At 48.9% G+C, this 115,343-nt stretch carries 107 protein-coding genes and 3 tRNA genes (2 of these 110 cut by a window edge); 55 read left to right on the top strand and 55 right to left on the bottom strand.

Annotated features, from left to right (window positions below; genetic code table 11):
• The 3 genes from pbp4b to ggt form a co-directional block, all read left to right on the top strand.
• Positions 1-71: the 3' end of a penicillin binding protein PBP4B gene (gene pbp4b / locus BFC18_RS16175; protein ID WP_245680412.1), read on the top strand. 2,350 nt of this gene lie to the left of the window's left edge; only the last 71 of its 2,421 coding nucleotides appear in the window; the start codon falls outside the window, past its left edge; its stop codon occupies positions 69-71.
• A 190-nt stretch (positions 72-261) separates the two neighbouring features.
• Positions 262-1,638, top strand: coding sequence for a Na+/H+ antiporter NhaC family protein (locus BFC18_RS16170; RefSeq protein ID WP_070126584.1), 1,377 nt, complete (start codon positions 262-264; stop codon positions 1,636-1,638).
• Positions 1,639-1,642: 4 nt separating this feature from the next.
• Positions 1,643-3,343: a gamma-glutamyltransferase gene (gene ggt, locus BFC18_RS16165; protein WP_070126583.1), complete on the top strand. Its 1,701-nt coding sequence runs from the start codon at positions 1,643-1,645 to the stop codon at positions 3,341-3,343.
• A 23-nt stretch (positions 3,344-3,366) separates the two neighbouring features.
• Here the strand turns inward: ggt and BFC18_RS16160 are convergent, their stop codons facing one another.
• From BFC18_RS16160 to BFC18_RS16150, 3 genes are all read right to left on the bottom strand, one after another.
• The gene (locus tag BFC18_RS16160; RefSeq protein ID WP_070126582.1) at positions 3,367-3,783 is read right to left on the bottom strand and encodes a VOC family protein; all 417 of its coding nucleotides are present in this window, start codon (positions 3,781-3,783) and stop codon (positions 3,367-3,369) included.
• Between the two features lie 9 nt (positions 3,784-3,792).
• Positions 3,793-5,193 carry an aldehyde dehydrogenase family protein gene (locus BFC18_RS16155; protein WP_070126581.1) on the bottom strand — a complete coding sequence of 467 codons (1,401 nt, stop codon included), beginning with the start codon at positions 5,191-5,193 and terminating at the stop codon, positions 3,793-3,795.
• Positions 5,194-5,542: 349 nt separating this feature from the next.
• Positions 5,543-6,841: an adenylosuccinate synthase gene (locus BFC18_RS16150; protein WP_070126580.1), complete on the bottom strand. Its 1,299-nt coding sequence runs from the start codon at positions 6,839-6,841 to the stop codon at positions 5,543-5,545.
• Positions 6,842-7,058: 217 nt separating this feature from the next.
• Between BFC18_RS16150 and BFC18_RS16145 the strand changes: the two genes are divergently transcribed.
• Entirely contained in the window at positions 7,059-7,496 is a 438-nt protein-coding gene (locus BFC18_RS16145; RefSeq protein WP_070126579.1) for a hypothetical protein, read from the top strand.
• On the opposite strand, the gene BFC18_RS16140 is transcribed toward BFC18_RS16145, so the two are convergent.
• A complete protein-coding gene (locus BFC18_RS16140; RefSeq protein WP_070126578.1) occupies positions 7,490-8,350 on the bottom strand; it encodes a thioredoxin family protein in 861 nt (286 codons plus the stop codon). The two genes, BFC18_RS16145 and BFC18_RS16140, sit on opposite strands and share 7 nt — an antisense overlap.
• A 129-nt stretch (positions 8,351-8,479) precedes the next feature.
• Here BFC18_RS16140 and BFC18_RS16135 point away from each other — a divergent pair, with 129 nt between their 5' ends.
• On the top strand, positions 8,480-10,411 hold the full coding sequence (locus BFC18_RS16135; protein WP_070126577.1) for an aminotransferase class V-fold PLP-dependent enzyme: 1,932 nt from the start codon (positions 8,480-8,482) through the stop codon (positions 10,409-10,411).
• A gap of 71 nt (positions 10,412-10,482) precedes the next feature.
• Here BFC18_RS16135 and BFC18_RS16130 read toward each other — a convergent pair whose 3' ends face one another.
• The 6 genes from BFC18_RS16130 to purE form a co-directional block, all read right to left on the bottom strand.
• Positions 10,483-11,580, bottom strand: a complete 1,098-nt coding sequence (locus BFC18_RS16130; protein WP_070126576.1) for a PQQ-dependent sugar dehydrogenase — start codon at positions 11,578-11,580, stop codon at positions 10,483-10,485.
• A gap of 28 nt (positions 11,581-11,608) precedes the next feature.
• Positions 11,609-12,082: a Dps family protein gene (locus BFC18_RS16125; RefSeq protein WP_070126575.1), complete on the bottom strand. Its 474-nt coding sequence runs from the start codon at positions 12,080-12,082 to the stop codon at positions 11,609-11,611.
• Between the two features lie 103 nt (positions 12,083-12,185).
• The gene (locus BFC18_RS16120) at positions 12,186-12,662 is read right to left on the bottom strand and encodes a copper chaperone PCu(A)C (RefSeq protein ID WP_083273139.1); all 477 of its coding nucleotides are present in this window, start codon (positions 12,660-12,662) and stop codon (positions 12,186-12,188) included.
• Positions 12,663-12,770: 108 nt separating this feature from the next.
• A tRNA-Thr gene (locus tag BFC18_RS16115) sits at positions 12,771-12,846 on the bottom strand.
• A 60-nt stretch (positions 12,847-12,906) separates the two neighbouring features.
• Complete coding sequence (locus tag BFC18_RS16110) at positions 12,907-14,052, bottom strand: 5-(carboxyamino)imidazole ribonucleotide synthase (RefSeq protein WP_070126574.1); 1,146 nt, start codon at positions 14,050-14,052, stop codon at positions 12,907-12,909.
• Complete coding sequence (purE, locus tag BFC18_RS16105; protein WP_070126573.1) at positions 14,049-14,540, bottom strand: 5-(carboxyamino)imidazole ribonucleotide mutase; 492 nt, start codon at positions 14,538-14,540, stop codon at positions 14,049-14,051. Before purE ends, BFC18_RS16110 begins: the two co-directional genes overlap by 4 nt.
• A gap of 208 nt (positions 14,541-14,748) precedes the next feature.
• Between purE and BFC18_RS16100 the strand changes: the two genes are divergently transcribed.
• Positions 14,749-15,627, top strand: a complete 879-nt coding sequence (locus tag BFC18_RS16100; protein WP_070126572.1) for a LysR family transcriptional regulator — start codon at positions 14,749-14,751, stop codon at positions 15,625-15,627.
• A 4-nt stretch (positions 15,628-15,631) separates the two neighbouring features.
• Positions 15,632-16,873 carry a Na+/H+ antiporter NhaA gene (nhaA, locus tag BFC18_RS16095; RefSeq protein ID WP_070126571.1) on the top strand — a complete coding sequence of 414 codons (1,242 nt, stop codon included), beginning with the start codon at positions 15,632-15,634 and terminating at the stop codon, positions 16,871-16,873.
• Here nhaA and BFC18_RS16090 read toward each other — a convergent pair.
• The 4 genes from BFC18_RS16090 to trxA all read right to left on the bottom strand — a co-directional run bounded on the left by BFC18_RS16090 (position 16,849) and on the right by trxA (position 23,036).
• Positions 16,849-19,647 carry an ATP-binding protein gene (locus BFC18_RS16090; protein ID WP_070126570.1) on the bottom strand — a complete coding sequence of 933 codons (2,799 nt, stop codon included), beginning with the start codon at positions 19,645-19,647 and terminating at the stop codon, positions 16,849-16,851. The two genes, nhaA and BFC18_RS16090, sit on opposite strands and share 25 nt — an antisense overlap.
• 33 nt (positions 19,648-19,680) lie before the next feature.
• Entirely contained in the window at positions 19,681-20,976 is a 1,296-nt protein-coding gene (locus tag BFC18_RS16085) for an amidohydrolase (RefSeq protein ID WP_070126569.1), read from the bottom strand.
• A gap of 109 nt (positions 20,977-21,085) precedes the next feature.
• Entirely contained in the window at positions 21,086-22,351 is a 1,266-nt protein-coding gene (rho, locus tag BFC18_RS16080) for a transcription termination factor Rho (RefSeq protein WP_070126568.1), read from the bottom strand.
• Between the two features lie 358 nt (positions 22,352-22,709).
• Positions 22,710-23,036 (bottom strand): thioredoxin TrxA, encoded by a 327-nt coding sequence (gene trxA, locus BFC18_RS16075; RefSeq protein ID WP_070126567.1) that lies wholly within the window; start codon positions 23,034-23,036, stop codon positions 22,710-22,712.
• A gap of 100 nt (positions 23,037-23,136) precedes the next feature.
• Here trxA and rhlB point away from each other — a divergent pair, with 100 nt between their 5' ends.
• Positions 23,137-24,429 (top strand): ATP-dependent RNA helicase RhlB, encoded by a 1,293-nt coding sequence (gene rhlB / locus BFC18_RS16070; protein WP_070126566.1) that lies wholly within the window; start codon positions 23,137-23,139, stop codon positions 24,427-24,429.
• A 6-nt stretch (positions 24,430-24,435) separates the two neighbouring features.
• Entirely contained in the window at positions 24,436-25,947 is a 1,512-nt protein-coding gene (locus BFC18_RS16065) for a Ppx/GppA phosphatase family protein (protein ID WP_070126610.1), read from the top strand.
• 28 nt (positions 25,948-25,975) lie between these two features.
• Here the strand turns inward: BFC18_RS16065 and hemB are convergent, their stop codons facing one another.
• Genes hemB through tatA form a run of 7 tightly spaced genes read right to left on the bottom strand, consistent with a single transcriptional unit; the run spans position 25,976 to position 31,534 of the window.
• Positions 25,976-26,977, bottom strand: a complete 1,002-nt coding sequence (hemB, locus tag BFC18_RS16060) for a porphobilinogen synthase (RefSeq protein ID WP_070126565.1) — start codon at positions 26,975-26,977, stop codon at positions 25,976-25,978.
• Positions 26,974-28,851, bottom strand: a complete 1,878-nt coding sequence (locus tag BFC18_RS16055) for a sensor domain-containing diguanylate cyclase (protein WP_070126564.1) — start codon at positions 28,849-28,851, stop codon at positions 26,974-26,976. The genes hemB and BFC18_RS16055 overlap by 4 nt, the downstream gene beginning before the upstream one ends.
• 8 nt (positions 28,852-28,859) lie before the next feature.
• Positions 28,860-29,636 (bottom strand): TatD family hydrolase, encoded by a 777-nt coding sequence (locus BFC18_RS16050; protein WP_070126563.1) that lies wholly within the window; start codon positions 29,634-29,636, stop codon positions 28,860-28,862.
• 1 nt (position 29,637) lies between these two features.
• On the bottom strand, positions 29,638-30,183 hold the full coding sequence (locus tag BFC18_RS16045; RefSeq protein ID WP_070126562.1) for a hypothetical protein: 546 nt from the start codon (positions 30,181-30,183) through the stop codon (positions 29,638-29,640).
• Positions 30,184-30,233: 50 nt separating this feature from the next.
• On the bottom strand, positions 30,234-30,995 hold the full coding sequence (gene tatC / locus BFC18_RS16040) for a twin-arginine translocase subunit TatC (protein ID WP_070126561.1): 762 nt from the start codon (positions 30,993-30,995) through the stop codon (positions 30,234-30,236).
• Complete coding sequence (gene tatB, locus BFC18_RS16035) at positions 30,996-31,295, bottom strand: Sec-independent protein translocase protein TatB (protein ID WP_070126560.1); 300 nt, start codon at positions 31,293-31,295, stop codon at positions 30,996-30,998. It lies immediately after the preceding gene.
• Positions 31,295-31,534, bottom strand: a complete 240-nt coding sequence (tatA, locus tag BFC18_RS16030) for a Sec-independent protein translocase subunit TatA (protein ID WP_070126559.1) — start codon at positions 31,532-31,534, stop codon at positions 31,295-31,297. The genes tatB and tatA overlap by 1 nt, the downstream gene beginning before the upstream one ends.
• A 232-nt stretch (positions 31,535-31,766) precedes the next feature.
• On the opposite strand from tatA, the gene BFC18_RS16025 reads away from it, so the two are divergent.
• Positions 31,767-32,687, top strand: a complete 921-nt coding sequence (locus BFC18_RS16025) for a hypothetical protein (protein WP_245680411.1) — start codon at positions 31,767-31,769, stop codon at positions 32,685-32,687.
• Positions 32,688-32,747: 60 nt separating this feature from the next.
• On the opposite strand, the gene ilvN is transcribed toward BFC18_RS16025, so the two are convergent.
• The 8 genes from ilvN to orn all read right to left on the bottom strand — a co-directional run bounded on the left by ilvN (position 32,748) and on the right by orn (position 38,099).
• Positions 32,748-33,245 (bottom strand): acetolactate synthase small subunit, encoded by a 498-nt coding sequence (gene ilvN / locus BFC18_RS16020; protein ID WP_070126557.1) that lies wholly within the window; start codon positions 33,243-33,245, stop codon positions 32,748-32,750.
• Positions 33,245-34,963 (bottom strand): acetolactate synthase 3 large subunit, encoded by a 1,719-nt coding sequence (locus tag BFC18_RS16015; protein ID WP_070126556.1) that lies wholly within the window; start codon positions 34,961-34,963, stop codon positions 33,245-33,247. Before BFC18_RS16015 ends, ilvN begins: the two co-directional genes overlap by 1 nt.
• Before the next feature lie 221 nt (positions 34,964-35,184).
• Positions 35,185-35,559, bottom strand: a complete 375-nt coding sequence (locus BFC18_RS16010; RefSeq protein WP_070126555.1) for a MaoP family protein — start codon at positions 35,557-35,559, stop codon at positions 35,185-35,187.
• A gap of 175 nt (positions 35,560-35,734) precedes the next feature.
• Positions 35,735-36,223 (bottom strand): DUF4442 domain-containing protein, encoded by a 489-nt coding sequence (locus BFC18_RS16005; protein WP_070126554.1) that lies wholly within the window; start codon positions 36,221-36,223, stop codon positions 35,735-35,737.
• Positions 36,224-36,322: 99 nt separating this feature from the next.
• Entirely contained in the window at positions 36,323-36,841 is a 519-nt protein-coding gene (locus BFC18_RS16000) for a PepSY domain-containing protein (protein WP_070126553.1), read from the bottom strand.
• Between the two features lie 293 nt (positions 36,842-37,134).
• Positions 37,135-37,210: transfer RNA gene (locus BFC18_RS15995), tRNA-Gly, on the bottom strand.
• 140 nt (positions 37,211-37,350) lie between these two features.
• Positions 37,351-37,426, bottom strand: a tRNA-Gly gene (locus BFC18_RS15990).
• Between the two features lie 127 nt (positions 37,427-37,553).
• Entirely contained in the window at positions 37,554-38,099 is a 546-nt protein-coding gene (gene orn, locus BFC18_RS15985) for an oligoribonuclease (protein WP_070126552.1), read from the bottom strand.
• A gap of 83 nt (positions 38,100-38,182) precedes the next feature.
• Here orn and rsgA point away from each other — a divergent pair, with 83 nt between their 5' ends.
• The 4 genes from rsgA to BFC18_RS15965 all read left to right on the top strand — a co-directional run bounded on the left by rsgA (position 38,183) and on the right by BFC18_RS15965 (position 41,988).
• Positions 38,183-39,217 carry a small ribosomal subunit biogenesis GTPase RsgA gene (rsgA, locus tag BFC18_RS15980; RefSeq protein ID WP_070126551.1) on the top strand — a complete coding sequence of 345 codons (1,035 nt, stop codon included), beginning with the start codon at positions 38,183-38,185 and terminating at the stop codon, positions 39,215-39,217.
• A gap of 339 nt (positions 39,218-39,556) precedes the next feature.
• Complete coding sequence (gene asd / locus BFC18_RS15975) at positions 39,557-40,423, top strand: archaetidylserine decarboxylase (protein ID WP_070126550.1); 867 nt, start codon at positions 39,557-39,559, stop codon at positions 40,421-40,423.
• 2 nt (positions 40,424-40,425) lie between these two features.
• Positions 40,426-41,298 (top strand): DMT family transporter, encoded by an 873-nt coding sequence (locus tag BFC18_RS15970; RefSeq protein WP_070126549.1) that lies wholly within the window; start codon positions 40,426-40,428, stop codon positions 41,296-41,298.
• A complete protein-coding gene (locus tag BFC18_RS15965; RefSeq protein ID WP_070126548.1) occupies positions 41,299-41,988 on the top strand; it encodes a glycerophosphodiester phosphodiesterase in 690 nt (229 codons plus the stop codon). It begins immediately after the preceding gene.
• 12 nt (positions 41,989-42,000) lie between these two features.
• Here the strand turns inward: BFC18_RS15965 and BFC18_RS15960 are convergent, their stop codons facing one another.
• The 3 genes from BFC18_RS15960 to BFC18_RS15950 all read right to left on the bottom strand — a co-directional run bounded on the left by BFC18_RS15960 (position 42,001) and on the right by BFC18_RS15950 (position 44,824).
• Positions 42,001-42,426: a MerC domain-containing protein gene (locus BFC18_RS15960; protein ID WP_083273142.1), complete on the bottom strand. Its 426-nt coding sequence runs from the start codon at positions 42,424-42,426 to the stop codon at positions 42,001-42,003.
• A 78-nt stretch (positions 42,427-42,504) separates the two neighbouring features.
• Positions 42,505-43,275: a divergent polysaccharide deacetylase family protein gene (locus BFC18_RS21510; protein WP_245680410.1), complete on the bottom strand. Its 771-nt coding sequence runs from the start codon at positions 43,273-43,275 to the stop codon at positions 42,505-42,507.
• Between the two features lie 361 nt (positions 43,276-43,636).
• On the bottom strand, positions 43,637-44,824 hold the full coding sequence (locus BFC18_RS15950) for a murein hydrolase activator EnvC family protein (RefSeq protein ID WP_083273137.1): 1,188 nt from the start codon (positions 44,822-44,824) through the stop codon (positions 43,637-43,639).
• A 180-nt stretch (positions 44,825-45,004) separates the two neighbouring features.
• Here BFC18_RS15950 and BFC18_RS15945 point away from each other — a divergent pair, with 180 nt between their 5' ends.
• Genes BFC18_RS15945 through gpsA form a run of 4 tightly spaced genes read left to right on the top strand, consistent with a single transcriptional unit; the run spans position 45,005 to position 47,278 of the window.
• The gene (locus BFC18_RS15945) at positions 45,005-45,430 is read left to right on the top strand and encodes a rhodanese-like domain-containing protein (RefSeq protein ID WP_070126546.1); all 426 of its coding nucleotides are present in this window, start codon (positions 45,005-45,007) and stop codon (positions 45,428-45,430) included.
• A gap of 24 nt (positions 45,431-45,454) precedes the next feature.
• On the top strand, positions 45,455-45,712 hold the full coding sequence (gene grxC, locus BFC18_RS15940) for a glutaredoxin 3 (protein ID WP_070126545.1): 258 nt from the start codon (positions 45,455-45,457) through the stop codon (positions 45,710-45,712).
• 47 nt (positions 45,713-45,759) lie between these two features.
• Complete coding sequence (gene secB, locus BFC18_RS15935; protein ID WP_070126544.1) at positions 45,760-46,269, top strand: protein-export chaperone SecB; 510 nt, start codon at positions 45,760-45,762, stop codon at positions 46,267-46,269.
• A gap of 7 nt (positions 46,270-46,276) precedes the next feature.
• Positions 46,277-47,278 (top strand): NAD(P)H-dependent glycerol-3-phosphate dehydrogenase, encoded by a 1,002-nt coding sequence (gene gpsA / locus BFC18_RS15930; RefSeq protein WP_070126543.1) that lies wholly within the window; start codon positions 46,277-46,279, stop codon positions 47,276-47,278.
• A gap of 66 nt (positions 47,279-47,344) precedes the next feature.
• Here gpsA and BFC18_RS15925 read toward each other — a convergent pair whose 3' ends face one another.
• The 9 genes from BFC18_RS15925 to BFC18_RS15885 all read right to left on the bottom strand — a co-directional run bounded on the left by BFC18_RS15925 (position 47,345) and on the right by BFC18_RS15885 (position 56,697).
• Entirely contained in the window at positions 47,345-48,718 is a 1,374-nt protein-coding gene (locus BFC18_RS15925) for a TolC family protein (protein WP_070126542.1), read from the bottom strand.
• A 1-nt stretch (position 48,719) separates the two neighbouring features.
• The gene (locus tag BFC18_RS15920; RefSeq protein ID WP_245680409.1) at positions 48,720-50,654 is read right to left on the bottom strand and encodes a MacB family efflux pump subunit; all 1,935 of its coding nucleotides are present in this window, start codon (positions 50,652-50,654) and stop codon (positions 48,720-48,722) included.
• Positions 50,647-51,816 (bottom strand): efflux RND transporter periplasmic adaptor subunit, encoded by a 1,170-nt coding sequence (locus BFC18_RS15915; RefSeq protein ID WP_070126540.1) that lies wholly within the window; start codon positions 51,814-51,816, stop codon positions 50,647-50,649. The genes BFC18_RS15920 and BFC18_RS15915 overlap by 8 nt, the downstream gene beginning before the upstream one ends.
• Positions 51,817-51,949: 133 nt before the next feature.
• Positions 51,950-52,414 (bottom strand): tRNA (uridine(34)/cytosine(34)/5-carboxymethylaminomethyluridine(34)-2'-O)-methyltransferase TrmL, encoded by a 465-nt coding sequence (trmL, locus tag BFC18_RS15910; protein ID WP_070126539.1) that lies wholly within the window; start codon positions 52,412-52,414, stop codon positions 51,950-51,952.
• Between the two features lie 121 nt (positions 52,415-52,535).
• On the bottom strand, positions 52,536-52,739 hold the full coding sequence (locus BFC18_RS15905; protein WP_070126538.1) for a hypothetical protein: 204 nt from the start codon (positions 52,737-52,739) through the stop codon (positions 52,536-52,538).
• A 282-nt stretch (positions 52,740-53,021) separates the two neighbouring features.
• A complete protein-coding gene (locus tag BFC18_RS15900; protein ID WP_070126537.1) occupies positions 53,022-53,984 on the bottom strand; it encodes an alpha/beta fold hydrolase in 963 nt (320 codons plus the stop codon).
• A complete protein-coding gene (locus tag BFC18_RS15895) occupies positions 53,951-55,360 on the bottom strand; it encodes an ATP-binding protein (protein ID WP_070126536.1) in 1,410 nt (469 codons plus the stop codon). The genes BFC18_RS15900 and BFC18_RS15895 overlap by 34 nt, the downstream gene beginning before the upstream one ends.
• Entirely contained in the window at positions 55,357-56,064 is a 708-nt protein-coding gene (locus BFC18_RS15890; protein ID WP_070126607.1) for a response regulator, read from the bottom strand. Before BFC18_RS15890 ends, BFC18_RS15895 begins: the two co-directional genes overlap by 4 nt.
• Before the next feature lie 222 nt (positions 56,065-56,286).
• Positions 56,287-56,697 (bottom strand): methylglyoxal synthase, encoded by a 411-nt coding sequence (locus BFC18_RS15885; protein ID WP_070126535.1) that lies wholly within the window; start codon positions 56,695-56,697, stop codon positions 56,287-56,289.
• Positions 56,698-56,984: 287 nt separating this feature from the next.
• Here BFC18_RS15885 and BFC18_RS22060 point away from each other — a divergent pair, with 287 nt between their 5' ends.
• The 8 genes from BFC18_RS22060 to BFC18_RS15850 all read left to right on the top strand — a co-directional run bounded on the left by BFC18_RS22060 (position 56,985) and on the right by BFC18_RS15850 (position 65,048).
• Positions 56,985-57,110: a hypothetical protein gene (locus BFC18_RS22060; RefSeq protein ID WP_281182434.1), complete on the top strand. Its 126-nt coding sequence runs from the start codon at positions 56,985-56,987 to the stop codon at positions 57,108-57,110.
• A gap of 102 nt (positions 57,111-57,212) precedes the next feature.
• Positions 57,213-58,232 (top strand): N-acetyl-gamma-glutamyl-phosphate reductase, encoded by a 1,020-nt coding sequence (gene argC / locus BFC18_RS15880; protein ID WP_070126534.1) that lies wholly within the window; start codon positions 57,213-57,215, stop codon positions 58,230-58,232.
• On the top strand, positions 58,229-58,993 hold the full coding sequence (gene argB / locus BFC18_RS15875; protein ID WP_070126533.1) for an acetylglutamate kinase: 765 nt from the start codon (positions 58,229-58,231) through the stop codon (positions 58,991-58,993). Before argC ends, argB begins: the two co-directional genes overlap by 4 nt.
• A gap of 20 nt (positions 58,994-59,013) precedes the next feature.
• Positions 59,014-59,925, top strand: a complete 912-nt coding sequence (locus BFC18_RS15870; protein ID WP_070126532.1) for an ornithine carbamoyltransferase — start codon at positions 59,014-59,016, stop codon at positions 59,923-59,925.
• Between the two features lie 14 nt (positions 59,926-59,939).
• The gene (locus tag BFC18_RS15865) at positions 59,940-61,151 is read left to right on the top strand and encodes an argininosuccinate synthase (protein ID WP_070126531.1); all 1,212 of its coding nucleotides are present in this window, start codon (positions 59,940-59,942) and stop codon (positions 61,149-61,151) included.
• A 10-nt stretch (positions 61,152-61,161) separates the two neighbouring features.
• Positions 61,162-62,544: an argininosuccinate lyase gene (argH, locus tag BFC18_RS15860; protein WP_070126530.1), complete on the top strand. Its 1,383-nt coding sequence runs from the start codon at positions 61,162-61,164 to the stop codon at positions 62,542-62,544.
• A gap of 8 nt (positions 62,545-62,552) precedes the next feature.
• On the top strand, positions 62,553-63,863 hold the full coding sequence (gene argA, locus BFC18_RS15855) for an amino-acid N-acetyltransferase (RefSeq protein ID WP_070126529.1): 1,311 nt from the start codon (positions 62,553-62,555) through the stop codon (positions 63,861-63,863).
• Between the two features lie 288 nt (positions 63,864-64,151).
• Positions 64,152-65,048 (top strand): alpha/beta hydrolase, encoded by an 897-nt coding sequence (locus tag BFC18_RS15850; RefSeq protein WP_170826615.1) that lies wholly within the window; start codon positions 64,152-64,154, stop codon positions 65,046-65,048.
• Here BFC18_RS15850 and BFC18_RS15845 read toward each other — a convergent pair whose 3' ends face one another.
• From BFC18_RS15845 to BFC18_RS15830, 4 genes are all read right to left on the bottom strand, one after another.
• Positions 65,049-65,579 carry a YgjV family protein gene (locus tag BFC18_RS15845; protein ID WP_070126527.1) on the bottom strand — a complete coding sequence of 177 codons (531 nt, stop codon included), beginning with the start codon at positions 65,577-65,579 and terminating at the stop codon, positions 65,049-65,051.
• Positions 65,580-65,728: 149 nt separating this feature from the next.
• Complete coding sequence (locus tag BFC18_RS15840; protein WP_070126526.1) at positions 65,729-66,733, bottom strand: DUF4382 domain-containing protein; 1,005 nt, start codon at positions 66,731-66,733, stop codon at positions 65,729-65,731.
• 440 nt (positions 66,734-67,173) lie between these two features.
• On the bottom strand, positions 67,174-68,865 hold the full coding sequence (locus tag BFC18_RS15835) for an NAD-dependent malic enzyme (protein WP_070126525.1): 1,692 nt from the start codon (positions 68,863-68,865) through the stop codon (positions 67,174-67,176).
• A 52-nt stretch (positions 68,866-68,917) separates the two neighbouring features.
• On the bottom strand, positions 68,918-71,599 hold the full coding sequence (locus BFC18_RS15830; protein WP_070126524.1) for a penicillin-binding protein 1A: 2,682 nt from the start codon (positions 71,597-71,599) through the stop codon (positions 68,918-68,920).
• 141 nt (positions 71,600-71,740) lie between these two features.
• Between BFC18_RS15830 and pilM the strand changes: the two genes are divergently transcribed.
• From pilM to BFC18_RS15780, 10 genes are all read left to right on the top strand, one after another.
• Entirely contained in the window at positions 71,741-72,808 is a 1,068-nt protein-coding gene (pilM, locus tag BFC18_RS15825; protein ID WP_070126523.1) for a type IV pilus assembly protein PilM, read from the top strand.
• Entirely contained in the window at positions 72,796-73,380 is a 585-nt protein-coding gene (locus BFC18_RS15820; protein WP_070126522.1) for a PilN domain-containing protein, read from the top strand. The genes pilM and BFC18_RS15820 overlap by 13 nt, the downstream gene beginning before the upstream one ends.
• The gene (locus tag BFC18_RS15815) at positions 73,377-73,988 is read left to right on the top strand and encodes a type IV pilus inner membrane component PilO (protein ID WP_070126521.1); all 612 of its coding nucleotides are present in this window, start codon (positions 73,377-73,379) and stop codon (positions 73,986-73,988) included. Before BFC18_RS15820 ends, BFC18_RS15815 begins: the two co-directional genes overlap by 4 nt.
• The gene (locus tag BFC18_RS15810) at positions 73,985-74,536 is read left to right on the top strand and encodes a pilus assembly protein PilP (RefSeq protein WP_070126520.1); all 552 of its coding nucleotides are present in this window, start codon (positions 73,985-73,987) and stop codon (positions 74,534-74,536) included. Before BFC18_RS15815 ends, BFC18_RS15810 begins: the two co-directional genes overlap by 4 nt.
• Positions 74,529-76,307, top strand: coding sequence for a type IV pilus secretin PilQ (locus BFC18_RS15805; RefSeq protein WP_070126519.1), 1,779 nt, complete (start codon positions 74,529-74,531; stop codon positions 76,305-76,307). The genes BFC18_RS15810 and BFC18_RS15805 overlap by 8 nt, the downstream gene beginning before the upstream one ends.
• A gap of 270 nt (positions 76,308-76,577) precedes the next feature.
• Entirely contained in the window at positions 76,578-77,093 is a 516-nt protein-coding gene (gene aroK / locus BFC18_RS15800) for a shikimate kinase AroK (RefSeq protein ID WP_070126518.1), read from the top strand.
• Positions 77,094-77,124: 31 nt separating this feature from the next.
• On the top strand, positions 77,125-78,192 hold the full coding sequence (gene aroB, locus BFC18_RS15795) for a 3-dehydroquinate synthase (RefSeq protein WP_070126517.1): 1,068 nt from the start codon (positions 77,125-77,127) through the stop codon (positions 78,190-78,192).
• A gap of 81 nt (positions 78,193-78,273) precedes the next feature.
• Entirely contained in the window at positions 78,274-80,115 is a 1,842-nt protein-coding gene (locus BFC18_RS15790) for an SPOR domain-containing protein (RefSeq protein WP_070126516.1), read from the top strand.
• Positions 80,115-80,573 carry a YaiI/YqxD family protein gene (locus BFC18_RS15785; protein ID WP_070126515.1) on the top strand — a complete coding sequence of 153 codons (459 nt, stop codon included), beginning with the start codon at positions 80,115-80,117 and terminating at the stop codon, positions 80,571-80,573. The genes BFC18_RS15790 and BFC18_RS15785 overlap by 1 nt, the downstream gene beginning before the upstream one ends.
• A 221-nt stretch (positions 80,574-80,794) precedes the next feature.
• Positions 80,795-81,688 (top strand): Dam family site-specific DNA-(adenine-N6)-methyltransferase, encoded by an 894-nt coding sequence (locus BFC18_RS15780; protein ID WP_070126514.1) that lies wholly within the window; start codon positions 80,795-80,797, stop codon positions 81,686-81,688.
• Here BFC18_RS15780 and BFC18_RS15775 read toward each other — a convergent pair.
• The 3 genes from BFC18_RS15775 to BFC18_RS15765 form a co-directional block, all read right to left on the bottom strand.
• Positions 81,675-81,875, bottom strand: a complete 201-nt coding sequence (locus tag BFC18_RS15775; protein WP_070126513.1) for a DUF2970 domain-containing protein — start codon at positions 81,873-81,875, stop codon at positions 81,675-81,677. The genes BFC18_RS15780 and BFC18_RS15775 overlap by 14 nt on opposite strands.
• Before the next feature lie 8 nt (positions 81,876-81,883).
• On the bottom strand, positions 81,884-82,225 hold the full coding sequence (locus BFC18_RS15770) for a hypothetical protein (protein WP_070126512.1): 342 nt from the start codon (positions 82,223-82,225) through the stop codon (positions 81,884-81,886).
• A 155-nt stretch (positions 82,226-82,380) separates the two neighbouring features.
• Positions 82,381-83,103, bottom strand: a complete 723-nt coding sequence (locus BFC18_RS15765) for a TorF family putative porin (RefSeq protein WP_070126511.1) — start codon at positions 83,101-83,103, stop codon at positions 82,381-82,383.
• A gap of 424 nt (positions 83,104-83,527) precedes the next feature.
• Here BFC18_RS15765 and rpe point away from each other — a divergent pair, with 424 nt between their 5' ends.
• The 8 genes from rpe (at position 83,528) to BFC18_RS15725 (ending at position 92,116) form a co-directional block, all read left to right on the top strand.
• The gene (gene rpe / locus BFC18_RS15760) at positions 83,528-84,205 is read left to right on the top strand and encodes a ribulose-phosphate 3-epimerase (RefSeq protein ID WP_070126606.1); all 678 of its coding nucleotides are present in this window, start codon (positions 83,528-83,530) and stop codon (positions 84,203-84,205) included.
• A 29-nt stretch (positions 84,206-84,234) separates the two neighbouring features.
• Positions 84,235-85,245 carry a tryptophan--tRNA ligase gene (trpS, locus tag BFC18_RS15755; RefSeq protein WP_070126510.1) on the top strand — a complete coding sequence of 337 codons (1,011 nt, stop codon included), beginning with the start codon at positions 84,235-84,237 and terminating at the stop codon, positions 85,243-85,245.
• 27 nt (positions 85,246-85,272) lie between these two features.
• Positions 85,273-85,854, top strand: a complete 582-nt coding sequence (locus BFC18_RS15750; RefSeq protein WP_070126509.1) for an anthranilate synthase component II — start codon at positions 85,273-85,275, stop codon at positions 85,852-85,854.
• 154 nt (positions 85,855-86,008) lie between these two features.
• The gene (locus BFC18_RS15745) at positions 86,009-87,169 is read left to right on the top strand and encodes an HDOD domain-containing protein (RefSeq protein ID WP_070126508.1); all 1,161 of its coding nucleotides are present in this window, start codon (positions 86,009-86,011) and stop codon (positions 87,167-87,169) included.
• A gap of 365 nt (positions 87,170-87,534) precedes the next feature.
• Entirely contained in the window at positions 87,535-88,740 is a 1,206-nt protein-coding gene (locus BFC18_RS15740; protein ID WP_070126507.1) for an aspartate aminotransferase family protein, read from the top strand.
• A gap of 24 nt (positions 88,741-88,764) precedes the next feature.
• Positions 88,765-89,802: an arginine N-succinyltransferase gene (gene astA / locus BFC18_RS15735; RefSeq protein WP_070126506.1), complete on the top strand. Its 1,038-nt coding sequence runs from the start codon at positions 88,765-88,767 to the stop codon at positions 89,800-89,802.
• Positions 89,803-89,817: 15 nt separating this feature from the next.
• Positions 89,818-91,287 (top strand): succinylglutamate-semialdehyde dehydrogenase, encoded by a 1,470-nt coding sequence (gene astD, locus BFC18_RS15730; protein ID WP_070126505.1) that lies wholly within the window; start codon positions 89,818-89,820, stop codon positions 91,285-91,287.
• A 22-nt stretch (positions 91,288-91,309) separates the two neighbouring features.
• Complete coding sequence (locus BFC18_RS15725; protein WP_070126504.1) at positions 91,310-92,116, top strand: DUF1338 domain-containing protein; 807 nt, start codon at positions 91,310-91,312, stop codon at positions 92,114-92,116.
• 105 nt (positions 92,117-92,221) lie between these two features.
• Here the strand turns inward: BFC18_RS15725 and BFC18_RS15720 are convergent, their stop codons facing one another.
• The 3 genes from BFC18_RS15720 to parC all read right to left on the bottom strand — a co-directional run bounded on the left by BFC18_RS15720 (position 92,222) and on the right by parC (position 97,308).
• Positions 92,222-94,369 carry a putative bifunctional diguanylate cyclase/phosphodiesterase gene (locus tag BFC18_RS15720; protein ID WP_070126503.1) on the bottom strand — a complete coding sequence of 716 codons (2,148 nt, stop codon included), beginning with the start codon at positions 94,367-94,369 and terminating at the stop codon, positions 92,222-92,224.
• Between the two features lie 4 nt (positions 94,370-94,373).
• Positions 94,374-94,910, bottom strand: coding sequence for a heme NO-binding domain-containing protein (locus tag BFC18_RS15715; RefSeq protein ID WP_070126502.1), 537 nt, complete (start codon positions 94,908-94,910; stop codon positions 94,374-94,376).
• A gap of 109 nt (positions 94,911-95,019) precedes the next feature.
• Positions 95,020-97,308, bottom strand: coding sequence for a DNA topoisomerase IV subunit A (gene parC / locus BFC18_RS15710; RefSeq protein ID WP_070126501.1), 2,289 nt, complete (start codon positions 97,306-97,308; stop codon positions 95,020-95,022).
• 195 nt (positions 97,309-97,503) lie between these two features.
• Here parC and BFC18_RS15705 point away from each other — a divergent pair, with 195 nt between their 5' ends.
• From BFC18_RS15705 to BFC18_RS15675, 7 genes are all read left to right on the top strand, one after another.
• The gene (locus BFC18_RS15705) at positions 97,504-98,562 is read left to right on the top strand and encodes a glycoside hydrolase family protein (protein ID WP_211481041.1); all 1,059 of its coding nucleotides are present in this window, start codon (positions 97,504-97,506) and stop codon (positions 98,560-98,562) included.
• 59 nt (positions 98,563-98,621) lie between these two features.
• Positions 98,622-100,661, top strand: a complete 2,040-nt coding sequence (locus tag BFC18_RS15700; RefSeq protein ID WP_070126500.1) for a GDSL-type esterase/lipase family protein — start codon at positions 98,622-98,624, stop codon at positions 100,659-100,661.
• 65 nt (positions 100,662-100,726) lie between these two features.
• Complete coding sequence (locus BFC18_RS15695; protein ID WP_170826614.1) at positions 100,727-102,223, top strand: rhamnogalacturonan acetylesterase; 1,497 nt, start codon at positions 100,727-100,729, stop codon at positions 102,221-102,223.
• Between the two features lie 2 nt (positions 102,224-102,225).
• Positions 102,226-103,074, top strand: a complete 849-nt coding sequence (locus BFC18_RS15690; protein WP_070126498.1) for a sugar phosphate isomerase/epimerase family protein — start codon at positions 102,226-102,228, stop codon at positions 103,072-103,074.
• A gap of 571 nt (positions 103,075-103,645) precedes the next feature.
• Positions 103,646-106,663, top strand: coding sequence for a TonB-dependent receptor (locus BFC18_RS15685; RefSeq protein WP_070126497.1), 3,018 nt, complete (start codon positions 103,646-103,648; stop codon positions 106,661-106,663).
• A gap of 169 nt (positions 106,664-106,832) precedes the next feature.
• On the top strand, positions 106,833-107,147 hold the full coding sequence (gene rhaM, locus BFC18_RS15680) for an L-rhamnose mutarotase (protein ID WP_070126496.1): 315 nt from the start codon (positions 106,833-106,835) through the stop codon (positions 107,145-107,147).
• A gap of 175 nt (positions 107,148-107,322) precedes the next feature.
• Positions 107,323-108,375, top strand: coding sequence for an aromatic ring-hydroxylating oxygenase subunit alpha (locus tag BFC18_RS15675; protein ID WP_070126495.1), 1,053 nt, complete (start codon positions 107,323-107,325; stop codon positions 108,373-108,375).
• 95 nt (positions 108,376-108,470) lie between these two features.
• On the opposite strand, the gene BFC18_RS15670 is transcribed toward BFC18_RS15675, so the two are convergent.
• A complete protein-coding gene (locus tag BFC18_RS15670; RefSeq protein ID WP_211481040.1) occupies positions 108,471-109,379 on the bottom strand; it encodes a DMT family transporter in 909 nt (302 codons plus the stop codon).
• A gap of 109 nt (positions 109,380-109,488) precedes the next feature.
• Between BFC18_RS15670 and BFC18_RS15665 the strand changes: the two genes are divergently transcribed.
• The gene (locus BFC18_RS15665) at positions 109,489-110,367 is read left to right on the top strand and encodes a LysR family transcriptional regulator (protein ID WP_070126494.1); all 879 of its coding nucleotides are present in this window, start codon (positions 109,489-109,491) and stop codon (positions 110,365-110,367) included.
• 174 nt (positions 110,368-110,541) lie between these two features.
• Positions 110,542-110,979, top strand: coding sequence for a hypothetical protein (locus BFC18_RS15660; RefSeq protein WP_070126493.1), 438 nt, complete (start codon positions 110,542-110,544; stop codon positions 110,977-110,979).
• Between the two features lie 45 nt (positions 110,980-111,024).
• Here BFC18_RS15660 and BFC18_RS15655 read toward each other — a convergent pair whose 3' ends face one another.
• Positions 111,025-111,204 (bottom strand): oxidoreductase-like domain-containing protein, encoded by a 180-nt coding sequence (locus tag BFC18_RS15655; protein WP_070126603.1) that lies wholly within the window; start codon positions 111,202-111,204, stop codon positions 111,025-111,027.
• A 308-nt stretch (positions 111,205-111,512) separates the two neighbouring features.
• Between BFC18_RS15655 and BFC18_RS22055 the strand changes: the two genes are divergently transcribed.
• The gene (locus BFC18_RS22055; protein WP_281182433.1) at positions 111,513-111,647 is read left to right on the top strand and encodes a hypothetical protein; all 135 of its coding nucleotides are present in this window, start codon (positions 111,513-111,515) and stop codon (positions 111,645-111,647) included.
• Between the two features lie 8 nt (positions 111,648-111,655).
• On the opposite strand, the gene BFC18_RS15650 is transcribed toward BFC18_RS22055, so the two are convergent.
• A complete protein-coding gene (locus BFC18_RS15650) occupies positions 111,656-111,874 on the bottom strand; it encodes a hypothetical protein (RefSeq protein ID WP_070126492.1) in 219 nt (72 codons plus the stop codon).
• Between the two features lie 38 nt (positions 111,875-111,912).
• Entirely contained in the window at positions 111,913-112,674 is a 762-nt protein-coding gene (locus BFC18_RS15645) for a DUF1961 family protein (protein WP_070126491.1), read from the bottom strand.
• A 165-nt stretch (positions 112,675-112,839) separates the two neighbouring features.
• Between BFC18_RS15645 and BFC18_RS15640 the strand changes: the two genes are divergently transcribed.
• On the top strand, positions 112,840-115,343 hold the 5' portion of the coding sequence (locus BFC18_RS15640; protein ID WP_070126490.1) for an exo-rhamnogalacturonan lyase family protein. 199 nt of this gene lie beyond the right edge of the window; the window shows 2,504 of its 2,703 coding nt (coding positions 1-2,504); its start codon is at positions 112,840-112,842; its stop codon lies off the right edge, out of view.

Raw genomic sequence — 115,343 nt, 5'->3', positions numbered from 1 at the left:
GCAGTCAGTTTGAAACCGCAGGCTACGGCAGTGTTATCACGCGCATTTACGAAGCCTTGCTGAATCACTGAGTAAGGAATGTGGGCGTTCAGAAAGACTCACCAATAAAAAGACTGGCGATAGTCACCAATTGTCAGGTACGCTAACTCTATTCCGTAAAAGGAAATATTCACTCTGCCCGTGGGTGTGAAAACACGCTCTGTGTTTCCCCGCGTTCGGCAACACATATAAAAACGAAAATAATTGCAGGATCACATATTCATGGATTGGGTTTCAATCATCCCTCCTCTTGTCGCCATCTTGGTGGTGTTCTGGAAAAAAGAAGTCATCATGGCGTTGCTGTTGGCTGTACTTTCAGCCGAAGCGCTAATCTTACTGAGTGTGACCGGCGATACATTGGCGCTGGCGCCGATTAATGCCATTGAACGCACCATTGATGTGGCTTCCAGCCCGGGGAATACCCGCATACTGATTTTTTCTGTACTGGTGGGCGCACTACTGGCTTATATCCGTGATTCTGGTGGTGTTACCGCCACCGTGGAATGGCTAACCAGCCGAGGCATCGCAAAGAACAAACGCCAGGTGGGTGGGCTTACCATGTTCACGGGTATCGCCGTGTTTATTGAATCAAACCTGAGTGTACTTACCGCTGGTATTTTTGCTCGGGGCCTGTTCGACAAGTACAAAATGAGCCGTGCGCGTTTGGCCTATATTATCGACAGCACCAGCGCCCCCGTCTGTATTCTGATTTTACTGAATGGTTGGGGCGCTTTCGTGCTCAGCTTGCTTGATGGTTACGAACTCGAACAAAGTTCAGCAAGCATTCTGTGGGGCACGGTACCGCTCAACTTTTACGCCCTGATTACCCTGGCGATTGTGGTGTACACCATTGTGAAAGACAAAGTGCATGGTCCCATGGCAAAAGAAGAAAAAGCCATGAGTCACCTTGATACCGTGCTCAACAGTGAGCCGGCCACCAAAGCCCGTTTTATGGTTGTGCCATTGCTCACCATGGTGGTAAGCATGGTGGGCTTCATGCTCTGGACCGGCAACGGCGTACTGGCCGACGGTAGCGGCAGTAAATCCGTGTTATATGCCACGGTATTGGCAACCGCGGTGGCTTATTTCCTGTTAATTCTGCATAAACGTTTTAACCATCACCAGGCGGTTGAAATTGGTTTTAAAGGAATGGGCGAGCTGCTGCCACTGGTCACCATTGTGCTGCTTTCGCTAACATTAGGAGCCAGCCTGAAAGTACTGGGTACCGGCGTATTCGTAGCTGGACTGGTTGGTGAGTACTTACCGCTGGTGCTGATTGTGCCTATGCTTTTCATCGCGGGTGCCATTATGTCGTTTACCACCGGCACGAGCTGGGGTACTTTTGCGATTCTGATCCCCATTGGTGTGCCTTTGATCCAAAGTCTGGGCCTGCCACCATCACTTGTGATTGCCGCCATTCTCGGCGGTGGCGTGTTTGGCGACCATTGTTCACCCATTTCCGATACCTCTGCGGTATCTTCCCTTGCAGCTGGCTGCGATCTGCTTACGCATATTCGCACTCAATTGCCCTATGCACTCACCGCTGGCGCGCTGACACTGTTAGCCTATGTTGTCGCCAGTATGATTATGATTGGATAACTTCATGCGAATAGTTCTGTTAAGTCTTCTGCTGTGCGTCGTCACGGCCTGTTCCCAGGAAAAAGTGCCGGCGGCAGATATCACGCCACCGGTTATTGCGAGTCAACAGGCGGTGTCGATGCCAGACACCTTCGCCGCTGACGCCGCCATGGCGGTATTAAATGAAGGTGGCACAGCGGTTGATGCAGCGATTACTGCGCAATTTGTACTGGCGGTCACCTTCCCAGAAGCTGGCAACATTGGCGGTGGTGGCTTCATGACGATCTACATGGACGATGAAGCGGCGTTTATGGATTACCGTGAGATGGCACCGGCTGCAGCTCACCGCGATATGTACCTGGATGAAAATGGTGATGTGAAAACCGAAGAATCCCTGTTTGGCGCTAAAGCGTCAGGTATTCCGGGTTCTGTGGCTGGTATGTGGGAGGCCCATCAACGCTTTGGTAAACTGCCTTGGAAACGCCTGGTACAACCTGCGGTAGACCTCGCTAAAAACGGCTTTAATGTACCCGCGAAACTCGCCGACCACATTACCCGCTACATGGCCCGCATGGAAGAACAAGGGATAAGCAGCAACTTCGAGCAATTCTTTGGTGAAGCAGCGGCAGCGGGTGTGCTGTTTAAACAACCCGAGCTGGCTGCCGCCATGGAGCGTATTCGCGACCAGGGTAAAGATGGCTTCTACGAAGGTGAAACGGCACGACTAATTGCTGAATTCATGGCTGCCAACGGCGGACTGGTCACAGAGGCAGACTTACGTAGCTATCAAGCTAAATGGCGCTCGCCAATTGTCTATCCATGGCAAGACTACAAGCTCATTACTGCGCCACCACCCAGTTCTGGTGGTGTAGCAGTTGCGCAATGGATCAGCATGCTTAATGAAGTGCTGAAGCAACAGAAACTACCAGACCAAAACAGTACCGCATATATTCACCTGATGTCTGAAATTGGAAAGCGGGTATTTGCCGATCGCGCTGAGTACATGGGCGACCCGGATTATGTTGAAGTGCCCGTTCAGGCGCTAATCGATCCTGAGTACATTCAGGCCCGTGCCAGCGAAGTAAACCCTGACGCTATCTCAGTGACTGAAGAAGTAAAGCCCGGTTTATATGAGAGCCCGGATACCACGCACTTCTCGGTGATGGATAAATGGGGCAATGCCGTGGCGAACACCACTACCATAAATCTGTCTTTCGGTTCAGGTGTCGTGGTGGAAGGCGCCGGCTTCCTGCTCAATGACGAGATGGATGATTTCAGTGCTAAAGCGGGTGTGCCCAACTTCTTCGGTGCCATTGGCGGTACCGCGAACGAAATTCAACCCGGCAAGCGCATGTTGTCGTCGATGACGCCGACCATTGTACTAAAAGGCGAACAAGTGAAGCTGGTGACAGGCTCGCCGGGCGGTACAACCATTATCTCATCGGTGGCGCAAAGCATTCTTAATACGCTGTTTTTTGATATGACAGCGGAAGAAAGTGCCAACAGTCCGCGCTTCCACCACCAGTTGTGGCCTAAAGACACCATCGCCTATCATGAAGGTTTAGATGCTGCTGTGGTTTCTGAACTTGAAGCCATGGGTTACACCATGAAGCAAAGTAACTTTGGTGATGTACATCTTATCAAGCGAACCGACAAAGGGCTGGAAGCGGCATCTGAAGCTCGCGGACGCGGAAAAGCGATGGTAGAGGAAGCGCCTCTCGACTGAGAAGGCGCTAGCAGCTGTTTGCCTTACACGGCAAACAGCTGTGATAACGATTTAAACGCCTTGAATTCCAACGCATTTCCGGCGGGATCGTGAAAGAACATGGTAGCCTGTTCACCAGGCTGCCCTTTAAACCGCACGTAGGGTTCAATAACAAACGCCGTACCCGCAGCTTGTAGCTTATCTGCCAGTTCCTGCCAGTCTTCCATATCCAGCACCACGCCAAAATGCGGCACCGGTACAGCATGACTGTCTACTGCGTTATGTTGCGGCGCAGATGGCATTTCATCAACGCAATGGGTTACCAGCTGGTGGCCGTAAAAATTCCAATCAATCCAACGTGTATCACTACGACCACGTTCGCAGCCCAGTAGCTCACCATAGAATGCGGCAGCAGCTTCCAGATCGTTCACAGGAATAGCCAGGTGAAAGGGTTGTGGCATATGAGTTCCTTATAATAATTTCTTTAACAGCCAGAGTTTCCAGCTTGAATACGGCGCATAACGTACTTTCACGTCCATCTTTGTTGAGCGGTGCATAACGCTTTTTAAATGCGAAAAAGTATCGAACCCGTACTGACCATGATAGCGCCCCATACCACTGGTTCCAACACCGCCAAACGGCAACTTCTGGTTAGCCATAAACATCATGGTATCGTTCACGCACACGCTACCCGCGCTGGTTTTTGCCAGTACGCTGGCTTCGGTTTTATCGTTTTGCGTAAATAAGTAGAGTGCCAGGGGTTTTGGCCGGGTTACCACGATGTCGCAGGCCTCAGCCATGTCCTCTACGGTGAGCACCGGCAGAATAGGACCGAAAATCTCCTGCTGCATAAGATCGCTGTCGTAAGACGGATTCAATACAATGGTGGGCGCGATTTTAAGCCTTGTCTCATCGGTTTCGCCGCCCGCCACAATTTGCATTTCATCGAGAAGTTTACTCAACCGCTGAAAGTGGCTCGCGTTTACAATTCGCCCATAGTCGATACTGTTTATCGGCGTTTTACCATACTGGTTTTCAATTTCCTGACGCAAGGCAACCACCAGTTCATCGGCCACTGATGAAGCCACCAGCACGTAATCTGGTGCAATACAGGTTTGCCCGCAGTTCATCCACTTGCCCCACACAATGCGTCGTGCGGCAATAGCAATGTCACTTTGCTCATCGACCAAACAGGGGCTCTTGCCACCAAGCTCTAATGTTACGGGCGTAAGATACTGGGCTGCAGCCGACATGACAATTTTGCCAACCACTTCACCGCCAGTATAAAAAATATGGTCCCATTTTAGGGCCAGCAGGGCCTGTGATACTTCCTTCCCGCCTTCAACAACTGCAACGGCCTGCTCATCCATATATTGCGGAATTAACTCTGCCAGCAGAGCGGAACAGGCGGGAGCCATCTCACTGGGTTTTAGCACAGCGCAGTTACCTGCTGCTAATGCGGCAATAAACGGCGCAAGAACCAGCTGCAGCGGATAATTCCACGCGCCGATAATAAGTACGGTTCCCAGCGGTTCGGGTAACAGATAGCTGCGACCGGGTTGGGCAGCTATGGGGGTTGAGACAGGACGTAGCTCAGCCCAGCTTTGAAGGTGTCTGAGCGTATGTTTAATATCAGCCAGAAGATAACCAATCTCTGATGTCCAGGCTTCAGTTTCGGATTTACCCAGATCCGCTTTCAACGCTTCAAGAATCGCGCTTTCATTTTCGCGAAGCAGTTTTTCTAGCTGTTGCAGTTGCTGTTTCCGCCAGCCGGGATCCCGTGTTTTACCGTTACGAAATGCCCTGTTAAGCTGGCTGTATGCGTTTTCAATACCCGGATCTGGCAGTCTATCGTCATTGCTCTTCGTCATGCTCTCGCTCCGCTTACCGTCTGACACCACTTTACTTCACCCGCAAAACCCGTTTCCAGTAATAATTAGCCGAAATAACAGGCGTGTTTAGCAATGAGCCGACAGAGCATAGCGCCGACAGCACGCTGCGAATCCAGGCGACCGACGTGCTGGCAAGCGGCAATGCGACGGCGGCTTGATGACAAACCTTTAGCCGACTGCACGCAACCTGTCAGAAATAGCCAGACTCACGGCGTGTTTGGCATTGAGCCGACAGAGCATAGCGCCGACAGCACGTCGGTCGCCCACGCCGCATACAACAAAGCCTGCTCGATGAGCAGGCTTTGACTATTTACATGACGTTTTTCGCTTACGCGTCGTATGGGTGACGCAGAACGATAGTCTCGTTACGATCAGGCCCTGTGGATACGATATCTACCGGAACACCGGTGATAGCTTCAAGACGAGCGATATAGTTTCGCGCTTCCTGAGGCAGCTTGTCATAATCAGTTACGCCGAACGTGGTTTCTTTCCAACCCGGCATTTCTTCATAAACAGGCGTTACCAGGTCGTAACCGTCGGCAGCCATTGGCGGTACGTCTTTCACGTTACCGTCGGCATCTTTATAACCCACACAAATTTGCAGCGTATCGAGGCCATCCAGTACGTCCAGCTTAGTCAGGCAAAAACCGGTAATGGAGTTGATTTGAACGGCACGTTTCATCGCTACGGCATCAAACCAACCTGTACGGCGCTTACGGCCGGTGGTCGCGCCAAATTCGTGACCTTTCACACCAAGGTGCTCGCCTACATCGCAATCAAGCTCGGTAGGGAAAGGACCAGAACCTACACGTGTAGTGTACGCTTTAACGATACCCAGCACGTAGTCTAGTTTCAGTGGACCGAAACCTGCACCCGTCGCTACACCACCAACAGTAGTGTTTGAAGAGGTCACGTAAGGATAGGTACCGTGGTCGATATCAAGCAGTGTACCCTGTGCACCTTCGAACATGATTGGCAAGCCAGCTTTGTGGGCTTTGTCCAGTTCGTCAGTCACATCAACAACCATCGCTTTTAAGATGTCTGCTACAGCCAGTGCTTTTTCGAGGGTTTCGTCGAAATCAACAGCAGGTTCGTTGTAGTACTGCGTCAGTGTGAAGTTGTGTACATCCAGCACTTCTTTCAGTTTGGCAGCAAAATCTTCTGCATTAAACAGGTCGCCAACGCGCAGACCACGACGAGCAACTTTATCTTCGTAAGCCGGACCAATACCACGACCTGTTGTACCAATCGCTTTCGCACCGCGCGCTTTCTCGCGGGCAACATCAAGGGCGATATGATAAGGCAGGATAAGCGGACAGGCTTCGCTGATTTTTAAACGTTCACGCACTGGAACACCGCGCTCTTCAAGCATCGTGATTTCAGTCATTAGTGCGTCCGGGCTAAGTACCACGCCGTTACCAATGATGCAGGTAACGTTATCACGCAGAATACCGGAAGGGATTAAGTGGAGGACAGTTTTTTCACCGTCAATAACCAGTGTATGACCGGCATTGTGGCCGCCCTGATAGCGAACCACGTATTTTGCGCGATCTGTTAACAGGTCAACGACCTTACCTTTACCCTCGTCACCCCATTGAGTGCCGAGTACCACAACGTTCTTTGCCATGAATCTAGTGTGTAAAAAAATTAGGCGGGGATTCTACCAAAGATCTCGCCTATTGATCATCTGTTTTATGCGCAAAAATAAGACAAGCTGGCACTTAGCCATATTATTTTTGTATAAATTAACCTAAGCTCAATGGGATAAGACCAAGAGAGTTAATTTGTAAAGCGGGGAAAATCTGCTATATCAATAGTGTAGTTCACCTTTAAAGGACTAAATCATGAGATTCCCGCTACAGGGCCACTATGCCCTGGACATTTCCGGTAATCTACTCGAAATATTTGCTACCGGCGCTTGGAATAAAGCCACTGCCGAGGCAATGACAGAAGATATGCACCGGCTTGCGCAGACAATGCGCGGTGAGCCCTGGGGGGCAATTATTGATGGACGGCGCTGGGTGTTATCTACGCCCGATTGTCAGAATGTTCTGGCTGCCGCCATCAGGAAGAATATTTCTATGGGAATGACACATTCGGCTTATGTGCTAGAGCCGGGTATGGTCAAACGCGCCCAGATCGAACGAACGCACCCGCACCTTAGAACCGAAATGGCCGATCCTGGCTACGAGCGCGCCTATTTTACCAGCTACTTTGAGGCTTTGTGTTGGCTGGAAGGCTATGGTTTCACGCCTTACCAACCCAAAAATGATAATCAGTAAAGTAAGCTGTAAACTTTTCTGCGGTATTCAGATTTCAAGCTGTCGCCATCAGGCAATGCATTCACCATATCCAGCATCAACTTTTTCGCTTCACCGAAATTCAGATCTTTTTGTAATACCGAGAAAAGCAGCGACAAGGCTTCAGCCGATTTATGTGCTTGTTGCAGTTGTACCGCCAGTTCAACTTTAACCTGCAGATTATCTGGCTCCGCTTCTACCTGAGCGGTGAGCTGCTGAATTTCCGGCGACTCTGCCGCCTGTTCTGCCAGTTCCACTTTACCCAGCATGGTCTGATAACGGCTGTCCTGATCCACCATCGTGATGGTTTCCAGCAGGGTTTTCGCCACCTCAATAGAACCCGTTTCGATTAAGCAATCAATGTACATGTACTTCGCGTTAACGTTGCTTTCGTTAAGCTCGTAAGCCTGTTTCGCAAACGGAAATGCAGCGGCATAGTTACCTTCATAAATGGCTTCACCGGCTTTTGCCAAAAACTCATCTTCCGGATTAGGCAGATACTTGCTCAGGAACTCGCGAATTTGTTCTTCGGCCTGGGGGCCTGCAAAACCGTCGACTGGCTGGCCGTCTTTAACCACCATCACAGTAGGCAGGCTGCGAATACCAAATTGCGCTGCCACTTCCTGCTGACGGTCACAGTCAACACGCGCCAGGATTAAATTATCGCGATTTTCGGAAGCGATTTTGGCGAGTATCGGCGACACCGCTTTGCTCTCTTCACTCCACTCCGCCCAGAAGTCGACCAGGACGATTTTCTCTTTGGAATCCACCAGGATCACCTGCTGAAAATTCTCCGGAGTAATATCAACTGTATTGTTCGCTACTAAATTATCCATGCGTATTTCGCCTGTTAAAACATTTGCTCAATGATATGGGTGCGCAAGTCACAAAAGCAAGACTGACAAGCTTGCTCATCGGCGTTACACTGAGATTCTTATTATCTCAAACGGTACTTGCCTTTATCTATGTTGCCGCAACTAAAAATTCTTATCATTGAAGATTCAGCAGAACTGCTGGAACAACTTGCCACCAGCATTCGCTCTACCACGGAACTGTTCGACCGCCCGGATATTGAACTCACGGTTGTTGAGGCCGACAGTGTACAAAATGCCCTGGAGGTAGTTCACAACGACGGTGATATTCAGGCTGTCGTGTTTAGCTGGGACACCGAGGTGAAAGCCTTCGAGATTGGCGAGAGCGGCAACGGTAAGGTGCAGAACAATGCCGTAGTGATTGAGGCGATCAAAAACATTCGCCCTGAACTGCCTGTCTATGTGCTGGGCGATGCCATTAAAGGCCTGGACATTGTAAACCAGACCACGGGAATGGAGTCGTTCTTTTACCGCAATGACATTATTTCCGATCCGGAGTCGATTCTTGGCTATATCATCAACGATTTTGATGACCGAAACGAAACCCCGTTCTGGACCGCCTATAAAGAGTATGTTCTGGAAGCCAACGATTCCTGGCATACGCCAGGTCACAGCGGCGGTGCGAGTTTCCGTAACTCACCGTACATCAGCGATTTTTACCGCTTCTTCGGCCGCAACGTGTTTGTCAGCGACTTGTCGGTGAGTGTGGATTCCCTGGGTTCACTGTCTGACGGCACCCATGCAATTGGCCGGGCCCAGTCGGCTTTGGCGACGACTTTTGAAGTACGCCACTCTTATTTCGTCACCAACGGCTCGTCTACGTCGAACAAAATCATTCTGCAAACCCTGCTGCGAGAAGGCGACAAAGTGATTGCCGACCGTAACTGTCACAAGTCGGTGCACTACGGCATTGTGCAGGCCCGCGCCATGCCGGTGTATCTGGACAGCGTATTTAATCCGGATTTCGGTATTTTCTCACCGCCGCGCTTGTCTCAGTTAAAAGAGCTGATTGAAGAGAACCAGGATGCCAAACTGGTTGTGCTTACCGGTTGTACCTATGACGGCCTGCTCACCGATCTGCGCCAGGTGGTTGAACTGGCCCATTCCTACGGCATTAAAGTGTTCATTGATGAAGCCTGGTTTGCTTATTCACTGTTCCACCCGCAACTGCGTCCTTATTCGGCTATTTACGCTGGGGCTGACTACGTGACACATTCAGCGCACAAAGTGGTTTCAGCGTTTTCTCAGGCCTCGTTTATTCACGTGAACGATCCGGATTTCGACGAAGACTTCTTTAAAGAAATCTACAGTATTCATACCAGTACCTCGCCGAAGTATCAGCTAATAGCCTCGTTAGACGTATGCCGTCAGCAGTTAGAAATGGAAGGCTACAAAATTATTAACGAGTTGCTGAGCAATGTGGCAGAACTGAAAGAGCAAGTTGCCCGCTTCAGCCGCATTCGCATTCTGGCAGCCAAAGATTTTGCCCAGGCGTTTGACCATTTCGAGCAGGATAACATTGGTCATGATCCGCTGAAGATCCTCATCGATGTGTCTGCGCTGTCTTATTCTAACCAGGAAATTCACCGCTTCCTGATGGATGAAGTGGGCCTGGAAATTGAGAAGTTCACCCACAGCACCATTCTGGTTCTGCTGACCCTTGGCGGTATGCGCTCGAAGATAGTGCGTTTGTACAATGCACTGAAGAAGCTGGACCAGGGCAAAGCAAGTCTGAATCGTAGCAAGAGCCGACCGGCTATCCCTTCAAGCATTCCAGCGATCAGTCTGGAAATGCTGCCTTCCACGGCCTTCTTTGGTAAGCGCGAGCCCATCCCCTGGCAGGAAAGTGCGGGTCGCATCGCGGCAGGTCTGGTAACGCCTTATCCCCCGGGTATTCCGCTGATTATTCCGGGTCAGCGTATTTTACAGGAACACATTGATTACCTTCGCTCGTTAGCTAGCCAAAAGCTCACTATTCAGGGTCTGTACGACGGTGAACTGTATGTGCAGGCGAAATCCGAGTAACAATTCTGTGAAGTCTTTATAAATAAAAACACCGCTCGATTGAGCGGTGTTTTTAGTATTTCCCTAGCAAATTACTTCGCCGGACTCACTTTCAGCAGTTTGCCATCTGGCGAGTCTGTCAGCATATAGACATACCCTTCAGGGCTTACAACCACGTCGCGAATGCGCTCTTTGCGGTCGCGGAAATATTCCGTTTGCTCACCAGGCTTACCGTTATCCATTTCGACATGGCGTAAATGGGTGAATTTTAGCGAACCGACTAATAAATCCCCTTCCCACTCAGGAAACTTGTCGCCGTGATAAAACGCCATACCGCTTGGTGCGATAGATGGGTCCCAATACAGTACAGGCTGTTCCATACCTTCCATTTCAGTTTTATCGGAAATGATTGAGCCGCTGTAATCGATACCGTAAGTGATCACCGGCCAACCGTAGTTGTTTCCTTTACCCAATAGGTTAATTTCGTCGCCGCCCTTCGGACCGTGTTCCATTTCCCACACCGCGCCAGTCTGCGGGTGAATAGTCAGGCCCTGCACGTTACGGTGGCCGTAGCTATAAACTTCAGGCGCCTTACCGTCGGTAAACGGATTATCTTCCGGCACCGAACCATCAGGCCAAATCCGCACCACTTTACCCAAATGATTATCCAGATTCTGGGCTTCTTTCATGTGTGCATAACGCTCGCCCAAACTCACGAACAGATGACCATCGGCATCGAACGTCAGTCGGCAGCCAAAATGGAAACCGTTATCCACCAGCGGATACTGGGTAAAAATGTCTTTTACGTCGGTCAGGGCATCGCCCTTGAGTACAGCGCTGCTAACACCAGTACTGCTACCACCGTCGCCTGGCTTGCTGTAACAGAAGTAAATCTTATTGTTCTCGGCAAAATTTGGATCTGCGGTTATGCCAAGCATTCCGCCCTGCCCCGATGCAACCACCTCAGGCACGTTTTTTAAAGGTGCACTCAGGCCCGCTTTTTCATCGTATAGGCGGATATTGCCCGGTCGTTCGGTGATCACCAATTTTCCGTCAGGTAAAAACACCATGCCCCAGGGATTGGTGAGCTCAGTCGTCAGCTCTTCGATTTCCAGGTCTGCTGCCTGAACTGAAAAAGCTGTGCCCAGCACAGAGGCCAGGCACAGTGAATATTTCCATGAGTTTTTCATGTATTGTTTCCGCCTTACAAAGGCAGCCTTATTGAGGTAGCGTCGCTCGTAACATCCATGCGGTTTTCTCATGTACCCGCATACGGTCTGAAACAAGGGCAACCGAAGATTCATCATCTGCGTCTTGTGCCAGTTTCAGCACACTACGACACGTTTTAACAACAGCCTCATGGCCTTGTGTCAGTAAGCGTACCATTTCAACGGCTTCAGGCACACCCTCTACCTCAGCAATCGAGCTTAGTTCGACAAACGCCTTGTAAGTACCCGGTGCGGCCACGCCCAGCGTTCTGATACGCTCTGCAATGTCATCAACTGCCGTAGCCAGCTCTGTATAGTGTTCTTCAAACATCAGGTGCAATTCGCGGAATTGCGGACCGGTTACGTTCCAATGGAAATTGTGAGTTTGCAAATACAGTGTGTAAGAGTCAGCTAATAATTTTTTTAAGCCTTCCGCAACTTCCTGACGGTCGCTTTCTGAAATACCAATATCGATTTTGCTCATTTTGATCTCCTGATCAATGCTTAAATTTGATGATGAAATTATAAATCCAGATTAGAGATTAAATCACGCCGGATTAATCGATTAGAAAGATTAAACAACTCAATCAGTGATGATGCTTACCCATTGCGTCATTGTCACCACTGTCGTCTTGAACAGGTACTTCCAGCAATTGCTGGCTGCCATCATTAAAATGCAGCGTAAGGGTAAATGATGTGCCTGGCTCAAGACCTTCTTTCAACCCCACAAGCATAATGTGCTGGCCGCCGGGCTGCAGCATGGCGTGTCCGTGCGGTTTCAGTTCAATGCCGTTTTCCAGCTCACGCATTTTCATCATGCCTTCAGACATCGTGATGGAATGAATTTCAGCGCTTGCAGCAACGGCCTCAGGCACGCTAACAGAAACCAATGTAAGCGGCTGCTGGGAATGATTCATCAAGGTAGTATACACGGCCCCGGTTTCAGCCATGGGAAAAGTAGCTCGGGCCCAGGTGTCGGTAAAGTGAATGGAATTATTGGCCGACACAGGCAAACTCAGAAGAAAAACAAAGAAACCAGCAATACCACGATATATTAACGTCACTATGCACTCCGTGCGTCATAACAAAGTTATTACATCATAGATGAAGCACGATTTTTGGCAATGTATGGAGTTTGATTTACTGCAAGGAATGCATAGATGGGGAGAGAATGGTGCCGACTGCCGGAATCGAACTGGCGACCTACTGATTACAAGTCAGTTGCTCTACCAACTGAGCTAAGTCGGCACACTCTCTAAAACTCGCTGCGAACAGCGGATGCGTATTCTAGCGATAGAAGCCCGGCTGTCAAGCTTCTATCTGTTTTAATTTACGCGCTTCTTTACCCAGCTTAGGGAAATACTCGTTTGGCACGTACTGGCACAGTGCCTCAAGTTTCTCGCCCAGCGCCTGATAAGAATCAGCAGTCACGTTGATGTGACCCATTTTACGCTTCTCACGCACGGTTTTACCGTACCAGTGCAGATGACACCCAGAAATTTTCAGCAAATCCCGGGAGAAACTACTGCAACCGATAATATTCACCATAGCACTTGGGCCACGGGCACTGGTATCACCTAGTGGTAAGCCAACTACTGCACGCAAATGGTTTTCAAACTGGCTGGTATCGCTGCCACTCATGCTCCAGTGACCAGAGTTGTGTACGCGAGGGGCCAGTTCGTTCACCAGCAGCTCTTCGCCACACTGGAACATCTCTACCGCCAGTACACCCACGTAGTTCATGCCTTCAGCCAGCACCCGGAAAATCTCTTCCGCTTTCTTCTGCAGGGCGTCTGTAACATGGGGGGCCGGTGCCACTGAAACATGCAGCTGGCCTTGGTGGTGTAGATTTTCTGCCAGCGGATACACTTTGATATCGCCGTCTTTGTCGCGCACGCCAACTAAGGAAAGCTCACGGTCGAAATTCACCATCTGCTCAACCACCAGCGGCACGGTGTTCAGGTCGAGGTTGCTCAGCGCCTGTTTGATTTCTGGTAACTGACCTTCTTCCAACAAACGCCACTGGCCGTAACCGTCGTAACCATCGCGGCTTGCCTTGATGATCAGTTTGTCGCCCAGAGCGGACACACAATCTTCCAACTCGTCAATGTAGGTTACAACCTGATGCGCGGCATTTGGCACATTCAGCGCGTCCAGCAGGCGCTTTTCGCGCACACGGTCGGCGCCCACCAGAATGGCATTCATTGAGGGGGACAGTTTTTCCGTTTTGCTGGCATCTTCCAGCAAACGCTCGGGAACATGTTCAAATTCCACCGTTAGTGCATCAGCTGACTCAATTGCCTGGGCCAGACTGGTGTCTAAAGGACGCTTACTAACAGGGTGTACCACGGTATCGTTACCGACATCTACAGCCTGCACTTCAATACCTAGCGGGCAACCCGCCAGATACATCATTTGCGCTAACTGACCTGCGCCGTATACCAATACTCTCATGCATCAAGCTCCAGATTACCGTTGCTCAGTACTGTTTCTGTTTGTGTTTTTCTAAAAGCAATAACCGCATCACGCACAGCTTCGTCTTGCAGTGCCACAACCTGCGCAGCTAACAGACCAGCGTTCGCCGCGCCCGCTTCGCCAATCGCCAGCGTGCCTACTGCAACGCCTTTCGGCATTTGTACAATAGACAGCAAAGAATCGATACCGTTTAGGGCTTTGGACTTTACCGGGCAGCCGAATACAGGTAGGTGGGTGTGAGCGGCAATCATGCCAGGCAAGTGAGCAGCACCGCCCGCTCCTGCAATAATGCAGCTGAATCCCATTTCATGGGCAGTTTCTGCGAATTCCACCAATAGGTTTGGTGTACGGTGAGCAGACACCACTTTCGCTTCGAACTCAACGCCAAAAGATTTAAGCATTTGTGCCGCATTTTGCATCGTCGGCCAGTCAGACGTAGATCCCATGACAATAGCAACTTTAGCCATCGTATGACTCCCCATGGTTTTAGACTTTGAATAGACCCCTGCCGGTTATTTTTCAGGCAGCCGGATCAGAAAGCACGCGATTTTAGCACAAAATCTGATAATACCCACTAAACCTGCGACGATAAGGGTTTAATAAATGAATCCATAAGGATATTTTATTACTATAAATAGTTATTCTGTCTTCTAAAGCAATAACCGTGGAGTTCAAATGCAATCATTAACGTTTCGTCTGCTGGAAGTATTTCAAAGTATTGTAGACCACGGTTCTATCACTGCTGCCTCTTCTGCGCTTTCACTTTCTCAGCCTACTGTATCTCTGCAATTAAAAAAGCTCAGCGGTATTGTGGGTATGCCTTTATTCGAACAAACCTACGGCCAGCTTAAAATGACCGAGGCCGGTGAAGCGGTGTATCAATGTGCTCAAGAAGTGCTGGGCTCACAATCGCGTCTTGAAAGTCAGGTTCATGCGCTTAAAGGGGTAGAAATCGGCACATTAAAACTGGCTGTAGTGACCACGGCAAAATATGTGGTTCCGCCTATCCTCAGCCCGTTTTGCAAACAGCACCCTAATATTGAAGTACGTTTTATTGTAGGTAACCGTGCGGATATTATCGATCGCATGCGCCACAATCGTGATGATGTCTATATTTTTAGTCAGCCACCGCAAGATGACAACCTGGTTTGCACGCCGTTTTTGCAAAACAAGTTGGTTGTTATTGCTCCCCCCGACTACGACGGGCCTGATAACTGTGATCTAAAAGCCCTTATGGATCATAAGTTCTTATTACGCGAATACGGTAGCGGAACACGTCGCGCGATTCAGGATTACTGTGATTCCAAAGGACTGGTATTTCCCAATTCTATGATTATCGAGAGTAACGAAGCAATTAGACTTGCCGTTACCTCCGGACTGGGACTTGCCATTTTGTCTGAACATACACTGGCACACACACCGCCAGACAGTGTGAAGGTGCTGAAGGTAAAAGACTTCCCTCTGGTGAATCACTGGCAAGCTGTAACGGTAAAACACCGTCAAATTAGTCTCGCGGCACAGGCATTTCAAAAGGCATTACTTAACGTGGAGTAAGCAAATGGCAAAAACCGGGGTTGAAGAGGTTCTCGGCGAACTCGTTTCCGACGTACAGGATTTTCTTAAACGAGACGCTTCAGCAGGTATCATTCTCATGGGCGCTACGATTCTCGCCCTGGTTATCGCCAATACCGGCCTGTATGGTCAGTACAACGATTTTCTGGCCATGAAAGTCACCGTTGCTGCCGGTAGTTTCGAAATTGATAAGCCTTTGTTGTTGTGGATTAACGACGGCCTGATGGCCATATTCTTTTTCCACGTCGGGCTGGAATTAAAACGGGCCGTGACTGAAGGCGGTCTATCAGACCCTAAAGACATTGTCCTTCCCGCCGCAGGCGCTATCGGAGGTATGGTTGTTCCGGTGGCTATTTATCTCGCTCTGACCTGGGGCGCAAAAGATGCCATGGAAGGATGGGCCATTCCCGCTGCCACGGATATCGCTTTTGCGCTTGGCATCATGGCGCTGCTGGGCAGTAAAGTACCTGCCAGCTTAAAAATATTCCTGGTTACATTGGCCATTATCGACGATATTGGCGCCATTGCCATTATCGCGCTGTTTTATACCGATAACATTTCTGTTTCGGCGCTCATTGTAGCTGCGGTTTGCATCCCTATTTTATTCTGGATGAATCGTCGCAACGTTACCGACATTCCCCCCTATGTATTGATTGGCCTGGTGTTGTGGGCGGCCATGTTGAAGTCGGGTGTTCATGCCACATTGGCCGGTGTTGTTCTGGCGGCTTTCATTCCCATGCGAGATAAAAAAGATGCGAGCTATTCACCGGTCATCCGACTGGAACATAGCCTTAACAGCAGCGTGAGTTTTGTGATCCTGCCACTTTTTGCTTTCGCAAACGCCGGGATTAATTTCGCCGAAATGGAAGCCGATGCACTCACCCACCCGGTTACCATTGGTGTGTTCTTTGGTTTGATTATTGGTAAGCAACTCGGCGTGTTTAGTTTTTCATGGCTATCGGTAAAACTTGGGTTTGCAAACTTACCCGATGATTTAGATTTTAAACACATTTATGGCTGTGCGTTGCTTTGTGGTGTGGGCTTTACCATGAGTCTGTTTATTGGTTCTTTGGCATTTGGCGGCACCGAGAAAGCTTTCGATGAGAGGTTGGGTATTCTTGCTGGTTCATTCGTTTCTGGCCTACTAGGCTACCTGGCGCTTTACTTTATGGGCAACCCCAATAAGAAATCAGCCAAAGATGTTCAGCCACCGGTGGAACCGCAATAAGTTTGGTGAACATAGGCTAAAACGTTCATCAACTCCCGGCGCTTAACCGGTTTACTTAAATAGGCATCCATACCGGCCGCCAAACAGGCGGCCTGATCTTCAGCGAACGCATTTGCCGTTAAGGCCACGATGGGAGTCGCGGACTTTTCGCTGGTCCAGCTTCTAATTTGTCGAGTCGCCTCGAAGCCATCCATTTCAGGCATCTGACAGTCCATCAACACAATATCAAATCTCAGTTGCCTCAGCGCCTTGAGTGCTTCGAGCCCATTTCTCACCCGTACACACTTCACCCGCTGACGCTTAAGCATGTCGATAACGATTTGCGCGTTAATGTCATTGTCTTCAACAACCAGAATACGCAAGCCATCTGGCAGTTGTAGCTCGGTTGCAGCAGATGGGGCGACCTCGCCTTTCACTTCGGTTAACGGCAGCACTACCGTAAAGCGAGCGCCCTCACCCGGCGTAGAATGCACCGTTATCTCGCCATCCATTAGCTCAACCAGTTTGCGCGTAATGGCCAGCCCCAACCCCGTGCCGCCATATATGCGGGTAATCGAGGAGTCAGCCTGCGCAAACTGTTCAAACACCGTTTCAATTTTATCTTCTGCGATGCCTACCCCGGTATCTTCCACCGTCAGTGTGAGGGTATTTTCATGGAAACCAACATGAAGATTTACTGACCCTTTGTCAGTGAATTTCACCGCATTGCTGAGCAGATTATTCACAATCTGACTCAGCTTGCCCATGTCACCCGACACAGCTTGTGGAAGCGGGCTGGTACAGATAAACGACGAAGACAGCCCTTTTAACTCGGCGGACGTTTGGTGCAGATGGAAGTTCGCTTCGAGCACAGCCTGAACCGAAAACTCTACGTTCTCCACCTGTAGTTTGCCAGCCTCAATTTTAGACCAGTCGAGAATGCTATCGAGGATCATCAGTAGGTTGCTGGCAGACTGAGAAATTAACGAAACGCGACGTTGAATGTCGTTGGTGAGTTCTTCATCGAGTAAGTTTTCACAAGAGCCAATAATGCCGTTCATGGGTGTGCGAATTTCATGGGACATATTCGCCAAAAACTGCGACTTCGCCACGTTGGCCGCTTCAGCTTCTCGCAGTGCCATAGCAAGATGGCGGGTTTTCTCGGTCACACGGCTCGACAGGGTTTTATTCATCCCCGCCAGTTCATCGTTGAGATGGCGCTGAGTCTCTCGGGCGGTATCCAAATCGAGATAGGCATCGAGTAGTCGTTTTTGCATGTGCTCGAATGCCGTTTCGAGGGATTTGAGCTCAACAATGGGTAGCCCTTCATGTTCACGCTGTACAAGCGATTTTTGCTTAAGATCAAAAGCCTCGAATTGCCTGACCAGATTTAACAACGGCTTATTCAGCATAATTGAAATCGCTGCCCCCGCTATTAGCCCGATAATGGCGAATATCAGCAGCAAATTCACCACCGTCACCAGAGACTCGTTAGTCAATGCGAGGAAATTTTTGTAGTTGAACAGTAACCGTACGCGCCAACCAAACTGTTGTACGTCGCTGGTCTGAACTAACCATTTTTCATTGTTGAAATGAACAAACTGCTGACAATTTTCAGCACACTGCGCTACCACCGAGCGACTTAACACATCGAGTTGCAGAGCAGATGAGGCATAAACAATATTATTTTTACTGTCTTCAACCACAATATTGAAGCCGTTAATGGTTGTCGCCTCAAATTGATCAAACGCATTGAGTGACAACGACCCTTCAACGATACCCGCCATGCCGCCTTGGGAATCTAAAACTGGGGCCGACATCGCAACGATGGGGTCGCTACCAAAACCTTTACCAAGAAATGCATTGGAGACGAAAGGACGAGGATCACGTTGTACCGCCATAAAATAAGGTCGGCCAGACACATCGACCATACCAGACGCCGCGGCCTTCTCTATTAATCCCTCTGGCCAAGCGTGGGTGATGATGCCGCGACGGTCGGCGGTGAGAAACGTGAGAAACGCACTGCGCGAGTCAGCCAAAGAAGACAGGATCTTATCCGTTTGCTGATTACCTTGTTCAAGCGGAGAAGGTAATACTGTTAACGCCTTACCGGCAAACGCAATGGCATCAAGATTGTCTTTCAGGAAATCGTTGACCTGTGATGCCATGACATTGGTGCGTTGCGTCATGTAAAGGTCGATACGATATTGCTGCCTTAACTGCTGTTGATGAATAAACGCATAACTGACGCAGAGTACCGCGAGAAAGAACAACGCACTGAAGCAGTAAGCCAAAAAATATTTGAAGTTGATATGGTTGCGAAATGCCCCCGCTGCCGATTTCATGTGCACAAAAGCAAACACCAGATGGGCACTGAGAATAGATGCTAATAAGCAAAAACAGGTTACCGATACTGCGGTAAACGCAACGTTTGGCAGTTGTTGATAAGAGAACCAGTACTCGGCAAGCAACACCAAGACTGCCGCAGGAGTGTATACGCCAATACCGATTTTGAGAGGAATGAACAGGTCGCGCTTTGGCGATGCGGCAAGCACCACAGGCAGCCCCATCACAATTAACAGCGCCGGCGTAAACGGATGAAGCACCAATAATGGTGCCAACACCAGCACGATGGCCGGCAACGCAACCGTGAAGGGTAGACTTAAAGCAATAAACGCAGCAATAGGCAATCCTGAAGCTGTCATTCCATCACTGATAAAGGGTGCAGGTAAACAATTCAGGCCAGCACCGATCACTATCAGTGCTAACCATTTTGCAATGTGAGTTAAACGCATTTACCAATGACTCTACTACTTCGTCAATGAAACCTAGTTGGCTTGATGCATGTAATCCAGTGTCATATTTGTAAGCAATTTAACACCTAATTTCATGCCCTTGTCATCAACGTAAAACTCTGGCGTGTGGTGAGCAGGCGCATCGGCTTCCGGCACATCCAGAGGTTTACCACCAACCCACAGAAACAATCCCGGTACCTGCTCCTGGTAGAAAGAAAAATCTTCCGCACCCGTCACCGCTTTTGCCAACACCGCACCGTCTTTTCCGGCAGTGCGCTGCAAGGTGGGCAGCATTTGCATGGTCAATTCAGGATCGTTATAAGTAATAGGATAGCTGTAATCCAGCGGCAGTGTTAACTCGGCTTCGGCTCCCATGCTGTCGGCGATGCCTTTCACCTTTCGCTCCATGGCTTCGTAAACATGTTCACGGGCTTTTTTATCTAACGTGCGGATGGTCCCAACCAACTCGACTTCCCTTGGAATAATATTAGAGCGGTTGCCACCATGAATGGAACCTACCGTCACTACCGCAGCATCGTCGATAAGTTTAATCTCTCGGCTAACGATGGTTTGCAGCGACATCACCATTTGCGCCGCGGTAACAATGGGATCAACACTTTTCCACGGATAAGCGCCATGGGCCTGTTTACCGTGAATAACAATTTTGAACGGGTCGACGGCGGCCATTGCACCGCCCGGCTTGTAGCTTACTTTATCAATATCAAGGCCGGCGCTGATATGCAGACCAAATACCACGTCCACATCAGGGTTCTTCAGCACACCTTCTTTCACCATCACTTCCGCGCCGCCCATCTCTCCAGGAGGTGCGCCCTCTTCAGCGGGCTGGAAAATAAACTTAATCTGACCTCGCAGCTCGTCTTTCATATCGGTAAGAATTTTTGCAGCGCCCATCAGCATAGCCATGTGAGTATCGTGGCCGCAGGCATGCATCACTGGCACTTCCTTACCGTTGTACTCCCCTTTCACTTTAGAGCGCCATGAAAGATCGTTTTCTTCTGGTACAGGTAAACCGTCCATATCGGCACGCAAAGCCACAACCGGACCAGGCTTACCACTGTCTAAAACGGCAACCACACCGGTTTTTGCAACGCCAGTTTGAACCTCAAGACCCAGCCCCTTGAGATATTTGGCCACATATTTTGCGGTATCGTACTCGCGGTTAGACAATTCAGGATGTTCATGGAAATGATGACGCCATTGAATGACATCTTTTTCGATTGCATTCGCGGCTTCGGAAACATCCGTTTTAGCGTGAGAAAATGAAGACAGTGCCAGAAGTACGGCAGCAGAGAGAAGCTGAGTTCGCATATTATTATTCCTTTTGTGTGTGGAATAACCCTATCTCAGTCAGACTTATTTTGGAAATAAAAAAAGCGGGATATCAATCCCGCTTCTTGTATTCGATTAGCTGTTGAAGTTAGCTTTTTTGGCGCTTCATCGCATCAAAGAATTCGTCGTTGGTCTTCGTCATCGACAGCTTGTTGATGAGGAATTCCATTGCGTCGATTTCTGACATTTCGTGAACAATCTTGCGCAGGATCCACATTTTCTGCAGTTCTTCCTGGCTGGTAAGTAACTCTTCACGACGAGTACCTGAACGGTTGAAGTCGATGGCAGGGAACACACGTTTCTCTGCAATCTTACGGTTCAGGTGCAGTTCCATGTTACCTGTACCTTTAAATTCTTCGTAGATCACTTCGTCCATCTTCGAACCGGTATCAATCAATGCTGTGGCAATGATGGTAAGGCTACCGCCTTCCTCAACGTTACGTGCAGCACCGAAAAAGCGCTTTGGTTTGTGCAGTGCGTTTGCATCGACACCACCAGTCAGTACTTTACCAGATGAAGGAATAACGGTGTTGTAGGCACGCGCCAAACGAGTAATCGAGTCGAGCAGGATAACAACATCCTTTTTGTGCTCTACCAGACGCTTGGCTTTCTCGATAACCATTTCAGCAACCTGTACGTGACGGCTTGCAGGTTCATCGAAGGTAGAAGCAACCACTTCACCACGCACCAGACGATGCATTTCGGTAACTTCTTCCGGACGTTCGTCAATAAGCAGAACCATCAGTTCACATTCAGGGTGATTCGCCGCAATAGATTGCGCGATGTTCTGCAGTAACAGTGTTTTACCGGCTTTAGGCGGTGCAACGATAAGGCCACGCTGGCCACGGCCAATAGGTGACGCTAAGTCCAGAACGCGGGCAGTAATATCTTCTGACGAACCATTACCACGTTCCATACGCAGACGATCGGCAGCATGCAGAGGTGTAAGGTTTTCGAAGAGGATTTTATTGCGGGAGTTTTCTGGTTTGTCGAAGTTGACTTCACGGATTTTCAGGAGGGCAAAGTAGCGTTCGCTATCTTTTGGCGGTCTGATTTTTCCTGAAATCGTATCACCGGTGCGAAGGTTAAAACGTCGAATCTGGCTCGGCGATACGTAAATATCATCCGGACCGGCAAGATAAGAGGAGTCCGCTGAACGCAGGAAGCCAAAGCCGTCCTGCAGGATTTCAAGCACACCATCACCGAAAATGTCTTCACCGCCTTTGGCGTGATTTTTCAGAATAGAAAAAATGATGTCTTGTTTTCTGGCACGAGCCATATTTTCCAGGCCCATTTCTTCGGCCAGGGCAACCAACTCGCTAATTGGTTTATTCTTAAGTTCGGTTAAATTCATGTTGGTGGGTCTTTGTGCTTGAACTTCGCTTACGGGACGTTAGTCCCTAAATTAAAAAAATTAGTTGGAATAGAGTTTGTCCGGAAGAGGACATAAGCAGAACGCTGCTCGGTATGAGCGTATGTGCAAACGTTAGCACCTTAACGAAGAAGCGTCCACTCTTTTTGCCCTAAATGTTAAAAAAACTTTAAATCTACATCTAGCGCACATTTGGTGAAAATATAGCTTAGCCTATCGCTGGAATTTCGCTATTGATATACATCATATTTACGTTGGTTGGATCAAAGCGATGCATCAGAAACAAAAAAACCTGCTACATGGTGCAGCAGGTTTTTGGTTTTCCATCTGGAAATCGCGCTTACAGATTTTCGTTCAGAAACTCGGTAAGTTGCGTTTTAGACAATGCACCTACTTTTGTTGCGGCTACATTACCGTTTTTAAACAGCAGTAAAGTAGGGATGCCGCGAATGCCATATTTTGGTGGCGTTTCATTATTTTCATCGACATTCAACTTACCAACTGTTAATTTGCCATCAAACTCGGTCGCTACTTCTTCGAGAATTGGTGCGATCATTTTACAAGGGCCACACCACTCGGCCCAGAAATCAACCAGCACAGGGCCGTCAGCATTGATTACATCTGCTTCAAACTTGTCGTCAGTTAACTTGATAATTTTGTCGCTCATTCTTTTCTCCAATATTTGGTCTGCTGCTGATTTGTCTCAGCTTTACCATTAGTGTTATAAGAAACTGTTTTTTAATGCAAGCACAGATAAGCTATAAGCTATGCAAACAACACATTTAACCGAAACACATTTTTCCGACTTGCCCATCAATACCAAAGTTGTTGAGGCATTGAAGTCAGCAAATTTCACGCATTGTACGCCTATTCAGGCTCTTGCATTGCCCCCCCTTCTTGAAGGTATGGACATAGCTGGTCAGGCGCAAACCGGGACCGGCAAAACAATGGCATTTCTTGTCGCAACTTTCCACCATCTGCTGGAAAAAGCGCAAAACGACGCCAATAGTCAAGCTGGCCCACGAGCTATTATTATGGCTCCTACCCGTGAACTTGCGGTTCAGATCTATAATGATGCCAAGCCGCTCAGTGAGCACTCCGGACTTTCACTTGGCCTCATTTATGGGGGCGAAGGATATGAAAGTCAACGTGAATCACTGCAAGAAGGGGTAGATATTATTATCGGTACGACAGGGCGCATCCTCGACTACTACAAACAGGGCGTGTTCACCCTCGATAATATCCAGGCCGCAGTACTTGATGAAGCCGACCGCATGTTCGACCTTGGCTTTATTAAAGATATCCGCTTCTTATTCCGCAGAATGCCTGCCGCCACAAAGCGTTTGAGTATGCTGTTCTCTGCCACGCTGAGCTACCGTGTTCAGGAATTGGCGTATGAGCACATGAACAATCCCACCCATGTGCAAGTTGAGCCAGAGCGCAAAACAGCCACCCGGGTTTCTGAAGAATTGTTCTACCCGTCAGACGAAGACAAAATGTTGCTGCTGCTCACGCTTTTAGAAGAAGAATGGCCAGATAAAGCCATTGTTTTTGCTAATACGAAAAGTGGCTGTGAGCGGGTAAACGACTGGCTGGCTGCTGATGGCCATCGTGTTGGTCTGTTAAGCGGCGATGTACCGCAGAAGAAGCGTCTGTCTATTCTGGAAGATTTTACCAAGAATAACCTCGACATTCTGGTTGCAACTGACGTTGCTGCCCGTGGTCTGCACATCGATAAAGTAACTCACGTGTTCAACTACGATTTACCAGACGATGCGGAAGATTATGTTCACCGTATTGGCCGTACAGGACGTGCAGGCGCCAGCGGCGCTGCGATCAGTTTTGCTTGTGAAAAGTACGCGCAGAATCTGCCTGCCATCGAAGCATACATCGAGCATGCTATTCCGGTCACTGAATTCGACCGTACTGCATTGCTAGACGATGTCACCACGCCGAAGCCTCGTCGCCGACGCAATCCGGGCAACCGCAACAACTCCCGTAGAGGCAATAACCGCCGCGGTGGGAACAACAGCGGTAATTATAAAAAATCTTCGAACTAAGTGTTTATGCAGCCAGAACTTCAACACGATACTACGGTCGACGGCGAGTATTATGCCGCTGTTGATTTAGGCTCAAACAGCTTCCACATGGTGGTGGTGCATGTCGTTAACGGCAGTGTGCAGATCATCGGAAAAGTGAAGCAGAAGGTGAGACTGGCTGCTGGTCTTAATGACCAAATGGAGCTGGATGACGTTAGCATGGAACGGGGCTGGCAATGCTTACAGACCTTTGCAGAACGCCTCCAGGACATCCCTCGCTCGAATATTCGCGTTGTCGCCACCGCTACCTTGCGACTGGCCGTAAACGCCGCCGACTTCATCCTCAAAGCCGAAGAAATTCTCGGCCACAAGCTGGAAGTGATCAGTGGAGAAGAAGAAGCCCGGCAGATTTATTTGGGCGTGGCATACACCTCTGCAAATCAGGGCAATTCCCTGGTTATTGATATTGGCGGCGCCAGTACTGAAATTATCATCGGCAATGACATGCATCCTATTCATCTAGTGAGTCTGGATATGGGCTGTGTCACCTTCATGGAACGTTACTTTCCAAAGGGTGCAATTACGGCTGAAAATTTCGAAAAAGCGCAATACGAAGCAAACAAGCTGCTTGATACGGCAGCAGATACCTTCCTGTGTTTCGACTGGCATAATTGTTTAGGCGCTTCGGGGACCCCCCAGGCGATCACCGAAATTCTGGTGGCCCAGGGCATCAGTGACGCCATTCGTTTGGATTATCTCTACGACCTTCGCCAGCAATGCATTGATTGCCAACACATCGACTCCCTTACCATCAAGGGCCTGGAAGATTCTCGTAAGCCTATTTTCCCCAGCGGCCTGGCAATACTGATCACGCTGTTCGAACGCTTGAAAATTCGTGATATGAACATTTCCGGCGGCGCACTGCGGGAAGGTTTAATTTACGGGATGTTGGATAATCTGCAGGAAAACGACCGTCGCAGCCAAACCCTTAACAGCACCATGAAGCGATATCATATCGATCGCCATCATGCTGAGGCGGTGCGCGGGTTAGCCCTTCGCTTGTGCCATCAGTTGTGTGCCCAAACCAGTTTGTGTCACCTGGATACCGAAGCCGTACTGGGTGCGGCAGCAACGTTGCACGAAATTGGCCTGCACATCGAATTCAAAAAGCACCATGAACATGGTGCCTATATTCTTTCTTACATCGATTTACCCGGCTATACCAAACTTCAGCGGGTTGCTATTCGTGACTTGGTGAAATGCCACCGTCTGGCTATCAAATCAGAGACATTTACACACTACCACGAAGAGGTTCGCCCTATGCTAGAAGGGCTGCTGAGGGTGTTACGAATTGCGGTCGTGCTGTGTCTGCGCCGTCAGAATAAACACATTCCGGAAGTAGAGCTAAAAGTGACAGAAGATAGCTGGACCCTGCTGTTTCCAGATGGCTGGTTAGCGGCGCATCCGTTAATCAACGCGGAACTGGCCAATGAAGTGTGGCTACAGCACCGCGCTGGCTGGAAGTTAATTTGTAAGTAAAGGCGGGCGCCTTTACTTACTTTCCAGTTTATTTATTTTGTAATAGCTTTGCCGCTTGCGGCGCAAAGTAAGTCAGAATCCCGTCTGCACCGGCACGTTTAAACGCCAACAACGATTCCAAAATAACCTGTTCTTCGTTTAACCAACCATTGGCAAATGCCGCCTGATGCATGGCGTACTCACCACTTACCTGATAAGCAAAAGTAGGCACGTTAAACTCGTCCTTACAGCGACGCACAATGTCGAGGTATGGCATACCGGGCTTCACCATGACCATGTCAGCCCCTTCCTGCAAATCCATCGCGATTTCATGCAAGGCTTCGTCGCTGTTGGCCGGGTCCATCTGATAAGTTTTCTTATTACCACCCTTGATATTTGCAGCAGAACCCACCGCATCTCTAAACGGCCCATAATACGCAGACGCATATTTTGCTGAGTACGCCATAATGCAGGTATTGTGATAGCCATTCTCCTCCAGAGCGGCACGTATAGCGCCGATTCGGCCATCCATCATGTCAGAGGGTGCAATCATGTCTGCACCCGCCTCAGCGTGCGACAGTGCTTGTTTTACTAACACATCAACGGTGATATCGTTAATCACGTAACCAGCATCGTCGATAATGCCGTCCTGACCGTGCACAGTGAACGGATCGAGTGCAACGTCAGACATCAGCATTAACTGAGGAAACGCTTTTTTCAGCGCGCGCATGGCTTGTTGAGCAAGTCCTTCGGGATTAAATGCCTCACTGGCACACTCCGTTTTCAATTCCATAGGTGTTACCGGAAACAATGCCAGCGCAGGAATGCCCAACGCCACCCACTCTTCTGCCTGTTCAACCAGCAAATCAATAGACAAACGATCGACGCCCGGCATGGATGGTACGGCTTCTCGTTGGCCTTCGCCCGGTAACACAAAAACCGGGTAAATAAGATCGTGAACAGTGAGTTGGTTCTCTGCAACCATATCCCGTAACGCGTCCTGACTTCTTAGTCGGCGCATTCTCTTTGCCGGGAAAGGTGAAAATGTCATGATTGTTCTCCAATATATGATTCAGCGACCACCTGATTACGGCCATTCTCTTTGGCCTGATAAAGCAGATCGTCAGCGTACTTCAGCAATTCAAGTTCCTGCGCCTCGCGCTCGATGATTGCACTTGCCACACCGGCACTCACCGTAATGGGAATGGCTTCCCCTTCAACATAAACCGGTTTTTCGGCAACCAGTATGCGCATGGTTTCAATAACCTGACGGGCACCTTCAGAATCGGTGTTTGGCAGAATAATGCCGAATTCCTCGCCGCCATAGCGGCACACATCATCCGACGAACGCCGCAATGCTGATTGCAGCAGGTTCGCCACGTGACAAATACACGCATCACCGGCAGCGTGCCCGTGGCGGTCATTAATGGCTTTGAAGTGGTCGATGTCAATCATAGCGAGACTGAGCACCGTTTGTTCACGACGACTGCGTCGCCCTTCAGCGATAAGTCGCTTATCAAACTGCCTGCGATTACGAATGCCAGTGAGAGAATCGATACTGTTTAGTCGCTCCAGTTCCTGGTTCGCTTCGGAGAGTTCCCGTAATGCGATTTCAAGTTCAAGGGTGCGCTCTTGCACCTTGTATTCTAATTCGTCAGCGTACTGCTGCTGTATGGCAACCAAGTCTTCCTGCGCCTGCGCAGAAACTTTCTGCTGCTCAAATAAACTTTGCTGAGAAAAATCGGCCTGCTCTCTTTGTATTCGGTAGCTGATAGCCACGATGAATGTCAGTAGCAGGGTTTCTACTAACGCCCCTAACATTAACAGATAATTGGATAACACCGGGGCACTAAAAAGGCCCAGATTATCGAGACTCGCGGAGAAGCCGCTGACCAATAATATGCCCCATGCGAATGAATAATAGCGTGCAATGATATTACCCTGACGGGTGAGTGAAATTCCCACCACAAAGATGAACGTTACCACCACCGCCAGCATCACCAGGAATACCTTTATGAGATAGGTATAGGGCAAGATCAGGCTAATGAATATATTCAGGCCAAACAGTGCACCCATTATCTTTAACGCTCTGTCCATCCAACCGGAGTAGTCTTTCACATTCATTAGCAGTCGGGAAAACAGAATCGCGAACATGATGGCGGCATTAGCAAAAATCGCCACGGCCCGTTGTTCAAACCATTCCCAGTGTGGCCACAAGTAAGCAAACGCTTGACCATTTAGTGCCGCCAGCGTCAGCGATAACGACACCACGTAACAGGTGTACAGTAAAAATGGTGCGCTGCGGGTAGTCAGAAACAGGAAGAAATTAGTCGCGCCGATGGCCAGCAAGATACCGTAAAAGCAACCTAACAGGTGGCTCAGCATTGAGGTATGTTCAATAAACTCTGTTTTGTGCCACAGCCTGACCGGTAAACGCAGTACGCCAGACGTTCTGACTTCAAGATACACGGTGAGCGCATCGTAGCCATTTGGTACTGGAAACAGCAGGCTCGGATGCTGAATCACCCACTCATCGAAGGGCAGCGCATCACCGCCATCAAGTTCGAGTACGGTGACACCGGTTTGCGGCTCTTCGTAGCGCACCGTAAGATGATCGATCAACGGATAGGCCACTTCCAGCAGCATGCCTTCAGAATCGGCCTGTAAGTCACTCAACGTAAAGCGAAATTGGTGGGGGCGATTATCCATGCCCAGATTGACGGGATTCGCTAACGGCGTCCACTCTGCATCAACACCGGGTTCATAGGGGGTCGTTGTGGTGTAGACGAGGTTTTCGATACGCGATTGCTGCGCATCAACATTGGTAAAGGGTTTTACAACAACTAAAAACAGAACAACAACGACCAGCGTTATAGCGATAAGCCACGCGTCATTACGGCGGTTCGTTCCCACGTCTATCTGCATTCGATTTATTACCCGGCTATATTAAACAACCTGCAAGTATTAGCATAACTGGTTTGAGCAATGTCTTCAGCGCTAATTTCCAGCAAATCAGATAAGTAACAGCCAATTGACGGCAGAAAAGCGGGCTCATTATTTCGTGCCCGAGGACGATGATGTTTTGGAAACAGGTACGGCGCGTCAGTTTCTACAATTAATTTTTCCAGCGGCAGTGATTTCACCGCTTCGCGAAGCGCCTCTCCGCGTTTCGGGTCACAAACCCAGCCGGTAATGCCGATATGAAGTCCACGTTGTAAATAGGCCTGCATGTCTGTGGTTTGCCCGGTAAAGCAGTGCGCGATTCCCTTTACCCCAGCCGCATCTTCATCCAAACACCTAAGCTGAAGAGCATGGGCGTCTCTTTCGTGAAGATAAACGGGCATTTGATGCTTTACAGCAATCTGTAACTGCCTGCGGAAAACCCGTTCTTGCACGTCTCTAGGTGAAAAATCGCGATTGAAATCGAGCCCGCATTCGCCAACGGCCACAACACCTTCACCACCAAGATAATCTTCTAGCCTGACAAAATCATCGTCCGTCATTACCTTCGCGTTATGTGGGTGACAACCAATGGTATAAACAACATGTTCAGGGAAACGGATATGCAACGCACGGGCTGCGTCCCACTCGGCGGGTTCGGTGGTAATTGCACAGAGTTTATCAACGCCAGCGTCAACAGAACGAGCGATCACCTCTTCAGCGTTGAATCGCCCATCGAGCAGATTCACGCCAGCGTCGAACCACTTCACGTTACTTAATTCGGCGAACGTTTACGCGGCCACTTCGGCCCTCTTTAGTGAGGTAAAACGCGTTCATAAAGCCACGCTCAATGGTGATGCCATCGCCAACTTTCATTTTATAGTTCGCTGATTCACCGTTTTGACGCCATACCATGCCGTTATCCAACGTAATGATGAAATCACCTCGCGGCGAGCTAGACACTTCGGTCACAGTGGCAGACATGGATTTTTGCAAACTTTCGGTATTCATTTCCATGCCGAATGTTGGGCCTTGCTGCGGCGCACTGGCAGCTTGCGTGTTGCTGCTAGCGGGGGCACTTGTAGCCGCCACAACCGGAGCCTGAGCTGGCCTTGCGTTAGCCACATCGTCGACGGACTGGTCAGCACCAGCAAAAATGTTCATTGACTCTGCTACGTTGTCAAAGCAGATCAAACGTTTCAGATCATTACTTTCATTGCGACATTCCTGCATGGCTTCAACAACAGTTTCAGCCTGAGAAGCAGACGATACGATGGTCAGTAATACGGCGCCAGCAATGCGGACGGTGTTTTTCATTGTTATTCCTTATTCTGTCATCAAAATATTAGGCGTTTTGCTTGCGAAACTTATGCTGAGCCAGAGGTGCTTTCTTCTTCGTCATCTTCATCGCGGTCAGCTTTGCCCGCATAGAACGCGCCGAAAATTACGCCCACCTCAAACAAGATCCACATTGGAATAGCCAGTAACGTTTGAGAAATGACATCGGGCGGCGTGAGTAACATACCCACCACGAACGCAGCAACGACCACATAAGGACGTTTCTCTCGTAAGGTTTTGGCATCAGTAACGCCCGTCCAGCACAGTAAAATAATGGCAATAGGGATCTCAAACGACACCCCAAATGCAAAGAATAATTTTAGTACGAAGTTCAGGTAACTGGAGATATCTGTACTCACAGTCACCCCTTCAGGGGCCACGCTGTTAAAGAATGCAAAGGCAATGGGGAATACGACGAAATAGGCAAACGCCATACCGGCATAAAACAACATCGTGCTGGAAAACAACAAGGGGGCCACTAACCGCTTTTCATTTTTGTACAACCCCGGTGCCACAAATGCCCAGACTTGATACAACACATAAGGGATAGCAATGAAAAACGACAGCACCAAGGTGAGCTTAAACGGTGCGAAAAACGGTGATGCTACATCCGTTGCAATCATCGAAGCGTTTTCCGGCATGGTTGCCAGAAGAGGATCGGCTAACAGACGGTAGAGATCCTGGGCAAAATAAGCCAGACAAAGAAACACCAACAAGACACTTGCCAGTGCGCGCAATACGCGACTACGCAGCTCTATGAGGTGCGAAATGAGAGAGTTAGCGTCAGACATTTACTTCTTTTTATAAGGTTCCTGCACGGACTTAGCAGCGTCTTTAAGTTCATCAACGCTTTCTTTCAGTTCCGGCGATAAATCTTTCAGGCCCTGTTGCTCAGCCTTTTTCAGATTTTCATGCAGTTCATGGACACGTAACTGATGCTCAACTTCCTGTTTAAAGCCGGTTGCCATGTTACGTACGCTTCGTACACTTTTGATGGTGGAGCGCATTGCACCAGGAAGCCGCTCAGGCCCCAGTATCAGGAGCGCCAACACTCCAATCACCAGTAGTTCCCAAAAGCCAATGTCAAACATTAGGATTTTTCTTTAACGTCTGCCTTGGTTTCTGCTTGCACAGACTTCGCGTCAGTTTTTTCTTCTACGCGCTTTTCCTGTGTAAAGTCAGCATCAGATTCTTCGTCTGTCACTGCCTTTTTAAAACCTTTTACGGCACCGCCAAGATCAGAACCGATACTCTTTAAACGCTTGGTACCAAATAACAGAACAACAATTACTAAAACAATCAGCAACTGCCAAATACTAATTCCACCCATAAAAATCTCCTTTACATCAAGGCGTACAGTATGCCACCGCAATAAGAACCTTTCACGACATTATTTTCAATTGTGAGGTGAACCGTTTCATCTTTACGTTTTTATACCTACAGCAAACAAATTAATCCCTTACAAAGCTTTGACGGCAAGCACTTTTCGCTTCATGCTTAAATTACAGGGATAACAACAGAGACAATTTATGTCGTGTTTAGTTCTGCTTGTAGGAACTACAATGGCAAGCGTAAGCGCCACTGATGTTGAGCGACCCGACACCGCATCAACCTCTCAGGCTGACGTACAAGACGAGCAATTATGGATAGATGACTGGCAGCAAAAGCTCACGTCTTCAATGGATTATACCGCCGGACAGCTCGACAGCTTCTTCGCGCTCGAAGGTAACGACGCGTATAAAGATGCCAGGGCATCTGGCAGGGTCAGTCTTGGCTGGGAACCTCGCTCCAGACAGCTTGACGATATGGAGTTACGTTTTCGCGTACGGGTAAAACTGCCGGCATTACAGGATCGGGTAGACCTGGTTCTCAGTGATAACGAAGATACCGATAACGAAACCACCATCAGAGCAGCCCGCGACCCGATTCAGCGCAATCGCGACAATACCACTATCGCCTTACGCTACCGCACCAGTGACAATTCCAGAATGTCATACCGTCTTGGTACTGGCAGACGGGGGCAAATTTATGCCAAGGCCCGTTATCAAGACGTGGCACCCATCAATGACAATTTGGGTCTGTTTTACGATGCAGAAACCTATTATTACAACCGTGATCAACTCGGTGCTGAGATTGGCGCAACCTTTCAGTACTTAAGCGATGAAGATCACGTCTTTCGTTTCAACAACCGCTATTACTATCGTGACGAACATCACGAATGGCTGTGGCGGCATGAACTCCAATACTTGCAACCGCTCACCACACAATCTGCCGCCATTTACACTTTGTTCACTGAAGGTATGAAAAGGCCTGACGACGAACTTAAAGAAGTGTACGCCAGCTTCAAATACCGCACTAACCCAACACGGGATTGGCTTTTCTATGAAATCGAGCCCTTTGTGTTATGGCTCAGAGATGAAGATTTTAAACCATCCTGGGGGTTGGCTATGCGCGTAGAAGTTTATTATGGACGTGGCACCTAAACGCCAGGTATAAAAAAACCGGCTTTAGAAAGCCGGTTTTCATCTGCTGTGAAGCTGGTTTTATGGTCTTAACGCACGTTCACCACGAGCCAGACCGCATACGCCAGTACGTGAAGATTCAATGATCTCTGCACATTCCGCCATGGTCGACGCAAATGCATCTAACTTGTCGGAGGTACCAGTCAGTTCGATAGTGTAGTTGCTGCCGTTCACATCAATAATGCTGCCACGGAAGATGTCGCTGGTGCGCTTCACTTCTGCACGGATGGCATCGGTGCGGGTAGCGACCTTAATCAGCATCAGTTCGCGCTCAACGTGCGCGCCGTCTGTTAAATCGACAACTTTAAGCACATCAATAAGCTTGTTTACCTGCTTAGTAATTTGCTCAATAACCTTATCATCACCGTGGGTCATGATAGTCAAACGTGACAGGCTTGGGTCATCAGTAGGCGCTACACACAGCGAATCTACATTATAACCACGTTGAGAGAAAACACCCACGATACGTGACAGTGCGCCCGGCGCGTTTTCCATAAGTACAGATATAATTCTTTTCATTAGGTTCGCTCCGTTTTGCTCAGGCGCATGTCGTCCATGGCTCCGAATTTAACCTGCATCGGATAGACGTGCTCGTTCTGGTCTACTGCAATGTCCATGAATACCAGTCTGTCGGTATAGCTGAAACATTTTTCCATCGCGGCGTCGAGTTCATCGAGGCGATCCACTTTAATACCCACGTGACCGTAAGCTTCTGCCAACTTCACGAAGTCCGGCATTGAATCCATGTAAGAATGTGAGTGGCGACCTTTATAAATCATGTCCTGCCACTGACGAACCATACCCAGTGCGCGGTTGTTCAGAGAAATAATCTTAACTGGCAGGTTGTACTGCAAACAGGTGGCAAGCTCCTGAATATTCATCTGAATACTACCGTCGCCGGTAACACAAACAGACACGGCATCAGGATGCGCAAACTGTACGCCCATGGCAGCAGGTAAACCAAAGCCCATGGTGCCCAAACCGCCAGAATTGATCCACTGACGAGGCTTCTTGTACGGATAGTACAGCGCAGCAAACATCTGGTGCTGGCCAACGTCTGAGCTCACATAAGCGTCACCATTGGTGTGCTTATACAGCGCTTCAATAACCTTCTGTGGTTTGATTACCGTATCGCCCTGCTCGAACTTCAGACATTCGCGCTTGCGCCACTGAGTAATTTGCTGCCACCAGTCGCTGAGCTTCTCTTTCTGACCAGAGAAATCATTCTCAGCCAGTTGCTCAAGGATTTGATCTAACACTTTATCTACGCTGCCAACCACCGGAATGTGTGCATTCACGGTTTTAGAAATCGACGCAGGGTCGATATCAACGTGAATAATTTCAGCGTGAGGACAGAACTTAGAAACGTTGTTTGTTACGCGGTCGTCAAAACGCGCACCCAGCGCAATAATGCAGTCTGAGTTGTGCATGGTTTTGTTGGCTTCCAGCGTACCGTGCATGCCCAGCATACCCACGAATTGTTCGTGTGTGCCTGGCATGGCGCCCAAACCCATTAAGGTACAGGTGACCGGTGCATTCAGCTTTTCAGCCAGTTCAATTACTTTACCAGACGCGTCACAGGCAACAGCACCGCCGCCTACGTACATCACTGGACGCTCAGCTTTCAGCATCGACGCGACAGCTTTCTTAATTTGCTTCATATGACCCTTTTCAGTTGGGTTATATGAACGCATTGCAACGGATTCAGGGAAAACATACGGATGTGATTCCTGAACGTTAACGATATCTTTTGGTAAATCCACTACAACCGGACCCGGACGGCCAGAATTAGCGATGTAGTAAGCCTTAGCGATGGCTTCAGGGATATCTACGGCACGTTTAACCAGAAAACTGTGCTTAACAATTGGGCGCGAGCAACCCACCATGTCAGTTTCCTGGAAGGCGTCTTCACCAATCAGTGAAGAAGGCACCTGGCCAGATAACACAACCATCGGAATAGAATCCATGTAGGCTGTGGCAATACCGGTAATGGTATTCGTTGCACCTGGACCCGAAGTGACGAGGACTGTGCCGGTTTTGCCAGTTGAACGTGCATAACCATCCGCCATGTGGGCGGCCGCCTGTTCGTGACGTACGAGGACATGCTTGACACTATCCTGCGCAAACAGCGCATCATAAATGTCGAGTACGGCACCACCGGGGTAACCGAATACATGTGTGACTCCCACATCTTTTAGCGCTTCAACCACCATGGCAGCGCCTGACATCATTTTCACAGTCAAATCTCCTGTTTTATTGGATTTGTGTCTCGAAACCTTTCTTAAATTTTGTGCGGATTATACCGTAGCGCGGACTATAACGAAGGAGTTAGAAAGATTAAACAAAAAAATCGACAAAAGTGAGATATGTATCCCAATATATAGAATAAATAGGATGAATATCCGCAAATAGGTTAAATTGCGGCCGAATATAGGATATGAAGCCGCATTTTTAGCAATTAATCGTCATCAATGACGATATCGTCGTCATTCGACGAATTATTATCATCATCCGAATCAACCAAAGCGAGTTTCTTGGAGCCATAAATAGAAGCGGCTTTTGGACGGTTAATTCGTTTCTGATATTTCAGCCAGACTTTCTCTTCTGAAGATTCTGGCTCTACCTGACCATGCGCCACTGCAATATAACGCATATCTTGATCGGTTTCCGGCGCAATTTTGCCATCAACCAGTGCGGCGATCACACTACCACTTTCGGACAGAATTTTCGCTTCTTTTATCGAAAAATCGCCCGAGCGCGCAAAACCATACGGATAATTTCTTTTGTCCATAAATGGCTTCTTCACCAGACTTTCACGAGATTCGTTGGTCATAATAAAACCTGTTTGAAAATTTGCTTAACGATGTCGACTACCTGCTTTTCAGCGGGTGTGAAAAACTACAATAAAAAATGCGTGAACACGCTACACAAGAAATAGATTTTATAGCCACAGATGTCAAACAAAAAAAGCGGCAAAAGCCGCTTTTAGGAATATCTTCATTTAACTGTCATTTTTTGTGCGGGATCCAGGCCCAGCACATCTCACAAATCACCGGTTCGATGCCATTTTCGTCAGTCACTTTAACCGCAACCATCACCTCCCCCTTCTCTTGCGAGTGCATGAGTGCAATTTGTTCATCAGTAAGCATCGCTTCTGCCTGCATATCACCTTGCGCTCGCTTAACGTATTGGAGGTTCATCGATTTGATTAGCGGCAGCTTATCACCGGGTAAGTTAACGCCAACAATAAAGCCCGTTGCCGATTCGGCTAGCAATGCCATAGCAGCCGCATGAACACTGCCAATATGGTTTTGGACTTTTTTGCGATTTTTAATATTAAAGGTGACCGATTTGAGATCAGAGCCAAGAATGTCGAGCTTCGCCGTGCCGGCCAATTTAACTTTGTGGCGGAACATGGTGGTCATTAGCCAACGACTAACGCCGGCAGGAAAGCGGTTGGCTTTTAAAGCAAATTCACGGAGGGCATTTTTTCTCATAGTTCTGACTTCACGATCTGGTTAGACCAGTAAGGCTACATGAAGTCAGAACAAAATCAAGTCATCCGACCAGATGAACCTGTTCAGAGAAATTGCCGATTAGGAGCCGAAAATAACAACCAACAGTGCGACCACTGCGCCGATACCCGCAATCTTAAGCCCTTCTTTAAACACCGGCACTTTTGGTAGAAACATCAGAAACGCCGACACAACAAAGAACAACAGACCTAAGCCAAAGAAAATATTAAGTAAAAACAGCGGACTATTAGTGGTGGCTTTGTGCAATTTCACCAGCTTACTAAGCACTAACGGATAATCTTTCTTAGTGACTTCGGCGTTACCGGTTTGCTTATCGTAATAACCACCCGGAAACTCAATACGGTCTGGTGTCTCAGCGGCGACGCGGAAGCCCTTCATTCGCAATTGCTGACCCAGCGCATCACCGTTCAGGCCCGAGGCCAACTGATGCTGCTCGGTTTGTTCGTATTTGAGGAAATCTGTGGTGCGAAATATCAGCAGTACACCACTGACGGCGTAAATAAACATGATACCTGCCAGGAAAAATCCTAACCAACGGTGATATTTGCGAAACGCGTTATGAAACTTCATCGATGCCATAGTATTGTTCTCTCAAAGGGTCAGCTGCAATGCTGCCATCGTTGTTATTGTGAGTTCGCCAGACTGGTCTGGGCCAGCGCTTATCGTTGTGTAACGACATAAAAAAAGGACCTGACAGGTCCCGGTGATACGCGCGACTTCATTTATATTAATCTAATTGCATGTCTGAACCCAGCACAAAAACGCGATATACAGACCGGTGATAACAACAGAAACATGTCAATAGCGTAAAAGCCAACTGGATAATGCAGTGTAACTTCGATGAATTTTAAGAGGTATTACAAAAGAGAGATTGGAGCGGGAAACGAGATTCGAACTCGCGACCCCGACCTTGGCAAGGTCGTGCTCTACCAACTGAGCTATTCCCGCATACTTACTGGGTGTGTGACTAAGTAGGTAGTTTGTAGTCATCACGACTTGCCGGAGATTGGCAATCACTTCGTGACGAGGTACATGCTCTACCAACTGAGCTATTCCCGCGTAAAGATTGGTACGACTGAAGGAGAATTTGGAGCGGGAAACGAGATTCGAACTCGCGACCCCGACCTTGGCAAGGTCGTGCTCTACCAACTGAGCTATTCCCGCATAACAAATTTTCAGTCAACTTTCGGTAAGAGGCTGTGCCCTTCTCGAAAGTGGTGCGCATTTTACAAAAATATTGGCAATGCGCAACACCTATTTTGATTTTTTTTGCAGAAAGTGGATTGTTTGCTTAAATAGCAAACACCTTTTCCCGATAGTACTGCAATTCCGCGATAGACTCACGAATATCGTCGAGTGCCAGATGCACGCCTTTTTTAGTAAATCCGTCGAGTAGTTCTGGCTGCCAGCGTTTTACCAGTTCTTTAATTGTGCTCACGTCGATGCTGCGATAATGGAAGTACTCTTCCAACTCCGGCATATACTTCACCATAAAGCGGCGATCCTGACCAATGGTGTTGCCGCATAGGGGCGATTTACCCGCATCAACGTACTCACCCAAGAAAGCAATAGTCTGGCGAGCAGCTTCCGCTTCGCCCACAGAACTGGCGCGGCAGCGTTCGGTTAACCCACTGTTACCGTGTACCCGTGTACACCACTCATCCATACCATCTAAGATCGCGTCTGGTTGATGAACAGCGATAACCGGGCCTTCGGCCAGAACGTTTAATTGCGCGTCGGTTACAATAGTGGCAATTTCCAGCACTTTACAGGTTTCCGGGTCGAGTCCTGTCATCTCCATATCAATCCACACCAGATTGGTATCGCTTTTTGTCATTCTAGTTTCCTCGTCTTTAACATGGCACAGTGGCCAGACACACGGTATCATTGGCCAAGTATACGTTAACTTTGCAGGAAATCGTGGCAAAAAAACCGAAACTGACACAACGGCAGAAGCGACAGGTTGCAGCCAACCGCGCCCGCCGTCTAAATGAAAAGGGCGGCAATCAGAAAAACGCGATTGATGCCAGTAAACTGATCCCCGGTCGGGTTGTTGGTCGCTTTGGTAAGCATGCCGATGTTGAAGATCAACAAGGTAATGTTTCCCGCTGCCATATCCGCCGTACCATCGAGTCCGTGGTTTGCGGTGACGATGTTCTGTTTGACGCTGGTGACGATAACGACAGCGGTGTTAGCGGCGTTATCGAAATTGTACAGGACCGTCGTTCCGTACTCACACGTCCCGATTATTATGATGGCGTGAAACCCATTGCTGCGAATATTGATCAGATCATTGTTGTCAGTGCGGTAAAACCAGAACTGTCGACGAACATCATCGACCGCTATCTGGTGGCCTGTGAAGAAATTGGCATTCCACCTATCCTTATCCTGAACAAAATCGAATTGCTCAGCGATGAAGAATTTGAAAGTGTGAAAGCCCAGCTCGCGGTTTACGAAGAACTTGGCTACTCGCTTATTTATACCAGTTGTAAGCGCAGTGATGGCCTCGATGATCTTAAAGCATGCCTGAACGACAAAGTCAGCGTGTTTGTAGGTCAGTCCGGTGTAGGTAAGTCGAGCATCATTAACCAGGTATTGCCTGATGCCGATGAACTGGTCGGCGAAATCTCCGATAACTCCGGCTTAGGTCAGCACACCACAACAGCGGCAAAGCTTCTGCACTTCCCTGAAGGTGGCGACCTCATCGACTCGCCGGGCGTTCGGGAATTCAGCTTATGGCATATGCCTGTAGAACAAATCACTTGGGGCTTTGTGGAATTCCGCGACTATCTGGGTGGCTGTAAATTTCGTGACTGCAAGCACATGAACGATCCTGGCTGTCTCATTCGCGAAGCTGTGGAAGAAGGCAAAATCAGCACCGCACGCTTCGACAGCTATCATCGAATCCTCGCCACCATGGATGAACAGCGCCCCAGCTACACCAATCCGTTCTGATACTTGCGTTTGGCACGGGGCAGGTACCGGAAACGGGAAGCCTGCGGATAGGGGACGGTGTTGCCTGAGTGAACCGTCTGCCGCAGGGATGCGGCAGCCGAGGCCCCATGGACGGGTTTACGCCGTGTTCGCGAAGGCAGCACCGTCCCCAGTTCAGAAGGGCTTGCAGTTCACGGCACCTACCCCGGTACTAGCGAACGCCGTTTTTTAATCCTTTTTCCTTTTCCGCTTATATCAAACACTGATGGTCAATAACGGGAAAGTGCATCCACTTGTTAACAACCTGGTGTACAATCTCACGCGACAGAAACTAGATAACTATTATTTTTCGGAGTGCCCGTGCTGGACTGGTTCAAGGTTAACCTACAATATATTCTGCCCAAGCATCTTTTATCTCGCCTGGTTGGCAAGTTTGCCGCGGCTGAGGCCGGTGGCGTTACAACGGCGTTTATCAAATTCTTCATCAAGAAATATAACGTTGATATGAGCGAGGCGCTGTACCCGCATCCTGAGCACTATAAAACCTTCAACGAATTCTTTACCCGTCAGTTGAAGCCGGAAGTTCGTACTATTGCTGAAGGCGATGACGTTATCATTCAAGCCGTAGACGGCGCAGTGAGTCAATTTGGCGATATCCGCCAAGACAGCATTTTTCAGGCAAAAGGTCACGACTACAGTCTGACTACCCTGCTCGGCGGTAAACCTGAACTGGCTAAGCAGTTCAAAAACGGTAAGTTCGCCACCATCTATCTTTCACCTAAAGATTACCACCGCATTCACATGCCCGTTGAAGGCACGCTGACTGATATGGTGTACGTGCCCGGTGAACTGTTCTCAGTGAACCCACTCACAGCAGAAAATGTTCCCGGTCTGTTCGCCCGTAACGAACGCGTGGTTGCTTTGTTTGATACGCCAGTGGGTAAGATGGCTATGGTGCTGGTGGGTGCAACCATTGTTGCCAGCATAGAAACCGTGTGGTCTGGCACTGTAACTCCGCCTGCAGGTCAAAACGTGCAGCACTGGCAGTACGACGATGAAGCAGCCGTTACACTGGCGAAAGGCGACGAAATGGGTCGTTTTAAATTAGGTTCAACCATCGTGGTGTGTTTCGAAAAAGACGCCATTGATTTCGAAGATATGGAGCCGGGTATGACTACCCGTCTTGGTGAAGTATTTGGTTATGCGAAGGCAGGCAAATCCGCTTAAGCATGGATCCTGTCAAGCGAAGTCTGATAACGCTTCATATTACCGTTATCCTGTTGGGAGGCACCGGCCTCTTTTCAAACATCATTCCGCTGAGCGCTACCGATATTACTTTCGGGCGCTCGGTTTTCGCCTGTATCAGCCTTGCTCTGTTCATGCGCTTTGCTGGCGAAACCTTTGCGCTGAGTAATAAAAAAGACTACGGCATTGCTCTGTTGCTGGGCGTGTTGATGGCCGTGCATTGGGTGACTTATTTTGCTGCCATGCAGTATGCCGGTGTTGCCGTAGGCATGATTGCACTATTTACTTTCCCGGTGATTACCGTACTCATCGAACCGTTTTTCGAAAAAATCCGCCTGGTATGGCAGGACTTTTTTAGTGCGATCACTGTGTTCATTGGCGTGGCACTGCTGGTTCCAGAAATCTCTCTGGAAAACGACACCACGTTAGGCGTGGCTATTGGTATTTTCTCTGCGGTGCTTTATGCCTTGCGCAACCTGATTCACCGCCAGCATTTCTCTCATTATTCGGGCGCCAAGGCCATGTCCTGGCAAATACTGGTGGTCATCGCCTGTTTACTCCCGGTAGTCAGTGATGGCCTGCCAGAAGCCTCCGGTAGCACTTGGCTAATGCTGGTGATACTTGGCTCTATGTTCACTGCAGTGCCTCACGCGCTGGTCGCCAACGCACTTATTCACCTGCGGGCAAAAACCTTTTCACTCATCGCCTGCATGCAACCAATGTATGGTGTTGTGCTGGCTATGCTAATCTTAGAAGAATCTCCAGGCATCAAAGCACTAATTGGCGGTATTCTGGTTACGTCGGCCTCTGTTTACGAAACCATGAACGCCAGTAAGCTGCACAAACAGGAAGACTAAATGTTCGTACTCGCACATCGCGGGGCCAGCAAAGCAGCACCAGAAAATACCCTTGCCGCGTTTCGTCTGGGGTTTGAAATGGGTGCCCATGGCCTGGAATTCGACACCTATCAGGTAGATGGTGAAATTGTGGTTATTCACGATCGCTGGCTAAACCGCACCACCAATGGCTCCGGCCGGGTAGTGGACCAAACGCTAAGCTATTTACGCTCATTGAATGCAGGGAACGGCGAGCCTATTCCGTTGCTGGTTGAAGCACTTCAGTGCCTACCTGAATCCACGTTATGTAATGTGGAAATTAAAGGCATGACAAATCCCGAAAGCTGGCTTGCACGCCTGCTTGAATGTTGTGACATCGCCCAGATAAATCCCGACAGCCTGTTGATTTCATCGTTTAATCACCGCTGGTTACTTAGCCTGAAGCAACTTCGCCCTACCCTCAAATTAGGTGCACTCACCGCCAACATTGAATTAAACAGCTTGCGTTTTGCCCGTGAGCTCGCTCCGTGGTCGGTGAACTACGCCCTCGATACAATTGAAGAAACAGAAGTGAAGCGCGCCCAAGAAGCGGGCTATAAAGTGCTGGTTTACACTGTGGATAACCCTGAGGATATGCTGTTATTGCAGTCTTGGGGCGTCGATGGGATTTTTACCAACAAGCCAGACCTGGCATTGGCAACATTAAAGTAAATAGCGGTTTGGCTACTTAGCCATGTGCTGAGACAGCACGGTATTTCGACAGCAACGACACTGACGACATAAACGCATGTTGATCCAGTGTCCCGCCACAATTAACGCAGCACCCACGGTTATCGTCAGTGGTTCGAAATCGTGACCAAACATGTCTTTAAACCAATAAATAACGCCGCCACAGAACAATAAGCCAAGCGGATAGTATTGGCCATGATAGCGAACAGCACCGTTTATCAGCGCCACGGCGCCAATAAGCATGGAGATGGTAAGAATGGTTCGCTCAAACCAGATCTGCGCGAAGATCGATGAACCGATAAGGGGAATTAAAGGCAGCAGCAGAGGTAGCGCTAGACAATGCAATGCACACAGGCTCGAGATCCAAATCCCAAGCCTGTCTAATTTTGTCGGGTTGTCGTTAACCTGAATTCGGGACATGTCGCCACTCGCCATCAAAAGGGACGTTATAATATAACAACCATGGCAAAATGCAAAACAACAATCCCGAATTTAAGATTAATTCGGCGCGACCAATGTGGCTTCCGTCGATGTTTCCGCTGTTTGCTGGGCCATCATCGTCGGTTCAGCAGGTTCGAATAGCGAACTGACTGTCGCCAGCTCAATGCCCATTTCTCGCAATTCCGGTAACCGTCGCTGCAGAATTTCCATTGTCACCTTATGAGGATGACCAATGGCAACCGCTACGCCCTGCTCCCGAGCCAGCAACAACATGCGATCAAATTCCCTTTCGATGGCCTCATGTTGAATCACGTGATCAAGGAACACATGTCGCCTGGCCACAGGAATTCCCGCGTGCAATGCCGCTTCTTCCGCCACGGTTTTTACCGACGTACGACTATCGACGAAGAATAAATCCCGGTTTTTAAGAATATCCATGAATGCGCGCATAGGGTTGAACATACTGGTCAACCGACTGCCCATATGGTTATTCACACCAATGGCATAAGGCACACTTTGCAGCGCCTTATCAAACAACACTTCCATCTGGTTTTCGTACATACCCACACGTAATCCGTCGACGCCCATGTCCTGGCCGTCAAAAGATTCCATTGGCATGTGTAACATTATATCCCGCCCCTGGGCATGAGCCAGTTCGGACATTTCAGTTGTCAGGGGAGCATCAGGTAGAATCGAGAACGTCACTTCTCTGGGGAGCTTAAGCGCCCTGTGATCAGAGTAGCGATGACCGATGTCGTCTATGATCAAGACGATTTTTGGTTGGACACTAGCAGCCGCGACTGGAAGACAGAAGAGTGTAAACAGCACACCCCAAAACAACGCAAACCAATCACAAAACTGACGGTCAGTTCTTTTGAGAAAACAAATTTTTAGCAAGCGCACGCCTATTATAATTTTATAACCCGGGTAATCAGAATCTCCGGTTAACAGCAATGGGCTTGTGGCTCACGTTTATTATTTTCAGACCGTGAATCTCACCTGCGCAATGCCTGGCGGCGGCACTAATTACTTCAGGTTTGGTTACCCGACTTCCATTTGGGCTGTATTAGTATTTATATCCATACATAACGAGCATAACAGCGATTTTATAAATTTGAAATTTCTGAAGCGCTTTTTTTGCTATTTTTTGAACATTTTTTTATTGAAGAACAAATGACTAGGCCGGGAACTACAAATCCAACCAGCCTGCAGGACTTAAGGCTTTGCCTTTATGACGGATTTCAAAATAGAGGTTGGGGTAATTCTGTCCACCACTTTGACCAACCAGAGCAATGGTCTCGCCATCGGCAACCCGATCACCGGCTTGTTTCAATAGCGCCTGATTGTGTCCGTAAACACTCATATAACCTTTGCCGTGGTCGATAACGGTGACCAGCCCAAATCCACGTAACCAATCTGAATAGAGTACCCGGCCGTGGGACACGGCACGTACAGAACTGCCTTCAGCGCCTTCGATGATAATGCCTTTCCAGCGTACCTGCCCCTGACGACGGGAACCGAATAAATTACGCACCCGTCCTGATGCGGGTTTGAGTAGCTTGCCTTTAAACCCAGACAAACCTGCCAGTTCAGATTTTGCCGACTCGGCGCGACGTCGCGCGTCTTCGATAGCACGAACTAATGCTTCCTCGTTCTGGCGCAGTTCATCGACTTTTGCAGCATCGGAAGCGATCTTCTTATTGAGCTTTGCGAGTGTTTGGGCGCGATCGTCTTGTCGCGCTACCAACACATTTTGTTGGGCTTTTTGTTCATCAAGCAATTTCGCCAGGGTGCTGGCCTTTTCTTCCAGTTGTTGATTTACCTTTATTAGCCGCGCCACGTTTTCACGAAAACCGTCAATCTCTTTGGCTCTGGCTTTACTCAGATACTGATAATAGGTAAGCACACGTTCGAAGCTACTGGCTTCGTCTTGGTAGAACAGCATTTTTGCGTAATCGTAGTTACCCGCCATAAATGCACTTCGCAATTGGCTAGCAAGCATGGACTGTTGTTGCAGTATGGCTTTTCGAAGCTCGCCCTGCTCAGCTTCCAGATTGGCCTGCTGACGGCGATTATCTGCCAGTTGGGTGGTGGTGTTATTCAGCGCCTTCGCCGTAGCGGCAATTTCAAGCTCTGACTTTTTTAGCGCATCACGCAGCTCATCGGCATCGGCTTTGTTGGCGGCTAGGGTTGCCTGACGGGCTTTCAATTCAGCCTGTAGCTCTGCCAGTTTTGCCTGCTGCTCCTGGGCCACTGCTGATAAACTGAATAGTGCCACAAGTAAGCTGGCTACCTGCAACAACAAACGTAGCCGCCGACGCGAACTCGGGGCGGTTTCAGCAAATAGAAGACTAGGTTTCAGGGCGTTCAGACTCATTCTCACTTCAGGCCAGTGGCGACATACTACAAACTCAAAGGCCATACTATATCAACAAGATAGAGGATTCACCTATCCCGATGCAATGGATGTCGCCGATGCAGGCTGGTTTCTACGTGTTTTTTCTATATACTTTGCAGTCGATTTTTAGTCTTCCATGTAACAAAAGGGTACGCTTAAATGGAACAGCTCGTAGAATTTGCCGGTAATAATATGCTGTTAGCCGGTGCGTGGGTCGTTATTGTCGCCATGTTGATTCTTAGTTATATCACCACTTTTACTTCTTCGGTTAAAGAGGTGAACACCCACGAAATGACTTTGCTGGTTAACAAGGAAGACGCGGTAATCTTCGATACCCGTCCGCAAAAAGAGTTTAAGGCTGGGCACATTGTAGGCGCTCGCCAAATTAAACCGGAAGAAGTCCGTGCGAAAGATTTTAAAAAGCTTGAAAACGTGAAAGACAAACCCATTATTGTTGTATGTGCAATGGGCAACAGCGCCAGAGGTATTGCTGCGGCAATGGCTAAAGAAGGCTTTTCAAATGTAAAAGTGCTTCAGGGCGGTATGAATTCATGGACGTCTGCTGGCCTGCCTGTTAGCAAATAAACCGGCAAGACACAGGAGTTAACTGTGAGCAAGGTAGAAATTTACACAAAAGGGCATTGTCCTTATTGTCATCGCGCCAAAGCTTTACTGGCGCACAAAGGCGTGGAGTTCGAGGAAATTGCCATTGATGTGCAGCCTGAACTACGCGACGTAATGATCGAACGAGCAAATGGCGGCTGGACCGTACCACAAATCTTTATCAACGATACCCACGTAGGTGGATGTGATGATTTGTTTGCTCTGGAATCGCAACAAAAACTCGATGCGCTTCTTGCGCAATAATTAATAACTCGTTTCAACAAGAACGTAATAAGCATTCAGGAATTATCATGGCTGAAGAAAATCAGAACACAAACGGCGCAGAGGCAGGCCAGCAAGCCCCGGGTCCTCAATTAAACATCCAGCGTATCTACACAAAAGATATCTCTTTTGAGTCGCCAAATGCACCGGCAATCTTCCAAAAGGAATGGAAGCCTGAAGTTAAACTCGATATCGATACCTCAACCAATGTTGTGGGTGAAAACGCATTTGAGGTTGTACTGTCAGTAACGGTTACTGCGTCTATGGGCGAAGAAACTGCGTTCCTGTGTGAAGTGCAACAAGCAGGTATTTTCGTATTGGGCGCTGAACTGCCAGACCAGGCTAAAGCACCTATGCTGGGTTCTTACTGCCCTAACCTGCTGTTCCCTTATGCCCGGGAAGCAATTTCTAACATGGTTAACCGTGGAACTTTCCCTCCTCTTAACCTGGCTCCGGTTAATTTTGACGCTATCTTCGCTGCTTATATGCAGAAACGTGCACAGCAGGCGCAAGAAGGCAGTCAGCAGTTAGACGCATAAGACCGTTATGAACTCAGGTTCGATAACTGTATTGGGGGCGGGGTCTTACGGCACCGCCCTCGCTTTTTGTTTGGCCCGTAATGGCAACCCAACGCTGTTGTGGGGACGAGAAAAATCGCACATGGATGCATTGGCAAATGACCGGGAAAATGCCCGTTATCTGCCAGGCGCTGCATTTCCCGATGCGCTCACCGTTGAGTCTGATCTGGAAAAGGCTGTTGCAGCCAGTCGCGATATTCTTATCGTGGTACCCAGTCACGCTTTTAAGGCCCTGCTGGAAACCTTAAAGCCTATTTTGCAGCCACAGCACCGTATTATCTGGGCCACCAAAGGTTTGGAACCTGGTTCAGGCAGACTACTACGTGATGTAGCACTCGATGTGTTAGGCAACCAATATCCACTAGCCGTGCTGTCAGGACCAACGTTTGCCAAAGAAATGGCTGCAGGCTTACCTACGGCTATTTCTCTGTCTTCCACCTGCGAAACCCTGGTTGATGATTTTGCCCGCAAACTCCATTGCGCCCGGTCGTTCCGTGTTTATAAAAACCCTGACTTCATCGGTGTTCAATTAGGTGGTGCGGTTAAAAACGTCATTGCTATCGGTGCCGGCCTGGCAGATGGTTTAGGTTTTGGTGCTAATGCCCGTACGGCGTTGATTACCCGAGGTCTGGCCGAGTTGACCCGTCTTGGTGTGAAAGTGGGTGCACAACCAGAAACTTTCATGGGAATGGCGGGCCTTGGCGATTTGGTGCTTACCTGCACTGACAATCAGTCACGTAATCGTCGTTTTGGTTTGGCCTTAGGTCAGGGTAAAGACGTTGAAACAGCAATGACTGAAATTGGTCAAGTGGTTGAAGGCTATCGCAATACAGAAGAAGTACATGTGCTGGCGAAAAAATACGAAGTAGAGATGCCCATCTGCGAGCAAATCTACGCAGTGCTTTATCATGGTAAATCGCCAAAAGAAGCTGCCCTTGCGTTGCTGGGAAGGGATTTGAAAAGCGAGTAATCACTCGCTTTTTTTATCTTTTAAATCTAACTTTTGCTAATCGCGAAAAGGCAACTGCACGTGACTCTATGGGCGATTGATTAGCTGAGGGCGCCCGCCTGCTTCTAAGTACACCGTTGATGCAGCTGCAAGGGATTGCTGATAGCTGGTGATCACAGTAAGTTGGGCCGAGAACCAACTACGCTGAGCACTCAACAAATTCAGGAAGTCAGTATCACCCGCTTTGTACCGAATTTCCGCCAACTTGTATAACCGCTCGTTATTTTCCAGCGATATCAAATCGAGTTCATACGCTGCCTTTTGATACGTGAAGTTATCCAGCGCATCCAGCAACGACTGCGAAGCATTGATGGTCGTCGCTCTGAAGTTATTCCACGCCAGCTCGCGGTCGGTCGCCGCAATCTTTTTGCCCGCATCAATTCTACCGCCATCAAATAATGTAGCCGCACTGCTCAGCGCCGCACCAACACTCCAGCCAGAAGCCAAATCGAGCAAATCACTCACCGACAAATCAGCACTAAAGCTGAGTCCGGGTAACCCCTGAATGCCTGCCTGATATACGGCAATATCTGCTTGCTGCAATGTGACATCAGCAATTTGCACATCAGGGCGTTGCTTTAACACACTGGCGGGCTGATACAGACTGATTTCCGGCACTGCCATCGCCAGAATTGACTCTTCACTATTTACAGGTGTTAGTACCGCATCACCCAGTAAAGCAGCAATGGCCCGACGGCTCAATGTCGCCTGATTGTTGAGTCGAAGTAGTTCGCCACGTGCAGTGAGCAACGTATTCTGTTGCTGACTCACTTCAATACCGGATGCATCACCTTCTTCAAAACGAATACGCACTAATTCATAGAGCTGGTCTGCCGCGTCGTAGTTTTTACGTGCGATCACCAAACGCTGCTGTAATGACAATAGGTTGAAGTACTCACTGGCCAAGAGACCTTGAACCTGCAGAGCCGCGCTCCGTTGAGTAAAACGCTGACTATCAATGCCCAATGAGAGCCCTAACTGAGTCGCCTCACGACTTCCCCACACATCGAAGGTATAACTTAGCCCCACGTTCCCTGAAGAACTACTAGAGGTACTTCCACCATCAAAGTCCTTGCCGGACCGCCCGCTTACACCGGCACTCACATCGGGAATATTATCGGCACGACTTTGTTCCAGGAGTAAAACCGCCCGGTCCACCCGCATACGGGCTTCTTCCAGGCTCAGGTTGTCAGCCATCAGCCGCGTCATGAGCTCATTTAACGGCGTTGAACCAAACACCGTCCACCAGTCCTGCTCGACTTCAACCTGGCTATCCGCATCGGTGTAAAATTCGAAAATGTCCGGTGTTTGAATGTGCTCACGATAAGCCTGCTCGGTAGGTGAGTAAGCGCAGCCCGAAAGCATAGCGGCCACGAGCAAGCCAACAGATTTATTGTTCATATTAATCCTCTGACAAGGCTTCTATAGGGCTAAGACGGGATGCTTTGAGTGCGGGCGCATAGCCGAACAATACACCAACCAGCAATGAGGTAATAAATGCCAGCACGGGCGGCATTAAGGTATACGCAACGGAAATCGAAAACTGGGAAACGATGAGAATGACACCATAGCCCAGTACAATGCCCACAGCGCCACCCAGAATGCAGACGACCCAGGCTTCAATATTAAACTGCTTGAGAATATCTGCAGGCTTAGCCCCGGTAGCCATTCGCAGGCCGATTTCCCGCTTACGCTCTGACACGTTTACCAGCATAATATTCATTACGCCAATACCGCCTACAAACAGCGAGATTGCCGCAACTGAAGCTAACAGCCAGGTCAACGTATTCTGGGTTTCCGTTACCGCTTCCACCAGAGAATCAGTGGTGAACACCATGACATCTTCTGCTCCATGGCGCTGTTTGAGTGTTTCCAATACCGCGTCTTTCACTTGTGAGGCAACATCAGAGCCCGATGCCTTAATGGTAATGCCGCTTAAGTAATCACGGCCGAAAACCTTCAGTCGCCCGGTCGTTACCGGGATCAGTACTTCATCATCCTGATCGCTACCACCAGCGGTTGCGCCTTTTGATTTTAATACCCCAATCACCTGATACAGCGAGTTTGACATAAGTATGTACTTACCCACTGCTTGCATTTTATCTTCGAAAAGAGTTTCAGCAACGGTGTCACCGATCACCACGACGGGTGCGTAATTCCTCACATCTTCCTCAGTGAAAAACACGCCCTGGGCTATCTCCCAATCTTTCACGTGAAGGTAATCCGGTGTGGAGCCTTTAATCCGGCCAGAAAAGTCGTTTTCACCATAGCGCATGGTATTTCGGGAAGAGCGCTCGGGTGCAACGTACATCACTCCGGGGATGTCTCTCAATGCATCTGCATCGGCCAGTGTTAATGTGGCGACATCTCCCGAGTTACGCATATTTCGCCCGCCCGGACGCACAGAAATAAGATTGGTACCAATGGCTTCAATGCGCTTTAGTACATCTTGTTTACCGCCCTCGCCAATGGCCATCATCGTCACCACGGCAGCAACACCGATAATGATGCCAAGTAGTGTTAGCAGTGTACGAAACCAGTTAAGCCGTAGAGAGGAAAATGCCATACCGAGTGCAGCAGCGCCGGAAATACTTCGAAACGCCTGAACAGCGCCCTGCGTACCCTCTTGGGGTGTTTCTTCCGGCACAGCTTCGCCGCTGTCCGATACGATTTTCCCATCCAGCAAATGCACCTGACGTTCGGCATGTTCTGCCACGGCAGGATCGTGGGTGATAAGAATTATGGTAACGCCTTCACCATGCAGCTCTTTAAGCAACGCAAGCAATTGCTCGCCACTGGCTGAGTCGAGGGCACCAGTTGGCTCATCGGCAAGAATAACCTCTGCACCGTTGATAAGCGCCCTGGCAACGGAAACCCGTTGCTGTTGTCCACCCGACATCTCACCAGGACGATGCTCAAGGCGATCGCCTAAGCCCAACCGGGTCAACAATTCTGCCGCCCGCTTTTCACGTTCCGGCTTGTCGGTATTACTGTAAATGGCAGGCAGTGCCACGTTCTCAATGGCGGAATGGCTGGCCAGTAGCTGATAACGCTGAAACACGAAGCCGAAGGTTTTTAAGCGCAGTGCCGACAGCTGTTCCTGTGTCAGTGAATTAACGTTATGCCCGTTAATGGTGTAACTACCCGCAGAAGGTGTATCCAGGCAGCCGAGAATATTCATCAGCGTGGATTTCCCTGAGCCAGACTGACCCATAATGGCAACAAACTCGCCCTTACGGATTGTCAGTGAAATTCCATCCAGGGCACGAACTTCAGTGCCTTCTGTCTGGTAGCTTCGCACCACATTGTTAAGTTCGATGAGAGAAGGCTTACCCACGAGGCATCCTCGGTGGTCCGCCAAATCCTCTGGGCCCGCTTTCATCCGATGAACCTGCCGACATCTGTCCGCTTACGATTTCTTCACCTTCGCTAAGTCCAGATAGAATTTGTACTTCTGTACGGGTACTAATGCCCACAGAAACCTGGCGACGCTCCAGATTATTGTTCTTGCGAACCATAACAAACTTTCTGTCTGGCGGACCTTTAACCGCGCCAAGGGGCACTACCAGTGTATCTTTCGCCTTGTCTTCAATGAAAAAGACCTGGGTAGTCATGGAGTCCATCAGCACACCATCGGGGTTTTCAACGTCAATGAGTACCTGATACAACACAACATCATTAATAATGGTGGGGGTGGGAAGTACCTGGCGAACAGTAGAGTGATAACGTTTTTTGGTGTTACCAATTGTCGAGAAGTAAACCGGCATGCCGCGATAAATTGACTCTACGTCGGCTTCTGACACCTCGGCCCGCAAGGTCATGGTAGTCAAATCTGAAATTTGCAGTAGTTCTGGTGCATTCTGATTGGCGTTGAGGGTTTGGCCCTGACGCACGGCGATGGAAGCAATAGTCCCGCTGATAGGTGCATAGATGCGGGCAAACCCTAATGTCACTTTGTCCCCCGCCAGCGACGCCTCGTTAGAGCGAATTTGTGCAGAACTGGCTTTAATACGTGAATCCAGTACTTTCACATCAATGCGACTACTGATAGCCACATCTTCACTTACCGCATTTTGTTCGAATAGATTGTTGTTGCGTTTCTCACGCAGAATGGCCAGTTCACGTTCCGCCTCAAGCTGGGCTAACTGTGCTCTCATCGACTCAAGCGCTGCTTCAGCATTCTGTACCTGCGTTTCGAAAACGGTCGCATCAATATCTACAAGTACCGCTCCCTCTTCAACCACATCGCCTTCTTCAACGTGAATTTTTTCAACCTGACCTGAAACCTGCGCACCGACGACTACATAATGTTTAGGCTCTAGTTGGCCGGTAGCAATAATACTTTTTTCGATATTGCCCTGCTTAGCAGTGGTAAATGTCAGGGATTCGACATTTTGGGTGGGGGGTGCGAAGTATCGCCAGGCGCCGTAAACAGGCAAAGCAATAATGATAACCACGAGCAGTATTTTTGCCCATGGGTGCGATCCAGTTGAAAACACGGTCTGTCCTTAACTTGAAAAACACCCAAAATACAAAAGCCTGCTGCATGTTGCCATGCGCTTTGCACAACTTAACACTTCTCGACTTTAAGAAACAAAAGCCGCACGGTGAGAATAGGTTTACCGAAGGGGGTTAACGCGCGCCATCGTAACCAAGCTGACGCCAGCTTTCGTACACAAAAACAGAGACGGCATTAGACAAATTCATGCTACGACTGTCTGGTAGCATAGGAATACGAACACGCTGCTCTGGCGGCAGTGACTGAATAAAATCATCAGGCAATCCGCGCGTCTCTGGGCCAAAAATTAGTGCGTCACCCTTTTGATACTGCACGTCACTATGAAAAGCTTTTCCCTTGGTAGTACAGGCAAATATTCGTTGTGGCTGCTGTGTTTCCAGGTAGGCATTGAGATCGGCGTGACGCTTAACTTCGGCAAACTCGTGGTAGTCCAGACCTGCCCGACGTACACGTTTATCATCCCACTCGAAACCTAGAGGCTCAATTAGGTGAAGTGCAAATCCTGTATTCGCACACAGTCTAATTATGTTGCCAGTGTTCGGGGGAATTTCAGGCTGGTAAAGTACTATATCAAGCATTCTGGGATCACGGTGTCATACTAGGGGAAGCAAGGATACGGCGTGATACGCGGGTTAACAAGCCCACAGTGGAACGGGGGAAGAAGTTCCTACCTGTGAGCCATTTTGGTGCAACGGGCTTTTACAGTGCGTTAAGAACCCGGTTTGTTTGTGCCATAGCGGCCCACCGACGGGCTTTGCGGTGTGATACTGGACTACCGGCAAATTTTGCCAGACGGTCCGAAAGTGGGCTGAAAGTATTCACTGAGTGACCATAAACAGATGATAAATCAGTATTTACTGGCGCTTTTAATTTCATAGTACGAAGAAAATCATATTTTTGCATTGTTTCTGCCTTATGCCGCTACTCTATGGGCGGTCTCACTGTCGTCTAAATTTCACAAAGTGAAGACACAACGTAGGGATTTCTTCACTCTATAGACTTTAGTAGTGCATGAGCCATACCGCAATTTTCTGTGTAATAAATATTTCATTAAAAATGCTTGGCGATCAGAACGTTATAGAAAAGTATGAGAAAATCGCCCTTCTACTCTCAATGTGAAAAGCACTACATGGTGTGAAAATCAGAGACACTTTTGTAAAAAAGTCCTGGTATCGGACTTATCGACTAGGCGAGAAAATCAAAGATGGCTTCAAATGTATCCTTGCGAATATCGTCTTTTTCGATAAACAACTCGTGGTAAGCCCCCGGTAACGATTTTACCGTTACGGCTTTGAGCTTCTGCGCTACCCGCATCTGCCGTCGATTATCAACCACCGTATCGCTACCTGCGCTCAGTAACAAACAAGGTTGATTCAGTTCACTCGCTCTCGACTCGATAATATCTATCACGTGCAATGCCGCGCGAAGCCAATGAATAGTAACGCCACCCAATTGCAACGCCGGTTGTTCTGCGTAGAGCATTCTGAATAAACGATATCGGATACGACTATGGGTTAAATGGTTGTTTTCGAAAGTTGGGGGCAGGTAATCTTTTTGACCAACAAAATAATCTGTGGCTAAACCTGCCTTGGTAAATTTGCGGGTAAAGTGGTTCAGCAACTGATTCGCCAGCCAGCGCGGTAATGCCGGGCGAATACCAAACATGGGCGAGCAAAACACGAGCTTATCAAAGTAATCTGGATGCTTAAGTGCGGTGAGCACACCAATTGCACAACCCATGCTGTGTCCGACAAGATATCGCGGGCCCTTAGGTTGAAGTACTTTCACCTTTTGCTCGATAAACGTTTCCATGTCAGCGACATACTGATCGAAGTGCTCTACATAGCCCTGGTGGGGATTTTCCGTCATCCGCGAAGATAGCCCCTGTCCGCGATGATCGAGAATGAATACCGCATAGCCATGGTGAAAGAAGTCGAACACCACTTCCTGGTATTTCAGATAGGCTTCAATACGTCCACTGGAGATAACCACCGTCCCCCGGGCATTCTGCGGAACGCTATAGGCGTACGCCAAACGAATGTTATCTGCAGCTTTTAATGTGCCGGTTTTAACATGGCGCTGCCAGAAGTCGGTAATGACTTGCGGTTGAACCGTTAATTGGTGCTCTGAGGAGAGTTTCCGTTCCATTGCTTCTGCCCGTCCATCGGCACGGCTATGGATACCGCGAGGCCACCGGACGTATTTCGGGTTGCGTGAATCTCGCCATGATGCATTTCCACTGCCGCTTTTGCAATGGCAAGGCCCAACCCAACACCACCGGATTCTCTGTCGCGGGCAAGGCTTGCCCGGTAAAACGGGGAAAAGATAGATTTACAATCTGCTTCATCGAGGCCCGGCCCGTCGTCGCTCACAACGACTTCCCAATGGGTATCGGTCACCGTAAAACATACCGACACGCAAGACTCGGCATAACGAATGGCATTGCGTATGACGTTTTCCACCGCACTGCAAATCATTGTATGGTTAACCACAACCTTGGCACTTGGAAACGGTGACACTTCAACTTTTTTACCATGATTACCCGCCTCGAACGTCGCATCAGCCAACGTACTTTGGAACACTTCCTCTAAAGAAAGTGAATCAAACTGCGGTACCGCTGACTCAGCACGGGTCAGAGTAAGCAATTGGGCCACCAATGCCTCCATGCGCTCTGCTTCTCGCTCAATCCGGATAAGTGTTGCAGGGTCGACATCCTGCTGGTGAGCAATCCCTAACGCCATCTGTAATCTGGCTAATGGCGAGCGCAACTCATGAGAAATATCGGCCAACAAGCGCTGCTGGCCCTGCCACATTTTTTCCAGCTGACTGGCCATGGCATTAAAATCGCGAGACAGCTCGCCTAGTTCGTCTCTGCGCAAAGCGGGTCTTTCAACACGGGCTTTCCAATTTCCAGCCGCCAACGCCTTACTGCTTTGTTGCAATTGTTTAATCGGCTTAACTAGCGAGCGGGCAAACAGATATGAAAGCACAATGGTAATTACCAGGGCGATACATAAGAAATAGATAACGGAGATTTCACCCGTTGGAGGCCCATTAGGTCGCATCATAAAAAGGGCAATCTCTTTTGCCCCTACATTGAGCTTTACCGGCCCCACGGTTTCGAAGTTTCTGCGGATTAAAGACAGAGGTGAAGGTTGCTCAGACAGACGTTCTATGTCTCTTAATTCATCAGGGTGCATAGGCGGCCCTGCATGACGAAGGATATTCCCGGAAGCGAGATCGACACCAATAATGTGATGGCGGTTTACCCGATCAGCGCGGCGCACCATTTCCTTCAAACTGAGTGCTTCATTACTGTTTTTCGCCATCGACAAAATGGCGTCACGGGCCTCGTTGAGCGAAGCGATATCCTGGCCTTTCGGCGGACTAATTTCGACGTTACCAGTAAAGAAATTCACGGCATAGAAGGTAGTCACCGCCGTGAAAATAAAGGTTATCCAGAACCACAAAAACAAACGCCCGACAACACGCCGGGCTGGGTTAATCCGGGAAAACAGGGTCATGAAGCGAGTCTTAATAAATATCCTGAGCCACGAATAGTTTTAATCTTTTCATCGCGGGTTGTTTCTGCCAGCTTTTTACGCAAATTACTCACGTGCATATCGATACTACGGTCGAACGCCTGCAGCTTTTTACCCAGCACCTTTGAACTGATCTCTTCTTTTGTAACCAATTGTCCGGCATTCACCATTAGTAAATGCAGAATCGCAAATTCGGTATTGGTTAACGTTAAGCTTGTATTATGGCAAGCCGCAACTTGTCTGCTCACACTCAAAGAAATGTGATTAATTGCCAAATCCTGCTGCTGACGCATTTGCCCTGATAACTCAAGGCGACGGAAGATGGCTTTTATTCTTGCCAGAAGCTCGCGATGATTAAACGGTTTTGGCAGGTAATCATCGGCTCCCAGCTCTAACCCTAAAATACGATCAAAATCGTCGCCCCTGGCGGTTAGCATCAATACCGGGGTAAGGTGACTTATTCGGAGCTTTTTCAATACCTCGAAGCCGTCCAGCTGCGGCATCATTACATCCAGCAGAATAAGCTCAAAGGTTTCACCCGATGTTGCCAGACGCAGACCTTCCACGCTGTCGTTCGCCACAGTCACACCATAGCCAGTAGCTTCCAGATAAGTACGAAGCATATCGGTTAACTCGTGATCGTCGTCAATAATCAGAATGGGCTGATTTGTCGCTGGGGCGACCATGGATCGTTCTCCTACGTGTTGCGAGCGTGCATAACGCTGACTACCTGCCGATGACATAGCGCGCAATACCGACATGGAAAAAACGGCCTGAGTCATTATTATAGTCTCCAAATTCCAGGTGATGAGTTTACCTGATAGAGACAACGCAAAAATCCATTCGCCAGAAGCTTTACGCAAGCTTTACATTGCAACGCAATACAACCCGCCAGTACGCCGGTTTAATCAGTACTCCGGTTTAAAAGGTAAATAATCCTCGGCAAAGAAAAGCGGCGAAGTAATGATGAGGTCAGCGGTCGCTGACGAGCACGCTACGGGAACATTCCAAACAGAGCATAAACGCAGCAGCGCTTTCACATCAGGATCATGAGGCGCAGGGTTTAACGGGTCCCAGAAGAAAATGAGCGCGTCTAACTTGCCCTCAGCAATCAGTGCCCCAATCTGTTGATCGCCTCCTAATGGCCCGCTTTTGTAACGGGTAATGGCAAGGCCTGTGTCATCGGCAATAAGCCCCCCGGTTGTTCCGGTGGCCACCAAATCACATTTGCGCATGGCGTCGATATGGGCATTTACCCAGGCAAGTAATTCGGCTTTTTTATGGTCGTGGGCAACCAACGCAACCGTTTTTCTATTCATTTTATTGTCCTATTTATACTAACGTCTACAGGCCAAACCAGTAGCACACCGGATTAATGCCAATACCTTGTTGTCAAATGAATGTCACAGAATAACGATTTACTATATCACGAAAATTAAATAGCCAGATACGACGAAATATTTATACATATTTATTGCATATTTATTCCACACGAGTAGAATTGGCAACGGTTTAGTAATCTCTGCGTAATCCGACGTGTGCTTTTTTGGGTCTGCCTGGACCTTCCCGCACACCTCCACGACAGAGAATTTAACAGGACACACTCATGAATCAACCAACCAGCAAGCCCCTATGGCTGGCTGAAAAGGTAAAACAGTTTAGCTCTCCCCTGGCTGGCTACACACAGCACAGCGAACACCGACGATCCGGTGTAGACTTGCTTTTGCGGTAGCGCACTTTTTACCTTTGTAGGCGAGTAAACAAAACAGTATCCCTTACTCGGTTACAAAGGTAGAAAGTGATTTTTTTCCCTCACAGACTTAATTAAACCATTATGTTGAAAGTAGCTATTATCGGAGCCAGTGGTTACACCGGCGCACAACTCGTTGATTTAGTTCACCGTCATCCGGCAATGGAACTGGCGGGTACCTTTGTTTCTCAAAGCAGCGCCGATGCAGATAAACCAATCTCTGCGATTCACGGCCAGTACGCGCATCTGAGTCAATACACGCTAACACCTATCTCAGACGATACCTTGATCACCCTTGCCGAATCCATGGATCTCGTGTTCCTGGCAACGCCACATGAAGCCAGCCACGACTGGATGCCAACACTGAGCAAAGGGAAAGCAAAAGTACTCGATTTATCCGGCGCATTCCGCATCAAAAACACCGAGGTATTCGAGCAGTTTTACGGCTTTGAGCACACTGCCACAGAATGTCTCGACAAAGCGGTTTATGGGTTGGCCGAGTGGTATGCCAGCGATATCGCTGCAGCAAGCATCGTTGCTGTGCCTGGCTGCTACCCCACCGCATCATTATCAGCTTTAAAACCGCTGGCAGAGAATAACCTGCTCGACAGTGCGGTACGCCCAGTCATTAATGCCGTGTCTGGTGTTAGTGGTGCTGGTCGCAAGGCTGCCCTTGCCAACAGTTTTTGCGAAGTTAGCTTGCAAGCCTACGGTGTACTGGGGCACAGACATACACCGGAAATTGAAGCCTGGCTGGGCACGGGTGTTATTTTCACTCCTCACCTGGGTAACTTTAAACGCGGCATTCTGGCCACGATTACTGTAAAACTGAAACCCGGCGTGACTGCAGAGCAACTCAACGGCGTTTATCAAAATGCCTACACTGGCAAGCCGCTTGTGCGTCTGCGTGACAGCTTCCCGAAACTGGATGACGTGGTAAATACCCCCTTCGTCGATCTTTACTGGAAGCTGGATGAAACCTCCGGTTACGCGGTCATCACCAGCGCTATTGATAACACGCTAAAAGGTGCCGCATCACAAGCCATGCAGTGTGCCAACCTGATCAGTGGCTTACCCGTTTCTGAAGGGTTGGTCGCGCAATGAGCTTATCTCCTATTGTAATTAAGGTTGGTGGTGCGCTGCTCGAAGACGAACAGGCAGCCTTGTCACTGCTCACCTCAGTGGGTGAAGTCATGAAAACCCGTCCGGTGATCATCGTGCATGGCGGTGGTCCGCTGGTCGAAACCCTGATGGCCGCGCTGAATTTGCCTAGCCAGAAAATTGATGGTTTGCGGGTAACGCCAGACGAACACATGCCCTATATCTGTGGCACATTGGCGGGCAGTGCCAATAAATCCCTTTGCGCCTTTGCCATTCGCAGTGGCCTGACACCCGTTGGCCTTTCATTGCTGGACGGCGGCATGGTAAGTTGTGAGCCGCTGGACGAGAAGTACGGCGCGGTAGGTGTACCTGCAGCTAATGATCCAACATTGCTGAAGTCACTGACCAGCCAATCACTGCTGCCAGTGGTGAGCTCTATCGGTTCAAGCGACAGCGGTCGCCTGCTGAATATTAACGCCGATCAGGCGGCGACGGTTATTGCGCAGCTGGTAGATGGTGAACTGCTTTTACTGTCTAACGTAAAAGGCGTACTCGACGGCAATAAACAGCTGATTGCCGAATTAAATCAACAACAAATCGATTCATTGGTAGATGATGGCGTTATTACCGACGGCATGAAAGTAAAAACCGATGCCGCCCTATTAGCGGCCGCGTCACTGGGCCGTCCGGTGACAATTGCCAGCTGGGATGCCAACATCAACACCATTTTAAATAAGGATACCGGTACGCGCGTTGCGCCATAGCCGTATTGAGGATATTGACCATGAAACAGGATTTATTGTCCTTTGCTAACTGGACACCCGAAGACACGAAGGCCCTGCTAGATTTAGCCGTAACGATTAAACAAAACCCGGCGAAATACAGCCAGGTACTGGCAGGCAAATCTGTCGCTGCCCTGTTTGAAAAGCCGTCTTTGCGTACCCGCGTAAGTTTTGACATTGGTATTAACAAGCTGGGCGGCCACATGGTGTATCTGGATGTTCAGGGTGGCAAGCTGGCTGGCCGTGAAGACAACGTCGATACCGCTGCGAATCTGGCGTGCTGGGCAGACGCTATTGTTGCCCGTGTGTTTTCACACAGCACCCTGGAAGATTACGCCAAAGCGGCAAAAGTACCGGTAATTAATGCGCTGTGTGATAAATATCACCCGTGTCAGGGTTTGGCAGATTATCTCACCATGTACGAAGCGTTTGGGAAAACCGAAGGCTTAACTATGGCTTACATTGGTGACGGCAATAACGTCACGCACTCTCTGTTAATCGTAGGCGCACTGCTTGGTTGTAATCAGGTTGTGGTAACCCCACCAGGCCACGAAGCAGATCCTGAAATTGTTGCGCAAGCGCAAGCCATTGCCGCCAAAACTGGCGTTAAAATTGTGCAGAGCAACGATATTGATGCGGCAATCGGTGCAGACGTGCTTTATGCTGACACCTGGCTGTCAATGGGCGACGACACGCCACTGGAAGCCATCAAAGATAAATTTATGCCCTATCAGGTAAATGAAGCCCTGATGGAAAAAACCGGCGCAAAATATGTGATGCATTGCCAGCCTGCTCACCGTGATCTGGAGATCACCGGTTCCCTCATCGACAGCGAACAATCGTTGCTGATGCAGGAAGCAGAAAACAGAATGCATGCACAAAACGCTATTTTGACCAAACTACTAAGTTCCTAAGAGGACAGGTTTTAATGAAAAAGAACGTGAACAAAGTTGTACTCGCTTACTCTGGCGGGTTAGACACCTCGGCCATCATTCCTTGGCTGAAAGAAAACTATGACTGTGAAGTAGTGGCGTTTGCTGCTGATGTGGGTCAAGGCGACGAAGAACTGGAAGGCCTGAAAGAAAAAGCCATCGCTTCTGGCGCCAGTGAATGTTACATCGTTGACCTCAAAGAAGAGTTCGTTAGCGAGTACATCTATCCAACGCTGACTACCGGTGCAATTTACGAAGGTGAATACCTGCTGGGTACGTCAATGGCTCGCCCTGTTATTGCTAAAGCGCAAGTTGAAGTTGCCCGTAAAGTGGGAGCCGATGCACTGTGCCACGGTTGTACCGGTAAAGGTAACGACCAGGTTCGCTTTGAAGGTACTTTCGCTTCTCTGGCACCTGATCTGCACGTTATCGCGCCATGGCGTGAGTGGGACATGGTTTCCCGTGAAGATCTGTTGGCTTACCTGGCAGAGCGCAATATCAAAACCACGGCTTCTGCGACCAAAATCTACAGCCGTGATGCAAACGCATGGCACATCTCCCACGAAGGTGGTGAGCTGGAAGATCCATGGCAAGAGCCTACCAAGCAAATCTGGACAATGACGGTTGATCCAGAAGATGCGCCTGACCAAGCTGAACGTGTCACGCTGTCTTTCGAAGAAGGTCGTCTGACTAAAGTGAATGACGAAGCGCTTTCGCCTTATCAAGCGCTGGTTAAACTGAATACTATCGCTGCTGCACACGGTGTGGGTCGTATCGATATCGTTGAGAACCGTCTGGTAGGTATGAAGTCTCGTGGTTGTTATGAAACGCCAGGAGGCACAGTAATGGTTGCCGCGTATAAAGCGCTGGAAACCATGGTTCTGGACAAAGCATCACTGAAATACCGTGAACAAATCGGCCTGGAATACTCACACGTAATGTATGACGGTCGCTGGTTCACGCCGCTGAACGATGCACTGCTGGCTGGTGCGGCGTCTTTCGCCAAGCGCGTAACCGGTGACATCGTCGTGAAGCTTTACAAAGGTCAGGCTACCGTAACGCAGCGTCGTTCACCTAACAGCCTGTACTCAGAAGACTTCGCCACATTCGGTGCTGATGACGTATACGACCAAAGTCATGCTGAAGGCTTTATCCGCCTGTTCAGTCTGTCTAGCCGTATCGAAGCACTGAAAAAGCAACAGCAGTAAGGAGACTATCATGGCATTGTGGGGCGGCCGTTTCGCGGCAGGCAGTAGCAACATGTTCCGGCAGGTGAATGACTCCCTGCCCTTCGACCGGGTAATGGCGGCGCAGGATATCCAGGGCTCTATTATTTGGTCTCGTGGTCTGAAGAAAGCAGGCGTTCTGTCGGAAGACGAACAGAGCCAGCTGGAAGCAGCGCTGTCAGAGCTCAAGGCGCTGGCAGAAAAAGGGGAGCTGGATTTCGACGCCAGCCCGGAAGAAGACATCCACAGCTTTGTGGAAGCTGCCCTCATCGACAAGCTTGGCGACATTGGTCGTAAGCTTCATACCGGCCGTAGCCGCAATGACCAGGTAGCAACGGATTTCCGCTTGTGGGTGCGTGAGCACGTAGATTCGCTGAAAGCTGATCTGAAAGCGTTAATCCGCGCCCTGCTGCAGACGGCTAGCCGTCATCAGCAGGCGATTATTCCTGGCTACACCCACTTACAGCGGGCGCAGCCAATTCATTTCGCACATTGGTGTCTGGCCTATGTGGAAATGTTCAAACGCGATCTTTCGCGGATGAAAGATTTAAAAGCACGCATGAACCAGTGTCCGCTGGGCTCTGGCGCACTGGCCGGTACAACCTATCCGGTAGACCGCGACATGCTGGCAAATGAGCTTGGCTTTAATTCACCTTGCCTGAACAGCTTAGATGCCGTATCAGACCGTGACTTCGTGCTGGAACTGCTGTTCTGTGCATCTACCAGTATGATGCACATTTCTCGCATGGCCGAAGACCTGATTTTCTATAACTCAGGTGAAGCCGGCTTCCTGCAACTGGGCGATTCTGTGACTTCAGGTTCCTCACTGATGCCACAGAAGAAAAACCCGGATGCCCTGGAGCTGATGCGCGGTAAATGTGGCCGTGTATTCGGTAGCCTGCAAGGTCTGTTGGTAACCATGAAAGGTTTGCCGCTGGCTTACAACAAAGACATGCAGGAAGACAAAGAAGGCGCTATCGATACGGTTAATCAGTGGCACATCTGCCTGTGTATTGCTGTTGAAGTTCTCGACTCATTATCGCTGAATGAAGAACGTTGTCGTGAAGCCGCTGCCCAGGGATACGCCAATGCCACCGAGCTTGCTGACTACCTGGTAGAAAAAGGCATTCCATTCCGCACTGGTCACGACATCGCCGGTAAAGTGGTTCTGGCTGGTATCGAAAAAGGCTGTGCCATCGAAGATTTACCGCTAGCCGACATGCAGGCCATCTGCGATAAAATCGAAGACGATGTCTATCCGGTACTGCAACTGGAGTATGGCGTGAACAAACGTAATATTCTTGGTGGCACCAGTTACGAAACAGTGACCAAAGCACTGTACACCGAACTGGAAAATCTGGATAAGCTGGGGTAACGCAAAAAATGGTGTTAGCCCATCATGACGGCATCAAGTTATTCCGTAGCTCACTGCCCTACATCAACGCACACCGGGGTAAAACCTTTGTGTTGATGTTTGGTGGTGAAGCCATTGAACAGAGTAATTTTGCCAACATTATCCATGATATAGCCCTACTGGCGAGCCTGGGTGTTCGCCTGGTGCTGGTTCACGGTGCCCGCCCTCAAATTGATGAGCGGGTAAACCTTCGCGGCATTGAAGGTCGTTTTCACGACGATATTCGCATTACCGACAAACAAACGTTGGAATGTGTGAAAGATGCAGCGGGCTCGGTGCGTAGCCATGTGGAAGCATTGCTCACCATGGGACTGCCCAACTCCCCTATGCACGGCGCGCACATCCGTGTGTGTACGGGTAACCTGGTCGTTGCCAAGCCAATGGGTGTACGCGGCGGTATCGACTACGAAAATACCGGGCTGGTACGTCGTATTGATACGACCGGTATTAACGATCACCTCAACGATGGCTCAATCGTACTACTTTCGCCAATGGGATATTCCACTACAGGCGAAGTATTCAATCTGTCTCATGAAGACGTTGCGACGCAAGCTGCCATTGCACTGAAAGCAGACAAAATTATCGTTTTCTCTAAAGATGACGGTATTCGTCATAACGATGGCAAACTGCTTCGTACTATTGAGCGCCCTCAGTTAGAAGAACTCGTCTTTAAAAATGAGATTGAAACTGAGCATACGGTACTTAGCGCGCTGACAACCAGCGTGGCTGCCGGTATACCTCGGGCACATTGCATTAGCTATGAAACCGATGGTGCATTATTACAGGAATTGTTCACCCGCGACGGTGCGGGTTCGCTGGTACTGGAACACCATTACGAACAGTTACGTGGTGCAACCATTGAAGACGTTGGCGGTATTATTAACCTCATTAAGCCCCTGGAAGAAAGTGGTGCACTGGTAAAACGCTCCAGAGAACGTTTGGAAAACGAGATCAACCAGTTCATCATTATCGTTCGTGACGGTATGATCATCGCGTGTGCCGCATTGTATCTGTACCCGGAAGAAAGCAAAGCTGAACTGGCTTGTGTGGTAACTCACCCGGACTATCGTGGTAAAAACCGCGCCGAGCGCATTCTCGACGAGGTTAAACAACGGGCACTGGATGCGGGTATCAATACCCTGTTCGTTCTGACAACACTTACGGCTCACTGGTTTTTGGAACACGGCTTCCGTGCTGCAGATCTCGGTGAACTGCCTCAGGCGAAAAAAGAGCTGTACAACTTCCAGCGCAAATCGAAAATTTTTACCCTCGAGCTGTAAACCGCTTATAAGCACAGTTTGCTTTTGCTGACTGTGCTTTCTCTCTACTTCAAGCCACCCAGCTAAATCCACCCTCCTCGCCCTTCTGCAACGAAAACAGCAAAAGATAATCATTCTCATTAATGCTAATATCTGGCCGCGTGTTAATCACTCGCAACATTTTCTTATTTTCGTCGTCAGTTATTTTCCACATTCCAGGTTAGTATCATGTTTTCCAGACTTTTGTTTTTATGCTTCATCAGCTTTTCTTCACTCGTAAGTCCCTTCTTCGCCGTGGCGAAACCAGATATGACTATCAAAACCGGTAAAACGGTGGCCGATACCGGTGCAGAAGGATATCGGTTTGTTCGCTTAACCCTGTCACGGGAAGACACCATCCAGCATCGCCAAATCGATTACCGGGTCAACCTTGCTATTCCGACGACACCTACACCAGATGAAGGTTTTCCCCTTTTGATAATGTTAGATGGCAATGCTGCCTTAATGGAAGTCAATGCAGACTTGCTGGCACAGGTGTCAAAACGCGCAGGCCCCCCGCCCGTACTGGCATTTTTGGCCCATGATAACGACTTGCGGATCGACGGTGATGCCCGGGCCTGGGACTACACGCCTGCGGTTACCGACGCGCAGCTTAGTCAACGTGAAAAGCGCCCCGGCAGATCCTACGGTGGTGCCGATCAATATTTAGCGTTTATCACTCATGATGTGGTTTCAGCAATTTCACAACACACCCAAATTAATATGCAAAAGCGCGGGCTATGGGGGCATTCTTATGGCGGCCTTTTTGTCCTCCACGCTTTGTTCACCCAGCCCGAAGGTTTTGCATTCTACGCACCCGTGGACCCATCGCTATGGTGGGGAGAGGGCTACATTCTGAAAGAAGAGAAGTCTGCTGCAAACACTTTAAATAGCACTCAGGGCAAGTCGCTGTTTGTGGTGACGGGTTCGGGTGGCGACAAGAACCGCTCACACAAAGACCGAAACGATCCTGCACTGGCAGCAATCTATAAGGCTAGAGAAGCCGTTCCGGGCGATGAAATATCCAGGCTGGTTGAACGTGTTAACGCGAACAACGTAAATGCGAAGCATATTACGCTACCCGGACTTTCTCACGGTGCGACATTGGGAGCGTCTCTGCCTGAGGTCTTCGCGGCGTTTTCTGAATTCACCCGCAGTAACAATTAATCAAGTTCCTGCTTCGTGGATATCTTCAGTCAATTTCTGGTGCTTCCAGAGTTTGCGGATAGTGTTCAGGTTCACTGCAATCAAGGTCATCTCAAGCAAGGTGGTGCCAATTGAACCAACCAGAATATTGTTGGTTAACCAGCAAAACGCACCAATGAGAAAACCAATTCGCATAGCAATGCCACGCAAACAGAATACCGCGTAGGTACCCACGCAGCTACCAAGAATGGGGAACATATCTTTCCAGGATTCGGCCAGCCAAAACCCCCATGCGAGTGTGATGGCAATAAACACCATCGCTACAACAGGAGAACCGGTTTTTAACGACAAGCCGGTTCGTACCACAGACAGCAACGCACTAACCGTCGCAGTCATGGCCCCCAGCAAATAAAAATGAAAAGCATGGTTGATGTTCATGATCACCATCAGAATTTTGAGACGGCGATCGTCTTTCTGATAGAAACACAACATGCCCAGCACAAAGCTGAGTAAACCCACGGCCTGGGCAAAGTTAAATTCGGGAAATGTCATCAAAAGGGGATTAGCGAAGCGATGTCATCAAAGTATCAGGGAAGATGACAAGGTGCAAACACAGTGTCTGAGGAGTGCAATTACACTAAGAGACATCACTGCGCTAAAAGGGAAGAAAAGAGCGGACACTCCTTTGCCCGCAAACAGGCTCAATTGTCAAAGTTGACGGTAACTACTTCGTTCGCAGCAACACTGACTTCTTTAACAGTTAAAAACGTAAAATCGTAACCATCGTCGGCTTCCGGATTATCAAAATTCGCCAGACATGTAAGTGCCAGGGTGTAATCACCCGCTTCAAGGTAACCTACGCCATAGGTCATCTCGTCCGATGTTTCATCGGCGTTTACGGTAGCCGTGGCAATGGGGCGAAATTCAGTGTCAGTCGCACTCGGGTCGGCATCATCGCCTAAAGAATCAGGGTCAAGACCAATGCCTTCAAACACATAAACCGCATTACCTTGGGTGTAGTCTGTCTTGATTGCACAATCAGGATGAGTGACTACGCCTATATCAACTTTACCTTCAACACTGCCGGCCTCACTGTTATCCACCAAACGAATACCACGAGGCTTAAGAAACACTTCTTCCTGGCCTACCGGATTCACCAAGCTCTTACGCAAATCGAATTCAACGGTAAACGTTTGTTGCTCGTTAACCTCTGCCGTGAATCCATCCAGCTTCACTTCACCACTTGGAACAGAAAGCGGATACGTGCCATCCTGCATCACCACGTAACTTTGTTCCAAAATCGGGATCCGCACCTGCGTGTACACCCCAGAAGGAATGTCGATGCCATCGATAATCGACTTGTACGCCGTGCCTTGCAGTTGTAACAGGTCAACCTCTAAGGGCAATCCGTCTTCTTCGGTGACATCAATCACCACAGGCTCGCCATCGCCAATCAGCTCTACGGTATCGAAATACACAATGACTTCACGGGCAAAATCTACCGGCGCGTCGGATACGTTGAGCGTGAAGTTTGTAACGAACTCTTCAGTATCATTCGCCGTGGTATCGCTGCTTCCACCACCGCCCCCGCACGCTGCAATTAACAGGGAAGATGAAAGTAGCACTGCTGGTACGCGGCAATGTCGTAAACCCTTAGTGATTCGGCTGTGAATTGTCGTGGCCTTGATAGGCAGGGTTGCTTTCATCATCATCTCCGTTGAGGTGGTCCGTGGGCGACGCTTAAAAGTAAACAGACTAAGCGGCTATTATTCTTTGTGCTTTCATCAACACATACTACAAATGCTTATATCAAGGGTTGTGCCAGTTGATCATTTTTTAGGTAAAACAATAAGTTAAATAAATTCCGAGATTAGTTGGCTAGATATTGCTTTCATTCTTGTTGCGAACTGCCGACAGTTTTTATGTGAAAACTGAATCAACAGACGAATAACAATGCGCGACGGTGATTTCTTCAACGAATCCGGCTGAAATTTAAAAAGACTGGTGGTTTTACAGGCAGGATAAATCTTTAAATCAAAGACTTACGAGAATTGTGTTTCAGTGACTTTGTCACTAATTAACGACATGGCAATATTCTGGACAAAAAAAAGCCGTGCAGTGCACGGCTTCCAATTCGGTAAGACAATTAGATACTGGTACGTTTGTACGGACGATATTCCGCTTCCCAGAAGTTGTCTTCGATCTTTTTGATTAGCACTTCATCAGAAATTTCTAATGCCAGATCCTGTTCCATCGCGACCTTGGCCACCGCAAAGGCAATCTCTTTACTGAGTCCCGAAATAGCAGTGAGTGGTGGAAGTAATGCACCTTCACCGATGTTGGCAATGGGCGATGCTGCCGCTAGCGCATTACTGGCTGCCATGAGCATTTCATCGCTGATGAGCTTGGCTTTGCTTGCCAGCACACCCAGACCAATACCCGGGAAGATATAACTATTATTGCACTGTGCAATCGGGAAAGTTTTACCTTTATATTCCACCGGCTTGAATGGGCTACCAGTAGCAATAACCACTTCACCGTCGGTCCATTCAATCACTTGTTCTGGACGCGCTTCAACCTGTCTTGACGGGTTACTCAGCGGAAAGATGATTGGCAGTTCGCAGTGGCTCTTCATCGCGCGGATAACCTGCTCGGTGAACAGACCCGGCTGACCTGATACACCAATCAGTACATCAGGTTGTGCACAATGCATCACATCGAGCAGAGATGGATACTGACCAGAGTACGTCCAGTCGGCGATATCCGCCTGCGATTGCTGGAGTTTCTGCTGGAAGTCACGTAAACCTTCCATACCTTCGGTAACCAAACCGAAGCGGTCAATCATGAATACCTGACGACGAGCCTGCTCGTCTGACAGACCTTCCGACACCATCTGCTGAATGAGCATTTCAGCGATACCACAACCCGCTGAACCTGCGCCCACAAACACCACTTTCATTTCTGAAAGTTTGCGCTGCGTGGTACGACATGCTGCCAAAATGGTACCCAGTGTTACTGCGGCAGTACCCTGAATATCATCGTTAAAGCAGCAGATTTCGTTACGGTAGCGCTGCAGCAACGGCATTGCATTGGGCTGTGCGAAGTCTTCAAACTGAATCATTACTTCTGGCCAGCGACGCTTAACCGCTTTAATAAACATGTCGACAAACTCGTCATATTCTTCCTGGCCAATACGCGGATGACGCGCGCCCATATACATTGGATCGTTCAGCAGTTTTTCGTTGTTGGTGCCAACATCCAGCATCACGGGCAGTGTATACGCCGGGCTAATACCACCACATGCGGTATACAACGACAGCTTACCGATAGGAATGCCCATACCACCAATACCCTGGTCGCCCAGGCCGAGGATACGTTCACCATCGGTTACCACGATAACTTTCACCTTACGCTTAGTTGCATTGCGCACGATATCATCGAGTTGGTGGCGCTCTTCCCAGGATACAAACAAGCCTCGGGAGCTGCGGTAAATATCAGAGAACTGTTCGCAAGCATCACCCACTGTAGGGGTGTAGATGATGGGCATCATTTCTTCAATATGCGACTGGATCAGGCGATAGAACAAGGTTTCATTGTTGTCCTGGATAGCGCGCAGATAGATGTGCTTATTCAGTGCATCGCTAAAAGAGCTGTATTGCATAAAGGCTCTTTCAACTTGCTCATCTATAGACTCGTATCGTGGCGGTAATAATCCGGTCAGGTTAAACGAAGCCCGCTCACGGGCTGTAAACGCGCTGCCTTTATTCAGCAGCGGCGTTTCCAGCAATGAAGGGCCAGAGTGAGGGATATATAAATATCGGTTGGAATCGTCTGACATTGCTTATCCGATTTATAGTTTTTTGGATTGTTGCCCGCCCCTATCTTCTCGCCTAAAAGATATCTTCCGGGGTGGGCGCGGTATTCTCTTCATCCTGAGCAGGATCGACAATTTCATCGTCAAGCACATACACCTTCGGTTCTGTGCCCTGCGCAAAATATTCGAATAGTGTCGTATGGTCTGTCCTTCTGGTCAACTTCCCAGTGGTACGATCTATACGAACGCGGACCACTCCATCAGGAATGGCCATGGGTTCTTCAGGTACGCCATCAAGCATATGCTGCATGAATCGTATCCATGTTGGCTGCGCAGCCTTAGCACCATCTTCGCCACCAATCATTGCGTTACCCAGCCAGTTAAACTTCTCTGGATTGCGATTTATCAAATTCTGGTTACGGGTGGCTCGACCAAGGTTGCGGTTCATGTCGTCAAAACCCACCCAGGCGGTGGCAATAATGTCGCGGTGAAAACCACTAAACCAGGTATCTCTGGCGTCGTTAGTGGTACCAGTTTTCCCGGCTAAATCGTCACGCTGCAGAATGTTTCTTGCTCGCCAACCTGTACCCATCCAGTACGTTTTCTTGTTCCAACTGCCGTTAGCACGCACACCGGTACGCATCATGTCGGCTACCAGAAATGCGTTTTGCGAACTAATAACCTGAGGCGCAGACGGTTTCACTTTACTGCCTGCTTCACTAAGCTGCACCGCGCCCCCTAAACCTGCATCAGCGTTAAGCTGGGCTTCCAGCATGGCTTCCAGGTTTTGCTCCTCGCCATCACGACTTTGTTCACCCTCCTCGGTGCAAGGATTACAGGCCCACTTAGGCGTTGCCTGCCAAAGGCTTTCGCCCTGTTCATTCAGCACACGGTCGATGAAATGAGGGGTAACCAGATAGCCGCCGTTCGCAAGTACCGACATTCCCCGCACCACTTCCAATGGGGTATGGGAACCGGAACCCAGCGACACGGTTTCATCGTTTGGCACTTCATCCAGTTGGAAACCAAACTTGGCAATATGTTCACGGGCTTTTTGCAGACCAACACCACGCATCAAACGCACAGATACCACGTTCTTTGATTTACCCAGCGCCACACGCATACGAATTGGCCCATCGTATTCCGCAGGAGAGTTCTGAGGACGCCAGGCAACACCGGTGGAAGCATCCCACTGATTGATCGGTGCGTCGTTGATAACCGAAGCCAGTGTGTAACCGCTCTCGATGGCAGCGGAATAAATAAACGGCTTGATGTTAGAGCCAACCTGACGTTTGGCCTGGGTAGCACGGTTGAACTGGCTTTGATAAAAACTATATCCACCCACTACTGCCTGCACGGCACCGTTGTGAGGATTAAGCGCAACCAGCGCGCCACTTACTGTAGGAATTTGAGCAATGCGCCATTTGTCTTCCTGCAAGCGGATATAAATCACCGCACCCGGCGTAACGATATCCGACGCAGTTTTCGGATCATCACCCTGACGTGAATCGGTGATGTAAGGGCGAGCCCAGTCCAGACCTTCCCATTCGATTACCCGCTCAACGCCATTTAAGTCGGTAACGGTTATCGAAGGCTCCAGTTCTGATTCCGGCGTAGGTGGGTCGAATACCTGGGTGACAACCGCTGGAACCAGCGGATGAAAATGAGGAATGGCATCCAGTGCCTGCTTAATTTCATCCGGCGTCCACAGCTTGTTTTCGTCAGTGGGCGCATTCTCGCTCACTTCCACAGGTTCGTCGTCTTCATCGGCTTCCGGTTTACCCCAAAGCCAGGTTATCGGGCCGCGATAACCATGACGTTCGTCATAATCGTGAAGATTGCGTATTACTGCTTCTTGCGCGGCTAATTGCGTATCGGCAGGCGCAGTGGCATAAACTTGATACCCCCCAGTTTCTGCCTCTTCCTTACCGTAAATTTCAACCATTTCGTTGTAGATAAGGTCTGCCAGATAAGGGGCATCCAAATCGATTTCTGCACCATGTTTACGGGCGGTCACAGGCTGGCTGGCGGCCTCATTGAATTCCGCCTGAGTAATAAATTCTTCATCCAGCATACGCAGCAGAACAATACGACGGCGCTCCACAGAACGTTCGGGGCGACTCACCGGGTTGAGTACCGACGGTGCCTGCGGTAAACCGGCAATGGTAGCGATTTGCGCTAAACTTAGTTCTTTTAAGTTTTTGCCATAATACACCTGAGCGGCGGCGCCGAAACCAAATGCACGGTGGCCCAATTCAACCCGATTCAGGTAAAGCTCGAGGATTTCATCTTTAGTGAGCACTTGCTCCATGTGGATGGCAATGAAGATTTCTTTAATTTTACGAATAAAGGTTTTGTCGCGGGTAAGGAAGAAGCCCCTAGCGAGCTGCATAGTGAGGGTACTGGCACCCTGCTGTTTCTCTCCGGTAAGCACCAAATTTACAGCAGCACGGGCGACACCAATGGGGTCAATGCCGTAATGCTCGTAAAAACGGCTGTCTTCGGTAGCAATGACCGCCTGAATGAGTTTTTCAGGTACATCCTCAAGTTTTACCGGGATCCGCCGTTTAACTCCATATTGAGAAATTAATTTACCGTCATAGGTATAAATTCTCATAGGTGTCTGCAGACGAACGTCCTTGAGGACAGTAACACTCGGCAGGTCGGGTTTGATATAAAAATAAATGCCTGCAAGTGCCGCCACGCCTAGCGTGCCGCCTATCAGGGCTAAAATAAATAGGGTTTTGATATACTTCACGAAGTTTACATTACCAAGAGTGTTACGCCGATTGATGTCAAAAATTTATACCTATGTACCTGTGTGAGAACCATACAGATTAAATATTTTGCGTTACATTCTATTTTAAAGCATTAATTTTGAAATTTCGGACGCCAGCAAATGAAATCGCTGTTTAAGAAAAAGCTGCCACCTATTGTGGGCCTTGACATAGGCACTCGTCAAATAAAAGCGGTGTTAATTGAACGCACGGCCAAGGGCTTTGTGTTGCAGGCTTTTGCGTGCGAATCGATCAATAAACGTGCATTTAACGAACGAGAAATTAAAGACTTCGACGCAGTAAGTCTGGCGCTTAAGAAAATAAAGAAAGCATTAAAGACAAAAGTTAAGTCTGTTTCCATCGCTGTTGCGGGCTCCTCGGTGATCAGCAAAGTCGTGCCCATGGACCCAGAACAAAGTGACTTCGAGTTAGAAGGCCAAATCGAAATCGAAGCCGATAGCCTTATTCCTTACCCGTTAGAAGAAGTTTATCTAGACTTTGAAGTACTCGGCCCAAGCCCGACGCATGCAGGCAAAGACAGCGTACTATTAACTGCTGCACACAAAGATCTGGTAGACAGTCGAATCACTCTGGTAAGAGAAATTCCATACGAACCGAAAGTGGTCGATATGGAAGTGTACGCGCTCAGCAACGCGTTGTTTTACTTTCATCCGCTGGAATCTGAGGAGGAGCGCGTGTGCTGTATTAACCTTGGCGCTTCGTTGCTGCAGTTATGTGTATGGCAGAATGGCGAAGTGATTTACACCAAAGAGCACGCCTTCGGCACCAATCAGCTTATTCAGGATCTTGCAGCCATTAATATGTTGGAGCCCGACGAGGCCGAACGTCAGGTAATGGAAGGTTCACTGCCAGGAAACTGGCAACAAGATACCCTACCGATTTTTGTTGCGAACTTACAACAGCAAATCCTCCGTGCAATACAAATGTATGTTTCAACGCTACATGCACAGAGACCAGAAAAAATTGTGTTATCGGGCGGTGGTGCCACCATTCCGGAATTGGTTGATGGCTTACGTCAAGACTTGGGAATGGACGTTGAAGTTTTCAATCCTTTTGACGGTATGACAATTAATCCTAAGCTCGATCAGGAGCGCTTAATGAAACTGGCTCCGCAGTTAGTAACAGCTGCAGGTTTAGCCAGTCGGAGCTTCACTGAATGGCACATATAAACTTTCTGCCGTGGCGTGAAAAGCTTCGCCAGCAGCAAAAGCAGCACTACATTATTGTTACCGCGTGTATCGCCGCGTTTGTTGGCGCGGTGTTTTGGACCGTGGGACAAATCATTGATATTCAAATTAACAACCAGAACTCCCGCAATAACTATCTTAAACAGGAAATCAATGTTCTTGATAATCAGATAGCAGAAATCCAAAGAATTAAAGACAGCAAAAAAGCCATTGAGCAACGTATGGCGCTCATTGAACAACTGCAAATTAGCCGCAACATTGCCCCCTCGGTGTTCGATGAACTTGCCAGATTAGTACCGGCGGGCGTGTCTTTCAGAACAATGAAGCGTCGCGGCAATAATATTGAGATTCAGGGGCTAAGCGACTCAAATAATCGGTTATCTGATTTTATGCGCCGCCTTGAAAACTCTGCGGTATTCACCGGCGGCGAACTGTCGTCGATAAAGGCTGATACCTCAGCCACAGACGCAGTAAGCGATTTCACCCTTAAATTTACCATCAGTCCTAAAGTTGCGCCGGTGATTCAGCAGCCTAAAAGCGGAGACGCGAAATGAGTTTTGATGTCAGTAAATTAAAAGAACTCAACGAGCTGGATTTCGAACAGGTCGCCATCTGGTCTAAAGAAGTAAAGATTGTCGTTGTTGCATTTGTCGTCATTGTGGTTGGCGCGCTGAGCTACTGGTTCATTGTTAAACCCAAACTCCCTATTCTGGAAAGAGCGCAAATTGAAGAACAGGAGTTAAAGGGTCAGTTCCAAGCTAAATATCGTATTGCGGTGAATTTGAACTCCTACATTGCCCAGCTCAAGCAAATCGAAAACGACTTTAAGTCGATGCTGCGCTCGTTACCTACTAGCAATGAAACACCGGGGTTACTCGACGACATCACCTATGTTGGCACCACGTCGGGGCTCACATTTAAGCTTCTAAACTGGCAGCAGGAAGTCCCGAAAGAGTTCTACACTGAACTGCCCATTGAAGTGGAAGTATCTGGTGGCTACCACAACTTTGGTGAGTTCGTGTCTGAAATAGCCGATCTGCCGCGAATTGTTACCTTGCATGATTTTGAAATTACCCATGAGGGCGACCGTCTGAACCTGCAAATGCAGGCAAAAACCTACCGCACGTCTCTTACCGGCAAGGAAGGAGCGAAACAACCATGAACAGAAAGGTACAGCGTGTCATTTTTCTAACGCTTTCGCTTGGCTTGGTTAGTGCATGTAGCCCTAGAATTGACGATTTAATAGCGTATACTCAACAGGTTAAAGCAACGACCACTGCAGTGGTCGAACCGTATCCGGAATTTAATCAGCAACCAGCCTTTGAATACACCGCATCTTCATTCAGAAGCCCGTTTGCTCGTCCGGTAGATAGAAGCTCCCCGGTGGTGCAGACGACCAATAATAATTGTTTGCAACCTGATTTTGAACGCAAGAAAGAACCATTGGAAAAGTATGGTCTTGATTCTCTGACGTTATCTGGCACATTTTCTACCCAGGGTATACGCTGGGTATTGTTCAAGACTAACGAAGGTAATTTGTTAAAGGGCCGTGTTGGCAGCCATTTGGGACTGTTTTTCGGAAAAATAACGTCAATCAACGACGAATCTATCATTATTGAGCAACTGCTACCCGACGGAACGGGATGCTGGCAACGAGAAAAAACCACGCTGTCGATGAACTCGTCAGCAGGAGATAATAACAATGTCTGAGCGTTACATTTTCAATAAAACACGCCTTGGTCGGAACCACAAATCGTTGTGGCTGGGTAGCTCTGCGATTGCCCTGGTAATGCTAAAAATGCTGTCGGCGCCAGTGATGGCTCAGGAACAGGAAACCGTTCTCCTCGATCCTTACGCTGAAGCAGAAAGAATCTTTACATCAACGCTGAATAATATCGACTTCTCCCGTGAAGCCGGTAACTTAGCGGTGACCACCATCGAATTCGATAACGATAAATTTTCCCCTCAATTACTTGAAGCCCAGGGAAAACTCACTATCACCCTGCCTAAAACCGAATTAAGCGACGATCAGCTGGTTGAATTAGATGTGGTGCAATTTGGTACTGAAGTACAGTCTATTGAAACCTTCCAGGATGCCGATAGCGCCAGCCTGGTTATTAGCTATCAGGGCACAGTGTTAGCTCGCCATCGCAAGCAAGGTAATACCCTACGCATCGAAATTCAGCCAATGACTGAAGAAGAACTTGCAGAACTGGATAAAGACCCAGAGTACTCAGGTAAGCCTATTTCTTTAGATTTCCAGGACGTACCTGTTCGTCAGGTATTGCAAATTATCGCGCAGACCAACGGCTTTAACCTGGTGACTACGGATACGGTTACCGGCAATGTCACCATTCGTCTTGAAGGCGTGCCTTGGGATCAGGCGCTGGCAATGATTTTAAAAATCAAAGGCCTGGATAAGCGCATGGAAGGCAATATTCTGCTGGTCGCCCCAGCAGAAGAACTGACTGCCCGTGAAACCGCACAGTTGCAGTCAAACAAACAAGTGAAAGACCTCGCGCCGCTGACAACAGCCAACATTACCGTTAATTACGCGAAAGCTGAAAGCCTTGCGCAAATTCTGAAATCGGCAGATGGCGGCATTCTTTCCGAGCGCGGCTCCGTAACAGTAGACGACCGAACCAATACCTTGTTGTTAAAAGACAATCAGGCATCTATTGATGAAGCCCGTGAAGTGGTGAATGCGCTGGATATTCCAGTTAAGCAGGTTTTGATTGAATCACGCATGGTAACAGTGCGAGACAACGTAGATGAAGCTTTGGGTGTGCGCTGGGGCTTCACCAGTACAACCAGCGATGGCGCAGTTTCCGGTTCCATTGAAGGTGCGGATTCTGCGGCAGGCGGAATACTGCCTAGCATAGCCAACCGCATGAACGTGAACCTGCCTGTGTCGGGTGAGAACGCGGCTCGTATTGGCTTTCAGATCGCCGATTTAGTTGATGGTAATATTCTCGACCTCGAACTGTCAGCGCTGGAATCTGAAAACAAAGGTGAGATTATTGCGAGTCCGCGCATTACGGTTGCCAACCAACACGAAGCGTATATCGAACAAGGTACTGAAATTCCTTACGTTCAGGCCGCATCGAGTGGCGCAACCTCAGTGGAATTTAAGAAAGCGGTGTTAAGTCTGAAAGTGACCCCACACATTACGCCCGATAACCGCATCATTCTGGATCTGGTAGTAACACAAGATACCCGCGGGGAAACGGTAGAAACCTCCACCGGCCCGGCTGTCGCTATCGATACTCAGGAAATTAAGACTCAGGTGTTAGTCGATAATGGAGAAACCGTGGTGCTTGGTGGTATTTTCCAGCAAACCAGTACGTCAGACGTGTCTAAAGTACCCTTGTTCGGCGACCTGCCCGTAGTGGGAAATCTGTTCAAGCGCAATGCGTCTATCTATCAGAAGCGAGAGTTATTGATTTTTGTTACACCTAAAATTGTGGTGGAATCGCTTTAATAAATCCCCCGACTTCCCATGCACGTCAGGTTCGTACGCGAACCTGACGTTGTTGTTTTCGGCGCTAACGCGCTGATTTCAAAGTCTATCGATTAAAAGTGCAACAAAACTTGCATCCCGACGCCGTAAACTGAGATAATCCCGCTCTCGAAATTAAAGCGAGGTTCAAGAGTTGTATCTGTTGGCGAAGTGAACGGGTACAAGTGAATGGGTAGCATCACAGGCAATACCGCTGCCCCAAACAGAATAAAAGTTGTGATATAAGCAAATATGGCTGAAAAACGTAATATCTTTTTAATTGGCCCCATGGGTGCTGGTAAAAGCACCATCGGCAGACACCTTGCAGACGAACTTCACCTAGATTTTTTTGACTCCGACCAGGAAATCGAGCGCCGCACTGGTGCAGATATCACATGGATTTTTGACCTGGAAGGTGAAGAAGGTTTCCGCAAGCGCGAAGAAAACGTCATAAACGATCTTACGGACAAACAAGGTATCGTGTTGGCGACGGGCGGTGGCTCTGTAACGAACAAAGCTGTACGTAACCGTTTATCTGCACGGGGTATTGTAGTTTATCTGCAAACCACCATCGACAAACAAGTAGCTCGTACTCAGCGCGACAAGCGTCGTCCTTTACTGCAAAAAGGTGATCCTGAGCAAATCCTGCGTAATCTGGCGGATGAGCGCAACCCTCTGTACGAAGAGGTTGCTGACTATATTGTTGATACCGATGATCAATCTGCTCGCGCCGTTGCGAACCAGATTATCAGTAAAATCGGACTATAAAATCTATCTGTGAAAAATAGGGAGCTGCGTGATGTCGATGTTAACTGTAGAGCTCGGAGATCGTAGCTACCCCATTCATATAGAAGCAGGTTTACTTTCTAAACCTGCCGTTCTCTCCCCCTATATCAAAGGCCCACTCGCCGTTATTGTCACCAATGACGTGGTTGCACCGCTGTATCTTGAAAAAGCTAAAGCGGCCTGCGGCGATGTGCAAATTGAAACTATCATCATCCCCGATGGCGAAAAGCATAAATCTCTGGAGCAGTTCGGCGTTATCATGACCCGCCTGCTGGAAATGAATGCTGCCCGCGATACCACGCTCATCGCTTTGGGCGGCGGCGTAATCGGCGACTTATGTGGTTTTGCAGCGGCCTCATACCAGCGTGGTGTACCGTTCATTCAGGTTCCTACCACCCTGCTGTCTCAGGTTGATTCCTCCGTTGGCGGGAAAACAGCGGTTAACCACCCTCTTGGCAAAAACATGATTGGTGCATTCTATCAGCCTGTTTTTGTTGCTATTGATACTGATACCCAGGCTACCCTGCCAGCCAGAGAATTTGCTGCCGGCATGGCGGAAGTGATTAAGTACGGCATCATTTATGATAAAAAATTCTTCAAGTGGTTGGAGGATCATGCCGATAAGCTTAAAACACTGGAAACAAAAACCCTGAGCGAAGCTATTTTTCGCTGTTGCGAGATTAAAGCTGACGTGGTGGCTAAGGACGAGCGAGAAGGCGGATTACGTGCCATACTCAATCTAGGTCATACGTTCGGTCATGCCATCGAAGCAGAACAGGGATACGGAAATTGGTTACACGGTGAAGCAGTAGCGGCTGGTACAGTAATTGCGTGCAAAGCTGCACAAGCACTTAACTGGATGGATGCGTCAGAAAGCCGACAGGTCATTGCATTGTTTTCTGCATTTGACTTACCTGTCGATGGTCCTGACACCATGGACAAAGACGCGTATATGAAACATATGCGTCGGGATAAAAAAGTCGAGGCGGGGAATATTCGCTTTGTCATTCCCCAGGGTATTGGCCACGCTGTAGTGACGAAAGACGTCAGCGATGAGATTCTAACCGACATTCTCAGCTAAGCTGACGGCATTATCGAAACTATTCCAATTTGTTTCCGTGTCGTTAAGTGCGCACACTTGTAATCAGCTGAGGGCATAAAAGTGCAATCTGAATTGCATGAACGACTGGAATATCTGGTCAACTATTCTTCACAACTCATTTTTGTCAGTGGCGACTCTGCCGCGCAGCAGAAGAAAACGCTGGAATCATTTGTATTCCAGCAACATGACGAAACTGAAATTGCGTATGTCACCGCAGATCCCATTATGGAACTCGCCGACTACCGCAGACAGTTGTGCAGACAGCTTCTTGGCACGCTGGTTGGTAGTTACACCAGGCCTCTGAACGAGTTACTGGCTGGTCTCAACGAACACGTTGGGCCAATTCTAATCACTATCACCCAGGCCGAGTATATTCCCGACTCCCTCTTACAGGAGTTATGGGATCTTGTGCTCCAAAGTCGCTTTGCAGGTAACAAGCAGCACCTTAACGTATTATTGTTTGGTGAGTCTTCATGGGCGGAACGCGCTAAGAAATGGCTGCCAGCGAAAAACACAGATACGCCTCTGCTTATAAGTAGTCAATCAGTGGCAACTCAACAACCTGGCTCAGAGTTAGATAAGATGATTGAGAACCGACGTAAGGCTTTTCACGAGCATGTAGCTAAACGGGATGGCTACGATGGATACATGGAAACGCAGAGTACAAGTCTGCTTAAAAAGCCGTTATTTATCACACTGATGATCCTGTTACTTTTATCCATTTTCATTGCTATCGTTTACTGGCAATACAGAGACGATATTGACGCCCTGTTCTCGCCGATTGACCAGAATCGACCACCGTATACTACCGCGGTTGAACCAGGCTCTGCATTTAACGAATTAGCCAATGAAGAAGCCGAGGAAGCACAAGCTGCTGATCAGCCTGTGGTTTCCTGGGACGATGCTGTAGCGTCTATTGATAATAACGACAGTGCACAGCCAGCTGAGTCTGCAGATACAGAAAGTGAAGACCTGCTGAGTTTTATTGAAGATGTTAGCGCCGATCCAGAAGCTCGCTCGGGTAACGTCGATGGCGAAGACTTGGCGACCAACACACAAAACCGAGCTACCAGCACGGTTCCTGAAGAACCGATGGCCGCTTCAGGTTTCGACAATTTGATTACCGGAACGAATAGCAGCACATCGAACGGTACATCCACGTCTACATCGGGAAGTGGCGAATCTCGTGAACAATTCACAGCATCTCAAATAGAAGAGCTTCCTTTGAGTCGTCGTAACTCTGAATCAAGAGCCGCCGTCGCTGCTGCGCTGTCTGGACAGACTGATTCATATAGAGAGCCGGTTGTCGAAGCCCCAGTTGAGGAAGTGCTTGCAGAGGAACCAGTAGTAGAAGCATCTACACCAGCGGAATTAGCGGAAGCAGAGCCTAGCCCTGAAGAGGCCACAATTGAGACGCCAGCGATTACGCCGTCACAACCAAAGCCGGTGCAGGTAGCTAAGACAGAACCCGCGCAACCGACCGTTACACAACCCTCTGTAACTCGAACGCAGGAAGAAACGCCCAGCGAGCCTACTCGCGAAGTTATTCAATCTCGCGACAGTTCACTGAAAAGCATCGCAGCGAGTAGCCCTAATTACGATAACTGGGAGTTAGTGAATAACATTAACCCAGACGACTACATCATTCAGCTTGCTGGCTTAAAAGATGAAGCGCTGATGCAGGAATTCATTGAAGACAATTCAATGGAAAGCTTTATCTGGATTTATCGCACCAACCGTTACGGTGGGAACTGGTTTGTTGTGCTGTTTAACGACAGGTTCAGTACTTTTTCTGAAGCCAATGCAGCCATTAAGTCCATCCCAGCGTTTCAAGGTAGCGAAAAGATTTTCATCAAGCGCGGTAGAAACGTAATTGAAGAAATAGAAAAGGTTTTTCCTTAATGGCAGTAGCGATTTGGGTGGACGCCGACGCGTGTCCGGTAGCAATTAAAGAAATTCTGTTTAAGGCCGCGCCACGCACCCAAACGACAGCCACCTTTGTGGCTAATCACGGTATCAAAGTTCCTCCTTCTCCGTGGCTTAAGCGACTTCAGGTTGAAAAAGGCTTTGATATCGCCGATAACGAAATTGTTCAACGTGTTAGTGCCGGCGATCTGGTTGTCACCTCAGACATTCCCCTCGCCGATGAGGTTATCGCCAAAGGTGCTGAAGTGGTTACTCCCAGAGGCGAGCAACTCACCCGTGAAAACATCAGGTCACGACTCAACATTCGCGACTTCATGGACACGATGCGAGCAAGTGGCGTACAAACGTCCGGGCCGCCGCCATTGTCACAAAAGGAACGTCAGACATTTGCCAATGTGCTAGACCGCTTCCTGGCAGCAAATCGCCACACCTAACCTTTTAGCTAAAACTAATAAAATAGCCGTTTTCTTAACCCTATTCGCTGTTAAATGCAGCGGTTGTTACATTCCAGGTTGTCGGGATCGATGATGACAGATACAATCATCATTGGTTCTTTGTTTCCGTTGTTCAGAGCGCGATAACTCAGACCAAATTTCTAATAACATCCTATAACACGTTAAAAACGTGGTGTGCGCGTGGGTAATTTTCAGACAGCATGATGCAAAAAAAGAACCGGGCCTTTTTGAAGTGGGCCGGCGGAAAATACAGCCTGGTAGAAAACATCAATGCCAAACTCCCTACGGGCAACAGACTCATCGAGCCTTTTGTCGGGGCGGGTTCTGTATTTCTGAACACCGACTTTAAGCGCTATCTGCTGAATGACATTAATCCTGATCTGATTAACCTGTATAACTTTCTGAAATCCCAGCCCGATGCGGTAATTCATGATGCGTCGCGATTCTTCACCGATGCCCATAATAATGAAGAAACCTACTACGCATTGCGCAAAGAGTTTAACGACACCAGCGATGAATATTATCGGGCAATACTCTTTTTATATCTGAACAGACACGGCTACAACGGCCTGTGTCGATACAGTTTAGCGGGTAACTTTAACGTTCCTTTCGGCCGCTATAAGAAGCCGTACTTTCCAGAAGAGGAAATGCTGTATTTTTCAGAGCGTTCGCAAAAGGCGGTGTTTACCTGTCTGCCCTTCGAAAAGGTGTTTAGTCGTGCGCGCCGTGGCAACGTAATTTACTGCGACCCCCCCTATGCACCGTTAAGCAAAACAGCCGCTTTCACCAGCTATGCAGCCAAAAGCTTTGGCCTGGAAAGTCAGCACCAATTGGCCACCCTCTCTATCAGGGCGTCGTACAAGCGCGGAATACCAGTGCTGATTTCTAATCATGATTTGCCGTTAACTCGCAATCTTTACGCGAACGCAGATATTTCTGAATTGTCAGTGAAACGTTCGATTAGTCAGAATGGGGCAACCAGAAAACCGGCTTCAGAGTTGCTGGCATTTTTTGCGCCGAATCCAGACCTCCCGCCACCAAAGCCAAGAAAGCGAAAGCGCAAACCTGCGTTCAGAACCACTAATTCAAAATAAAATTGACCAGGCCTGCTAATGCAGCAATGAGTAGGCAAACAAACAACACGCCAATCACGATGTACCCGGTGAGTTTTCCGCCATTGAAATCGCGTTCATAATTTTGCTGACTCTGTACACCAAATGCACTGGCGAGTACGCTTAGCAGCATCCCTCCAATGCCTGGAGAACGAGGTTTTTCATCCATATAGCGGATTACTGCCCTTTAGACGATGAGAAATTGCTTTCCGAATTACCGTATAGCAATTCGAGCAAATCAAAGAAATGTAATTGATAAGAAGAGGATTTACCCACCGCCCATTCTAACCAACTAATTTCTGGCGCGAGCAATGCTGAACACTGAGACGCAGGGTTAGTCGCAGCAGAAGGCTGCATTTGGTAGGTAGTGGCGCTTTCTGTACTCAAGTCGCACACGACTTGCGATACTGAAGGAGGGTTAAAATATGCAGCCGAAAGCATTACAGCTGCGCCGATAAAAGCACCAAGCGGCTTTTTCGCGCAGGGACGCTTTGATTGAATCGGTTTGTTCTGTTCCATGACCATCACCGTCGGCTAAAAAGTAACCTTATTATAATCATAAACAGCAATCTAACAAGCTGTACTTTATAATTGTTAAACCAGTTTAATATAAAAAACCCGAAGCCGAAGCTCCGGGTTTTTACACTCAACGTTAGAAATTTTTTCGGTGAGACTTACAGTTCGAAGTCTACGCCGTAAGCAACAACGAATTTGATTGAATCGTTGTCGAAGGCATCTGCACCAGTGTCATCCAGGTCAGTACCCGTGATTGCAAAGCTGAAACCGTCTTTGGCGATAGATACTGCCCAGTCAGCGTAACCATCTGGAACACCGTTGAACGCTTCAGCGAAGTCACCTTGGTGATAACCTACGTGCAGACCCAGTTCAGCACCGCTCGCTACAGGCATTGCATAGTCAAGAGAAAGGTAAGAAGCTTGAGCAAAACCAAAGTCTTGACCTTCACCTTCATCGGCTTCAGTGTTCGCCAGCAGGTACAGAGACGCGCTGAAACCTTCATAACCGATAGTACCGTATACTTCGCCAAAATCGAATTCAGCAACAGAATCGTAGTTGTAATACAGGTAACCTACATCGTAAGTAAAGCCTTCAGCTTCACCAGAAAAACCGAAATACAGATCGTGCTCATAAGAATAAACGTCATCTGCACCGTAGTTTACGTTAGATACCCAGGTACCCGCGTAGAAGCCACTTTCGTCGGCGTAGTCGATACCACCTTGTACAGCTGCATCGTTAGTGGTTTGTGTCAGACCACGCCAGATGTAGTTGTTTGTTACACTTACGTTCGCACTCAATTCTGCAAAAGAAGGCGCAGAAGTTAATAAAGCAGCTGAAGATACTGCAACAGCCAGTAACGTTTTTTGAATGGAAGTTTTCATGTGTTCTCCGTTGGATTTGTATAATTGTGTACTTAACTTAAGATTCTGTCTTATTGTTCTTTTTAATCTTTTCAGTAATAGGCAAAAGTGATGCCTAACTGATTTTTTCGACAAAAAAATGAATAACCAACTGAAATCAATGAATTTTAATTCACATTTTCATAGAACGTGAAGACGGTGTAAATCTTTAGCACCAAGATGGGTCGCACCAGAGAAAAGCAAAATCACCAAATTGGTGCATCGGCGCAGAATGTGCGTTAGAACAGGCAAAAACTTCGGTAATTGACTGTGGGCAATCTAAGTCAATTGACTTAAATAGGCGTAGGTTATGGCCAATACAGCGGGAAAACCGATGCACCACAAGACATCAGCATCGGCCCACGGTATCATTCAAACCGCTTCCTACCGTTTACAGGGTATCAACATGAAGAACTTCCTCATTGCTCCTTCTATACTTTCAGCGAACTTTGCCAAACTGGGCGAAGATGTAGATGCAGTGCTCGCTGCTGGCGCTGACGTTGTGCATTTCGATGTCATGGACAATCACTATGTGCCCAACCTCTCATTTGGCCCAATGATCTGTGAAGCGTTGCGTAAACACGGTGTCACGGCCCCTATCGACGTGCACCTGATGGTATCGCCGGTAGATGACCTTATTGAGAAGTTCGCTGATGCCGGTGCCAGCTACATTAGCTTTCATCCAGAGGCGTCGCAGCATATCGACCGCTCTTTACAGCTCATTATTGATAAAGGCTGTGAACCAGGCCTGGTATTTAACCCGGCTACGCCACTGCATTACCTCGATCATGTAATCGACAAACTGCATCATATTCTTATCATGTCGGTGAATCCGGGTTTCGGTGGGCAAAAATTCATTCCATCTACCCTGGATAAAATCAGACAAGTAAAGCAGCGGGTAGAAGAAAGTGGCAAAAATATCCGAATTGAAATTGACGGTGGGGTAAAAGTCGATAACATTCGTGCCATTGCCGAAGCGGGAGCAGATATGTTTGTTGCCGGTTCCGCCATTTTCAACGAACCCGATTACAAAGTTGTTATTGACCGCATGCGCGATGAACTGGCAGCAGCGCAAAACAACTAACACGCATTACAGCAGGTACAGGTAATAAAATGAGCAACAAACCAATCGTATTAAGCGGCTGTCAGCCATCAGGCCAACTTACCATCGGTAACTACATGGGCGCACTCAAGCAGTGGGTTTCTATGCAGGACGACCACGAGTGCTTATATATGCTGGTTGATTTGCACGCGATTACCGTGCGCCAGGAACCTGAAGCGCTGCGTGAGGCATGTTTAGATGGCCTTGCTCTGTATCTTGCTTGCGGCATCGATCCTGAAAAAAGCACGTTGTTCGTTCAATCTCACGTGCCAGAACATGCGCAATTAGCGTGGATCTTAAACTGCTATACCCAAATGGGTGAATTGAACCGCATGACGCAGTTTAAAGATAAGTCCGCCAAAAACGTCACTAACATCAATGCTGGCCTGTTCACCTACCCTGCACTCATGGCTGCTGATATCTTACTTTATCAGGCGAACCAAGTACCGGTTGGCGATGATCAGAAGCAGCATTTGGAACTGGCCCGAGACGTGGCGACCCGTATGAACAATATTTACGGTGACATGTTTGCCATTCCAGAACCTTTTATCCCTAAGTTCGGTGCACGCATCATGAGCCTGCAGGAGCCGGCCAAGAAAATGTCTAAGTCGGACGACAATCCGAAAAACTTCATCGGTCTGCTGGAAGATCCGAAAAAGCTGACGAAGAAAATTAAAAGTGCAGTTACCGATTCTGACGAACAGGCACGCATTTACTTCAACACCGAAGAAAAGCCAGGTGTTTCCAATCTACTTACTTTGCTGTCTCTTGCGACTGGGCGCTCTATCGACGAGTTGGTGCCAGAATATGAAGACAAGATGTACGGACATCTCAAGGGCGATGTCGCAGAAGCCGTAGTTTCACTGCTTGAGCCTGTGCAAACTCGCTTCAAAACGTTACGTGAAGACCGTGCTTATCTTGATGAAGTGATGAAAAAGGGCGCTGAGAAAGCCTCTGCCCGCGCAGCAGTTACGCTGGATAAAGTGTACAACTCACTCGGCTTTTTACCGCGTCCGCGCTAAGCCGCCTTTTACATTCGGGATCAGCCTGTGTTGTTATTAATTGATAACTTCGATTCCTTTACTCACAACTTGGCCCGGTACTTTACGGAACTGGGCCAGGAAGTCAGTGTGGTGCGTAATGACGCCATCACGCTTGCTCAGATCGAAGCAATATCTCCAGATTACCTTGTGCTCTCGCCGGGTCCCTGCACGCCAGACGATGCAGGTATCACGTTAGCAGCCATCGAACACTTTGCCGGTAAAATTCCTATGCTAGGTGTTTGCTTAGGCCATCAATCTATCGGTCAGGTATTTGGCGGCACAGTGACCCGTGCAGACAAAGTCAGGCACGGTAAAACTTCACCACTGTATCATCGTGAAGCCGGGCTATTTGAAGGTTTGCCCCAAGGTTATGAAGTAACCCGCTACCACTCTCTGGTTATCGAACCTTCCACGCTGCCTGACACATTACAGGTTGATGCCTGGTGCGAGGGGCAAAACGGAAAACGAGAAATCATGGCCATAAGTCATCAGTCCCTTCCGGTCTGGGGCGTGCAGTTTCACCCGGAATCGTTACTGACAGAACATGGGCATGCGGTACTGCAACGCTTTTTAACCCTTGCTTTATAATTTATATTGCATAAATCGCTCAAAAAGCTAAAAAAAAACGCTATATTGGTCGATAAATGGGTACGATTAGAGTTATAGGTTTGTTGTCATGCTCTCACACCCCATTTCCGAGAACAGCAAAAGTTGGTCAAATGTCCGTAGGAACTTACTTGCCGTGAATGAAAACTCCGACAGTCTCCCTCCTATATCTGAACGGTTTGATAACCTGCTAATCGACGCTGCTCGTGTATCTGAAATGATGGGCCGCAGAAGTCCTGGTGAGGTTGCCTTTGCCCAGTCGGAACAGGGTTATGCCAGACGACAGCTACTGCATGTTGAAAAAGTAGCCATTGAGAATAAGCAGTTACAACAAAAAACTGAAGCCAGCCTAATTGACCGCGTAAATGCAGAAGTACACCAGCACGTGTTTGATCTGATCCGCGGCGAGATTGAAGACGCAGAAACCGTGCTTTCATCGGTTCTCGGTTTAAGTGAAGATGTGGCGCCATTACTCGATGTGCTCTCGGTTCGCGCAACATCCATAACCCGTATCGAGTCACACGCCAGTGCATTACCTTGGCTCTACGATGACTTAATGACTATCGTCAACACGCCGAAATTCAGACGTAAGGATTCCCGGGGAAAAATCATTCCAGTGGAAACCATGCGCACTGCATTAAGCTTTATCGGTATTGAGAACCTCAGATTATTAATACCCGTATCGGTATTAAAACGGGCGCTGCCTAAAATCACCGATCCATATCCTGAAATTAAAACCCGGCTTTTAAAGTATGGCGAAGCCATTGGCTTATCTATGCGGGCGTTGGCTGACGATTACAGCGTGTCACCTCATGAAGCCTTTACCATTGGCATCTTTTCCCAACTCGGGCGCAGTACTATTGCTCGGCTCTATTTTAAAGCCTTTGAGCAAGCACAACTTTCACTGCTGAGAGAAGCTGAAATCGCCAGAAATGCGCCATTGCATACGGCGATGCAGAAGGCGCAACCGTCGGCTAATTATCTTATTGCAATGCAAGAAGAACTCGCCCCGGCATTAACGGCTAAGCTCACCACTGCCATGGGTTTCAAGCGATTACGAATTGCACTGCCATTTACTGAAATTGCCGAACAAGATAAACACCCCCATGACGTTACTGAACTGCTGAAAAAAGCCCAGGCTTACGCTTCTATCCGCATGTTGCATCAGGGCAAATTTCTTGAGAAAAGCGAAATTCCGCTGGCACTGCACAAAACGGGTTTTGTTCGCAGCGAACGAGATGTTTTGAAGGTGACTGAGTTATTCCAACTTCCTCTCATCGATGAAGATAAGATTTGATAGTGCCTTTCCAGGTAAAATCTGCACATTTTTTAGACAAAAGCGTTCCGGCTTATAAAGTTTTTTAGTGGATATTCATTCAAGCTAGTGCGTATCCACTACCTATACTAGGCTCGCCACGGCTAGTTTCTGCTAGCTTGTTAACAAATTGCATCTCATTCTGCCTAGCCTCTGCATGCTTATGCACTTTTTATGCAAAATGAGCTAAACCCCTCTAAAAATAAGGCCTTGAGCGGAACCCGCCGAGGTTACAAAGTGTCTTATTAGTGGCATACTGATAGGCTAATTCGTACTTTTCGCATCCAGAACTGATTCGCATACAAGCTTGTTTGCACCGCGGATGCCCGATAAAAGAGGTAACTGTAATGAACGTAACTCGCGCAACCTTCGACGAGGTCATGGTCCCTAACTACAACCCTGCCAACATGGTGCCGGTACGTGGTGAAGGCTCCCGCGTGTGGGATCAGGAAGGCAATGAATACATCGATTTCGCAGGCGGCATCGCGGTAAATGTATTGGGCCACTGTCACCCAGCTCTTGTCGGTGCATTAACAGAACAGGGCAACAAACTTTGGCACCTGTCTAACGTTTTCACTAACGAACCGGCATTACGTTTGGCGAAAAAACTTACCGTCGCCACATTTGCAGAGCGCGTTTACTTCGCGAACTCAGGCGCCGAATCTAACGAAGCGGCACTGAAACTGGCTCGCCGTTATGCGTTGGAAAAATTTGGTGAAGATAAGAACGAAATTATTGCGTTTAACCAAGGTTTCCACGGCCGTACGTTCTTTACCGTAACTGTTGGTGGTCAGGCAGCGTATTCTGACGGATTTGGTCCTAAGCCAGGTGCCGTTCTGCACTGTGACTACAACGATCTGGAAGCATTTGAAAAACTGATTTCCGAAAAAACCTGTGCGGTAATGATGGAGCCATTACAGGGCGAAGGCGGCATCATCTCTCCTGATGCAGACTTCGTTAAAGGCGTACGTGAATTGTGTGACAAGCACAATGCACTGCTGATTTTTGACGAAGTACAGTCGGGTGTAGGCCGTACAGGTCAGCTTTACGCTTACATGGGTCTGAACGTAACCCCAGATATCCTCACTACTGCGAAATCACTAGGTGGCGGTTTCCCAATTGGCGCAATGCTGACAACGGCTGAAATTGCTGCGCATCTGAAAGCCGGTACTCACGGTAGTACTTATGGCGGTAACCCGCTGGCCTGCGCTGTTGCTGAAGCCGCACTCGACGTTGTGAATACCCCAGAAGTACTGAGCGGTGTGGTTGAGCGTGAGAATCTGTTCCGTGAATTACTGGGCGAAATCAACGACAAATATAACGTGTTCTCTGAAGTGCGCGGTAAAGGCTTGCTGTTAGGTGCTGCCCTTAATCAAGACTATGCTGGTCGCGCTCGTGACTTCCTGGTCGCCGCTACCAATGAAAAACTGATGTGTTTGGTTGCGGGTGCCAACGTGGTACGTTTCGCGCCTTCACTGATCATCACAGAAGAAGAGATCCGTGATGGTATGGCGCGCTTCGAACGTGCAGTTGCCAATGTAGTTAACGCCTAAATTTAGGCTTGCGAGTAAGCAACTATGCATATCATTCGCCCAATCAACAATAACGACTACGACGCGCTGAATAACATCGCTGTTGAATCCGGTATTGGTTTTACTTCGTTGCCGGTAAACGAAACGCTGCTGCGTAAAAAAATTGCGCGGGCTGAAAAAGCGTTTTCCGAGCAAGTTACCCAGCCCGGCAATCAGTCGTATCTGTTTGTGATGGAAGATACCGTCACCGGTACTGTTGTAGGTACCACCGGTATTGAAGCCGCGGTTGGACTGGATGACGCGTTCTACCACTACCATTTAGGTAAAGTGGTGCACGCCTCCCGGGAACTGAATATCCACAACACAGTGGATATTCTTTCTGTGTGTAACGACTACACCGGTGTGACAGAAATCTGCACCCTGTTCCTGCGCGAGCAGGCTCGGGGCGGCGTGAACGGCCGTTTTCTGTCTAAAGTTCGCTTTTTGTTTATGATGGAGCACCGTGAGCGGTTCTCAGAAACCATCATTGCAGAAATGCGCGGTGTGAGTGACGAGGAAGGGAAATCGCCGTTCTGGGCGTGGCTCGAAGAGCACTTCTTCTCGCTGGACTTCCCTACCGCAGATTATCTTACCGGCATTGGTAATAAACGCTTTATTGCTGAACTCATGCCTAAATATCCTATTTACGTTAACTTACTCAGCAAAGAAGCCCAGGCAGTTATTGGTCAGGTTCATCAGAAAACCCGTCCCGCATTAATGCTGCTGGAAGAAGAAGGTTTCAGTTGCCGGGGTTACGTGGATATTTTTGATGCTGGCCCCACTGTAGAGGCTAACCTCAGTCATATCCGTACCGCTCAGATGAGCCGTAAACTGCCGATTGTCATCGACGATCAAGGTGCAGCTCAGGGCGGACAAACTTGCTATATCATCAATACCTCAGTAGCTGATTTTCGCGCCGTTGCCACCGACTTGGCGGTTAGCGAAGATCGCGGTGTCGCCGTGATCTCACGATTAGCTGCGAAGGCACTTAATATAAACGAAGGCGACATGGTGCGATTCGCACCGGTCAGTTTTCGAGACTAACGACAGGACAATTTCATGCAAACTACGCACTTTATTAACGGTGAGTGGGTCGCTGGACTAGGCCACGCTCTGAAATCAATCGATCCAGCCAAAGATCAGGTTATCTGGGAAGGTCAGGCAGCTACGGCAGAGCAAGTAGACACTGCCATCGAAGCCGCCCGTACCGCCCTGACTGACTGGTCATTCCGCAGTTTTGAAGAACGTCTGGCTATCATTAAAAAATATGGTGAACTGCTGGCGGAACACAAGCCAGAATTAGCCAAGCTGATTGCTCGCGAAACCGGTAAACCTGAGTGGGAAACAGCAACCGAAGTTGGTGCTATGACCGGCAAGATCGGTATTTCTGAAAAAGCCTATCACGACCGTACCGGTACGGTTGAAAACCCCATGCCTGTAGGTCAGGCATTTATCCGCCACAAGCCTCACGGTGTTGTAGCGGTATTTGGCCCTTATAACTTTCCTGGCCATCTGCCAAATGGTCACATTGTGCCTGCGCTCATGGCGGGTAACACCATCGTATTTAAGCCTAGCGACCTTACACCAGCCGTTGCTGAACTGATGGTTCAATTGTGGGAAAAAGCCGGTTTACCAGCAGGCGTACTGAACCTGGTTCAAGGTGAAGTAGAAACCGGGAAAGCACTGGCAACGCATGCGGGTATCGACGGCCTGTTCTTCACCGGTAGCTCGCGTACCGGTAAGATTTTGCACGAACAGTTTGCCGGTCACCCGGGTAAGATCCTAGCGCTGGAGATGGGCGGCAATAACCCGCTTGTCGTTAAAGACGTGGCCGACACCGATGCCGCGGTTCACGACATCGTGCAGTCAGCATTTGTCACCTCAGGCCAACGTTGTACCTGCTCTCGTCGTCTGTTTCTGCCAGAAGGCACCGCTGGTGATGCCATTCTGTCTCGTCTGATTGATGTGACCAAACAAATTAAAGTGGGTGAATACGACGCTGAAGATCAACCATTCATGGGCGCAATGATCTCTGCCAAAGCTGCAAAAATGATGGTCGACGCCCAAGCGGAACTGGTTGCTCTGGGCGCTGAAACACTGCTTGAGCTGACACAGCCCGAGGACAACAAAGGATTTGCGACGCCAGGTATTATTGATGTAACAGGTATTCTGAATAGCCTTCTTGATGAAGAGCATTTTGGTCCGTTATTGAAAGTGATTCGTTATAGCGACTTCGACGCCGCCATTAAAGAGGCCAACAACACCCGCTACGGTTTGTCTGCAGGCTTCCTGGGCGACAGCGAAGAAGATTACCGCTATTTCTTCCAGCGTATTCGTGCCGGTATTGTTAACTGGAACCGTCCAATTACGGGTGCAAGCAGTGCTGCTCCATTTGGTGGTGTGGGCGAAAGCGGTAACCACCGTGCCAGTGCGTACTATGCTGCAGACTACTGCGCCTACCCGGTCGCGTCTGTAGAACTGGACAAAGTTACCCTGCCTGGCTCGTTGAGCCCGGGTCTGACGCTGTAAACCAATAACAAGGACACAGACTATGCATACTAACGTAGATACGTTGTTTGCCCGCCTCTGGGACAAGTATGTCACTATCACACCATCAGCGCATAAAATTCATGCGCTGTTGGTCGGCGAAGAAAACGGTGACGACATCGTCAACGACCACGTCGCCTTTCGTACCTTCAACCTTGATAAAACCCGCCTCGACAAGTTGGCGGCGCATTTTCTGGCGTTAGGTTACGAAGAGAAAGGCCAGTACGATTTTGAAGCTAAAAAACTCGATGCCAAGCACTTCGAACACCCGGACGATACAAAGCCAAAGGTGTTTATCAGTGAATTGCGGGTAGGTGAACTATCGCAGCAGGCTCAGGACATCATCAGCCGTCTGGTTGAGCAGATGGACGGCGAGCAGGTGAATGCCGAAACCTTTCTGTATTCAGGCCCGCAGTGGGACTTGTCGAAGGAAGATTACGATACCCTGCTGAACGAATCAGAATACGCAGCCTGGCTAGCGGCATGGGGTTTTCAGGCCAACCACTTCACAGTTAGTGTTAACCACCTGAAACAGACCCAGTCACTGGTTGATGTGAACACGTTGCTTAAAGAAGCCGGTTTTGTGCTGAATACTTCTGGTGGCGAAATTAAAGGTGGAGAGGAGGTGTGTCTGGCCCAGTCTTCCACCATGGCTGACAAAGCCAACGTGAAAATGGGTGATGAAACCCTGCAAATTCCTTCCTGCTTCTATGAGTTTGCACAGCGCTATGCTATGCCTGATGGCAAGCTGTACCAGGGATTTGTTGCCGCGTCAGCGGATAAAATATTTGAAAGCACGAATGCCCGTTAAGAGCTTGTCTCTTTAGGTAGTAGTTTGTAGCTCAGTAAAAAAACAAAACGGCGGCTAGCCTTTAACCGGATCGGATAGCCGCCGTTTTTCTATTCGCTGCCGCAATCATTCAACGGTGGGATGCATAGGAAGCCGCAAAATAAACTCGCTGAACTGCGCGGGCTTATCAAAATAAAACCCCTGCAGCAGGTTCACATTTGCCTCACGAAGCAGGGGAAGATATTCAGCAAGCTCTACCCCTTCAATGACCGTGTGTATATTCAGTTGCTGCAACATGGCTATGATTCCCTGAAACAGCGCCAATGCCTTTTTGTTGTAATGAATATCTTTAAGCAGACTTCTGTCGAGTTTTACGGTGTCGAAATCGAACATTTTGAGATAACTCAAAGCAGAAAACCCACTCCCGAAGTCGTCCAGCGCGAGTGAAAAGCCACTTTGTCGCAAGGCATTCAATGCAGCCAGAGCGCGCTCTTCATTTTGAATGAATATAGATTCGGTTAACTCTATCTCAATTAAGCGGGGCGGAATATTACGGTTAAAGCAGATTTCAGAGGCTTCGGCAGGAAACAAAGGGTCGAGTAACTGACTTGCACTAATGTTCACGGCCAGCGGTACGGTAAGCCCATGTTCTGCCATCACTTCCAGATAGTCGCAGGCCCGGGATAGAGCCATCAGACCAATCTGGAAATCCAGCTGATTAGCCTCCGCAAGGGGAATAAAAACGCCAGGGGAAACATTACCGTGCATGGCAGAATGCCAGCGGCACAACATTTCACCTGATTGCAGTACGCCCTTAATGTCGTATTTGCCCTGCACGTAAAAATCCAGCCGTTCTTGCTCGATGGCCTTGCGCAAATCAGACAGCAAACTCACTTGGGCTTTCATGCTTTCCCACAAGCCCTGTTGATAAACATTGGCCCGCCCTTTACCCGCCATTTTCGCCTGGTACATTGCAGCGTCCGCGTTCTGTATTAGGCGCTCTATGCTTTCTCCATCATTCGGGTAGCTGGCAATGCCCACACTGGCAGACAATCGAAGTTCAGTGCTGGTCGATATGATCTGCAATGATTCGATACCACTGATAATATATTCGCTGATGTCCATGGCCGTGTCTTCGCCACACGTGGGCAAAACAACCACGAATTCATCCCCTCCCCAACGGGTTACAATTGTGCCTTCGAGCCTAATCCTCTCAAGAAGCCTTGCCACGCTACGAAGGCAATCATCCCCGACTTCGTGTCCAGCACCATCGTTTACCAACTTAAAGCCATCAAGGTCGATAAACAGTAAACTGAACGCTTTTTCTGCCTGTAGTATATGCTGCAACGACTCGGTTAGACCGTTGCGATTATTAAGCCCGGTCAGGTCATCGTGCATCGCCATCTGTCGTAAACGGTTTTCGTTAAACTTACGTTCGGAAATGTCGCGGATGGTTGCGATCACATAAGGCCGTTTTTGATACTGACTTTCAAATCGGGATAGCGAAACATCCACAGGAATTTCTCGCTCATCCGGTGTGACCAAAATACTTTCGAAACGGCTTTGAGAACCTGAAACTGCGGCAAAATGCCGGGTAGAATCTACCAGCATGGAGGGAAGCGAAGTGCCGATAAGCCGTTGCTTATCACCAGCGCGCAACATACCCACAAAGGCGCCATTGCATTCGGTTATGGTGTAGTCGCTGGCAAGGACCAGCATGGGTTCGCGCGAGCTGGCAAAGGCAGATGCCATCAGATGAAAGGTTTGCTCAACTTCCCTTTCGCTCGTTATATCGCGGGTTGTGCCAACGATATGTACCGCTGAACCAAATTCATCTCGTTCAAGAACTCGGCCGCGCAAACGCATCCACATAAACTGTTTTTTGCGTTGAAACCGAAATGAAAACTCAAGACGATCTTCGCCTCCGTGTAGCACAATCGCCCATTGCAACTGGAGTTGGCTTAAATCTTCATCGTGAATTTTTTGCAGTAAATCGAAGGGGTTACTTTGCCATTTTGACTCGCGGGCAGAACGCAATGAAAAGGTGCGGATAGTGATCTCGTCGCAGTCAGCCTTCCATTCCCAGTAAGATTCCTGAGCGGCCCACATAGCCAGCCGTAAGCGACTTTCCGTGCCTTGACTTTGTTTTAACGCATCATAAAGTGCCTCACTCTTTTCATTCAGCAGGCTTTCAGCCTGCCCTCGAGCGGCCTTTTCTCTGCTTAGGCGACGCTGTAGCGCTGCAATTTCCTTTTCTGCATCACGTTGAGACACGTCTTCATTCCACTGTTATTAAAAACTCGTAGGTGTGAGGTTTATCCGATTTCGTGGTTACCCGATTTATTTTCTGACCAAAGTATTCAGCCGCACCATCCATTAATCCTTCAGCCAACGGCGCTAACTCACGCACTGAGTAGTATTCCAGCACCATGGTATTCTCGGTGCGTGAAATAACAGTGAATGTAGGCAAATCGGCATCGGGATAAAGCTTTCTTACCTGAACATGGATATCGTTATCTAGCACACTCAGTGCATCTAATAGATTCTTGCTTCCGGACATCACCTGCCCGTGCGACTGCGCTAAGCGGCCGAACAGGTAATAGCCAAAACCGTGAAGCAGTTCTTCAGGTGGTTTGCCAGTTTTCGCCACCAGAACGCTGAGGATCTTCTGCATCTCACTGAACGGATAGTACCCCACGGAGGTGTAAGCGCCATCGTTATCCAGTTCAGCTTCGGTGATTACCTCATCGGCAAATTCCGGCGACACATTTTCTTCAAGCATTTCTATCAATGTTGTAAAAACAACCCCTAGCATACTCAAACCCTTTCAAAACTGTCTAAATTGAGTTTAGCCGAATGTTGGCGTTCAACAACTTAAAAGGGCCGGATTTTCAGTATGTTTCTACATTACATGTTAAGAAATTTTACTCCTGACTTTCTTCTTCTGGCTGTGCGCCCTTGGGCAATTCAACCACCACTTCATCAACGCGCTGTAAACCGCGTGGGAGTTTATTACCCCGACGACCGCGTTCACCGTGATAGTGCTCCAGGTCCGATGGCGACAGCGTCATACTGCGTTTACCGGCCACCACTTTCACAGAAGCGCCTTCTGGCACTATGGCGAGTGCACACACATATTCTTCACGGCTTTTCGCCTTGGCAGAAGGAATGTTGATAATCTTATTCCCCTTACCTTTCGATAAGCTTGGCAAGTCGCGCAGTGGGAACAGCAGCATGCGGCCTTCGTTTGAAATGGCCAGACAGAAATCGGATTCAATCAGGTTTACCCGTTGCGGCGTGATCACTTTTGCGGCGGTAGGCAAACTCAGGAAAGCCTTACCGGCTTTGTTTTTACTGATCATATCAGCAAATTTGCCCACGAAGCCGTAACCAGCGTCAGAGGCAATCAGGTAGCGCTGCTCTTCATCCCCCATCAGCACATCGGTAAATTGCTCGCCACCAACCACGCTGAAACGCCCGGTAAGCGGTTCGCCCTGACTACGGGCAGACGGTAACCCATGAGCATCGCAAGAAAAGGTTCGCCCCGAGGTATCGAGGAAAACCGCAGGCTGGTTGCTACGGCCTTTGGCGCTGGCAAGATAGCCATCGCCCGATTTGTAGCTAAGCCCTTCCGCGTCCACATCGTGGCCTTTGGCACAGCGCGCCCAGCCTTTTTCAGACAGCACCACGGTAACCGCTTCAGACGGAATAAGTTCTTTTTCAGACAACGCTTTGGCTTCGCCCCGTTCCACCAGCGGAGAACGGCGGTCATCGCCATACTTTTCGGCATCTTCAAGAATTTCTTTCTTGATAAGGGTTTTCAGGCGACGGTCTGAACCGAGCAGTGTTTCCAGTTTCTTACGTTCCTCTTCCAACTCGTCCTGCTCACCACGAATTTTAATTTCTTCCAGCTTGGCAAGGTGACGTAACTTCAGTTCGAGGATAGCTTCAGCCTGCTTGTCTGAAAGCTCAAAGCGTCGCATGAGTTCCGCCTTCGGATCTTCAAAGGTACGGATAATCTCAATCACTTCGTCGATATTCAGGAAGGCAATCATCAAACCTTCAAGAATATGCAAACGGGCCAGTACTTTATCTAAGCGATATTGCAGACGGCGGGTAACAGTGTCTTTACGGTAAACCAGCCATTCGGACAGAATCGTACGCAGATCTTTGACCTGCGGACGACCATCCAGACCAATCATGTTCAGGTTTACCCGGTAGCTCTTCTCCAGATCCGTGGTGGCAAACAAGTGCTGCATTAACTGTTCAGTGTCGACCCGGTTAGAGCGCGGTGTGATCACCAGTCGGCAAGGATTTTCATGGTCCGATTCGTCTCGCAAATCGCTCACCATGGGTAGCTTTTTGGCCTGCATCTGACCGGCAATTTGTTCCAGCACTTTCGCGCCAGATGCCTGATGAGGCAATGCGGTAATAACGATGTCGCCATTCTCTTCCAAGAATACCGCACGCATTTTTACCGAGCCACGACCGGTTTCGTAAAGTTTACGTATATCACTGCGAGGGGTAATAATTTCGGCATCGGTAGGGAAGTCCGGGCCTTGCACATGTTCAAGTAGGTCTGATAATTCGGCTTTGCTGTTATCCAACAGCAAAGCGCAGGCATTTGCCACTTCACGCACGTTATGCGGCGGAATATCGGTGGCCATACCCACTGCGATACCGGTTACGCCGTTAAGCAGAATGTGTGGCAAGCGCGCAGGCAGGTTTTTTGGCTCGTTCAGCGTACCGTCGAAGTTAGGTACCCAGTCAACGGTGCCTTGTCCCAATTCCCTAAGCAGCACTTCACTGAAGCGTGACAAACGGGCTTCGGTATAACGCATGGCCGCGAACGACTTGGGATCATCCGGTGCACCCCAGTTGCCCTGACCATCCACCAGCGGGTAGCGGTACGAAAACGGCTGCGCCATCAGAACCATGGCTTCGTAACAGGCGGAATCGCCGTGTGGGTGGAATTTACCCAATACGTCACCCACGGTTCTGGCGGATTTTTTATACTTGGCGGTGGCCGATAACCCCAGGTCAGACATCGCATAGATAATGCGTCGTTGAACGGGTTTTAAGCCATCAGAAATATGTGGTAGCGCCCGATCCATAATAACGTACATGGAATAATTGAGGTAGGCGTCTTCGGTAAACCGGCGCATCGGCATCTGCTCAATACCGTCCCGGTTGATAATTATGTCGTCGCTCATGCGTTCTTTTCGTTATGTAGATGATTCACTGCTTTTGAGCCATTGTGAGCCAATCAATGCCGAAGCGCAATATGCCGGAAGGCGGTATGCCTGCATAAGCGGAATTTCACAATTGAAACTAACCGACGATGGCGATTTGAACGACTTGCTGGCAGTTTCACGTTCACTCTACACTCGCGCATAGGACAGAACAAAATGATCAAGGAACCTATGCCTGCTCGCCTTCTTACAAAGCTTAGTCTTTTGCTTGCCGCTACTCTGCTTTTCGCGTGTAGCTTTAACGCCCGCAACACCCAGCAGCAAATGGTAAATACTCAGCCAGCACCAACACCACTTTATCGTGACCCCATTTACGACGGCGCGGCCGACCCCACGGTATTGTGGAACCCTCTCACCAAAACCTGGTTTATGTATTACACCAATCGACGAGCCAATATGCAGTCTCCAGACGGCGTAGAGTGGGTGCACGGTACGCCTATTGGCATCGCAGAATCGTCTGACGGTGGTGTCACCTGGAAATACAAAACGAATGCGGTTATTCACTACCCCACAACATCACCGGATGAAATAACCTACTGGGCACCGGATGTATTTTTCGATGGTACGCAATGGCACATGTACCTCACCATTGTGCCCGGCATATTTAGCGACTGGAAACATCCCCGCACCATCGCCCACCTGACCAGTTCAGATATGCTCGAATGGCACCATCAGTCCACGTTATCACTGGCGAATGAGAAAGTGATTGATGCCGATGTGATTGCTCTGCCAGAAGGCGGCTATCGCATGTTCTACAACAACGAACCTGACGGTAAATCGGTGTATTTTGCTGATAGTGGCGATTTGTTTCATTGGCAAGACAAAGGCAAAGCGGCCTTGGCCAGCCGTGGCGAAGGCCCGGTAGCCTTTCGCTGGCAAGGTTACTGGTGGCTGATTGTCGACGCATGGCGGGGATTAGCCGTATACCGTTCTGATGATCTTATGCAGTGGCAACAACAACCCGGATATCTGCTAGGCGAACCGGGTACCGGCAAGGATGACGGCATCAATGGCGGCCATCCCGACGTTGTTGTGGAAAATGGTCGCGCCTACCTGTTCTATTTCACCCACGGCGGCCGCATTGGTGACAACGCCAACAAAGATAACGTTGCGTCACGTCGTAGCAGTATCCAGGTGACGGAGTTAATCATGAATAACGGCAAAATTTCCACCGACAGAAATGCGCCCACCTTCATAACTCTACCTGAAAAATAAAACCCTCGGTTCATATGTGAAATTAATCTCTCATAGTTGTTTACGACATGTGAAGAGCCGTGATTGAATTTGACCGACTTATTATTAATCATGATGTGAAATCTATGCGTTCTGACTTTTCGTTAATCAAGGTGTTCAAGACCCTGACCGCTTTCAGTGTACTCACCACTGTTATTGGTTGCTCGCAAACGCAAGAAAACCATGACGTTCAAGCACAAGTAGATTATCCCGCTTATCTGTTCGCCTCATTTCGCGGCAACGGAGAAGACGGCTTACATCTGGCTTACAGCCGAAACGGCCTTAACTGGACTGCGCTGAATAACGATGAATCGGTGCTGCCCCCCGCCGTAGGCACTAAGCTTATGCGCGATCCCACGCTTATTCGCGGCGTGGACGGATTTCACATGGTGTGGACATCAGGTTGGCAGGATGACGGCATTGGCGTAGCCCACTCACAGGACTTAGTAAATTGGAGTGACCAGCAGTTTGTACCTGTAATGCAGGATTACCCTTCTGCAAGAAATGCCTGGGCGCCAGAAATCATCTGGGACAACGATGCGCAAAACTATCTGATTTTCTGGGCAACTACCCTTCCAGGCACTTATCCAGACACCGAAGCGAAAGCGGATAAAGGCTGGGATCACCGCATTTACGCCACCCGCACCGCTGATTTCAAAGCATACTCAGACACTGAACTGTACTACCAACCCGACTTCAACGTCATTGATGCGACAATCACACCGGTAGATAACGGCTATGTCATGCTGGTTAAAGACGAAACGCGATATCCAGCAGCGAAGCGACTGCATGCCGCGTTCAGCGATTCAATCTCCGGCCCCTGGAGTCTGAATTCAAAAGCGTTCTCGCCTGATGGATTATGGGTGGAAGGCCCCACCATCTTGCCGCTCACGCTTAACGGTGTACAAGGCTACATGGTGTACTTCGATGCCTACATGAATCATCAATTTGGTGCCATGTTCACCAAGGATTTCAAAACCTGGGAAGATAAGACGTCCAGCCTGAATCTACCCGCAGGCACCCGCCATGGTAGTGTGCTTGGAGTGGCCGAGGCAGAGCTTCAGCAATTGATTGACGCATACGGCGACAACACCACCCACTTCACCCCGGCGCAACTTCAGGAAGTTTGTACCGGTGAACCTCTCTCCTGCCAGCTATCAACGAGTTCCGGTAACTATGGTGTTGCAATTACCACCAGCAGTAAGTTCTCATCGGTTTACGCCGAGAGCCGTCGACTGATGTATGCGCCGGAAGTTACAGAGCAGAGTGCGCCAGTGCTTCATCTTGCAGTGAACGTGCGTGATGCAGAGGGCCAACCGATACAGGACATCGACGAACCCAATGTGGATGGTCTTAATGTTATTCTGACCCAATCTCTCAGCGAAATCAGCGGCATTGATGTAACGAAGAAAGCACATACCCGTTCATTGTTCATTATTGGCGACTCCACGGTTGCCGACCAGACGCGCCAATGGCTGAAGCCTGCAGAACAACGCTACAGTGGTTGGGGACAAATACTACCAGCCTGGTTCGGCCCTACCATCACCGTAGTGAACTACGCCGACAGCGGCGAAGGTACCGAGGCGTTTTCAGTTCCAGATGGCGTGCTTTGGCAGCAAATGGCGGGGCAGATCCAACCGAATGACTGGGTGCTTATTCAGCTGGGTCACAATGACAAAAAAAACCCCAGAGACGTCTATGTAAGTCGCATGAATGGGTTGCTGGAGACCATTATTGGCAAAGGCGCGCACCCGGTGCTGATTTCCCCCATGATCAGAAACCACGGCATTGAACTAACCGAACAGCATACTTACGGCGACCTCGTACTACGCAACGAACTTCCCAAAATCGCCAGGCAGAATGATGTGCCATACATCGATTTAATGTCGGTGACCAATGACTGGGCCATCAAGCTCGGCCAGAAGAACGCGCAAACCTTTTTTGTAGAGAAAGACAAAACCCACACAAACCAACCGGGCGCACTCACCTTCGCAGGTTTTGTTATTGAGGAAATCAAACGCCAGCAGTTGCCACTGACACACTATTTACGTGCAACGGCTAAACAAGGAACAGGTCAGTAACCATGAATTCATCACAGCATTTTCGTTTTCTTACGTACTTTCTATTCTCGTTGTCAGCAATGTTAATGTTTAGCGCATCAGCGCACAGTAAAGAAGCCGAAACACTTTCACCCGCCACTATCTTTATTGCCGGAGACTCTACCGCTGCCACTTATACGAATGCCGATCATCAGGGCTGGGGCGCTATGTTCAGCGACTTCTTTAATGAAAGCAAAGTCCATATCGACAACCGTGCCCGTGGCGGCCGCAGTACCCGCACGTTTATCGCCGAAGGGCTGTGGCAGAAACTGGTAGACGATATCAAACCCGGCGATATGGTGCTTATCCAGTTTGGCCATAACGATGCCAGCCCGGTTAACGACGACTCCCGCGCCCGCGGTACATTGCGCACCACCGAAGAAGAGTACCGTGACATTCACAATGTGCTGACCGATAAAGATGAACGGGTTTATTCCTTCGGCCACTATATTCGCCAAATGGTTAGCGACGTACGTAAAAAAGGCGGTGTGCCTGTGTTGCTGTCGCTCACCGTGCGTAACATCTGGAAAGGCGAGCGTATCGAACGGGGCTCCGGTGAATACGGCGGCTTTATGCATTCGCTGGCAATGGAGCTGAATACACCGTTTATTGATGTGACCAACGCGGCAGCAGATGAACTGGAATCGCTGGGCGGTGAAAAAACTGCAGCCCTCTATCCTAAAGATCACACCCACTTCCATACCGAAGGCGCGAAGCTTCACGCCCGGAAGGTGGTGGCTGCGATGAAAGGCCTGCGCCCTGCTTTGCCAGACGATTATTTTTCCTCCGAAGGTAAGGCGGTAGACGCCTATGGCTGGACCTTTGTGAACCTGCCGGTGGTACAGAACCCGTCACTGCGCAGTATATTCACTATTGGTGATTCAACGGTACGTAATGGTCGCGGAGACGGGAGCAACGGCCAGTGGGGCTGGGGCGACTTTATTCATGAGTTTCTGCCGAATGCAAACGTGAATTTCGTTAACCGTGCAGTAGGCGGGCTCAGCAGCCGGACTTTCATTACTGGCGGACACTGGCAGCGGGCACTGAATATGATGAAGCCCGGCGATATATTGCTGATGCAGTTCGGGCACAACGACGCCGGTGCGCTGAATGACGACTCCAGAGCCAGAGGCACCATTCGCGGTACGGGCATGGCTGAAGAAACCATCGACAACATGCTTACGGGCGAACAGGAAACCGTACATTCCTACGGCTGGTACCTTCGCAAGATGGTGGGTGAAGCAAAAGCTCGCGGTGTTATCACCGTGATCTGCTCACCCGTGCCCCGTAAGAAATGGGAAGAAAACGGCTTCCGCATTGCCCGGGCTACAAATAGCTACCCGCAGTGGGCAGAGCGTGTGGCCCGCAGCAGTCAGTCTGGCTTTATTGATTTACATGAGCTTGTTGCCAGTGCTTACGACGGGAAACCTCATGAAGAAATCGACAGTTACTTCGGTGATGCTCACACACATACCAGCGAGAGCGGTGCCCGACTGACCGCTGAAATCGTCGCTGAAAGACTGAAACCGATGCTGGGGCTCTGACCATGAAAAATCTTAACATCGGCGTACGCGCCCACGATTTCGCCCCTGGCACACCAGAGCAGGTTGCCGATGATCTTAGCCAATATCCCATTTCCTGCGTGCAGTTGGCGCCGTTAAAATCGTTTCCTTATCTTGAAGAAGGACCGACACGATTAACAAAAGCCTATGCCCACAGAACCCGCGATGCGTTTGCCGCTAAAGGTTTACAAATAGGCGTGCTCGGTTGCTATATCAACCCAGTGCACCCAGATCCGGCAAGCCGGGAAGCCTCGCTAAGCTGGTTTGAAAAACATCTGGAACTGGCGGCTTCCTTCGGCTGCAACATAGTGGGCACTGAAACAGGCAGTCGCAACGCAGACTGCACCTTTCATCCGGATAACCTCACCGGCAGCGCATTTGACGATCTGGTTGAATCGGTATCCAGGCTGGCCGCGACAGCAGAGAAGTATCAGGTTAACGTAGGCATAGAGGGTGTCGCTTATCACCACATTATCAATTCGCCAGAGCGTATGGCTGAAATGCTGAAGCAGGTGAATTCGCCCTACATGAAGGTGATTTACGATCCGGTAAATCTGTACCCACAAATCATGATGGCAAAGCAAGAGGATGAACTCGACAAGTCTTTCGACCTTTTTGGTGATGCGATTGTCGCATTTCACAGTAAAGACTTTGTGCTTAATAACCACAATAAAGAAGGGGATTTGCCCTCAGGTACAGGCAGCATGAATCATCACTATTTACTCCGCTGGATTCAGAACAACACGCCCGACGTACCCGTTATTTTGGAAAACACCAATTGCAACAACGTGTCATCTGTACTCAATTTCATGCAGTCACAACTTACTATCTGAACAAAAACTACGTGCCGGTTTTGAACGACTGAGGCGCTTATTTACCTTTTCTCACGCGTGTTTATCCAAATTTCTGTACCCTACCTACCGAAGGATAAACACGCAACTTCATTCAAATAATCGCTTCTGGAAAACCTAAGTAACGCCGTTATCACAGTGCATCTGCGCATTTCCCTCATTTAATTTGTTCCATATTTAAAATTTTTTTTACATTTTACGAATTTATTTGTCGCTGTTTTTAGGTGATTTTCACGTGGAAATTCTGCGGCGAGTAACCTATGAGCCCGATAAGTGGTAAAAATTCGCTCTTTCCCACAACCGCAAAGACGTTAAAAATCAGAGCTTTAACTAAGACACCAACCACTCTATTCCACTATTGAAACTTAATGGTTAATTGTTGCGGAAGATCTTGACGCGTGAGCGGGGATGAAAACCCTTGATTGGAAATGATTGGGGCATGTTGACGCAATTTTGGCCCACGATTACCATCCAGATCGATGTAAATAAAATATTAAAAACATGTACGGAAGCTTACATCAAAACCAGGCCATAACAGCTAATCGAGGTTAAAATGACAAACTTCAAGGACAACAGAAGTAAAGCCGGTCAGTACCCTACACTCGCCACTGCCCGCAAACCACTAGCCACTCTTATTTCTCAATTGTTGATTGCAGGTTCCTGCGCCACACTGGCCATGACTGCACCGGCATTTGCTCAGGACAACACGCAACAGCAACGCGAGGACAGCGTTAAAGTCGCGGACACGGCAAATACCACGACAACAGAAGAAAACGAAGAAGAATTCGAAACCGAAGTCATCGAGGTGAAAGGTATCCGCGCCAGCCAGCGAGGAGCCATCGACCGTAAAAAGATGGGCGGTACTATCATGGACTCACTGGTCGCCGAAGATGTAGGCCAGTTCCCAGATAAAAACGTGGGTGAAGCCCTGCAGCGTATTCCCGGCGTTCAGCTTGACCGTGACTTCGGTGAAGGTGCATCAATCAGTATCCGGGGTGTTGAACCCAGCCTGCTACGGGTTGAGGTAAACAACGTATCCGCTCAAGGTTTTGGCGGCGAACGTGCCGTAGACTTCCGAGCCATGGCTTCCGAGTTGATTCGCTCTTTGGACGTTATTAAGGGCTCAGAAGCCCGTCTTACTGAAGGTGGTATTGGTGGTACCGTGCAGGTAAACACCCGTAAGCCTAACGAATTTGAAGAGAACTACCTGTCGTTAAATGCGGAAGGTCAGTATAACGACCTTACCGGCGAACCGAATGACCGATTCAATTTGGTTGGGGTATATAAATTTAATGACGACCTAGGTTTATTGGTAAACCTTACGTCGGAAACCAAAAACACCATGATTCACGCCATTCGAAACACTGAATGGATGCTGTTTGATGATTACGATAACAGCCCGGAAAAGACATTCGAGAACGAATATGCCGGGGTAACCGATCAAGCAGCTTGTGTTGACGTAGACGACCCCACGCTATGCGAACAGCAATGGTATGAGTTTTCACCACGTATTCCACGCTATGGTATCTGGGGACGTGAAGAAGACCGTATCAGTGCGAATGCAATGATTCAGTATCAGTGGAACGACCGTTTATCTTCTCACATCGGTTACACCTATAACGACCGGGATAAGCTGGCTACCGACCTTAACCTGCATCTTGAATCCGGTTCAGCAGCCAGAGTGAATCCAGACTCAGTAGTGGTTGATGACCAACACAACGTTACCTACTTCGAAACTGCCCTCGCTGGAGTGACAAACCGTACACTGAAATTCGGTTGGGAACAGACCACTTCTATTCTTGAAACAGGATTCCGGTACGATGGCGATACGTGGACACTTGAAGGTCTGGCATCGAAGTCTGACTCCACCCAAGATATTGACTCACGGGACACGCACATTACCGCCGAAGGCATTGCCGGTATTGCGGTGCAGCTAAATGATGAGGGGATGCCGGAGTGGAATTTCAACGACGGTTACTTCTACAACAGTGACGACCCCACAGACATGTCAGATAGCTTCGATGTGAATGATCCATCAAGCTACCGTTCACGCTCGCGATATAAATATGCACCAAGCCATGATGAATCGGAAGAAACCATGGCGAAACTGGATTTCACCTACATTCCAGATTCTGACTTTGTAACTAAAATCCTAACCGGTGTGCAGTACACCAAACAGGATATGGTTAATGCCAACTGGCAATACAACATCATTCGGGATGTTGGACAAGAATACAATGGCGTTGAGTGGACTGTTGATGATCAGGTAGCTTTGATTTCCGGAAATACCTTCCAGTCTGATGAACTGTTTGATGGCTACGACTTACCGGTAGATACGGTGGGAAGTTACCAGGCAGTAGACACATTCCCGTTTATCGATGCCATTCAGGCCATCGCAGATGACAACACAACCCGTGAAGATCTCGACGTGCGCTCTGGTAACTACGATGTGTCTGTAGAAACCCGGGCAATTTATCTGCAAGGTAATTTCGAGACTTACTTTGGCGATATGCGCCTTTGGGGTAACGTGGGTGTTCGTTATGTTGAAACCGACACCGCAGCCAACGGCGACGTACGTGAAATCATCATCGTTGACCAGTTAGATGAAAACGGTAACGTGATGACAAACCCTGATACGGGCGAAGATCTGGCCGGTGTTGAAGACCCGGATAGCCCGGATTGGTTTGAAGGTCGCCGCACCGTAGATGGTGATTATAGCGACACATTACCGAGTATAAACCTCAACCTGGGTATTATTCCTAATGAGCTGGTACTTTACATGGGCGCAGCAAAAGTGATGTCACGCCCTAAAACGACCGATCTTAACGTGAATGCCACCTGTACGGTTTACCAAACACGCCGCTCTGTTGAAGATCAAATCAATAACGTGTGTTCTGCCGGTAACCCAGCACTTAATCCATACCGTGCTACCCAATTCGACGTTGCGTTGAACTGGTACCCGGATGAAAACTCGGTGTTGTCAGCTGCCTACTTCGTCAAAGATATCACCAGTTGGATCATCAATGCGGAAACCCGCTACGATGTAGATTTCTTCGGTGATGGTCGCCTGTGGGATGTTCGCCAGAAAGTGAATGGTTCAGGGGTAAAAACCCAGGGTATCGAACTACAGGCTTCAACAACCTTCACCTGGTTACCCGCCCCGTTTGACGGCTTCGGGGGCGCGGTGAACTATACCCGTATGTCTGCGGATGATGTAGGCCTGTTTAACCAGCTAAATGGTGAAGAACTGCCGTTCCCGTCTCAGTCTGAAAACAGCTACAACCTCACCGCGTTCTATGAGACTGACGTATGGAGTATTCGTCTGGCGTACAACTACCGTGATGAATATCTGGCGTCTCCAGCAGACCGTTCAGGTAACCCGGTATTTGTAGATGATTCTGGTTATCTGGATGCCAAGATTGTATTCAATGTCACAGAGAACCTGCGGGTTTACGCTGATGGCCGTAACTTAACTGGCGAAGTGAAGTCGTATAACGCCGGTGAACACCGCTTGTCAGACATGCAATGGTCGGGTCGTGAATATGCGGTTGGTGTGACTTACCAGTTTTAATCAACAGCTAACCGAAACGGGGAGTCCGTTAAGCGGGCTTCCCATCAAAAAGTGGTACTGTATTAACGACATCACAGTGAACACTGTGAACACTGCGGCTCACCAGCGCAGAGCGTCGTTAATGCAGTATCGCTTTTTTGTATTTACACAAACGGAGAAGAGAGAACCTATGGAAACCATTGCCTTCGTCATGCAGCTACTGCCCGGCTTTGAAGCGGAATATGAGAAACGACACGATAAAATATGGCCTGAACTGGTCACATTGTTGAAGGAAGCGGGTGTAGAGGACTATTCCATCTTCCTGCATCCAGAAACCCTGCAGCTATTCGCCACGCTGAAGCGCCCCGCAAACCACAATATGGATGCCTTGCCCGAACAGGCGGTGATGAAAAAGTGGTGGGCGTACATGGGTGACATCATGGAGCACAACGACGATAACAGCCCGGTGAGCCAGTCGCTGAATAAGGTGTTTCACCTGGCTTAAAAGCACTACAACCAACATTTGAATCTGCCGTGATAGTGAAGGTGACACAGCTCATTAATTCCTTCATGCAGATTCCATTGACAGCTGGTTAAACGGGGAGTAAAAGGCTGTTTAATTATTCCCCATGTGCATCGGTTCATTTGATGTAATGAACAGCACCTAATCTGAGGCTCAGATGGCAATACGTCATCCTTCCATTAAAAGCTATTTCGATAGCGAAACCAGCCAACTCGAAATCGATTCTGCATTTTCGCGCGGGCTGCAGTATGCCGGCCATTCACTGATGGTGCCGGAGAAGTTCAGTTACCAGGTGTTGCCTCATTTTTCTGATCGATACGTGCTGTTTAATCAGGGCGATAATTACGATCTGATATCGAATGTATGCCTGCACCGTCAGGCTAAACTGCTGGAAGGCGCAGGACGCACGCGCAATATCATCTGTAAGCTGCACTGCTGGGGATACGATAATCAGGGCACGCTGCGGGGTACGCCCTACATGCAGCAAAAGCATCAGGGTGCACTGAAAAAAGAAACGCTGACCAACTGGAACGGCATGCTGTTTCGCGGCCGGGCACCAGACATGGATCTCAGTGCGCTGGGTCTCGATAGCTATATCAATTTTGATGAGTATTTCTTCGCCGAACTGGACACCACTCGCTACGCGTTTAACTGGAAAAGCTTTGTTGAAATTTACCTGGAAAACTACCACGTATTTTCCATGCATCCGGGGCTGAAACAGTTTGTGAAAGCCGACGATTTGGAGTGGGCATTTAGCAGCGATTACTCGGTACAGAAAGTGGGCCTGGGTTCCGACCTGCAAAAGGCCACCACGCCGAATTACCGTCATTATCAGAATGCCTTTCTGACTCACTTCAACGGAAACCTGCCCCGCTACGGTGCTATCTGGTGCTTTATTTATCCGAATATCATGATTGAGTGGTATCCGGGCGTTCTGGTAGTCAGCACCATCTATCCTGATGGCCCCCGGCACTGTATTAATCACGTGGAGTTTTTCTACTCGAAAGCTCTGCATGAGGCTGCACCAGAGTATTTTACCGCCGAGCGTGAAGCCTATATGGAAACGGCAGCGGAGGATGAAACCGCCTGTACCATTCTGGAACAAGGCAGAGAAGCGCTATATCGCAATGGTGAAGACGAACACGGGCCGGTAGATACGTTTCTCGAAGCCGGTGTGGCGGAATTTTATCGCTTCGTCAACGCAGACTAATTTATTGGAGCACCCTGAATCTGAGTAAGAATATGTTCGTTGGGAAACCCTTGTCGCAACGTTCCGTACACAAAGAGTGCGTTCATAAATCTCTCCTAAGTTCGTTTGCTCTTAATAGTCAACACGCCAACCAGCACCAGTAACATACCGCTCACCTGCAGCAATGTTATGGCTTCTCCTAAAATGAGCCATCCAAAGACAAGTGTCAGCGCAGGCCCAATGGTACTCACCAGTACTGCCCTTGCAGCACCGATATATTTAATGGCGCTGGATTGAAAAAAGACCGGCAACACCGTAGAGAATATCGCCATCATCGCGCATTGCACGTATATCTCTGGGGGTTGCTTTAAGTCAGAAAGCGGTAGCTGGCTAAAAAAGTGCAGCTCTACCGCGATAACCGATACCAGCATAGCCAATATTGAGAATGCCTTTGCGCCTAGCCGTTCTATCATCGGCTCTGAAAATGCCTGGTAAAAGGCATAGCAAATCGCTGAGCCGGTAACCAGCATGATGCCAAGCCATATGTGGCTCTCGTTATTGCCTACCTGAATATCACTGATACACGCGCAAACAACACCAAAGGTACACAAGCCCATTGGCACCAATAGCCGTTTATCAAAACGATGACCAAGAAAGAAAACGCCCAGGATAATAGTCAGAATGGGATACGAAAACAGAATAATTCTTTCCAGCCCCGCCGATATGTACTGTAGCCCTATAAAATCTAAAATGGATGCGCCGTAATACCCGGCAATCCCAATGCAGACAAGTAAAAACAATTCACGCAGAGATAGCGTTTTAATATTCTGTAAGGCAGGAAGGCTTATCATTAAAAAGAACGGCAAAGAGTAGAGCATTCGTAAACTTAGAAGTATCACCGGTTCTACCGGCGCGACGACGTAGGCTTGTTTTACAAAAATAGCTTTAAATGAGAATCCCAGGGCAGATAAAACGGCTAAAGCCATACCCAGACTGGCTTTATCCTGCCAAAATCGAAGCTTCACATGCGTGTCCTTATGTCTAAAAACGGCGGTAAGATGCCACATTCAGATACGCGATGAAAATTGCTTAATCACCACCAACTATTCGTCATAGACGAACGCTAGGGTATTTATGAAATTTGACCTGACAGATTTGCGGTTACTCGTTGCAATTGCAGACAACGGAAATCTCACGAAAGGAGCCGAGACCGTATTTCTGGCGCCCTCATCTGCCAGCCACAGAATTAAATTGCTTGAGCGTAACCTGGGAGCGCAATTACTTATCCGTGAGGCCCGAGGAGTAAAATTAACGAAAGCAGGTGAAATCGTTCTTCGCCACGGCAAAAAAGCACTGGCAACCTTAGAGCAGATGCAGTCGGAGATATTTCCTTACACAGAAAGTGTACAAACCCATATCAAGCTATGGGCCAATACCAATGCTATTCACACCTATTTGCCCGACGACCTGGCTGAATTTCTGGAACAGTACCCAAATGTTAAATTGATTCTGGAAGAACACAGTAGTGAAGAAATAGCAGCGGCCGTTGCCTCTGGCGAAATCGAAATAGGCATCGTTGCAGAACAAGATCTCAATATCGACGTTTTACTTTATCCCTACAAGACAGACCGATTAGTGATGATAGTGCCAAAGCATCATGCACTTTCAGAATTTAGCCGGATTAGGTTTGAACAAGCCGTGGATTTTCCCTTCGTCATTTTAAATCAGGGTTCTGCCATCCATACATTTACGATGAACAAGGCCGCCTTAATCAATAAACATCTGAATATAAGAGCCCAGGTGAAAAGCTTCGATGCGGTGTGCCGGATGGTCGCGTCGAACGTAGGCATCGCCCTTGTGCCCCATGACTCAGTAACCGGGCACGCTGATCTGGGCATTCATATTCTTGAAGTGGATGAGGTTTGGTCAAAGCGAGACTTAAAACTATGCGTACAAAAACATACCGAGCCCAGCCGCTTAAGTGCTTTATTGTTAACGCATTTATTAAAGTAATTTTGTTGAAGCAGTGTCGAAGCACTCAGACACTTTTTCCAATATAAGAAAAATTAAATCCTGGTTACGCGCCCAATGCATTCCCATTGAGAATGCGCAACGCTTGTGCAAAACTAAATTTGAGCCGCCGATTATTCGCTAATGATTAGCAATGTAAGTAGAACAAGGATTGTTATGAAGAATTTAAAAACACTGAAACTGGGTTATTTCGCGTTTGTCATCGTCATGGTGGCCCTGTTTATTACTACCCTTCTGGCTGACAACGGAGTCTCTACCGGAGCAGCACTTGGCTCCGCTGGGCTGGTTTTTCTTGGCTTCAGCTACCTTCGAAGTGAGCGCCACCGAAGTAAATTTCCTTTGGATACGCTCATCGAGCGAGAAGGCGAAGTGGTAGTGTTTAATCAGATTTATAAGCTTAAAGAAGAGCCGTTGAAAATCGGTGTCAGAGATATTCACGCGCTGAACTTTGCCCATCATTATCTGGGCGTGATATTAAATAATAACGGTCGCGGCTATGATCTTTCGTTTCCTTACAAAGAGGCCGAACTGAAAGCCCACCTTCGCGCTATTATTGGTGAAGAAACGTTTGACAAGATAAGAATTAACACCTGATCTAGAGCTAGCGTCGATGTGAAATTACTTTTTCCGGCCGCCCGGCTAAGTGATGCTCTCTGAGCAATTAACGCCGTTTACGGCCGGCGCCTCTTCCGACTCGCGTATTGCTTCTTTCCATGCCGCGCGCTTTTCATAATACACATCCCACACGCACTGATAACATGAACCACTTCCGCAGCAGTCATCACTTTCCGGTTTTTCAGGCGGTTGAGGTTGCTCCATCACCATTCCCAGAATCAAATAAAATTTCAGTATGTGGCGAGATGAATTATTCAGCAAATAGGCCCTTCGAATAGCGACTATGTGTGAGCAATCAATTTGTGATTAATCAATGGCAATGCCGATAGAAATAGACATTCACAAAATAGTTCACCCTATCTTTAAGCCATACTGCACGTGACGTGCAGCGTTTGTGAATAATACGTTAAATTTTAGTCTTTTGACTAATACGCGAGCTATCTTCGCCGTGCTAAAACTGACTAATAATTCATCTTTCCCTGCGTGAGCAGATTTTTCAGAAGGGTATTGTTATGGCACAGACGTTACAAAACCACGTTTCATTCCGCTTCAGCCACTGGCTAAAAGCAAAGTTAACTGATCCAAACTTATACTGTGTGTTAACCGGTGTTGTTGCACTGGTGGTTATTGAAACCGTAATTTTCTAATAACCATCTCAATGACTGCCTGAGAGCGAAAGCGCAAATCCGATAACGTTTTTATTCTGTATTGCTTCCTCGTTCAAAGAGCCCGCTTTTACGTCGACCAGCCGGATATTCTGAACCGGCAACTCTGCCTGACCGTCAATCTTGCAGAGGTAGCTCGTCTTGCCCACATCAATATGCTTCAACGTCACGGAAGCGATGTGGGTAAGACGGCGCTCATAGGTGGGCACCAAATCTTTCCATTGATAAAGAGCGTCTGTAGGAATAGCTAGTTCGCCACCTCCCAAATCACTAAATTACGATACTGAAACCGGGTCCACTGCATTTGTCGGAAGCCTAAATGACCGTCGTCGAGTGGCTTGCCAGTATTTACACCGTCAATAACAGGCTTGTCGTCTATGTAATCAATAACCTTTCTGTCGTTAATAAACAGCTTTATATGGTTACTGATTTTTTCCAGACGAACCCGCTGAACCGTTCTGTCGAACGTGGAAATGCCTACTTCACCGGTTTGCAGTAACGAGAAGGTATTGTTCTTGCGCAAATTTGCATGACCGCGAGCCGGATTATGTGCGGCATTAGCGTAATAGGAGATGTGATAACTGCGGAGCTGACCTTCGGTGTACTGACTGAATGTGCCGTCCCGGGGCGGTAGCGACGGGTCGAAAATGCTTTCACCGTTCACGCCTTTTGCGGCAAAGAAAACGATCACCAGGCCGGCATCCGTCTTCAGCGCCTGGGCATCCCATTCAGCAATAAAGCTCTGCGGCAGCTTTTTCGGCATCCAGAACACATGATGAGACGCTTCATCCGGCGACCACATTTGCATCCAGCCGTTTTCAAAGGATACCTCTCCTTCGCCTTCCATTACCCAGTCGCTGACATCAGTCCTACTGCTTAGTGAGTTCTGGTATATGAGCTCGCCTTTAATCGCTCCCCTACCAACGAGCACCGATTGCTGCGCACAACCAAAAAGGCAAAACAAACCAATAAATGCCACCAACAGGGTTTGCCAGAATTGTCTCTTCATCACTCCACGCCCTTTGAAAAATCCATATTTGAAACTCTTAGTTAACTCATAATGAATCAGTTTCGGTCAAATGGTGTTATTTCCATTCGCGTATGATAGAAGTTAAGCAAAGTTTAACAAGCGGTTAATATTTTTTTGTTCCAAATTTGGATTTAAGGACGCTTTATGGACAGAAGACAATTTATAAAAAACAGCAGCATGGTGGCCTCTGTACCCCTCGCCATGACTGCCATGGGCTGTTCATCAACGGTAGCTGGACAGGCTGCTGCAACCCAAGCCGTAAAAACACCATCACGGATGCCGGGCACGTTAAGCTGGCTGGAGGGCGCAGTCCCTTCTTATCAGCCAGGTGCCACCTTCGGTTACCCATGGCCTGAAGGCGAACTGGCAAAAGACACGCCGCTGTCACTGATCAGCGCCGAGGGTAACCCGATTCCACTTCAAACCTGGGTAACCGCCTATTGGCCAGACGGCTCGGTGAAATGGACCGCCCATGCCATTCCAGCCAACGCAGTAACCGGCGAAGCGTGCAAAATTATCAAAGGCAAGCCCGCTGCGCCTCAGCAGGCGGTGTCTGTAAACCGTGAGAGCAACAGTATTGTTGTGGATACCGGTGTTATCCGCTTTACCGTGCCGCAATCAGGCAGCGCGCTCATCACATCATTATTCCGCGGAAACAAGGAAATCGGTCGTAATGCGCATCTTGTGGGCATGCGCCGGGATGCCCCGGAGAATGGTAACCAGGATGAACATTTTGAATCCCGGATCATCAGCGCAGAAGTCGAGCAGCAGGGGCCGGTCAGAGCGGTAATTAAAATAACCGGCACTAACCGCACAGCGAATGGTCGCGAATGGCTACCGTTTACACTGCGCTTATATGCCTTTGCCGGTGGCGAAACTGTGCAACTCACGCATTCATTTATCTTCGACGGTAACGCCGAAAGCGACTTTATCAGCGGGCTGGGTCTGCGCTTTGAAGTGGTTCAAAGGGATGAACTGTACAACCGACATCTACGTTTGGTAGGTGAAAATAAGGGCCTCTGGGGAGAAGCGGTGAAAGGCATTACGGGTTTGCGCCGTGATCCGGGCGAAGCGGTACGTCAGGCACAAATTGCCGGTGTCGCCACGCCACCACTTTCAGAGTGGGATGAACGTGTTAGCAGCCGTATGCACTACATTCCGGTGTGGAACGACATCACCCTCACGCAGATTAACGCCAATGGCTTTGAAATTCGAAAGCGCACCAAAGCCGGTCACGGCTGGATCGGTTCTGATCAAGGCCATCGTGCCAGCGGCGTGGGCTATCTCGGCGGTGTGAGTGGCGGCGTGCTGTTTGGCATGCGTGACTTCTGGCAACTGCACCCCGTGCAGATTGATTTACGCGACACCGGGCATGATGTGTCCACTGCCACCATCTGGTTTTACTCACCGGAAGCACCGGCCATGGATGTACGTTTTTATCATGACGGCATGGGCCAGAACACCTACGAAAAGCAGCTCGACGCGCTGAATATTACCTACGAAGATTACGAGCCGGGCTTCGGCGATGCCCACGGTATTGCCCGTACCACAGAGTTCACCCTGGCCATTATGGACAGCACGCCATCACGGGACGATACCATTCACATGGCACAAAGTATCCGCCATCCTGCACGTCTCATTGCAGCACCAGAGGATTATCTGAACGCTAACGTATTTGGCGGTTTATGGAGCCTGCCAGATAGCTCTACACCGGCGCTTAAAAAGATTGAAGATCGACTTGCCTGGCAAGTGGAATACTATGCAGGGCAGGTAGACCAGCGCCACTGGTATGGCTTTTGGAACTTCGGCGACATCATGCACACCTACGATGCCGATCGCCATGTATGGCGCTACGACATAGGTGGTTATGCCTGGGATAATTCGGAATTATCACCGGATCTCTGGCTGTGGTATTCGTTCCTGCGCACCGGCGACCCGACGACTTTCCATCTGGCCGAACGGATGACCCGCCACAACCGCGACGTAGACATTTACCACGCAGGTCGCTTTAAGGGTTTAGGCACACGACACAATGTACAACACTGGGGTTGCAGCGCCAAACAGCTGCGGATCAGCACCTCGTCTTATCGTCGCTTCCACTATTTCCTTACCGGCGATGAACGTACCGGTGATGTGCTTAGCGAAGTTACCGATGCAGACAAAGCGCTGGGCGCGCTGAACGCGACCCGAAAGGTAGACAGCAGCAATCCCATTCCGAATATTGCCAAAATGGGCGGCGGAACGGATTGGGGCTCAGCGGCCGCTAACTGGCTAACGGCCTGGGAGCGCACCGGCGACGACAAGTACCGGCTACGCCTGGAAAACGCCATGAAAGTCATTGGTAATCATCCGCAGGGATTCTTTGCCGGCGCCTTCGGCTATGACGTGGAGAAGCAGGAACTGGTGCCTTACCCTGAAAAAGAACCAGGGCTATCACATTTAAGCTCTGTGTTCGGCTTAATCGAAATGTCCACCGAGCTGAATCAACTGTTGGATGTACCTGAATATAAAGCGGCATGGTTGAAATATGGCCGGCTTTACAGCGCCCCCGCGGCAGAGCAGGAAGCCGTACTGGGTAAACGTATGCGAGGCAATAGCCTGACCGTTGCCCATTCTCGTCTTACCGCCTACGTAGCTGTACAAGAAAA

Origin of the sequence: Alteromonas confluentis, assembly GCF_001757105.1 — a bacterium.
In the GTDB taxonomy this organism is placed as follows: domain Bacteria; phylum Pseudomonadota; class Gammaproteobacteria; order Enterobacterales; family Alteromonadaceae; genus Alteromonas; species Alteromonas confluentis.
This window is presented reverse-complemented; position numbering and strand designations above follow the sequence as displayed.

What these genes read in the sequence shown, in the direction of transcription:
- BFC18_RS15660 (WP_070126493.1), top strand. Translation starts at nt 110,542, where the DNA reads ATGAAGAATTTAAAAACACTGAAACTGGGTTATTTCGCGTTTGTCATC.
- BFC18_RS15765 (WP_070126511.1), bottom strand. Translation starts at nt 83,103, where the DNA reads ATGAAAACTTCCATTCAAAAAACGTTACTGGCTGTTGCAGTATCTTCA.
- BFC18_RS16090 (WP_070126570.1), bottom strand. Translation starts at nt 19,647, where the DNA reads ATGCGTTTAACTCACATTGCAAAATGGTTAGCACTGATAGTGATCGGT.
- BFC18_RS22055 (WP_281182433.1), top strand. Translation starts at nt 111,513, where the DNA reads ATGGCACAGACGTTACAAAACCACGTTTCATTCCGCTTCAGCCACTGG.
- BFC18_RS16100 (WP_070126572.1), top strand. Translation starts at nt 14,749, where the DNA reads ATGCAATCATTAACGTTTCGTCTGCTGGAAGTATTTCAAAGTATTGTA.
- BFC18_RS15900 (WP_070126537.1), bottom strand. Translation starts at nt 53,984, where the DNA reads ATGGAACGGAAACTCTCCTCAGAGCACCAATTAACGGTTCAACCGCAA.
- BFC18_RS15805 (WP_070126519.1), top strand. Translation starts at nt 74,529, where the DNA reads ATGTCTGAGCGTTACATTTTCAATAAAACACGCCTTGGTCGGAACCAC.
- tatC (WP_070126561.1), bottom strand. Translation starts at nt 30,995, where the DNA reads ATGTCTGACGCTAACTCTCTCATTTCGCACCTCATAGAGCTGCGTAGT.
- BFC18_RS15685 (WP_070126497.1), top strand. Translation starts at nt 103,646, where the DNA reads ATGACAAACTTCAAGGACAACAGAAGTAAAGCCGGTCAGTACCCTACA.
- BFC18_RS15845 (WP_070126527.1), bottom strand. Translation starts at nt 65,579, where the DNA reads ATGACATTTCCCGAATTTAACTTTGCCCAGGCCGTGGGTTTACTCAGC.
- trpS (WP_070126510.1), top strand. Translation starts at nt 84,235, where the DNA reads ATGAGCAACAAACCAATCGTATTAAGCGGCTGTCAGCCATCAGGCCAA.
- argB (WP_070126533.1), top strand. Translation starts at nt 58,229, where the DNA reads ATGAGCTTATCTCCTATTGTAATTAAGGTTGGTGGTGCGCTGCTCGAA.
- BFC18_RS15785 (WP_070126515.1), top strand. Translation starts at nt 80,115, where the DNA reads ATGGCAGTAGCGATTTGGGTGGACGCCGACGCGTGTCCGGTAGCAATT.
- BFC18_RS15695 (WP_170826614.1), top strand. Translation starts at nt 100,727, where the DNA reads ATGTTTAGCGCATCAGCGCACAGTAAAGAAGCCGAAACACTTTCACCC.
- BFC18_RS16135 (WP_070126577.1), top strand. Translation starts at nt 8,480, where the DNA reads ATGTTGCCGCAACTAAAAATTCTTATCATTGAAGATTCAGCAGAACTG.
- BFC18_RS15725 (WP_070126504.1), top strand. Translation starts at nt 91,310, where the DNA reads ATGCATACTAACGTAGATACGTTGTTTGCCCGCCTCTGGGACAAGTAT.
- astD (WP_070126505.1), top strand. Translation starts at nt 89,818, where the DNA reads ATGCAAACTACGCACTTTATTAACGGTGAGTGGGTCGCTGGACTAGGC.
- BFC18_RS16055 (WP_070126564.1), bottom strand. Translation starts at nt 28,851, where the DNA reads ATGCAGATAGACGTGGGAACGAACCGCCGTAATGACGCGTGGCTTATC.
- BFC18_RS15925 (WP_070126542.1), bottom strand. Translation starts at nt 48,718, where the DNA reads ATGAACAATAAATCTGTTGGCTTGCTCGTGGCCGCTATGCTTTCGGGC.
- rhlB (WP_070126566.1), top strand. Translation starts at nt 23,137, where the DNA reads ATGCAAACAACACATTTAACCGAAACACATTTTTCCGACTTGCCCATC.
- BFC18_RS16150 (WP_070126580.1), bottom strand. Translation starts at nt 6,841, where the DNA reads ATGGCAAAGAACGTTGTGGTACTCGGCACTCAATGGGGTGACGAGGGT.
- BFC18_RS22060 (WP_281182434.1), top strand. Translation starts at nt 56,985, where the DNA reads ATGAATCAACCAACCAGCAAGCCCCTATGGCTGGCTGAAAAGGTAAAA.
- BFC18_RS15895 (WP_070126536.1), bottom strand. Translation starts at nt 55,360, where the DNA reads ATGACCCTGTTTTCCCGGATTAACCCAGCCCGGCGTGTTGTCGGGCGT.
- BFC18_RS16145 (WP_070126579.1), top strand. Translation starts at nt 7,059, where the DNA reads ATGAGATTCCCGCTACAGGGCCACTATGCCCTGGACATTTCCGGTAAT.
- BFC18_RS15645 (WP_070126491.1), bottom strand. Translation starts at nt 112,674, where the DNA reads ATGAAGAGACAATTCTGGCAAACCCTGTTGGTGGCATTTATTGGTTTG.
- gpsA (WP_070126543.1), top strand. Translation starts at nt 46,277, where the DNA reads ATGAACTCAGGTTCGATAACTGTATTGGGGGCGGGGTCTTACGGCACC.
- BFC18_RS15850 (WP_170826615.1), top strand. Translation starts at nt 64,152, where the DNA reads ATGACTATCAAAACCGGTAAAACGGTGGCCGATACCGGTGCAGAAGGA.
- BFC18_RS15690 (WP_070126498.1), top strand. Translation starts at nt 102,226, where the DNA reads ATGAAAAATCTTAACATCGGCGTACGCGCCCACGATTTCGCCCCTGGC.
- tatB (WP_070126560.1), bottom strand. Translation starts at nt 31,295, where the DNA reads ATGTTTGACATTGGCTTTTGGGAACTACTGGTGATTGGAGTGTTGGCG.
- BFC18_RS16000 (WP_070126553.1), bottom strand. Translation starts at nt 36,841, where the DNA reads ATGGCATCGATGAAGTTTCATAACGCGTTTCGCAAATATCACCGTTGG.
- BFC18_RS15870 (WP_070126532.1), top strand. Translation starts at nt 59,014, where the DNA reads ATGAAACAGGATTTATTGTCCTTTGCTAACTGGACACCCGAAGACACG.
- BFC18_RS15705 (WP_211481041.1), top strand. Translation starts at nt 97,504, where the DNA reads ATGATCAAGGAACCTATGCCTGCTCGCCTTCTTACAAAGCTTAGTCTT.
- BFC18_RS15840 (WP_070126526.1), bottom strand. Translation starts at nt 66,733, where the DNA reads ATGAAAGCAACCCTGCCTATCAAGGCCACGACAATTCACAGCCGAATC.
- orn (WP_070126552.1), bottom strand. Translation starts at nt 38,099, where the DNA reads ATGACAAAAAGCGATACCAATCTGGTGTGGATTGATATGGAGATGACA.
- pilM (WP_070126523.1), top strand. Translation starts at nt 71,741, where the DNA reads ATGAAATCGCTGTTTAAGAAAAAGCTGCCACCTATTGTGGGCCTTGAC.
- BFC18_RS15770 (WP_070126512.1), bottom strand. Translation starts at nt 82,225, where the DNA reads ATGGAACAGAACAAACCGATTCAATCAAAGCGTCCCTGCGCGAAAAAG.
- trmL (WP_070126539.1), bottom strand. Translation starts at nt 52,414, where the DNA reads ATGCTTGATATAGTACTTTACCAGCCTGAAATTCCCCCGAACACTGGC.
- hemB (WP_070126565.1), bottom strand. Translation starts at nt 26,977, where the DNA reads ATGACATTTTCACCTTTCCCGGCAAAGAGAATGCGCCGACTAAGAAGT.
- BFC18_RS16045 (WP_070126562.1), bottom strand. Translation starts at nt 30,183, where the DNA reads ATGAAAAACACCGTCCGCATTGCTGGCGCCGTATTACTGACCATCGTA.
- BFC18_RS15960 (WP_083273142.1), bottom strand. Translation starts at nt 42,426, where the DNA reads ATGTCCCGAATTCAGGTTAACGACAACCCGACAAAATTAGACAGGCTT.
- trxA (WP_070126567.1), bottom strand. Translation starts at nt 23,036, where the DNA reads ATGAGCGACAAAATTATCAAGTTAACTGACGACAAGTTTGAAGCAGAT.
- BFC18_RS16160 (WP_070126582.1), bottom strand. Translation starts at nt 3,783, where the DNA reads ATGCCACAACCCTTTCACCTGGCTATTCCTGTGAACGATCTGGAAGCT.
- BFC18_RS15865 (WP_070126531.1), top strand. Translation starts at nt 59,940, where the DNA reads ATGAAAAAGAACGTGAACAAAGTTGTACTCGCTTACTCTGGCGGGTTA.
- secB (WP_070126544.1), top strand. Translation starts at nt 45,760, where the DNA reads ATGGCTGAAGAAAATCAGAACACAAACGGCGCAGAGGCAGGCCAGCAA.
- BFC18_RS15815 (WP_070126521.1), top strand. Translation starts at nt 73,377, where the DNA reads ATGAGTTTTGATGTCAGTAAATTAAAAGAACTCAACGAGCTGGATTTC.
- BFC18_RS15810 (WP_070126520.1), top strand. Translation starts at nt 73,985, where the DNA reads ATGAACAGAAAGGTACAGCGTGTCATTTTTCTAACGCTTTCGCTTGGC.
- BFC18_RS16110 (WP_070126574.1), bottom strand. Translation starts at nt 14,052, where the DNA reads ATGAGAGTATTGGTATACGGCGCAGGTCAGTTAGCGCAAATGATGTAT.
- rpe (WP_070126606.1), top strand. Translation starts at nt 83,528, where the DNA reads ATGAAGAACTTCCTCATTGCTCCTTCTATACTTTCAGCGAACTTTGCC.
- BFC18_RS15780 (WP_070126514.1), top strand. Translation starts at nt 80,795, where the DNA reads ATGATGCAAAAAAAGAACCGGGCCTTTTTGAAGTGGGCCGGCGGAAAA.
- aroK (WP_070126518.1), top strand. Translation starts at nt 76,578, where the DNA reads ATGGCTGAAAAACGTAATATCTTTTTAATTGGCCCCATGGGTGCTGGT.
- BFC18_RS16125 (WP_070126575.1), bottom strand. Translation starts at nt 12,082, where the DNA reads ATGAGCAAAATCGATATTGGTATTTCAGAAAGCGACCGTCAGGAAGTT.
- BFC18_RS16025 (WP_245680411.1), top strand. Translation starts at nt 31,767, where the DNA reads ATGGCAAGCGTAAGCGCCACTGATGTTGAGCGACCCGACACCGCATCA.
- ilvN (WP_070126557.1), bottom strand. Translation starts at nt 33,245, where the DNA reads ATGAAAAGAATTATATCTGTACTTATGGAAAACGCGCCGGGCGCACTG.
- BFC18_RS16005 (WP_070126554.1), bottom strand. Translation starts at nt 36,223, where the DNA reads ATGAGAAAAAATGCCCTCCGTGAATTTGCTTTAAAAGCCAACCGCTTT.
- BFC18_RS15905 (WP_070126538.1), bottom strand. Translation starts at nt 52,739, where the DNA reads ATGCAAAAATATGATTTTCTTCGTACTATGAAATTAAAAGCGCCAGTA.
- purE (WP_070126573.1), bottom strand. Translation starts at nt 14,540, where the DNA reads ATGGCTAAAGTTGCTATTGTCATGGGATCTACGTCTGACTGGCCGACG.
- BFC18_RS15740 (WP_070126507.1), top strand. Translation starts at nt 87,535, where the DNA reads ATGAACGTAACTCGCGCAACCTTCGACGAGGTCATGGTCCCTAACTAC.
- BFC18_RS15835 (WP_070126525.1), bottom strand. Translation starts at nt 68,865, where the DNA reads ATGTCAGACGATTCCAACCGATATTTATATATCCCTCACTCTGGCCCT.
- BFC18_RS16170 (WP_070126584.1), top strand. Translation starts at nt 262, where the DNA reads ATGGATTGGGTTTCAATCATCCCTCCTCTTGTCGCCATCTTGGTGGTG.
- argA (WP_070126529.1), top strand. Translation starts at nt 62,553, where the DNA reads ATGGTGTTAGCCCATCATGACGGCATCAAGTTATTCCGTAGCTCACTG.
- BFC18_RS15965 (WP_070126548.1), top strand. Translation starts at nt 41,299, where the DNA reads ATGTTCGTACTCGCACATCGCGGGGCCAGCAAAGCAGCACCAGAAAAT.
- BFC18_RS15885 (WP_070126535.1), bottom strand. Translation starts at nt 56,697, where the DNA reads ATGAATAGAAAAACGGTTGCGTTGGTTGCCCACGACCATAAAAAAGCC.
- BFC18_RS15715 (WP_070126502.1), bottom strand. Translation starts at nt 94,910, where the DNA reads ATGCTAGGGGTTGTTTTTACAACATTGATAGAAATGCTTGAAGAAAAT.
- rhaM (WP_070126496.1), top strand. Translation starts at nt 106,833, where the DNA reads ATGGAAACCATTGCCTTCGTCATGCAGCTACTGCCCGGCTTTGAAGCG.
- BFC18_RS15655 (WP_070126603.1), bottom strand. Translation starts at nt 111,204, where the DNA reads ATGGAGCAACCTCAACCGCCTGAAAAACCGGAAAGTGATGACTGCTGC.
- BFC18_RS16155 (WP_070126581.1), bottom strand. Translation starts at nt 5,193, where the DNA reads ATGACGAAGAGCAATGACGATAGACTGCCAGATCCGGGTATTGAAAAC.
- nhaA (WP_070126571.1), top strand. Translation starts at nt 15,632, where the DNA reads ATGGCAAAAACCGGGGTTGAAGAGGTTCTCGGCGAACTCGTTTCCGAC.
- parC (WP_070126501.1), bottom strand. Translation starts at nt 97,308, where the DNA reads ATGAGCGACGACATAATTATCAACCGGGACGGTATTGAGCAGATGCCG.
- BFC18_RS15950 (WP_083273137.1), bottom strand. Translation starts at nt 44,824, where the DNA reads ATGAGTCTGAACGCCCTGAAACCTAGTCTTCTATTTGCTGAAACCGCC.
- tatA (WP_070126559.1), bottom strand. Translation starts at nt 31,534, where the DNA reads ATGGGTGGAATTAGTATTTGGCAGTTGCTGATTGTTTTAGTAATTGTT.
- BFC18_RS16130 (WP_070126576.1), bottom strand. Translation starts at nt 11,580, where the DNA reads ATGAAAAACTCATGGAAATATTCACTGTGCCTGGCCTCTGTGCTGGGC.
- BFC18_RS16065 (WP_070126610.1), top strand. Translation starts at nt 24,436, where the DNA reads ATGCAGCCAGAACTTCAACACGATACTACGGTCGACGGCGAGTATTAT.
- BFC18_RS15820 (WP_070126522.1), top strand. Translation starts at nt 72,796, where the DNA reads ATGGCACATATAAACTTTCTGCCGTGGCGTGAAAAGCTTCGCCAGCAG.
- BFC18_RS16140 (WP_070126578.1), bottom strand. Translation starts at nt 8,350, where the DNA reads ATGGATAATTTAGTAGCGAACAATACAGTTGATATTACTCCGGAGAAT.
- BFC18_RS15675 (WP_070126495.1), top strand. Translation starts at nt 107,323, where the DNA reads ATGGCAATACGTCATCCTTCCATTAAAAGCTATTTCGATAGCGAAACC.
- BFC18_RS15890 (WP_070126607.1), bottom strand. Translation starts at nt 56,064, where the DNA reads ATGGTCGCCCCAGCGACAAATCAGCCCATTCTGATTATTGACGACGAT.
- astA (WP_070126506.1), top strand. Translation starts at nt 88,765, where the DNA reads ATGCATATCATTCGCCCAATCAACAATAACGACTACGACGCGCTGAAT.
- ggt (WP_070126583.1), top strand. Translation starts at nt 1,643, where the DNA reads ATGCGAATAGTTCTGTTAAGTCTTCTGCTGTGCGTCGTCACGGCCTGT.
- BFC18_RS15970 (WP_070126549.1), top strand. Translation starts at nt 40,426, where the DNA reads ATGGATCCTGTCAAGCGAAGTCTGATAACGCTTCATATTACCGTTATC.
- aroB (WP_070126517.1), top strand. Translation starts at nt 77,125, where the DNA reads ATGTCGATGTTAACTGTAGAGCTCGGAGATCGTAGCTACCCCATTCAT.
- argH (WP_070126530.1), top strand. Translation starts at nt 61,162, where the DNA reads ATGGCATTGTGGGGCGGCCGTTTCGCGGCAGGCAGTAGCAACATGTTC.
- BFC18_RS16010 (WP_070126555.1), bottom strand. Translation starts at nt 35,559, where the DNA reads ATGACCAACGAATCTCGTGAAAGTCTGGTGAAGAAGCCATTTATGGAC.
- BFC18_RS16085 (WP_070126569.1), bottom strand. Translation starts at nt 20,976, where the DNA reads ATGCGAACTCAGCTTCTCTCTGCTGCCGTACTTCTGGCACTGTCTTCA.
- rho (WP_070126568.1), bottom strand. Translation starts at nt 22,351, where the DNA reads ATGAATTTAACCGAACTTAAGAATAAACCAATTAGCGAGTTGGTTGCC.
- BFC18_RS15665 (WP_070126494.1), top strand. Translation starts at nt 109,489, where the DNA reads ATGAAATTTGACCTGACAGATTTGCGGTTACTCGTTGCAATTGCAGAC.
- argC (WP_070126534.1), top strand. Translation starts at nt 57,213, where the DNA reads ATGTTGAAAGTAGCTATTATCGGAGCCAGTGGTTACACCGGCGCACAA.
- BFC18_RS15945 (WP_070126546.1), top strand. Translation starts at nt 45,005, where the DNA reads ATGGAACAGCTCGTAGAATTTGCCGGTAATAATATGCTGTTAGCCGGT.
- BFC18_RS15775 (WP_070126513.1), bottom strand. Translation starts at nt 81,875, where the DNA reads ATGGATGAAAAACCTCGTTCTCCAGGCATTGGAGGGATGCTGCTAAGC.